Genomic DNA, 84,865 nt, shown 5'->3' on the forward strand with positions numbered 1-84,865 from the left:
GACCAGCCCCGCACTCTCAGTAACGTCCACTACACACTGAGAGTCACCAAACACCCTGCCTGACCTGCAAGAACGTACTAAATCACCGGCATTGCAGGTCAGAGGCTTTTTTTGCTGTGCACCGAGCGCAGATTCCTCACAAATCTGTCACGTCGTCCTCATCGGCAGGTTGCTTCGTCCTCGCTGAAACCGAGTAGAGAAGTGAGGTGGTCCGAGGCGACGCGGAGGTTCTCGGGGCTCGGTTGGACGTACGTCCGCTCAGTGGAAGTGGCGTTGGCATAGGAGGAGTCGGACAAACTCGCGGGCACCCCACCGCGGACCGCCGCTGATCGGGTGCACGACGACCCGTCACTGCTGCGGACCGGGCAGCCACCGGCGCCCCCCAGGAACTTACTGAACTGGTTACGAGCCTCGATCCCGTTCTCAACGACGACGTGGTCTTGGCCGCGCTCGGGCGAGCCACCGTCCGGCCTGCCCCGGGCCACCGGGCAGCTCCGGCGCGACCGCTGCCGGCAGCGATGGGCGGCCTGCACCGGCCGCAGCGCCGTCGCTCAGGTCCGCAGCGGCACCAGGGAGGCGCCGTTGTGCGCGAAGTCCCACCAACCTTGACCCGGAATTACAGGGCTCCCGGCACGGCACGACCGCTTCGCAGAGGCCGACTAGCCGAGTGCTCGCCGGATGGCACAGTGAAGCTGTCTTCCTCGCAAACACGGCGGGCCGGTCGGAAGGCCGGTGCCGCATCCTGGGCAAGCCCCGGCGGCCGCTTGGCTCTGACCGGGTTGCCGGAGCAACAGGCCACCGCCGACCGTGAGCGCCTGGCTGGCATCTTCCCGGCCGCGTACGGTCTGCGCATGACCAGGACCACACCGGCCAGACCAGCGTCCGTGGAGGCCGTCTTCCCTGACCTGGCCGCCCATCGGGGCCGGACCACGCGACTGCACCCCAGGCCGGGGCAGCCCGGTAGGCGCGACAGCCATGTCGGTGGTCCGATGGTGTGGCCGGACGGCGACCCTTGGCCGGTTTGCCACGAGCCCCACCGGTGCGAGACCGAGGGGTACGTGCCGGACGAGATCCGCAGCGCCCGAGCCACAGGCACCTGGCCATCGAGCCGGTTGTGGTCCGGTGCCGAAACGCCTGGGAAGGATGGGCCCGTGCCGTTCCTGGGCCTCGCCCAACTCTTCCGCCGGGACATCCCCGGCCTGGCTGCCGGTCCCGACGACGCGGACCTGGTACAGCTCTTCCGCTGCCCGTTCACCCACGGTCCGTACCTGGAGCGCCGCTACCGCCTGAGGTGGCGACGTGCCGCGGAGACCGAGTGCGCAGAACGCACTCCACCAGCCCCACCAGAAGTGCCCATGCTGCGATGGGAGCACGAACTCCCCGAACCGTGCGTCCTGCATCCCGAAGAGGTCGACACCTATCCCTGGGCGGAGGGCGACACGCTGCCCGCCCCGTTGATCGCCCGTATCGACGCGTGGGACGAAGCCCAAGTGGCGGATCACGGCACCGACGCCCCCAGCTATCAGGACGACCTTTCGATCCCGCCCGGATGGCGGGTCGGCGGCTTTCCGAGTTGGGCGTCGACGGGCCCGATGGTCATCAACTGCGAGTCCTGTGCGGCACCGATGCGGCTGCTGCTGACTGCCGGGGGCGACGAGATGGATGCCGCCTCGCACAGCTGGGTACCGCTGGAAGACCGCGACCCGACCCTGCGGGGGATGGCCTCGATCCGGGGCGGCCGGTCCGTTGCCCAACCCACTCGGCTCCGCTTCGGCCGGGACCGCGACCTGCACGTGTTCACCTGTCCAGCCGCCCCGATACACCCGCCCCAATGGGTGCTCTCCTAGCCGGCCGGATCATCCATCCCGACTCACGTTCCCCACCACCCCAGCACGATCAACCATCAAGGACTCGGCGTCTTGCCGCATACCGTGCACGAACTCGTTCGGAGTGTGGGCTGAGGAGAGTGCGGCGTGTTGTCGCATGAGGCTGACTTCTCCCGTGGTAGCCGCGCCTACCTGGGTAAGCGTCAGATCAAGTCGGTCGAGCCGGAAAAGAAGGGCCGCAGAGGCGGTCGGCCTCTCCGTCGCGACGCCGAGCTCGACGAGGCGAGGAACGCCGTCGAGCGCCGGATCAACAAGCTAAAAGCGTGGTGCGGCGTCGCCACCCGCTTCGACGAGAACCCAAATCTACAGTGCCCTATGATCAGCGATCATGGCCGCCAGGCCCGTCAGACATCTCAATTGGTCCCCCACTGCGGAGATAGTCGTTGGCGACGTACTGCGGTGCGGGTTCAATGCCTCTGTGAGTAGCTACTGGACACCTGCCCATCACGCCGTCGAGTTCGAGGACGCGGAGACTCTTGCGCGGTTGCTCGCCGACGGATCCGATCCCGACGAGGTGTTCGCCAACATGACGCTGCTGATACACGCAATCGACGTTGAGGGCGATGGCGCAATGCAGAGTGGCGAGCCGCTCACTGTGCATACCACCGCAGTGTTGCTGGCCTTCGGAGCCGATCCGGAGCTGCCAGGTCCTGATGGTGTCGTGCCTATGGACGTGGCCACTCGCTACGGCCACGACCTCGCAGTGAAGTTACTGCGAGCTCACATCAGCACAAGAGTCTGCGGTAGCAGATGAGAGTGCGGGCGATGCTCGTGAAGGCGAGGAAGTGCTCGGCTTCGCACTCGTAGCGTCGGTGGAGACGGCGGCAGCCGGCGAGCCAGGACATGGTGCGTTCGACTGTCCAACGGTGGCGGCCCAGCCGCTGCGAGGGCTCGATGCCTTTCCTCGCGATGCGCTGCTGGATGCCGCGCTGGCGTAACCACCGCCGCAGGTGGGTGTAGTCGTAGCCTTTGCCGGTGTGGAGTTTTCCGGGCTTGCGGCGCCGACATCCGCAGCGGGAGCGGATCGGCGGAATCCCTTACACGAGGGGGATCAAGGCCTGGCTGTCGTGCAGGGTGGCGCTCGAGATTCCGACGGACAGCGGCGGACCGGTCCGCTCAGTGATTAAATGGATCTTTGACCCACACCTGCCCCGATCGGCAGGACTCGGACCCGTCAGGCCCCCCTTTTCAGGGCTCGTATGTTCACTGAGTCGATCGCGCAGCGAGACCAGTCCAACTCGCCGCGAGAGCCGAGTTCGTCGAGCACCACGCGGTGGAGCTTGGCCCATACCCTCGCCTTCGACCACTCGGAAAAACGCCGATGAGCGGTCGCACCAGACGGGCCGAACGAAGCTGTGGGCACCTGCTTCCACGTGCAGCCTGACGTGGCCACGAAAACAATCGCGGCGAGCACCTCGCGATCACCATGCCGACGCCGACCGCCCCCCTGAGGCCGCGACGGCGCCTCCGGCACCACCCGCTGGAACAACTCCCACAACTCGTCCGGCACCAGCCGCTCAACGATCCCCACCATGACCGACAGCCTACCGATCGCGCCAAATGAGATGACTTCTTAGCTTGATCTTTAACCTGTACGGCGTGGGCGTGGGGTCGGTGACTTCTTTCCAGTGCGGCGAGGTGCCCAGGGCACAGGAGGATTCGGAAGTTTCCCGTCCGCATGGTCCGGTCGCAGAATTAGGCCATGGCGTGATTCCCGACCTTTCCGTGTATCGCGTCCCGCTCCTATGGTGTCGACACCTTGCCGGCAGCTCGCCGGCACGCTGACGGCACCAGATTTGCGGGAGAAGGCGGCACGCCATGGGACGTGGACAGAGAGTACGGGGATTCTTCAAAGGGAGATCAGGAAGGCGATTATCCACGCTGGGAGCCGTCGCCAGTGTTTCCCTGGCATCCGTAGTGGCAATGCCTGGCACATCCGAAGCCGCTGCCGCCACGGCTTATAACGGAACCTGCGGCAGCGGGTACAAGGTCATCGACCAGGCGCGTGTTTCGAGCGGTGCGACAATCTATCTGACCTACTCCAGCGCGACGGGAAACAACTGCGTCGTCACCATTCTGGACACCTTCGGCACGAAACGCTGGCTGGACACCTACGTGGGGCGGTCCAGCGATCTACAGATCGACGAGGACCGGGGCTACTACAGCCAGTACGCGGGTCCGGTCTTCGTGTACGCGAAGGGGACCTGCGTCATCTGGGGTGGAACGGTGGAGGAAGACGACGTTCACCGGGGGCCCGACCACTGCGGGTAGACACGTCGGTACACCGGGGGTCCGGGGGCCACAGGGCCACCTGCGGGCGACCACCGTCCGGATTCACTGATGCGCCCGGAAAGGGCGCCGAAAGGCAGGGCCGCACATGAGACTGAAGCACATCATCAAAACAGCGGGCGGGCTGAGGGCCAAGAGAAGTATCGCCGCAATGGGAACAGCGGGGGTACTGGCATGCGGGGCCGTGATAGCCGTCCCGGGCACGGCGCAGGCCGCTGCTTCCTATAACGGCGCGTGCGGCGCCGGGTACGGCGTCATCGATCAGATGGATCTCGGTGCCGACGGCAGAGTATTCCTCACCTATTCGAGCGTGACGGGAAACAACTGCGTCGTCACCATGCGCAACGTTGTTGGTCCCAAGGAACCCATGCAGGCCATGATCAGCATCTCTGGTGTGCCCAATTCGTCGGTCATGGACTACGGCAGTTACACCTCGTATGCGGGGCCCGTCTATCTCTACGCACGAGGCTCCTGCGTGGACTGGAGTGGATTCTTCAGGCTGGAGCGGGTCCGCTACAACGACCATTGCGGATGACAGCCCCGGCACGATGATGAAGAGCCTTTGTCCGGCGGCAACGTCAGCGATGGTGTCGTTCGCGTCGGGGACACCGTTCGCCGTCCGGCCGGACCATGGACTCCCGCGGTGCATGCCCTGCTTGCCCACCTGCATGAGGTGGGATTCGGCGCGGCGCCTCGCTCACTCGGCATTGACGACCAGGGGCGTGAGGTCCTGACCTTCATGCCGGGAGTTGTGGTCTGGCCCGACCGGCTCTCGCTGATGGAACCCGCTCGACAACTGGCTCGCGTTGCGCGGCTGATCCAGGAACTGCGGGCCCCGGCTCGCGCCTGTGGGATGTCGCATACGCCATTCACGGGTTCATCCCGCTGTCCGCGCATCCGGACCGGCAAAGCCCGGACGCGGCGGACCGACTGCGAGTCTTCTTTCCTGCGCGACCAGGCGGCCCAAGGCCCAACCCTGGGCAAGGCTGAAGGCCATGGCGACGCCTGGCGAAACGATGCCGAATACATCGAGCAACGCGAAGACCAGTGGATGCAGGCTTTACTCGCCCGCTGAGGCATCAGTGCCCGTGCCTGGCTCCCGGCGTCGAACGACATCTCGAGATGTACGGCGGCTTGAACCACGGCCGGATCGACGTCAATCGGCTGCGGACGGTGCTGGCCGGGTTGTCGCTGCCGCGTTTCGACGGCGGACGCCTGGTCCTGGCGGTCGATGTGTCGCCGTGGCTTCGGTCGGACGCGCCGTGCTCGGACAAAGAGGGCGAATGCCGCGTCCATGCAGGTAGGCGCGATCCTTGCTGGAGCTGTAACCCTTGTCACCCAGCACATGGTCGGGCCGGTGCGTCGGCGGCCGGGACCGTGGCGCGGGATGCGGATGACGTCCATGACCTGCTCGAATCGGGTGCAGTCGTTGACGTTGCCACCGGCGAGGGCGAATCCGAGGGGCCGGCCCTTGCCGTCGTGGGCGAGATGGCCCTTCGGGGTCAGTCCGCCACGCGATCGTCCGAGGGTCTGATCGTGCAATTCGTCCTCCCCGTCCGCCCCTTTTACGGGCGTCGGCCGCGTGCTGGTGGGCCCGGCGCGACGTGGAGTCGACCGTGGCGTCCCGTGCCCACCTGCGGAAACCGCCGTGAGATCTCACGGCCAGGACGTCTGGCCACGCCAGCCGGATCGCGTCATGTGAGGCCAGGATTCCGGAGGACCGGAAATATCTGCGTCTCCCCTCGTCTCACACATCTCTCACAAACGGGGAGCGCGCGGGAGCCTCTGACCTGGACGATCGCTGTCGCCACGGACCAGGGCGGACCCGGCGGACATTACATAGGCTGGGGAGCATGGCCTACGAGATTCCGGTGACGCAAGCCCGAGCTGAGCTCGCCGAACTGATCAACCGTGTCGTCTACGGCGGTGAGCGGGTGGTCGTGACGCGGCACGGCAAGCCGCTCGTGGCGTTCGTATCGGCCGCTGACCTGGAGCGACTTGAGAGCGAGGAGGCGGCGGAGCAGGAGCAGGTGATCAGCCCGGTCTCCTCGATCGGCTCTTCGCCGTCCGTTCCCGGCGAACGGCACCGCTTCGGAATCGCCGCGGAGCACCGGCGACAGCACGATCCGGGGAACTGACACGGAAACGCCGTGCACCCCCGGCCCGTGAGAGGGCGGGGGTGCACGGCGTGTCCTGGAGGTGTCAGCCGGACAGTGCGGGGTGGCGCTCGGGTTCGGCGGCTTCGGCGGCGGAGTGCGTGGTCGCGGCCTTGCGGCGGCCGCCGATGAGTACCGCGGCCAGTCCCAGGGCGGCCCAGAGGACGAGGGCCAGGAGCGCCCGGCCCGCCGCGTTGCCGTCGAAGAACGCGACGGACCGCAGCAGTGATCCGCTCGCGCCCGGCGGCAGCCACTGGCCTATCGTGCCGACCGGCCGGGGGAGCAGTTCGGGTGCGCTGGTGACGCCCGAGAAGGGGTTGCCCACCAGCACCATCAGCAGCGATCCCAGCCCGACGCCCGCCGTGCCGATCAGCGCGGCGAGCCCGGCCACCGTCGCGCCGATCGCGAGCACGGTGAGTCCGAACGCGCCCGCCTCGCTCCACCAGTCGCCGGTCATCACCCCGAGCCAGCTGTCCGTGAGTGCCGCGGACACCATGCCCACGAGGGCTGCTACCCCGAGCAGGGCCGTGGCCGCCCGCCCGCCGCGCAGGCCCAGCAGGGTCACCGCGGCGCCGGCGGCCACACCCGCGATCGCCAGGGGCAGGATGCTCGCTCCGAGGACGCTGCCGCGCGGATCCGCGGCCGGCGCCGCCACCACGTCCGTGACCGGGACCACGGCGCCGTCCGGGGCCTGGGCGGTGACCGCGTCGTGCAGCAGCTGGGCGACCACCGGGCTCGCCGCGGACGCGGTCAGCAGTTCGGGGCCCTTCGCGGTGACTGCCACCGCGCCGTATACGGACCGGTGCTCGATCGCGGTACGGGCGGCGGCCCCGGAGCCGTAACGGTGGATCTCGAAGGCGCCGTCGAGCTCTTCGAGCCGTTCCTGGAGCTGATCGGCGGCCGGTCCGGAGCCGACGACGCCGACGGGCAGCTCGCGCGGGGCCATCCGGGCGGCGGGCCAGGCGAAGGCCCAGAGGGCGAGGGCCACCACGGCGGGCACCAGGAGGACGACCGCCACCAGGCGACGGTTGGGGGCAGTGGGCATGGCGGACGCCTCGATTCAAAGAGAATGATCGTTCGTTTTACGTAGGGCCCACTGTCCCGCCGGGGTCGGGGGCTTGTCAAGAAAGAACGTTCGTTTTAGATTGAGTGCATGGCCCGTGTATCCCAGGAACACCTCGATGCCCGCCGCCGGCAGATCCTCGACGGCGCCGCGCGCTGCTTCGCCCGCGACGGGTTCCACGGCACCTCGATGCAGGACGTGCTGAAGGAGGTCGGGCTGTCGGCCGGCGCGGTCTACCGCTACTTCAGCGGCAAGGAGGATCTGATCGCGGCCATCGCCGGGGAGGCGGTCGGGGGTGTCCGGCAGGCGTTCGAGCGGGCGGCCCAGGGCAGCCCGCCGCCCACGCCCGATGTGCTGATCGGCCGTGTGGTGCGCACCCTGTTCGCCGAAGGCGTGGACGGCGGGCGCGGGCTGGACCGGCGGGCGTACGCCGGACTCATCGTGCAGGTGTGGTCCGAGGTCCTGCGCAGCGAGCGACTGGCGGCCACCCTGACCGAGGCGTACGACGGGCTGCGGGCGTCCTGGTCCGAGCTGGTCAGGCTGTACCGGGAACAGGGCGTGCTCACCGCCGATGTGCCGGACGAGCGGGTCGCCCGCACACTGATCGCCACCGCCCAGGGATTCATCGTCCAGATGGCCATGTTCGGTGACCCCGGCCCCGAGATCCTGGAGGACGGGCTGCGCGGGCTCATGTCCATGAACGTGCAGAAGATCAGTTAACGCGTCGGAAAAACTCCGGAACCGCCGTCCGCTTCGAGCCCGGCATACCCGTCGACATCGAACTCGTCGCCCTGGCCGGAGGGCAGATCGTTCCGGGCCTGCGCGGCGGGACCGGAGGTACTCTCGATGGCTGAACTCCATCGCGCCGTGTACGCGGACCTGTTCGGCCCCACCACCGGCGACCGGATTGACCACTGGGGCATCGTCAAGGCGGACATCGGCATCCGCGACGGCCGGATCACCGGCATGGGCAAGGCCGGCAACCCGGACACCATGGACGGCGTCCATCCGGAGCTGGTCATCGGCCCGGAGACCGAGATCATCGCGGGCAACGGGAAGTTCATCACCGCGGGCGCCATCGACGCGCATGTGCACTTCATCGCGCCGACCCTCATGGACCAGGCACTCTCCTGCGGCATCACCACGCTCGTCGGCGGCGGCACCGGTCCGGCCGAGGGCACCAAGGCCACCACCATCACCTCGGGTCCCTGGCACCTCGCCCGGATGTTCGCGGCGTTGGAGGCGTACCCCCTCAACATCGGTCTGCTCGGCAAGGGCAACACGATGTCCCGCGACGCCATGCACTCCCAACTGCGGGCAGGCGCGCTCGGGTTCAAGATCCATGAGGACTGGGGGGCGACGCCGGCCGTCATCGACGCCTGCCTCGGCGTCTGCGAGGAGACCGGCGCCCAGCTGGCCATCCACACGGACACGCTCAACGAGGCCGGGTTCGTCGCCGACACCCTGACCGCCATCGCCGGGCGCACCATCCACGCCTACCACTCGAAGCCGTCGAGGACCTGGAGGACGCGGTGGGGCCGCTCGACCTCATCCTCGTCGAGTCCGGCGGCGACAACCTCACGGCCACCTTCTCCAAGGGGCTCGTCGACGCCCAGATCTTCATCATCGACGTGGCCGGCGGGGACGACATCCCGCGCAAGGGCGGGCCCGGTGTCACCACCTCCGATCTGCTCGTGATCAACAAGACGGATCTGGCCCCCTACGTCGGCTCCGACCTCGGCCGGATGGCGCGCGACGCCGCGCAGCAGCGGGGCGAACTGCCCGTCCTGCTCACCTCGCTCACCTCCGGCGAGGGCGTCGGACCCGTCGTCGCCTGGGTACGGGGGCAGCTCGCCTCCTGGAACGCATGAGCGTCCGGGCCACCGCCCGCATCACCGCCGTGCGCGACAGCCGCGGCGCCACCGCGCTGCCGGTCCTGGAGAGCGAGGGACCGCTCGCCCTGCGGCGGACGAGGTCCGTGTCACCCGGACCACCGTCGTAGGCGCGATGAGCGCGCCGCTCGGTGGCGACCGGCTCGCCATCGAGGCGCGGGCCGAGCCCGGAGCCCGGCTCACCGTCGACTCGGCCGCGGCCGCGGCCACGGTCGCCCTGCCCGGCCCCGGCCCGGGATCCGCACCCGCCCACTACGAGGTACGGCTCACGGCGGGGGAGGGGGCCGGGCTCAACTGGCCGCCGGAACAGCTCGTCTCCGCGCACGGCAGCGAACTGATCATGCGGACCACCGCCGGACTCGCGCCCACCGCACGGCTGGTGCTGCGCGAGGAACAGATCCTCGGCCGCCACGGGGAGAGTCCCGGCACCCTTTTCAGCAGGCTCACCGTCCGCCGCGCCGGGCGCCCGCTCCTCGACCAGCAGGTGGCGTACGGGCCCGGCGGCTGGGACGGCCCGGCCGTGCTCGGCGGCCATCGGGCCGTCGGTCAACTGCTCGTCGTGGAACCGTGATTCGACGACAAGGCCCCGGAGAGCAGGCTGCTGGGGCCGACCGCCGTGCTCACCCGCCTCGCGGGTCCCGCCGTGCTGGTGACCGTGGTGGCCGCCGACGTGAGGGAACTGCGGGCCGTGCTGGACCAGGCGCACGACGAGCTGACGGCCGCGGCCGGCTGAACCCCCGCTCACCCCGTCCGGTCGTACCGCTCCAGCCAGGCGTCCTCCGCCGCGTAGTCGAAGAGCCCCGTGCCGTACGCCCGCACCATGGCGGGATAGGCGTCCGTCCAGTCGCGTCCCGCCAGGTGCGCGGTGATCCACTCGACGGACTCCGGAAGCGACTCGGCATACCCCGTCACCGGCCGGTAGCCGAGCTCGCGTTCGGCGGCCGTCATGTCGTACACGATGGGATGCGGGGCGCCCCAGGGCGACAGACCGACGCCGTCGGGCGCGGCGGCGCCCGGCATCAGTACGGTCTCGGTCTCCCGCCCCAGCACCGCGTCGACCGCCTCGCCGATCTCCGCGACCGTCGGCGCCTGCGGATCGGCGGCGTTGAGCACCCGGGAGCCGGGCCGCAGGGCGGCCAGCCGGATCAGTTCGGCGGCGTTGGCGGCATGAAGCGGATGGAAACGCGAGCTTCCCCCGTACGCCAGCACGCGCCGGGCGCGGCCGTCCAGAGCGCGTTTCACGAAGTAGAGCTCGCGCGGTGAGCGGCAGTACGGACCGTGAACGGCACCCGCCCGCAACAGCGTGACGGGCAGCGTGTCCCCCGCCGCGAGGAGATCCTGTTCCAGCAGGATCTTCCGCGTCCCGTACGTGGCCTCGCCCGGCGGGACGGTGGGCTGCGACTCAGGGATCGGCACCGGGTAGCACGGCGACCCGTCGGGTTCGCCCTGCGTATCGAAACTACGGCCGCGCTCGTCCTCGTACACCGCACCGCTGGAGACGACCACGGCCGACCCGATCCGGTCCGCGAGGTCCGTCAGCTGCCGGGCGTGCTGCCGCCCGTACGCCACCATGTCGACCAGTACGTCGCAGCCGTCGCCGAGCGCCGCCGCGAGCGCGCCCTCCTCGTCGCGGTCCAGTGCCGCCGTGCGTACCCCCTCGTCCCAGCGGTCGTCACGGCCGCCGCCGCGCGAGGCCGCGGTCACCGTCCAGCCGTCCTCGACGAGCGAGCGCACCGCGGCCCGCCCGATCTGGCCCGTCGCTCCAAGCACCCATGCGTGTCCTTTGCCCATGCACCGCACGCTAGGTCGAGTGCGGAGCCCGCACCAGCGGGGTTCACGGACCGCGAATCCGCCCTCAGCGTCGCAGTTTCGGGAACTTTCCCGGGCGTTCCGCCTGTTCGGCGGCCTTCACCTTGGCCGCGTACTCGTCGACGTACTCCTGGCCGGAGAGGCCGAGGATCGCGTACATGATCTCGTCGGTGACCGCCCGGACCGCCGCCTTCTCGTTCTCCAGACCGGCGTAGCGGGAGAAGTCCAGCGGCCGGCCGAAGCGGATGGTGACCTGCCTGATGCGCGGTAGGACCTTGCCGGGGGGCTGGATCTCGAACGTGCCGACCATGGCGCACGGCACCACCGGCACCTGCGCCCTGATCGCCATGACCGCGACCCCGACCTTGCCCTTGTAGAGCCGTCCGTCGTGCGAACGGGTGCCCTCCGGATAGATGCCCAGCAGCTCACCCCTGCTCAGCACCCCGAGCCCCTCGCGGATCGCCGCCTGCCCCGCCTCCTTGCCGGACCGGTCCACCGGGATCTGGCCGGCGCTCCGGAAGAACGCGGCGGTCAGCCGGCCCTTCACACCGGGACCGGTGAAGTACTCCGCCTTCGCGAGGAAGGTGATGCGCCGTCTGATGATCGCGGGCATCAGGAAGTGGTCGGAGAACGACAGATGATTACCGGCGACGATCGCCGCACCGTCCGCCGGAATGTGCTCCGCGCCCTCGATGACGGGGCGGAAGAACAACCGCAGCAGCGGCCCCAGGACGACGTACTTGAGCAGGTAATAGAACACGGGGCGGCTCCCAGTTCGGCCGGATCGGCTCCACAGCTGCGTTTTGCCAGGTCAGTGGAGACCCCAGCAGAGGACACCTTATGTGCAGCCGCCGTCCCGTCCACCCGTCATCGGGCGGGTCGATGCCGCCCCTGTGCCGGTTCTGCCCGGCCGGCGTAGTCGCGGGTCATGACCCCGCAGAGCGGCTCACCGACGCGCTCCCCGGGGTCCGTATCGGGGTCAGGCGGCGCGGCGCTGTTCGTGGACGGCCTTCATGAGGTCCTCGATGGCGGACCGGGCCTCCACGTCGCGCTCTTCGTCGATCGCTTCGAGCGCGGCGGCCGCGGCCTCGCGGATGTGGTGCGGGAGGTTGTCGGCGGCGGTGAGCCGGTAGGCGGCCTGGCGGCGCGCCGTGCGCTCGTCGGGGTGCACCGCGTCGGGGCCGGAGAGCGGGAACACGGAGACCCCGTAGGCGGATATCCCCAGCACCACCATCTCCCCGATCCCGTCGGCGTACCCGAGCGCGACGGCCTTCCCCCGGTCCTCCTGGATCGTCGTGATCATTCGGCGGCGCGAGAGGACCGTGCCCAGGGCTGCGCCGCCTCCCAGCGAGAGGCCGCAGGTGATGGCGAGGAACGGTCCGTCCCAGACGAAGCCGGTGAATGCTCCGAGTACCGCGAGGGCGACGGTCCATGCGGCCGCCCCCCGATGGCTTGTCGTCTCCGGTGCGGTGTCCATGGGGGGAGTGTGCCATCCGGTGGCGACACAACCGCGTCCGGGCCCGAGGTCCGGCACCGGCCGACCGATACCGCCGCGGAGGCGGGCACGGCACCGCCCCCTGCCGGATGTCCGGCAGGGGGCGGGCCGTCGGATGACCAGTCCGCCCGGTCGGTCCGGGCAGTCGGGAAGGTCAGGGGGCGGTGCCCCAGGCGAGCGCGCCGGTCACGTAGACGCCGATCTTCGACGCGTCGGCGTAGCTCGTGGCCGTCGAACGGCTGTAGTCGTCCGTCTCGTCGAAGTTGGACCAGTCGCTCTTGTTCAGCCGCAGCTGCATCTCACCCGTGGAGGCGCCCGCGGCGAGCGTGCCGCTGCCGAAGCCGACCTCCAGGTAGTGGCTGGCACCGGCCGCCGAGCTGCCGGAGGACTGCACACCGCGGGTCAGGTTTCCACAGCCGATCACCGCGTAGTCGCACGCGGTGTCGAAGGTGGACGCCCCGGCCTCGGGGGTGAACCAGTACCGCACCTTCACCGTGGACAGGTCCACCGAGGTGCTGCCGGTGTTGACCAGTTGCAGACCCATCCGGATCTGGTTGTCGGTGGCGGAGGAGTCGGTGTTCTTGTACTGGACCTTCAGCGTGCCCGTTCCGGTGCCGCCGCCCGCCGACGTGGTGGCGGAGACCGCGGCGGAGGCCGCCGACACATTGCCGGCCGCGTCCTTGGCCTTGACCGTGTAGCTGTAGGCGGTCTCGGCGGTCAGACCGGTGTCCGTGTACGAGGTCGTGGTGGTGGAGCCCACCCGCACGCCGCCTCGGAACACGTCGTAGCCGCTCACCCCGGTGTCGTCGCTCGACGCGGTCCAGGACAGCGAGACGCTGCCGCTGGTCTTCGCCGTGACGGTCACTCCGGTGGGCGCGGTCGGCGCCTGGGTGTCGCTGTCATTGCCGCCGCCGCTGCTGCCGTCGAGCGCCGGGTAGGCGTTGCGGATGAGCTCCTGGAACTGCGCGGAGAACCAGTGACCCGCGAGCGGGGAGTTCGGCAGGGCACCGGTCAGGCTGTTGCCGTTGCGGCCGTTACCGGTGTACGTGGGGTCGCACATCCGGTCGAAGCCCTTGCCCTCGTCGTTGTCGACGGGGGCGCTGTTGCCGTCCGACTCGCCCGGGGGCTTGGCCCAGACGTACGCGTCGATGCCGGGCTCGGGGGCGGTGGTGGGACGCTCGCCGATGCCGGCGCCGGTCTGGTTGCACCAGTTGCCCGCGTGGATGCGCCGGTCGACCCGGCCGCCGTCGATGTAGGCGTCCACACTGGTCTGCGGCCCGGGGCCGGCGGGCCGGTCGCTGCCGCCCCAGCCGTTGCGGGCCGTGTCGATCAGCATGCCGATGTCCGAGGCGAAGCCCTGGCTCACCAGCTCGGTGCGCAGCGCCTGGGCGAACGACAGCTCATCGACGTAGTAGTTCCAGTCGACCCACTTGGACTGGCGGACGTCGGTGCCGTTCACCGTGTCGGTGACCTTGAAGTTCGGCTCCTTGAGAGCCGAGTAGTTGGCCGTGTTCACGATGAAGCCCGTGACGTCGGCGACCGTGGCGCCCTCCGACGTGGCGGCCTTCTTGAACTCCTGGGCCGCCGGGACGAAGTTGGAGTCCCAGCCCAGCCAGCCGTGGTGGGCGGCATCGACGTAGTTGTAGACGTTGGGAATGGCGCCGAGGGTGTGCAGGGCGTAGCCGACACCCTTCTCGTAGTTGCCGTTCGCCTTCATGACCGCGCAGGCGTCGGTGGAGCCTTCGGAACCGCCCGCGTTGGTGACCAGGTTGGGCAGCGAGTCCGGCTCGATGATCGTGACGATGCGCAGGTTCGCGTACGCCGGGTCGGCGAGGATCTCGGAGATCGGGCCGATGTAGTCGTCCTTGTACCGGTCCAGCTCGGTGGGCCCGAGCTCACCGTTGGACGCCAGCGCGGCGCAGTCCCGTCCCGGCAGGTCGTAGATGACGACCTGGAACAGGTTGGCGCCCTGGTCCAGTGCCGTGTCGAGGTGCTGGCGCAGGCTCTTCGCCTCGGCCGAGCCCTCGATGGCCGCGATGCGGTCCATCCAGACGAAGCCCGGTTCGTCGGCGATGGAGCTGCCGCCCGGTTCGGCCGCCGCCTTGGCGGACCAGTCGGGGTTCACGTATGCCGTGGCGCCCACGTAGGGGTTGTCCACCCGTGCCGCCGCCGATGCGGGGGTGGGGATGGCGACCGCCAGTGCCGCGCCCATGGCCAGGGCGGAGAGTGCGGCCAGTCTTCGGCGTAGCCCGTGCATGATGGTGCCTCTGGTACTCATTGCGGCTCCGTGCTCCTCTCGTACGTCTGCGGAAGCTCCCGCAGACGGGTTCGTGGGGGTGCTGCCGGGGGTGGGCCCGGTCGGGGCCCGCCCCCGTCGTCCGCCGTCGGCGGGGACGGCGGCCCGTGGTGGGTCGGTGAGGTCGTCGGTGGTACCCCGATGGCGGGTACAGCGGGGCGGACGGGCGACCCGCCATCGGGAGTGCGGTGGGCCGGCCGGCCGGGTTCAGCGGCCGGTCACGGTGCGGTGCCCGAGACCAGGGCGCCGTCGACGTACACGGCGACCTTCGAGGTGTCGGCGAAGGCTGTGTCGGCGGTCCTGCTGTAGTCGTCGGACTCGTCGAAGGCCGACCAGTCGGCCTTGTTGATCCGCAGCTGGAGCTCACCGGTGGAGGCGCCCGGGGCCAGGCTGCCGCCGGTGAAGCCGACCTCCAGGTAGTGGTCCGCGCCCGGTCCGGGGGATTCGGCCGGCCGAACCCGGTGGGTGACGGTGCCGCAGCCGATCACCGCGTAGTCGCACGCGGTGCCGTACGAGGCCGCACCGGACTCACCGCTGAACCAGTAGTGCAGGGAGACCTCGCTCAGATCGACCGCCGTGGTGCCGGTGTTCACGAGTTGAAGGCCGGGCCTGATCTGGTTGTCGCCGGGCGACGCGTCGTTGTTCTTGTACTGAGCCTTGAGCGCGCCGGTCGTCCCGCCGCTCTCCGGCTCCGTGCTCGCGGCGAAGGAGAACTCGTTCATCCCCAGGCCCTGGCCGCCCTGCCAGATCTCGAACCCGGCCTCCGCGTCGATCAGGTAGTGCGCGGGGCTGATCGAGCCCCGGCCGACACCGTCGTCGATCAGGCCCTTCACATTGAAGTCGGTGAGCTCGGTGGCCCCGTTCTGCAGCACGTACGAGATCACCTTCCAGCCCGAGGCGCCCGGCCCGGTCCACACGTCCCAGGTCCGGCCGTCGAGCTGGACCGTGGCGGTGCGGGACCCGATGGGCTGGACGCCGCCGCGATGGTTCATCCAGATCATCAGCTCGGTGCCGTCCGGCTGGTCGTCGGTGACCGGCGCCGAGTTGAACCAGAGGTCCATCGACACGTTGTACGCGCCGGAGCCGACCTGGGTGGTCGACCAGTCGGTACGTACGCTGCCCAGCTCGTCGACCCGCAGCGGCAGCCCGCTGTCCGCCGTGCACAGGCCCCAGTGGCAGCCCTTGTAACTGGAGGGATACGTGGCCGGGGCGCCGTTCGTCGGCAGCGAGAACGAGGACGTGGTGACGCTCCAGGCCCCCGTGTCCGGGTCCACGTCGACGCACTGCTCGGTCTCGGAGTTCCACTCGTTCTGCTGGTAGAGGTACTCACCGCCCTGGAGTTCGGTGGTCCCCCACGGGGTGCAGTCGGTGACCGGGGCCGCCGAGGCCGGGGAGGCGCCGGTGAGCATCGCTGCCGCGGCGAGGAGGAAGGCTGCCAACGCTCCGGTCAGAGCCGGGAATCGGGGGCCGGTGCGTCCGGCTGACGTGCTTCTGACGTGGTGGCCGCTCATGGCTCGATCCCCCAGGCAAGTGTCCCGCCCACGTACGCCGCGACCTTCGACGCGTCGCCGTACACGGTGTTGGTGGCGTGGCTGTAGTCGTCGCTCTCGTCGAAGTTCGACCAGTCGCTCTTGTTGAGGCGCAGCTGGAGCTCGCCCGTCGAGGCGCCGCCGGCCAGGGTGCCCGCGCCACCGGTGAAGCCGACCTCCAGATACCGGTCGGCGCCGGTCCCCGGGCCGGCCGCGGCGACCACCTTGTGGGTGATGTTCGCCGAGCCGAGCGCGGCGTAGTCGCAGTACGTGCCGAAGGTGCTCGGGCCGCCGTCGGAGGAGAACCAGTACCGGACGGTCACCGTGGACAGGTCGACCGGGGCGCTGCCCGTGTTCAGGACCTGGAGGCCCATCCGGATCTGGTTGTCGGTGGCGGAGGAGTCGGTGTTCTTGTACTGGACCTTCACCGCACCGGTGCCGGAGGAACCGCCGGACTCCGTGGTGGCGGTGACCGCGGCCGACAGCGCCGAGGTGTTGCCGCCCGCGTCCCGGGCGGCGACGGCGTAGCTGTACTCGGTGGCCGGGGCGAGATCCGCGTCGGTGAACGTCCGCGCGGTCGCGTTGCCCGCCAGTACCCCGTTGCGGTACACGTCGTAGCCGGTCACCGCGACGTTGTCGGTGGCGGCCGACCAGGACAGCGACACACTGCTGCTGGTCGTGGCGGTCACGGTGAGCCCGCCCGGCACCGTCGGCGCCTCGGTGTCCCCGCCGGTCCCGCCGCCCTCCACCAGCAGCTCCGCGTAGATCGCGAAGGCCAGTGCGAGCGCCGCCTGCGCCCAGAAGCGGTGGTAGGTGAACGAGGGCGCGGCGCCGCCGTCCAGATAGGCCTGCACCTTCGGCCAGTCCGGGTCGTCCCGGTACCAGCTGCGGATGTCGATGAACGTCGCGCCCGGCTCGACGGTGTCGCCGTTCGGCATCGTGCCCGACCACCCGGCCGGGACGTACACCTCGTCGTTGAACCGGTTGTAGTCCTTCCTGGTCTCCGGCACCGAGATGCCCTTGTCCGTGGTGTTCAGCGCCATCGCGTCCAGCAGCGCCTTGGCCAGCGCCGCGGCGTCCTCGTCACCCGACTTGGCGGCGTAGTAGGTGAGCGTCTTCACGTACGCGGCGCCCACGCCGACGTCGTTGGCGTAGTCCACGACCGAGACGTGCAGAGAGGCGTTGTCCCCGGGGGACGCCGCGTTCCAGATGTCGGGCTGCCCCGTCCAGCTCAGGGTGGAGGGGAACCGGAACGTGCCGTCGGCGCCCACCGTCGTCTCACCGGAGGCCCAGGCGACCCACTTGGCCAGCACCGCCCGCGCGGAGGCGTTGCCGGTGACGTAGTAGTACGCGGCGACGCGCTCCATGCCCCACGCCTGGAATCCGAACCAGTTGTTGCTCGGCGGGTCGTGGTAGACCGGCTGCCAGTCGTAGGCCATGCCGTAGAACGTGGGCGTCCCGGCCGGCGGCTCGCCGTACGCGCCCTCCCAGCTGTTGGTGCAGCCTCCGGCGAAGGCGCCCTCGCTGGACTGCAGCCAGGTCAGGAACTCCAGCTGCCGGGTCAGGCTCTTGGACCAGTCGCCTCTGGCCGTCGCCGACTTGGGGGTCAGCGCCGGTACGTTGGACAGCGCCCAGGCGGAGAGCGGGTTCTGGTAGCCCTGGTGGGAGGCGCCGTCACCGATGCGCCATGCCCAGCCGCCGCCGCTGCCCCCGGCGGCGCCGCCCCAGGCGTAGTACCAGGACAGCAGGTAGTGCTGGGAGTCCCGGCCCGATGCGGCGGGGCAGGATCCCGGGTCGGTGCAGTCACCGATCCGCTTGAAGTACTTGTCGAACATGGCGTAGCGCAGGTAGTCGCCCATCTTGGCGGCCTTCGCCACCGAGGCGGCGACCTCGCTCTCCTTGCCCTGGTCCGAGGCCCAGCGCAGCGCCCAGTAGGCGGCCTGCACCGCGCGGGCGTCGGCGTCCGGCGCGTTGGTGTACTTCCACTGCTGGGCGTAGCTCGCGTCACCGACGAAGAGATCCAGGTACCCGTTGGGGCCGCCGTAGTTGAAGAGGTCGGTGGTGGGCTGCGGGACCGTCTCCCACACCGACTCCTGCGCACCGCGCTGGTAGGTGTTGATGTAGGAGGCGCCGGCACCCGGACCGGACTCGCCGCCGGTGCCCGGCTTGTTGCCGTAGCCGTAGATGTTGTCCAGGTCCATCAGCCAGTGCATGCCGTATACGTCCATCGTCCCGTAGGACGCGGCGAGTTCGGTGGCGAGCGGATCCGTGCCGACCGGGACCGTGCCGTCGAGGGCGGAGGGGTAGTCGTCCGGCAGCGGGTGCTCGGGTGCGTAGGTCGCGGGGGCCCCTGGGTTGTACGAGTCGCTGGTCGACTGGTCGGCGTGCTGCGGGATGATCGTCTGCTCCGCCACCGCCCAGGCCGCGTTGAACGGGGCCCAGTCGCCGGTCACCCGCCCGTACGCCGCCTCCAGCCACATCCAGAAGCTGACGGCCTCCGACGTGGTCTCGTGGCCGTGGTCCGGTGCCTCGACCATCAGGGTCTCGACCGAGTGGTACGGGAGACCCTCCGGGCTGAAGTAGCCGTTCGCCGCCGCCTTGATCTTCCCGTACTGGGTCAGGAAAGCCTGGGTGTACGGGTCGTCGGCCGCCCCTGCGCGGGCGCCGCCGGCGGCCGGCGGGGTGGCGGTCCCGGCGACGGCGGTTCCCTGTGCCAGGCCCATGGCGAGCAGGCTGCCGCCCAGGGCGCTGCTGAATGTTCTACGTGATATCGACACAAATCCTCCAATGGCGGGTGTCGTGGGGGAGGGGGTGGAGCGGAGGAACGTGAAGCGGGGACGGGGGAGCGGGGAGGCGGACGCGGTGTGCGCCGGCGGTCAGGGCTCGATGCCCCAGGCGAGCTCGCCCCCGACGTAAGCGGTGATCTTCGCGGCGTCCGCGTACGAGGTGGCGTTGTCGTGGCTGTAGTCGTCCGACTCGTCGAAGTCCGACCAGTCCGCCTTGTTCAGGCGCAGCTGGATCTCGCCCGTGGAGGCGCCCGGCGCCAGAGTGCCGCCGGTGAAACCCACTTCGAGGTAGTGATCGGCGCCTGCCACCGGGGTGGCCGCGGCGACGACCCGGTGGGTCACGGTGGAGCAGTCGATCGGGGACCAGTCGCACCAACTGTTGTACGCGGAAGCCCCGTTGTCACCCGTGAACCAGTACCGGACCGTCACCGACGCGAGGCTGACCGCCGTACCACCGGTGTTCACGAGTTGGAGGCCCGGCTTGATCTGGTTGTCGGTCCCCGAGCCGTCGCTGTCGCGGTAGAGCACCTTCAGCACGCCCGGGTCGCCACCCTCCCCGCCGCCGTCGTCCCCGCCGCCCAGTGCGGTCCGTACCGCGTCGTAGGCCGGCTTCGGCGCGAGGTTCTCGTCGTAGAGGTTCGCCGCACCCTCGCCGGGGAACGTGCTCGGGACCCAGGAGTACTTGTCCGTGTAGTCCCACACGGTGATGCCCACGCAGCGCTCGACCGCCAGGCAGGCCTCGACGACCTGCTGGTAGTAGGAGGACTGGGTGGCCGTCTTGGCCGCGTCGGCGGGCAGTTGCATCCGCACGTCGAGCTCGGTGACGGCGACATCGAGACCGAGGTCGGCGAACCTCCGCATGTTCTCCCGCATCTCGTACGGGAAGCCGTACTGAACGGCCAGATGCGCCTGCATCCCGACGCCGTCCAGCGGTACGCCCTCGTCGATCAGCTCGCTCGCCAGGGCGTACATCGCGTCGCTCTTCGCACCGAGCCCCTCGATGTTGTAGTCGTTGAGGTAGAGCCGGGCCTCCGGGTCCGCGGCGTGCGCGGCGCGCAGGGCGCGGGCGATGTAGTCGCTGCCCATGGCGGTGTGGAAGGGACTCGTGCGGAAGGTGCCGTCCTCGTTGAACGGTTCGTTCACCACGTCCCAGGCGGCGACCGCACCGCGGTAGTGCGTGACCTGCTCGGTGATGTGGTTGGTCATCGCCGCCTCCACCTGCGCCGACGGCAGCGCGCCGACCCAGCCGGGCAGCTGGCTGTGCCAGACGAGGGTGTGGCCGCGCACGGTCTGGCCGTGCTGCCGCGCGAAGTCGGTGACCACGTCGCCCTTGGCGAAGTCGAACCGGCCCTGAGCCGGTTCGGTGGTGTCCCACTTCATGGAGTTGCCCGGGGTGATCTGCCCGAACTCGGAGCCCAGGGTGGCCGCGTACGCGGCATCGGGCAGTTCGGGATTGTCGGTGGCGGAGCCGAAGTACTTGCCCTGGGCGGCGGCGAGTTCATGCAAAGTGCCCTGTTGGGCCGCGGTCGCCGGCCCACCCACCAGGGTGGTGGCGAGGGCCAGGGCGCCGACCAGGAGGGTCGGGAGCCCTCCGGTGCGGCCGTGCCTGCATCGCTTCACCAAGCTCATGACAAACGCCTTCCTCTGCCGGGCAGCGCGGAACGGAACGGAACGGGGAGCGCGGCGCGCCCCGAACCGCCCGTCTCGTCACCCGGCATTGGGGGAGAAGGGAGGGGAGTGGAGTGTGCAAGTCTTGATTGTGGGAGCGCTCCCAAAGTGGCGTGGTGATAGGCACCTGTCAAGACTTAAATCACAACTGTCTTAAGGTCGCGTTAACTTGGCCAAGCGTCGAACGGGCCCTGTGCGGTGCCTGGTTGACGGTTCTCGGACGGGGCTGCCGCACCCGGCGGCGGTCGTTCGCATTCGCGTCCGGGCGGCCGTGCGGCGCCTGCGGTGGAGCGCGAGCGGTGAAGCCTTGGACGGATGCGTTCGGTGACCGAGGGGGCGCGTCGGGACTGGGGCGCGTCGGTCGCGGTAGGCCTGCGGGCCGGGGGAGGGCTTTGCTGTGAGGTGAGCGGTAGACGGGGGAGAAGCGCCTGCCAGGAGACGTGGCGACGCACGGCGACGGAGGAGCGACGCACGGCGAGGGGAGTGCTTGTGTCCGGGTGGCCGAGGCCTCGCACGCATCGGCCGCGTGCGTACACGCTGCGACGGAGAGTGACAGGCGGCTGCTCGGCGCACGAGGGAGAAGAGGGCCGCGAGGCACCTCCGAACGTGCCGTTCCCCGTACACGAAGGCGTACACGAAGGCCCATGCGAACGCCTACACAACGTGTACGGGCGATCGTGCGCGGTGCGGGCAGGCGGAGCCCGGTCATCCGTACTCCGCCCGGACCCACCCGGCCACCGGGAGGCGGTGCGCGCGGCGCGGCGGCTTGTCACGGCAGCGGACACCGGGATGATCTGGCCGGGTCCGCAAGCCGCGGACACTCCCTGATGCTCGTCCCAGGAGCCCCGCCATGCGCGTGCGCGCCGTCCTCGCAACCGCCGCCCTGCTGCCCCTCGGCGCGGCCGTGCCCGCTGTGGCAGCCCCCGTCCCGGCCCCGGACCGGGGAATCCTCCTGACCGTCTCCGGCAGCGAGAACACCTGGATCCGCGGGCTGGTCCTGCACTGCCCGCCCGGCCCCGACGACCGGCACCCCGACGCGGCCGGCGCCTGCGCGGCCCTCGACGAGGCGGACGGTGACTTCGACGCCCTCGCCGGTGACCCGCATCCGTGCACCTACGAGTACGCCCCGGTGACCGTCACCGCCCGGGGTGACCGGCGGGGCGACGCCGTCGACTGGAAGCACACGTTCCCCAACGCGTGCGTGCTGGACGCGGCCACCGGCCCGGTGTTCCGCTTCTGAGCCCCCAGGGCGAAGCCCGGCCGGACCTGGGCCGGGCCGGCCGGAGCCGGGGCGCTCACCCGTCTCACGTCTCGCGGGTGGCCACCATCGCGATCGTTATCAGTCCCAGCACCACCCAGCCGAACCAGAGCCAGCCGTTGCTTCCCAGCGCCACCGTGTAGCCGGTGACCGTCACCAGCGCCCCTACGGTGAGCACTCCCATGGTCTTCGTGGATCCGGACATGCGCGCACGCTCCTCGCCGGCCGCGCGGCCGTGACTGCCATCGTCACCCCGAAGGCATGTCCACCGCTACTGTCCGCGCGCCTGCAACGAGGCGAGATAGGCGTTGTACGCGTGAAGCTCCTGGTCCCCGTCGCGGTCCGCGGCACGGTCCGAGCGCTTCGCGATCCGCTGATCCGAGCGGTACCACTGGAAAACCAGGGCGAGCAGCACCAGCACCGACGGGATCTCGCTGAACGCCCAGGCGATCCCGCCCGCCGCGTTCTGGTCGGACAGGGCGTCGATGCCGAGGGAGGCCGACGGGTTCTTGTAGACCTCGACCATGGGCTGGGAGGCCATCATGAGCGCGATGCCGAAGAACGCGTGGAACGGCATCCCGGCGAACAGCTCCAGCATCCGCAGCAGATAACCCGGGCGGTGCGGCCCCGGATCGATGCCCATGATCGGCCAGAAGAAGACCAGGCCGACCGCGAGGAAGTGCAGCATCATCGCGACGTGCCCGGCCGTCGAGCCCATCAGATAGTCGAAGAGCGGGGTGAAATACAGGCCGTACAGGCTGGCGATGAAGAGCGGGATCGTGAACACCGGATGCGTGATGACCTTCATGTACCGGCTGTGCAGCAGCATCAGCAGCAGCTCGCGCGGCCCCTTCCGGCCACGCGCGGCGACCGGCAGCGCACGCAGCGCGAGCGTCACGGGTGCGCCCAGCAGCAGCAGGATCGGTGACAGCATGCTGATCACCATGTGCTGCACCATGTGCACGCTGAACATGACCATGCCGTAGTCGTTGAGCTTGGTGCACATCACCAGGGCGATGCTCAGCACGCCGATGACGAAGAAGACGATCCGGTTGACCGGCCATCCGTCCCCGCGCCTGCGCAGCCGCAGCACCGCGTACCCGTAAAGGACCACGGCGAGCACGCAGCCGATCAGGAAGATCGGGTCCGCGGAGAACTGGAGCCCGCGTCCCAGCGTGAACGGCGGCAGATCCATGTTCATGCCGTGCCCGCTGTGATCCATCTGTTCACTCCTGATGGGGACGCCGGGACGTCCCCGTTTCGTGCCGGTTGTCCCGACCAGAGTAGAACTGCCCCCGGCCGCGGTTGCGGCCGGGGGCAGTCCTCAGGTGGTGGTGTCGCTCAGAGCACACACTCGGCCTCGGCGTACCGCTCGGCCGGGACCGTCTTCAGGGTCTCCACCGCGTCCGCGAGCGGGACCATGGTGATGTCCGTGCCGCGCAGCGCCGTCATCATGCCGAACTCGCCGCGGTGCGCCGCCTCCACCGCGTGCCAGCCGAAGCGGGTCGCCAGGACCCGGTCGTACGCGGTCGGCGTCCCGCCGCGCTGCACATGGCCGAGGATCACCGGGCGGGCCTCCTTGCCGAGGCGCTGCTCCAGCTCGATGGAGAGCTGGGTGGCCACGCCCGCGAAGCGCTCGTGACCGTAGACGTCCTTGACGCCCGACTCGAAGTCCATGGAGCCCGCGCGCGGCTTCGCACCCTCGGCGACCACGACGATCGCGAACTTCTTGCCGGCCGAGAAGCGCCGGCCGACCAGCTCGGCCAGCTCGCCGATGTCGAAGGGCCGCTCGGGGACGACGATGGCGTGCGCGCCGGCCGCCATGCCCGAGTGCAGGGCGATCCAGCCGGTGTGACGGCCCATGACCTCGACGATCATGACCCGCTGGTGGGACTCGGCGGTGGTCTTCAGCCGGTCGAGGGCCTCGGTGGCCACGCCCACGGCAGTGTCGAAGCCGAAGGTCACGTCGGTGGAGGCGATGTCGTTGTCGATGGTCTTCGGTACGCCGACGATCGGCAGCCCCGCCTCGGACAGCAGGCTGGCCGCCTTGAGGGTGCCCTCGCCGCCGATCGGGATGATCGCGTCGAGACCGAGGTCGGCCACGTGGCCCCTGGCCTGCTCCACGCCACCGCGCAGGTGCGCGGGCTGGACCCGGGAGGAGCCGAGGATCGTGCCGCCGCGGGCGAGGATGCCGCCGACCGCGTCGAGGTCGAGCTTGCGGTAGTCGCACTCCAGGAGGCCCCGCCACCCGTCGTGGAAGCCGATGACCTCATCACCGTGGTCGACCACGGCACGGTGGACGACGGAACGGATGACCGCATTGAGGCCGGGGCAGTCGCCGCCGGAGGTGAGCACACCAATTCGCATTGCCCGGGAAACCTTTGCAACGTGGACCGACGGCCGGACCACGTCGTCCGGCTGGAATCCCGCCACCCTACCGGCGCAGGGTGGCGGGACCGAACCGGGCGTCCGCCTGCTGGACTCCGCTCAGCTGAGCGAATTTCGCCTCATCAGACGGGCTGTGTCGCCGACGCGATCCGCTCGGCGCGCAGCGCCTCGTACCAGCGGTCGTCGGTCGGCGGCAGCGCGTTCACATCGAGCGCCAGCTTCAGCAGCAGGTCGGCGATGAGCGGGTTGCGCGCCATCACGGGCCCGTGCATGTACGTACCGAAGACGGTGTCGTTGTACGCGCCCTCAGTGCCGTCCCCGGTGCCGTTGCCCCGGCCGAACTGCACCCGGGCGAACGGGCGTGCCGTCGGGCCGAGATGGGTGACGCCCTGGTGGTTCTCGAAACCGGTCAGCGGCGGCAGCCCGAGGTGGGGGTCGATGTCCCCGAGCACATCGCCGACGCAGCGGTCGCCCTCGCCGCGGGTGGAGACCACGTCGAGCAGTCCGAGGCCCTGCTCGCGCTCGCCCAGGTCGTTGACGAACTCGTGGCCGAGGATCTGGTAGCCGGCGCAGACCGAGAAGATGATCGCACCGTTGGACGCGGCCCGGCTCAGGCCGCCGTCGCGGCGCAGCCGCTCCGCGGCGAGCCGCTGTGGACGGTCCTCACCGCCGCCGATCAGATAGATGTCGCCCGACGTGGGAACCGGCTGGTCGCTGCGCACGTCGACGCGCGACACGTCGAGACCGCGCTGACGGGCCCGGCGCTCCACCACGAGCGCGTTGCCCTGGTCGCCGTAGGTGCTCAGCAGGTCCGGGTAGACCCACACCAGCCGCAGGCTGTTGTTGCTCATGCTTCGTCCTCTCCGGAGGGGGCCGGGGCCGGGGTCAGTTGCCGACACGACGGCGCAGTTCCTGGAAGGCGGTGTAGTTGGCGATGACCTCGATACGGCCGGGAGGTGCCTGCTGCACGGCCTCGTCGAGGTTCTCGCAGACCCGGAAGTCGAGACCGGCCACTTCGAGCCGGACCGCGAGGTCCAGCTTGCGGTCGCCCAGCACGAAGATCGGATGGCCCGCGAGCTGGGTGTAGTCGACGTCCCAGAGCCAGGAGGTGTCCGTGCCGTCGGCGCCGCGGGCGTTGACGGAGAGGATCACCGGGGTCGGCGGCGGGTCGATCAGCGAGAAGGTCTCCAGCCATCCCGCCGGGTTCTTCGCCAGCAGGAGCCGCAGCTCACGGTTGAGGAAGGTGACCACGTCGTAGCGGCCGGCGACGGCCTGCACGTGGTACATCCGCTCCAGGGCGACCTGGGGCGGCACTCCGAAGACGGCTGCCACGGCGGCCGAACTGGTGGCGTTGGCCTTGTTGGCGCGGCCGGGCAGCTGGAGGTGGATCGGCCAGGCCGAACCGTGCGGGTCCAGCACGTAGTCACCGTGCAGTACCCAGCTGGGGGGCGGGCGGCGGAAACCGCACTCGCCGCAGAACCAGTCGTCGCCGGGGCGCTGCATCACACCGCCGCAGGACGGGCAGGACCAGGCGTCGTCCTTCCACGCCTGTCCGGCCGCGACCCACACCACGTTGGGGGAGGAGGACGCGGCCCAGACGATCAGCGGGTCGTCGGCGTTGGCGATGATCACGGCCTTCGAGCCGGACAGCCCCTCGCGCCACTTCTCGGCGAGCATCCGGGTCTCCGCGGCCCGGTCCAGCTGGTCGCGGGAGAGGTTGAGCAGCGCGATCACCTTGGGCGTCGTGTCGCGGGCGACCCCGGCGAGGTACTTCTCGTCCACCTCGATCACGCCGTACTGCGCGTCCGAGCCGCCGGCCAGGGCCGAGGTGATGCCCGCGGGCATGTTGGCGCCGAGCGCGTTCGACACGACCGGGCCCGCGGCCCGCAGTGCCTCGGCGATCAGCCGGGTCGTGGTCGTCTTGCCGTTCGTCGCCGACACCAGGATCACGTCCAGGTGCTGTGCCAGCCGCCCGAGCAGGTCGGGGTCGAGCTTGAGCGCCACCCGGCCGCCGATCACCGATCCGCTGCCCCGCCCGGCTGCCCGCGACACCGCCGCAGCGGCCTTGCCCGCCGTCACGGCCAGCTTGGCCCGCGGCGACAACGGCTCCGTGTTGCCTGCCATCGTCCTAGATCCTCCTTGCATCGGTCCGCGCCCAGCCTATCGATGTCCGGCGCGGCGGAGGCACGGCGGCACCGCTCGGGACGTGGAGTTCCAGTGGAATGTGGGGTGGGTGAAGTAACACCATGCCGAAAATGCCGCGGTCACGCAGCTCAAGAGGGGCGTGGTTCTTCGCGGGCGGAACCCCGGCCGTGTCCGGTCCGGTGTGATGCCGGACGGAGCCGGGAGGATCTGACTCCTCATTATGTCTCACTGCCCGCCCCGCTCCCCACGGCGCGGCGTTCGCGCCGGGGTGCCCGTGGGGCTCGTCCGTCGCCCGCGGGGCGGGGAAGCGCGTGGGGCGGCAGCTCTGCACCGCGGTCGGCGTGACCGAGGTCACGCCGACCGCGGCCGCGGGTGCCGGCGGTCCCACCTCGTGCAGCCGTCCCGCGGGCGGCGGCCGTGTGTTCGACGTTCCCGCGGACCGTACGATGACCGCCATGCGAAACCGCCCGATCCCCGGCAGTTCCGGACGCGTCCGGGCCATGAGCCTGCTCGGTGACCCCGTGCTGCACGGCGTCTGCGAACCGGTCACGGACTTCGGGCCCTCGCTCGCCCGGCTGGTCGAGGACATGTACGCCACGATGTACGCGGCGCAGGGTGTCGGGCTGGCGGCCAATCAGGTCGGCGTGCCGCTGCGGGTGTTCGTCTACGACTGTCCCGACGACGAGGACGTCCGGCACCTGGGGCACCTCGTGAACCCGACGCTCGTCGAGGCCGACGGCATCACCGTACGGGGCCCGGAGGGCTGTCTCTCGCTGCCGGGCATCGAGGCCGGCACGCCCCGCTTCGACCACGCGGTCGTCGAGGGGGTCACGGTCGGGGGAGAGCCGGTCCGGGTCAGCGGCACCGGCTTCTTCGCCCGCTGCCTCCAGCACGAGTGCGACCACCTCGACGGCACCGTCTACACCGACCGGCTGACCGGGCTGCGCCGGACACGCGCCCTGCGCGCGGCCCGCCGGGCGCCCTGGGGGCGTACCGGCTGACCGGGCGGCGGCATCCGGGGGCTCAGAACCCGGGGCCACCGGGGCGGTCGTCCACCGCGGACAGCCGGCCCCACAGCAGATCGGCCAGGCTGCTCACCAACTGGGCTCGTGTGCAGGGTCGTTCACCCAGCCACCAGTCGCCCGCCGCGTGCATCATGCCGACGATGCCGTGGCCCCAGATCCGGGCCATGACCTGGCTGTCCGGCCCGAGGTCCACCCGCTCGGCGATGACCGTGGCGAGCTCCTCGCCGAGGCGGCGCAGCAGCGGGGCCGAGTGGCGTCCCACGTCGAAGCCCTGCTCGGGCGAGGGCACCGCGTCGTCGGACGGATGCATCAGGAACCGGTAGACCTGCGGACGGGCCTCGATCGCGGCGAGGTAGGTGTCGAGTGTCGCCTCGACCCGGGCGCGGCGGTCGGCGGGGGCGTCGAGCGCCGCCCGCAGTGCGCTGAGCAGCGCGTCGGTGTGCCGCTTGGCCAGGGCGCGGTAGAGGCCGCCCTTGTCGCCGAAGTGCCGGTAGAGAATGGGCTTGGTGATCCCGGCCTCCGCCGCGATGGCGTTCATCGAGGCCCCCGGGCCGTCCCTGAGCACCACGCGGTCGGCGGCCTCGAGCAGCTCACGGCGGCGGCGCTCGGCCGCGGTCCGCTGCCGCTCGGCCTGTCGTGTGGTCTCCATGCTGTTTCTCCCACCCCTGGCCGTGCGTGTCCGTCCTGCCTGCGCAACGTAACACCCTGTCCAGCGGTGCGCGGATCTGCGGCTGACCGGTTGACAGAGGCTACTTGCCGGTAACAGACTGTTGTTACCGCAAGTAACGAATGGTTTTTCACGGCAGTACGTGGAGGGGAAAATGGCCGAGTTCACGCTCGAGCTCAACGACGACCAGAAGCAGGTCCGTGACTGGCTTCACGGCTTCGCCGCGGATGTGATCCGTCCGGCCGCTTCGGAGTGGGACGAGCGTGAGGAAACGCCCTGGCCCGTCATTCAGGAGGCGGCCAAGGTCGGCATCTACTCCCTGGACTTCTACGCCCAGCAGTTCTTCGACCCGACCGGGCTCGGCATCCCGGTGGCGATGGAGGAGCTGTTCTGGGGCGACGCGGGCATCGCCCTGTCGATCGTCGGCACGGGTCTGGCGGCCGTCGGCGTCCTCGCCAACGGCACCGAGGAGCAGATCGGCACCTGGATCCCGCAGATGTACGGCGACGCCAACGATGTGAAGGTCGCCGCCTTCTGCTCCTCCGAGCCCGACGCCGGCTCCGACGTCGCCTCGATGCGCACCCGCGCGGTGTACGACCAGGCCAAGGACGAGTGGGTGCTCAACGGCACCAAGACCTGGGCGACCAACGGCGGCATCGCCAACGTCCACGTCGTGGTCGCGGTCGTTGACGCGGAGGTCGGTTCGAAGGGGCACGCCTCCTTCATCGTGCCGCCGGACACCCCCGGGCTCTCCCAGGGCCAGAAGTTCAAGAAGCACGGCATCCGGGCCTCGCACACCGCCGAGGTCGTCCTGGAGGACGTACGCGTACCGGGGCACTGCCTGCTCGGCGGCAAGGAGAAGCTCGACCAGCGCCTCGCGCGGGCCCACGAGCGCGCCGCCTCCGGCGGTGGCGAGCGGGTGAAGAACGCCGCGATGGCCACGTTCGAGGCGTCCCGCCCGGCCGTCGGCGCGATGGCGGTCGGCACCGCCCGTGCCGCGTACGAGGTCGCGCTCGACTACGCGAAGACCCGGACCCAGTTCGGCCGCCCGATCATCGACAACCAGGGCATCGCCTTCCAGCTCGCCGACATGCGCACCCGGATCGACGCGGCCCGGCTGCTGGTCTGGCGCGCGTCCTGGATGGCGGCCGCCGGCAAGCCGTTCGAGTCCGCCGAGGGGTCCATGTCCAAGCTGTACGCGAGCGAGACCGCCAAGGACGTCACCGCGCAGGCCATCCAGATCCTCGGCGGCAACGGCTTCACCCGTGAGTACCCGGTGGAGCGGATGCACCGGGACGCCGCGATCTACACGATTTTCGAGGGCACGAGCGAGATCCAGCGCCTGGTGATCGCCCGCACGCTGTCCGGGATGCCCATCCGCTGACAGCCGGGCCCGGCCCGCACGTCCCCGGCCCCCGCTCCTGCCGCACCGGCGGGAGCGGGGGCCGTTGCGTCGCCATGGGCAGATGGTGTGCACCTGCCATTCCCCTGTAGATTCCCCGTGAAGATCGTGCCCGGTCGATGGAGGGGAACAATCCATGCAGAGGTTCACCGCGGGGCGGGTCCTGGCCGCTGCCACCGCCGCGTTCGGGCTCGTCATCGCCGCGCAGGGCACGGCGTCCGCCGCGCCGACGACGATCGAGGCGGCCTTCGGCGGATACGGCGCATGGAACCCCGACCCCTACAGCGGCATCCCCGGCGACTCGATCCGCGCCTGCGACACGACCGCGGACGGCTGGAGCATAGAGGTCAAGCTCGACATCGGCCGTGACGGGACCTGGGACCGGACCGTGTCCACGCGCGGTCACAACTCCCCCTACTGCAGCCCGTGGAAGAGGGGCAACATCAAGGAAGGCACGCCCGTGAGCATTCAGGTGGCCAATGTGAACGGCGGGGCCACCTACCCCAAGGGCTCGCTCCTGCTCAGCCACGCCTGAGCGCCGTCGGGCGACCGGCGACGGTCCGGTCGCGGGCCACCCGACAGCTTCCGCTCAGACGGGGAGCTGGGCCTCGATCGCGGCGACGAGCTCCGGGGACTCCGGCTCGGTGGCGGGACGGAGCCGGGCGACCGGCTCGCCCGCCGGGGAGAGCAGGAACTTCTCGAAGTTCCACTTGACGTCACCGGCTTCGCCGTCCGCGTCCGCGAGCTGGGTCAGTTCCGCGTAAAGCGGATGCCGGCCCGCGCCGTTGACGTCCGTCTTCTCCAACAGCGGGAAACTCACCCCGTACGTGGCCGAGCAGAACGCCTGGATCTCCTCCGAGCTCCCGGGCTCCTGGCCGGCGAACTGGTTGCACGGCACGCCGAGCACGGTGAACCCCCGGTCCCCGTAGGTCTTCTGGAGCCGCTCCAGGCCGGCGTACTGCGGGGTCAGCCCGCACTTGGAGGCAACGTTCACCAGCAGGACGGCCTGGCCCCGGTAGGCGCCCAGGGTGGTCGGCTCGCCGGTCAGGGTGTGGAGCGGGATGTCGTACAGCGTCATGAGGGTCTCCTCGTAAGTGGCTTGCACAACCATTCTTACGCCCGCGGGTTCCCACTTATGCCCACAGGTTCATCGGGACGAAGCCGATCGCACGGCCGTCCGGATCCAGCAGCCGGTTCAGCCGGCGGCTCGCGGTGTTCACCGGGACGGGCTCGCCGTCGGAGCCGGCGCGGGTCCGGCCGGGCCGACCGCCTTGTAGTAGAAGGTGGTCGGCTTGAGGACCCCCGCCGGATCGCCGGCGTAGTCCGGGACGGAGCCGCACTCGGTCCAGCCCGCGGAGCGGTAGAGCCGCTCCGCGGGGCTGCCGCTCTCGGTGTCCAGGACGAGCAGCTTGACGCCGTCCCCGGCCGCCGAGCGCTCGACCGCGTCCAGCAGCGACCGGCCCAGACCCCGGCCCTGCGCCGACGGACGGACCATCAGCTTGGCGACCTCCGCGCGATGGCGGGCGTTCGGCAGCGGCGCCCGGACCAGGGTGATGGTGCCGGCGATCCGCTCACCGTCCCGGGCGATCCAGATCTGATGGTGTCCGGCCACCACGGACGCGGCGCGCTCCCGCCACCAGCCGGCGGCCGCGCCCCGGTCCATCGGCGCGAGGAACCCCACGGAGGCTCCCGCGTCCACGCTCTCCACCAGGAGCGCGGCCAGCTCATCGGCGTACGTGACCAGTTCGGGTCCGGACACCGGGACGATCTCGGTCATGCGGCAGGTCCTCTCACGGCAGAACGATCATCAGTGCGTAACGGACCCTTGCCGGGCCCGGACAGTGGAAACGCGAGGGGCCGCGCAGCCGGAACCGCAGGCAGTCGCCGGTGCGGAGGGTGTGCACGGTGTCGTCCACGGTGATCTCGACCGTTCCCTCCAGGACCCAGACGTGCTGCTCAAGGCCGGGGACGGGCGGATTCTCGTACGCGATCGCGGCACCCGCGTCGAGCACCCCCTCGACGACCTCCGCGCGCAGTCCGGCATGAGGCGGCGAGACCGAACGGCGCACGAAACCGGACTCCTCGTCCCGCCACACCGGCTGGCTCCCTGCGGGCACCAGCTGCGGTGGCTCCGCCTCCACCTCCAGCAGCAGCCGCGACATGGTCCGCCCGTGGACGGTGCACAGCCGGCCGAGCAGGGCGGCGGTCGGGCTCAGCTCGCCGCGCTCCAGCCGCGAGAGCGTCGAGCGGCTCACCCCCGTGCGGTGCGCCAGCTCCTCCAGCGACCAGCCGCGCTCGGCGCGGAGTTCGCCCAGCCGTGCCGCGAGCCTGGCATCGACGGTGCCCGGCTCGGCGTTCTCCGTCTCTCTCACAGGAGAGATGGTATCTCCACACCGAGAGAATCCGGCCCAGGCTCCCGTCCGTGGATCCGCCGTGCTGCCGGTCGGGTGCGGCCGTGCCACGCTGGGGACCGGGGGAGGCCCGGCCGGGCCAGTCGGGCCCTGCCGGATGGCTCTGCTACCCGAGGAGGCCGATATGGCCGGCACCGGCAGTCAACCGCGAGCGGCACACAGCACGGCCCCGGAACCACGACACCACCCGTTCCTGGCGGGCTGGACCGTCTTCGCCGCGGTTCTGATGATCTTCGGCGGGATCATGGCGGTCTTCCAGGGGATCTCGGCCATCGCCAAGGACGACGTCTTCGTCTCCACCCGCAACTACGTCTTCCAGTTCAACCTGGCCAGCTGGGGCTGGATCCACCTCGCCCTGGGCATCGTCATCGTCCTCGCCGGCCTCGCGCTGTTCACCGGAGCCGCATGGGCGCGCGCCGTCGGCATCGTCCTGGCCGGCCTCGGGGCGCTCGCCAACTTCATGTGGCTGCCCCACTATCCGCTGTGGTCCATCGTGCTCATCGCCATCGACGTCTTCATCATCTGGGCGCTCTGCGCGGGACCCCGGAGGGTGGAGGACTTCTGACGGCGCGCGTTTCAGCGGGAGCACCGGGATCTTGAGAGGATCGCGGGGTGGAGTCCTTCGAAGCGCTGCCCGCGACCGACGCCGAACCGCTGCCCGGTACCACCGAGGCCACCGGCCACCGTCAGGTGCGCTGCCGGCTGTGCGGGCGCCCGCTCACCGGTACGGCCTCGCGCCGCACCGGCCTCGGCCCCGCCTGCGACGCCAAACTGCATCCGGCGCCGCCCGGCATCCGCACCCGCCGACGCGTGGCCGAGCAGGACCCGCTGCCCGGCACCTGAGCCGTCAGGAGGGCTGCTCGCCCAGCCGCCGGAACAGCCCCTCCTGCACCACGGACACCAGCAGATTCCCGCCGCGGTCGTAGATCCGGCCGCGCGCCAGACCGCGCCCGCCCGTCGCCACCGGCGACTCCTGGTCGTACAGGAACCACTCGTCGGCCCGGAACGGACGGTGAAACCACATCGCGTGGTCCAGGGAGGCGAGATCGAAGCCCCGCGGCCCCCACAGCGGCTCCACCGGGATCCGTACCGCGTCCAGCAGCGTCATGTCGCTCGCGTACGTCAGCGCACAGGTATGGATGAGCGGGTCGTCGCCGAGCGGGCCGACCGCTCGCATCCAGACCGCGCTGCGCGGGTCCGCGTCCCTGATCTCCTCCTGCGTCCAGCGCAGCCGGTCGACGTAGCGGATGTCGAACGGCTGGCGCCGCGCCATCCGCTCCAGCGCCTCGGGAAGCGCGCCGAGATGGTCGCGGACCTCCTCGGCCACCGTCGGCAGCTCCTCCGGGTCCGGGACCACGCGCGGCGGCGGCTGCTGGTGCTCGATGCCCGCCGCCTCGGGGCGGTGGAAGGACGCCGTCAGATTGAAGATGGTGCGCCCCTGCTGGACGGCCGTCACCCGGCGGGTGGTGAAGGACCGGCCGTCCCTGACCCGCTCGACGTCGTAGACGATCGGCACTCCGGGACGGCCCGGACGCAGGAAGTAGGCGTGCAGCGAATGGACCGGCCGGTCCCCGTCGGTGGTGCGGCCGGCCGCCACCAGCGCCTGCCCGGCCACCTGCCCGCCGAAGACCCGCTGGAGGGACTCCTGCGGGCTGCGGCCGCGGAAGATGTTGACCTCGATCCGCTCCAGATCGAGCAGGTCGACCAGGCGCTCGGCGGGGTTCGTCATGCTGTTCGTCTCCACTCTCGCGGCGGCGCCGTCGGTACGGACGCGCTCACAACTGGCCCACGGAGGTGACGCGGACCACCGCCCGGCCCTCCTCGTCGGACGCGGCGAGATCGACCTCGGCGCTGATGCCCCAGTCGTGGTCGCCGTTCGGGTCGGCGAACGTCTGCCTGACCCGCCACAGACCGTGCTCGGCGTCCTCGTCGATCTTCAGCAGCTTCGGCCCGCGGGCGTCCGGACCGGTGCCCAGCTCCTCGTACTCGTCCCAGTACTTGTCCATCGCCTCGCCCCACGCGTCCTCGTCCCAGCCCGCGCCGCCGTCCAGCTCGCCGAGATCGCGGACCCGGTCCAGCGCGGCCAGCTCGACCCGGCGGAACATCGCGTTGCGGACCAGCACCCGGAAGGCGCGGGCGTTGGCCGTGACCGGCTTGACCTCGTCGGCCCGCTCCTGCGCCTGCTCGGCCGTCTCCACCTCGGGATTGGCGAGCTGCTCCCACTCGTCGAGCAGGCTGGAGTCGACCTGGCGGACCATCTCACCGAGCCAGGCGATGAGGTCCTCCAGGTCCTCGGACTTGATGTCGTCCGGGATGGTGTGCTCCAGCGCCTTGTACGCGCCCGCGAGATACCGCAGCACGATGCCCTCGGTCCGGGCCAGCTCGTAGTTCGAGGTGAACTCCGTGAACGTCATGGCGCGTTCGTACATGTCGCGGACCACCGTCTTCGGTGATACCGGGTGGTCACCCACCCACGGGTGGCTCTGGCGGTAGACGTCGTACGCGTGCCACAGCAGCTCGCTCAGCGGTTTCGGGTACGTGACGTCCTGGAGGAGCTCCATCCGCTCCTCGTACTCGATGCCGTCGGCCTTCATCTGCCCGACCGCCTCACCGCGCGCCTTGTTCTGCTGGGCGGCGAGGATCTGACGCGGGTCGTCGAGCGTCGACTCCACCACCGAGACCATGTCCAGCGCGTACGAGGGCGAGTCGGCGTCCAGCAGCTCGAACGCGGCGAGCGCGAACGTGGACAGCGGCTGGTTCAGCGCGAAGTTCTGCTGGAGGTCGACGGTGAGCCGCACGATGCGGCCCTCCGCGTCCGGGGTTTCGAGCCGCTCCACCACGCCGCCGTCCAGCAGCGAGCGGTAGATGGCGATCGCCTGGCGGATGTGACGCAGCTGCGCCCTGCGCGGCTCGTGGTTGTCCTCCAGCAGGTGCCGCATCGCCTCGAAGGCGTTGCCGGGACGTGCGATGACCGACAGCAGCATGGTGTGCGTGACCCGGAAGCGGGAGGTCAGCGGCTCCGGATCGGACTTGATCAGCTTGTCGAACGTGGTCTCCGACCAGGACACGAAGCCCTCGGGCGCCTTCTTGCGGACGACCTTGCGCTTCTTCTTCGGGTCGTCGCCGGCCTTCTTGACCGCCTTCTCGTTCTCGACGACGTGCTCGGGGGCCTGTGCGACGACGAAGCCCGCCGTGTCGAAGCCCGCGCGCCCGGCCCGGCCCGCGATCTGGTGGAACTCACGGGCGCGCAGCGTACGCACCCGGGTGCCGTCGTACTTGGTGAGTGCGGTGAACAGCACCGTGCGGATGGGGACGTTGACACCCACGCCGAGCGTGTCCGTACCGCAGATCACCTTCAGCAGCCCCGCCTGCGCGAGCTTCTCCACGAGCCGGCGGTACTTCGGCAGCATGCCGGCGTGGTGCACACCGATGCCGTGCCGTACGTAACGCGAGAGGTTCTGGCCGAACTTGGTGGTGAAGCGGAAGCCGCCGATGAGATCGGCGATCTTCTCCTTCTCCTCCTTGGTGCACATGTTGATACTCATCAGCGACTGCGCCCGCTCGACGGCCGACGCCTGCGTGAAGTGCACGATGTAGACGGGCGACTGCCGGGTGTCCAGGAGCTCGGTGATCGTCTCGGTGATCGGCGTCAGCCGGTACTCGTAACTGAGCGGGACCGGACGCGTCGCCGAGCGCACCACGGAGGTGGGCCGGCCGGTGCGGCGGGTCAGGTCCTCCTCGAACATCCTGACGTCGCCGAGGGTGGCCGACATCAGGATGAACTGGGCCTGCGGCAGCTCCAGGATCGGGATCTGCCAGGCCCAGCCGCGGTCCTGCTCCGCGTAGAAGTGGAACTCGTCCATCACGACCTGGCCGATGTCCGCGTACTTCCCGTCACGCAGCGCGATGGAGGCCAGCACCTCGGCGGTGCAGCAGATCACCGGGGCGTCGGCGTTGACCGAGGCGTCGCCGGTGAGCATGCCGACGTTCTCCGTGCCGAACATCTTGCACAGGTCGAAGAACTTCTCCGAGACCAGCGCCTTGATCGGCGCGGTGTAGAAGGTGACCTTGTCCTGGGCCAGAGCCGTGAAGTGCGCACCGGCCGCGACCAGGCTCTTTCCGGAGCCGGTGGGGGTGGAAAGGATCACATTGGCCCCGGAGACCACCTCGATCAGCGCCTCTTCCTGAGCGGGATAGAGGGTGATGCCCTGTGTCTCGGTCCATGACGAGAATGCCTCGAAGAGGGCGTCGGGGTCGTCGGTCGGGGGCAGCTGATCGATTAGGGTCACGCCCCCCATCTTGCCTGCCTTCCGCCCGGATGAGGGAACCGGAGGACCGCACGAAGATCACGGACGATACGCTGCCCTCTCAACTCGGCCACGCCACAACGGCGGTGGCCCGAGCCCGGACACGGCAACACGTGTCAACTCTTTGTCAATAACTGGTCAATACCTACGGGGGCGGAAACACTCATGATGGGACCGGCACACTCTCTGTCAGGGGCGGCGGCCTGGCTGGGGGTGGGCGCGGCTGCGGCAGCCGCGGGCCACGCCATGCCGTGGCCCGTCCTGGTCGTCGGCGCGCTGATCTCCGCGGGCGCCGCGCTGGCACCGGATCTCGACCACAAGTCGGCGACCATCTCGCGCGCCTTCGGGCCGGTCTCCCGAGGCCTCTGCGACATAGTCGACACGCTCTCGCACGCCGTCTACAAGGCGACCAAGATGCGGGGCGACTCGAACCGCAACGGCGGCCACCGGACCCTGACCCACACCTGGCTGTGGGCGGTCCTGATCGGTGCCGGGGCCTCCGCCGCGGCGTTCACCGGCGGCCGGTGGGCGGTGCTGGGCATCCTCTTCGTCCACCTGGTGCTGGCCGTCGAGGGGCTGCTGTGGCGGGCCGCCCGGATGTCCAGCGACGTCCTGGTGTGGCTGCTCGGCGCGACCAGCGCGTGGATCCTCGCTGGCGTCCTGGACAAGCCGGGCAACGGTTCGGACTGGCTCTTCAACGCCCCCGGCCAGGAGTACCTCTGGCTGGGGCTGCCGATCGTGCTGGGCGCCCTCGTCCACGACATCGGCGATGCGCTGACCGTCTCCGGCTGCCCGATCCTCTGGCCGATCCCGGTGGGCCGCAAGCGCTGGTACCCGATCGGCCCGCCGAAGGCCATGCGCTTCCGGGCCGGCAGCTGGGTGGAACTCAAGGTGCTGATGCCGGTGTTCATGGTGCTCGGGGGAGTGAGCGGCGCGGCCGCCATGAACCTCATCTGACGTGTCCCGCACCCGGCTCCCGCCCTATCCGGGCGCCGGATGCACCAGGCGGCCGTGGGAGATCAGGGAGGCGGCCTGCTTGAGGCGGCGGACCCGGATGCTGACCCCGTAGGAGCCGACGCCGGGCACGGCCGCCAGGCGGGTGGTCAGATAGCGGTAGAAGTCCTCGCTGTCGCGGCAGGTGACGATGGCCATCACGTTGTGGTCGCCGCTGGTGGCACCGGCGAACGCGACCTCCTCGTGCCGGGCGATCTCGTGTCCGGCCCGTTCCAGGTGGGCGGGTGCGACGCGCAGCCGGAGCGTCGCGTTGAGGTGATAGCCGAGGCGTTCGGGCAGCAGGTCGATGTCGTACGAGAGCGTGCCGGACGACTCCAGGGCCTCCAGGCGGCGGGCGACGCGGCCCTTGGACCAGCCGGTGAGCCCGGCGAGCTGCGTGTGCGAGGTACGGCCGTCCTCGGCCAGGGCGTCCAGGAGCGGGACATCCTCGGCGGTCGGGGACAGCGGAGGGCCGGCCGGGGCGGGGGACGGGCCGCCGGTCAGCTTTTGTTCCTGCTCGGGCGTGAGGTGTCCGCCGTAGCCGGTCCACCCGGCCGCGCCCGGACTGTCGAAGTCGTGGATGAGCAGATCGATGCTCATGTCGAGCACGGCGGCGGACCTGGGCAACTGCTGGAGCAGCATGTCCTCGCGCTGGGCGTCGAGCGGTGAGCGGATGACGCAGATGATCTCCGAGCCGCCGGAGGCGATGCTCGCGTAGGCGATGTCGGGGCGCCGGGTGAGGGCGTCGGCGAGCGGGCCGACCCGGTCGGGGCGGCAGCGGATGCGCGCGACCCACCGCGCCTCCCCGTGCACGGCGGGATCGACCAGGCCCACCACACGCATCACACCGCTGCGGCGCAGCGCGTGGTAGCGCCGGGCCGCGGTCTGCTCCGACACCCCGTTCACTTCGCCGATGAGCCGGAACGGGGCGCGCGGCGCGCACTGGAGCGTGCGGAGGATTTGCATGTCCAGAGCGTCGATCACGGTGGAAGTGTGCCACGTGGCGCGGAGGCCGTAGAGGTTCCTGATCAATTCGGGCAGCGTCTTCGTTGATTCCGCCCGGTGTCGCTGATGCTGGCGTGCGGGTCCGTCCCCGCACCCGCCTTCCACCTGCGCACCGGTGCTCGGAGCGGACGGAACCCCTGCTGGACATCAATCGCGGCGCGCTGCGCCGCAAAGGAGTACATCCGTGAACGTCACATCCTCGGCGAGCGGGCCGGCCGACCGGCGGGCTGCCACGCTCGCCATGGCCTGCCTGGGCGTATTCGTCGCCTACTTGCCGGTGACCACCGTCTCCGTGAGCCTGCCGGCCATCCAGGCGGCACTGGGCGCGTCGACGGCCCAGCTGTCATGGGTCCAGGACGCGTTCGTCCTGCCCATGGCCGCGTTCATCCTGACCGCCGGCGTGTTCGGCGAGGTCCACGGGCGCAAGAAGGTGTTCCTGGCGGGACTGCTGTTCTCCGCTGTCGGTGCCGCCGTCGCGCTGAGCGCCCAGTCGATCCAGACGCTGTGGGCCGGCCAGGCCGTCGCCGGACTCGGTGCGGCCGCGCTGCTGCCCACCACACTGGCCCTGATCAGCCACGCCGTGCCCGACCACCGGGAGCGCGGCAAGTTCATCGGCCTCTGGGCCACCTCGCTCCTGCTGGCGCTCGCCGTCGGTCCGCTGATCGCCGGAGTCATCCTGCAACACGCCGCCTGGCGGTGGATCTATCTCCTGGTCATTCCCGTCTCGCTGCTCGCGACCGGGGTCGCCGCGCGGCTGCTGACCGACTCGCGTGCGCCGCGCGGGCGGCGGCTGGACTGGCCGGGTCAGATCACCGCCGCGTCGGCGATCACCGCCCTGGTGTACGGCGTGATCGAGGGCGGCGCCGGTTCGTTCACCGACACCCCGGTTCTGGTGGCGCTGCTCATCGCCGTGGCCGGCGCCGTCGCCTTCGTCCTGGCCGAGCGGCGCAGCGACAGCCCGATGCTGGACCTGACGCTGTTCCGCAGCCCGGCGTTCACCGCCACCACGCTCGTCGCGATGATCACCTTCCTGGCGCTGATCGGCTTCTTCTTCCTCCTGAGCCTCTACTTCGGCCTGGTGCAGCAGCTCGACACCCTCCAGGCGGGCCGGCGCCTGCTCATGGTCACCGGCGCCGCCATCGTCGCCGGCGCTCCCGTCGGGCGGCTGATGCACCGCGTGTCCGCCCGCGTCCTGATCACTGCCGGACTGCTCGTCGTCTCCGGCTCACTGCTCTCGCTGACCACCATCGACGCGGACACGTCGTTCGCCTCCATCGCCTGGCGGCTGGCGCTGCTGGGCCTGGGGATGGGCGGAGTCCTGACACCCATGACAGCCACCGCGGTCGCCGCCGTGCCTCCCCACCTGGCCGGTATGGCCGCGGCCGGGAACAACGCCTTCCGGCAGGTCGGCGGGGCACTCGGCCCTGCCGTCCTGGGGGCCCTCCTCACCGCCCGCGCCCTGGACACCTTCCCCGCGCATCTCGCCGACGCCGGGATCACGGGAGCGGCCGGGCAGAGCATCGCCGAGACCGCCCGAGCGAGTGGTCTCGGCGCGGTCGCCCAGATGAACCTGGGCGCCGGCACCGGTCAGGCCCTCGGCGCGGTGGGCGACGCCTTCCTCGACGGCCTCCGCCTGTGCCTGATCATCGCCGCCGCTCTCACGCTGCTCGCCGCCCTGGTCTCCGCGACCCTCCTGCGCCGCCGGCCCAGCGCGTCCACCGTCGCGGCCTCCTCCAGCGGTGCGCCGGCCGCCGCGCGGGCCCACGTGGGCTGAAGGACGGCTGTGGTCCCCGGCAGCGCACCCGCGCGCCGCCGGGGACCCCCGCGCCCTGATCCCGCCCCCCTACCGGCAAACTGTGGTCAAGGGAGAACCACACGGACAAGGAGCACCATGGATTCGCTCTCCACGGCCTCTGCCCCAGCCGTCGCCGCGCTGCTGGAGGACTTCTCCCTGGAGATGACGGGCAAGGACGTCCCCCGGCTCGAAGAGGCCCGCGACCGCATCCCGGCCGGCACCCGGATCAACATCACCTTCCTCGGCAACGAGGACCTGGACATGCGGCTGGCCGCGGCCCGCGCCGTGCGGCGGCTCGGGTACACCCCGGTCCCGCACATCTCGGCCCGCCGGCTGCGCTCCCGCTCGGAACTTGAGGAACTCCTCGCCGCGCTCCGCTGCGACGGCGCGGTCGACAACGTCCTCGTCATCGGCGGAGACCCCACCACACCCCACGGCCCCTACGACGACGCCCTCGCGCTCATCCGGTCCGGGCTCCTCCAGTCGTACGGCGTCCGGCACGTCGGCATCGGCGGCTACCCCGAGGGGCACCCCGCCATCGCCGGCCCGGCGCTCTGGTCGGCGATCGAGGACAAGACCACCGCCCTTGCCCGGGAGGGGCTGTCCGGCGACGTCATCACCCAGTTCGGCTTCGACGCGGACCCGGTCCTCGCCTGGGTCGAGTCCGTACGGAAACGGGGCATCGACGCACCGGTGCGCGTCGGGGTCCCCGGCCCCGCCGGGATCAAGCGGCTGATGACGTACGCCGGGCGCTTCGGCGTCGGCACGAGCGCGTCCATCGCGAAGAAGTACGGGTTCTCGCTCACCAACCTGATGGGCACGGCCGGCCCCGACCGCTTCATCCGTGCCCTGGCCGACGGCTACGACGCCGGCCGCCACGGCGTTCTCAAGCTGCACTTCTACACCTTCGGCGGCATCGGGGCCACATCGCGGTGGATCACCGAATTCCGTACCGGGCACGGCAACTGACGCCCCATCCGCTCCGGCGTTGACGCGTTCAGGAGGAGAGCGGCCGCTCGCCGTGCCACGAGCGCCAGAGCGCGGCGTAGGCGCCGTCGGCCGCCACGAGCTCGTCGTGGGTGCCGAGTTCGATGAGCCCGCCCTCCTCCATCACGGCCACCCGGTCGGCATCGTGGGCCGTCTGCAGCCGGTGCGCGATGGCGATGACGGTCCGGCCCTCCAGTACGGCGGCCAGCGCGCGCTCCGTGTGCCGGGCGGTCCTCGGGTCCAGGAGTGCGGTGGCCTCGTCGAGTATCAGCGTGTGCGGGTCGGCCAGTACCACGCGTGCCAGGGCGAGCTGCTGCGCCTGGGCTCCGTCCGGACGGTACCCCTCGTGGCCGAGATCGGTGTCCAGGCCGTCCGGCAGCTCACCGGCCCACTCGGCGCCGACGGCGGCGAGTGACGCGTGCAGTTCGGCATCGGTGGCGCGGGCCGAGGCGATCCGCAGGTTGTCCCGGACCGTGCCCTGGAACACATGGTGCTCCTGGGTGACGAGGACGACGTGCCGGCGCAGCCGGCCGGGGTCCAGGCTGTGGACCGGGACCCGGCCCACCGTCACAGAGCCGGTGCGCGGTGGGTCCATGCCCGCCAGCAGCCTGCCCAGGGTGGTCTTGCCCGCGCCGGAGGGCCCCACGATCGCCAGCCGCTCGCCGGGCCGGACCGTCAGGTCGACACCGTGCAGGACATCGGGCCCGCCGTCGTAGGCGTAGTGCACACCGGACACGTCGATCCGGTCGCCGTCAGGCGTGACCGAGGCGGGCGACGGAGCCCGCACCGCCGGGACTTCGCGGACACGGCCGAGGCCCTCCACCCTCGCGAAGGAGGCCCGGCTGCTCTGGAGTTGCTCCATCCGCTGGAGGATGGTGTCCAGGGGCTGGGACAGCTGCCGCAGGTACAGGGCCGAGGCGACGACCGCGCCGAGGCTCATCGCGCCGTGGTCGTGCAGCACGCCGCCGATCAGCAGGACGCCGGCCACCGGGATGACGTAGGAGATGTCCACGGCCGGGAAGAGCACACTGCGCAGGAAAAGGGTCCGGTTCCGGGTGCTTCGGCATCGCCCGATCGCCTCCTGGCACGCGGCGACGCGGCGCTGCCCCAGCCCCAGGGCCTCGACGGTACGGGCGCCGGCGGCGGTGGCCGCGAGCTGTTCGGCGAGAGCCGAGTCGGCGGCTCCCTCGTCGAGGTACGCGGTGAGGGCCCGGCGCAGATACCAGCGGGCGGCGAACCAGATGCCGAGCAGGCCCAGCACGCCGCACGCGCCGAGCAGCGGATCGAGCGCGAAGACCGCTCCGAGGATGAACAACGCCTGGACCCCGGCGATGAGGACGTCGGGCCCGGCATCCCGGAGCGTGGCGCCGACCGAGGCGACATCGGTGGTGCCCCGGGCCATCAGGTCGCCCGTACCGGCCCGCTCGACGACCGCGGCGGGCAGCGCGAGCGCCCGCTCGGCGAACTGCTCCCGGATCCGCGCCAGAGTCCGCTCGCCGAAGCGGTGTCCGACGTAGCCGGCGTACCGGGCCAGCAGCAGCTGAGCCAGTGCGAAGGCGAGGATGGTGAGCGCGAGGCGGTCCACCGCGGCCACCCCTGCGCCGGCCCCGACCTCGTCGATGATGCGGCCGAGCAGCCACGGGCCGACGAGTCCGGCCCCGGCGGCGAGCGCGTTGAGGGCGATCATGGCGGCGAAGGCACGGCCGTCCAGCCGGATCAGCCGCAGCGCCGCCCGGCGTACCCGTGACGGTTCGGCGACGGGCAGGGCCCGGCCCGACGCCCCTGGGCCGGCGGTCATCGCACGGCCTCCCGGGACGGCGGGACAGTGCCTTCGTCCGGGCGGCCCGGCTCGTCCCCGTCCGTCCCGCGGGACACCAGCCGGCGGTACCCGGGCAGCCCGTCCAGGAGTTCACGATGGCTGCCGACGCCCGCGACGGAGCCGTCGACCAGGTAGTACACGGTGTCCGCCCGGTCCAGCAGGAGCGGTGACGTACTGGTGACGACCGTGGTGCGGCCGGACCGTGCGGCGTGCAGCCGGGCCGCGACGGCCGCCTCGGTGTGTGCGTCGACCGCCGAGGTGGGCTCGACCGCGAGGAGCACCTCGGGATCGGCCAGCAGGGCCCGGACCAGGCGGACGCGCTGGCGCTGGCCCCCGGAGAGGTTGCGGCCCTGCGCGTCGACCGGCGAGTCGAGCCCGTCCGGCAGACCGCGGACGATGTCCTGCGCCACGGCCGCGTGGATGCCCCGGCCGATGGTCTCCTCGTCCCGGTCCAGCGCCCCGCTGATCACCTCGCGCAGCGGTCCGGCGAACAGGTCGGCCTCGTTGTCCGCGACCAGGATCCGCCGGCGGACCCGCGTCAGGTCGATCTCGTCCAGGCCTATCCCGCCCCAGGTCGCGGCCGACTCCACGAACCGGCCCAGGCGGTCGACCACCGCCGCGGAGTCCGCCGGCCGGGCGCTGACGAGTGCGGTCAGCCCTCCGGGCACCACCTCGACGCCGGACTCCGGATCGCGGAGCGTGGACGGCGCCCCGGGCGCGTCCGAAGTCGCCTCCCCGCCCAAGGAGTCGGGCTCCAGGGCCAGGAACCGGATGACCCCGCGCGCGGCGACCAGCCCGCGGCTGAGGTCGTAGCCGCCCTCGATGAAGAACGAGACCGGCACCACCAGCACCGCCGTGTACCCGTAGACCGCGATCAGCTCGCCGACGGTGATGGTCCCCTGAGCCGCCATCCGGGCCGCCAGCCAGGTCACCGCACCGAGGAAGAGGGTGGGCAGGCCGACACCGAGGGCCTGGATCCAGCTGGTCACCGCACCGACGCGGTACCCCTGCGCCCGCAAGGCCCGCGAACCGAGCCGGTAGCGCTCGGCGTACACCTCCTTGCCTCCGATGCCGTTGAGGACGCGCAGGCCCTTGGCCATGTCCTCGAAACGGGCGGCGAGCCCGCCCTGCTGTTCCCGGTACGCCGCCTCGACGCCCTGCAACCGCCACAGCAGGGGGCCGACCAGCACCACAATCAGCGGCACACCCAGCAGCACCACCACGGCGAGCAGCGGCGAAACGGTCAACAGCAGCACGGCCACCACGACATAGGCGAGGACCGCGCCGACCCCGGGGCCGGTGATGGTCAGTGTGTTGGCGATCATCGCGACATCGCGGAACCCGATCGTGACGACCTCCCCGGCCGTGGCCCGGCGCGGCAGCGCCCCGCCCAGTCCGGTCGCCTGCCTGACCACGACCGCCACGGAACGGAAGACGGCGTCCAGCCGCACCCTGGTCATCGTGCGGTGCCGCATGATGGCCAGCCACGCGTTCAGCACCCCCACACCCAGCAGCGCCGCGACCCAGCCGGCCAGCGCGGACCACCGCCCCGGCTCCAGCCCGTCGTCGATGGCGCGCGACAGCAGGTACGGCGGCAGCGTCAGACAGACCATCCAGGCGCTGCCGAGCAGCGCACCGGCGGCGATCCGGCGGCGCTGGCAGGTGATCAGCCACCACAGGTACCGCGGCGCGCTGCGACAGTCAGGGGTCCCCGGATCCACATAGGAATCTGCCATGCACCCGACCCTAACGATCCCCGGAGAGCCGGTGGATCCGGGGACCGCCACGCCCCGGTCAGCCGTGCCAGGACCGCCACAGCGCCGCGTACGCGCCGTCCGCCGCCACCAGTTCGTCGTGGCTGCCCAGCTCGCTGATCCGGCCCTCCTCGACGACCGCGATCACATCCGCGTCGTGCGCCGTGTGCAGCCGGTGCGCGATGGCCACGACCGTACGGCCGTCCAGCACCCGGGCCAGCGAGCGCTCCAGATGGCGGGCCGCGCGCGGGTCGAGCAGCGACGTCGCCTCGTCCAGCACCAGCGTGTGCGGATCGGCCAGCACCAGCCGGGCCAGCGCGATCTGCTGGGCCTGCGCGGGAGTGAGCGCCACTCCGCCCGAGCCGACCTCGCAGTCCAGCCCCTCGTCCAGCGCCCTCGCCCAGTCGTCCGCGTCGACCGCGGCCAGCGACGCCCACAGCTCGGCGTCCCCGGCACCGGACCGGGCCAGCAACAGGTTGTCCCGCAGCGAACCCACGAACACATGGTGCTCCTGGTTGACCAGCGCCACATGCGTACGCACCCGCTCCGCGGTCATCTTCGACAACTGCGCGCCGCCCAGGGACACTTCACCGGTACGCGGGGCGTAGATCCCGGCCAGCAGCCGGCCCAGCGTGGACTTGCCCGCACCGGACGGGCCGACCAGCGCCAGCCTGGTCCCCGGAGCGACGTCGAGCGACACCTTGTGGAGCACGTCGAGACCGGCCCGGTAGCCGAAGTGCACCTCGTCGGCGCGTACGTCCCGGCCGTCCGGGGCCACCGCCGCGTCGCCCGCGTCCGGCTCGATCTCGCGGACCCCCACGAGACGCGCCAGCGACACCTGGGCGACCTGCAACTCGTCGTACCAGCGCAGGATCAGGCCGATCGGGTCGACCATCATCTGCGCGAGCAGCGCACCCGTCGTCAGCTGCCCGACGGTGAGCCAGCCCTCGATCACGAACCAGCCCCCGAGCATCAGGACCGCGCCGAGGATCGTCACGTACGTGGCGTTGATGACGGGGAAGAGCACGGACCGCAGGAACAGCGTGTACCGCTCCCAGGCCGTCCACTCCTTGACCCGCTGGTCCGACAGCGCGACCCGGCGCGCACCCAGCCGGTGCGCCTCCACGGTCCGTCCGGCGTCCACCGTCTCCGCGAGCATGGCCGCGACCGCCGCGTAACCGGCGGCCTCCGAGCGGTACGCGGACGGCGCCCGGCGGAAGTACCAGCGGCAGCCGACGATCAGCACCGGCAGCGCGATGAGCACCGAGAGCGCCAGCGGGGGAGCGGTGACGGTGAGCGCGGCGATCAGCAGACCCACCCAGACCACACCGATGGCCAGCTGCGGCACCGCCTCGCGCATGGCGTTGGCGAGCCGGTCGATGTCTGTGGTGATCCGGGAGAGCAGATCACCCGTACCGGCGCGCTCCAGCACGCCCGGCGGCAGCCGGACCGACCGCACGAGGAAGTCCTCGCGCAGATCCGCCAGCATCTCCTCACCGAGCATCGCGCTGCGCAGCCGCATCATCCGGGTGACCACGGTCTGCACGATCAGTGCGACGGCGAACACCGCCGCGGTGCGCTCCAGATGGAGGTCGGTGACCCCGTTGGACAGATCCTCGACGAGCCCTCCCAGCAGGTACGGCCCGGCGATCGAGGCGACCACCGCGACCGTGTTGAGCGCGGTGACCACGGTGAACGGCCGCCGGTGGCGCCGGATCAGTTCCCTGGCGTACGTCCGTACGGTCGTGGGGGTGCCGACCGGCAGGGTGGTGGCCGACTCGGGCGCGGCCGGGTCGTAGGCCGGTGGTGCGACGCCGGTCATGCCCTCTCCTCGATTTCCTCGATGGTGTCGATCGCGTGGATCGATTCGTCCTCGCCCGGCTGAGCCGGGATCTCGTCGTCGGTCTCGCGGGTGACGACGGCCCGGTAACGCGGTTCGCCGCGCAGCAGTTCACGGTGGGTGCCGACCGCCACCACAGTGCCCCGGTGGACCAGCGCCACCCGGTCCGCCAGGTCGAGCAGCAGTGGGGACGAGGCGAAGGCCACCGTCGTACGGTCCTTGCGCAGCGCCTTGATACCCGCGGCGACCCGCGCCTCGGTGTGCGAGTCGACGGCGGACGTCGGCTCGTCGAGCACCAGCGCCTCCGGATCGGTCACCAGCGACCGGGCCAGGGCCAGGCGTTGGCGCTGGCCGCCGGAGAGCGACCGGCCGCGTTCGGTGATCCGGGTGTTCATCGGATCGCGGTCCGAGGCCACGGACGCCTGTGCCAGCGCGTTCAGGACGTCGTCGCACTGTGCGGCGGACAGCGCGTCCCCGGCGGTCACCCGGCCGGACGACGGCACGTCCAGCAGTTCGCGCAGGGTGCCGGAGAGCAGCACCGGGTCCTTGTCCTGGACCAGAACGGCGGTCCGGGCCGCGTCCAGGTCCAGTTCGTCCAGGGGGACGCCGCCGAGCAGCACGGACGGCACCTCGTGCTCCGCCGCCCCGTCCTCGACGGCACCGTCCTTCGTCACCTCCGGCTGGGCGTGGCCGCCGAGCCGGTCCGCGAGCCGCCCGGCCTCGTCCGGATCGCCGCACACCACCGCGGTGAACAGGCCCTCGGGCGCCATCAGTCCGGTGACCGGGTCGTACAGATCCCCGGCCGGTGAGGCCTCGATCGTCGACGGCCGGGCGACCCGGCTCAGCGAGAGCACCCGGACCGCGCGCTGCGCGGACGGCCGCGAGAAGGAGTACGCCATGGCGATCTCCTCGAAGTGGTGCAGCGGGAACAGCAGCAGCGTCGCCGCGCTGTACACGGTCACCAGCTGACCGACGTCGATCAATCCGTCGCGGGCCAGCGCGGCCCCGTACGTGACCAGGGAGATCAGCAGGATGCCCGGCAGCAGGACCTGGATCGCGGAGATCAGCGACCACATCCGCGCACTGCGCACGGCGGCCTTGCGGACCTCCTGCGAGGCACGCCGGTAGCGGCCCAGGAACAGTTCCTCGCCGCCGATGCCGCGCAGGACGCGCAGTCCGGCCACGGTGTCCGAGGCCAGTTCGGTGGCCTTGCCGGCCTTCTCGCGCTGGACGTCGGCGCGGCGGGTGGCGCGGGGGAGCAGCGGCAGGACGCCCAGGGCGAGCAGTGGCATGGCGAGCGCCACGAGCACACCCAGCGAGGGCAGATAGAGGACGAGCCCGACGCAGACGATGACGAGGGCGGCAGCGGCGGCGGCGAAGCGGGAGAGCGCCTCGACGAACCAGCCGATCTTCTCCACATCACCTGTCGACACCGCGACGACCTCGCCCGCGGCGACCCGGCGGGTCAGCGCCGAGCCGAGCTCCGCGGTCTTGCGGGCCAGCAGTTGCTGGATCCGGGCGGCGGCGGTGATCCAGTTGGTGATGGCGGTCCGGTGCAGCATGGTGTCGCCCACGGCGATCAGTACGCCGAGAACCGCGATCAGCCCGCCGGCCAGCGCGAGCCGCCCGCCGGACCGGTCGACGACCGCCTGGACGGCGAACCCGACGCCGAGCGGCAGCCCGGCGATGGAGCACTGGTGCAGCAGGCCCCATGACATGGCCTTGAGCTGTCCGCGGATCTGGTTGCGGCCGAGCCAGATCAGAAAGCGAGGGCCCGACCGGACGTCGGGATCGCCGGGATCCGAGTACGGAAGATCGCGAATTTGCATGACGTCCCAAAGATCGGAAGGAGCTGAGGTCCGCGAGGGACCTCCAGAATCACGTGGGGAGAAGCATGTGGGGGGACCAAACCGTCCAATCCTCGCGTCCCGCCGGGGGCGCGGCAAACCCTTTTACGTGCCGGGAGACCGGCCGCCGCACGGACCCGGGCCGGCCGCGCGGCAGGCACCGGTGGGTGAGGGAGTAAAGATTCGGCACGCATTCGCCGCGGCCCGCACGGGCCGGCGGGGCCGGACGCCACGGAGTGCGACCATGGGCGGATGCATATAGCCGGTACGGTACGAGTGGTGGTCTCGGCGGCCGCCTGCGGTGTCCTGCTCACGACTCTGACGTCATGCGGCGGTGGATCCGACGCGCAGAAGGGCGACGCGCGGTCGGCCGGTGCCGGGACGCCGAAGGACAAGGCGCAGACGGCCGACCTGAAGCGCATTCCGGATGTCGGCGACCGGTTGCAGTCGAAGATCCCGGCCAACTCCCGTCAGGTCGTCACCGTTTACGGAGAGGGCAGGAACTCCGCGGACTCCACTGTCGTGCTCTACACCAGAACCGGCTCCACCTGGGACAAGACCGCCGGATGGAAGGCCCACAACGGCAAGAAGGGCTGGGCCGCCGACCACCACGAGGACGACAAGCGCAGCCCGGTCGGTGTCTTCGGCCTCACCGACGCGGGCGGTGTGCTGCCCGACCCCGGCGCCCTGCTCCCGTACACGGAGACGGCGTCCATCCAGGCACCGCACTACTGGGCCAAGTCCCACTGGCACGACTTCGACTACGTCATCGCCATCGACTACAACCGCGTCAAGGGCACCGCTCCGAACGACCCGACACGGCCCGAGGGCCAGTCCAAGGGCGGCAGCATCTGGCTGCACATGGACCACGGCAGCGGCACATCGGCGTGTGTGAGCCTGCCGAAGGCCGCCATGGAGAAGCTGCTGCGCACTCTTGACCCGAAGCAGCACCCGGTCGTCGTCATGGGCGACCGCGCCAGCCTTCAGACCTGACCGGGACCGGGCCGGGTCGCCCGCTCCAGTTCCATCAGCACCGAGTAGTACGAACGGCCCGTCGCCCGGTCCATGCCGATCTCGCACATCCGGTTGGCCGAGAGATACCGGTCGTACTCCCGGGTGTTCACCTCGGCGGCCTCCTTCGCGGTCGCCGAGGCCGTCAGCTCCTCGTGCAGCATGCCGCGGTCGCCCGCGAATCCGCAGCAAGCGGCGTCGTCCGGGATGACGACCTCCTGCGCGCAGGCCTCGGCGACCGTGCGCATGTGCTCCACATCGCCCAGATGCTCCATCGAGCAGGTCGGATGCAGGACCGCGGAGCCGGCGCGACGCAGCACCGTCAGCTCCGGCAGGAGTTCGTCGGCGGCCCAGACCAGGGAGTCGACGACGGTCAGCTCGCGGTGCAACGCCCGGTTGTCCTCGGTCAGATACGGCACCACCTCATGGGCGATGCCCAGCGTGCACGAGGAGGCGTCGACGACCAACGGCAGCTTTCCGCCCGCTGTCCAGCCCCAGGCCGCCGCCACGATCCGGTTGGCCATCACGGCGTTCGCGGTGTCGTACCCCTTCGAGTGCCAGATCGTCGCGCAGCAGGTCCCGGCGGTGTCCGGCGGGATCCAGACCGGCTTTCCGGCGCGCGCCGACACGGCGACCACGGCCTGCGGCAGGGACGGTACGTGCTGCCCCTCGGGGCCGGCGAAGATGCGGTTGACGCAGGCCGGGTAGTAGACGGCGCTCGCTCCCGCCCTGGAGGTGGGCGGCAGCTTCCGGGCGGCGGCACCGGGGATCTCCGGCAGCCAGGCGGGCATCAGATCGGGGCGCACGGCCCGGCGGGCGAGAGCGGTGACGCCTTCCAGCAGCCGGTCGTCGATCCGGCTCGCAGCGGCGACCGCGAGCCGGGCCGCCGCCTCCACGGCGCGGAAGTTCTTCGCCGTGAGCGCGGCGATCCGTTCCTCGCGCGGGGAGTGCCGCTGATGGCGGAAGTCCTTCATCATGACGCCCGTGTCGATGCCGACCGGACAGGCGAGTTTGCAGGTGGAGTCGCCCGCGCAGGTGTCGACGGCGTCGTAGCCGTACGCGTCGAGCAGCCCGGTCTCCACCGGCGAACCGCCCGGCTGCCGCATCATCTCCCGGCGCAGCACGATGCGTTGGCGCGGCGACGTGGTCAGGTCGTGGCTCGGGCAGGTCGGTTCGCAGAACCCGCACTCGATGCACGGGTCGGCCACCGGCTCGACCCGGGGGATGGTCTTCAGGCCGCGCAGGTGGGCCTTGGGATCGCGGTCCAGGACGATCCGGGGCGCCAGCACCCCGTCGGGGTCGATGAGCCGCTTGGTCCGCCACATCAGTTCGGTCGCCCGCGGTCCCCACTCCAGCTCCAGGAAGGGCGCGATATTGCGGCCGGTGGCGTGTTCCGCCTTGAGTGATCCGTCGAACTGTTCCACGGTCAGCTTGCAGAAGTCCGCCATGAAGGCGGCGTACCGGTCGACGTCGGAGGGCTTCGCCGCGTCGAAGGCGAGCAGGAAGTGCAGGTTGCCGTGGGCCGCGTGGCCCGCGACGGCGGCGTCGAAACCGTGCTCGGCCTGGAGCTCCAGCAGCGCTTCGCACGCGTCGGCCAGCCGCGAGGGCGGGACGGCGAAATCCTCCGTGATCAGTGTCGTACCGGACGGCCGGGAGCCGCCGACCGCGGTGACGAAGGCCTTGCGGGCCTTCCAGTAGCCGGAGATCGTCCCGGCGTCCCGGGTGAACTCATTGGTCACCGAGGTGACGGGCCGGACGAGCTCCAGCCGGCGTACGACACCGGCCGCCGCCCGCTCGCAGGCCTCCTGGCCCGCCTCGTCCGGGGCACGGAACTCCACCAGCAGCGCCGCGGCCGCCTTCGGCAGCCCGGCCCAGTCGGCGGGCACCCCCTGGACGCTGACGGAGGCCCGCAGGGTGTTCCCGTCCATCAGCTCGACGGCGATGGCGCCCGCTTCGTTGAACAGCGGGACGGCGGCCGCCGCCGCGGTCAGGGACGGGAAGAAGAGCAGCGCGGTGGAGACGCGGCGGTCCAGCGGCAGCGTGTCGAAGACGACCTCGGAGATGAAGCCGAAGGTCCCCTCGGAGCCGACCATGAGCCCGCGCAGGATCTCCACGGGTGTCGTGCCGTCCAGGAAGGCGTCGAGCCGGTACCCGTTGGTGTTCTTGATCTCGTACTTGGCCCGGATCCGGGCAGTGAGTGCGGCATCGGCCTCGATCTCCGCCTTCAGCGCGAGGAGCCCCGCGCAGAGCTGCGGCTCCGCGTGCGCCAGGTCCTCGTCCGCCGAGGGGTCGCCGGTGTCCACCACCGTGCCGCCGGGCAGCACGAAGGTGAGCGACGAGACGGTCCGGTACGAATTGCGGCTGGTGCCCGCGGTCATCCCGGAGGCGTTGTTGGCGACGACCCCGCCGATCGTGCAGGCGATGGCGCTGGCCGGGTCGGGGCCGAGCAGCCGGCCGTACCGGGCCAGGGTGGCGTTGGCCCGCATGATCGTCGTCCCCGGCCGGATGCGGGCCCGCGCGCCGCCGTCCAGGACCTCGATACCGGCCCAGTGGTGCCGTACGTCGACGAGGATGTCCTCGCCCTGCGCCTGGCCGTTCAGGCTGGTGCCCGCGGCCCGGAAGACGACGTTGCGGCCCTTGCCGTGCGCGTACGACAGGATCGCCGAGATGTCGTCGATGTCCTCGGGGACGACGACGACCTGGGGCACGAACCGGTAGGGGCTGGCATCGGAGGCGTACCGCACCAGGTCGGAGATCTTCCACAGCACCTTCCGCGGCCCCAGCAGGGCCGTCAGCTCGCCCCGCAGCGGCTCAGGTGTGCCCGGCGCCCGCTCGTCGGGCACCCGGTCGTGGGTGGGGCTGCGCATCGCGCCGGGGCTCAGGGCTTCCGGCTTCGGCTCCAGCAGCGGCATTCGAGGTCCCCTCGGCGGCTCGGCGCGGTGCTTCGCGCCCGGTCAGCAGCGGCGCTCCGGCATTCCATTGACCAGAGCGGTCAGCAGCCCGCCGAGCACTTCGCGCTGCTCGGCGGTCAATGGAGCCAGGATCTCCTCTGCGGCCGCGCGGCGCCCGTTGCGCAGCGACCGGAGGGTGGCGATGCCCTCGTCGGTGATCTCGATCCGGACCACCCGGCGGCTGTCCGGATCGGGGGCCCGGCGCACCCGGCCGCTGGCCTCCAGGCCGTCCACCAGCGTGGTCACGGCACGCGGGACCACATCGAGGCGCTGCGCGAGATCCGCCATCCGCGGCGGACCGTCGTAGTGGGCGACGGTGCGCAGCAGCCGGAATTGCGCGGGGGTGATGCCGACCGGCTCCAGCTGACGGCTCTGAATGCGCTGGAGCCTGCGGGTCAGCCGCAGCAGCTGTTCGGCGAGCAGGCCGTCGGGGTCGGGGGAATCCATACGGGGAACAATATCAGGATCTGGTTCATTGTGAGTACAGGTAACAATGAGCTATGCTCCTATCTGCTCGACTGTCACGGACCGTGGATCCCGACGGGACGTCGATCCGGACCGACGATCCGGACGACGATCCGCACTGTCGATCCGGACCATCACGGACCGCTGACGCGCATACCGGCGCAGGTGGTCGCAGCCTTTTCTCCCTGTTGCCGCACGCCTGACGAAGGAGCCCATGAAACCCGACGAACCCACGTGGACGCCCCCGCCCAGGGAGGCCGAGCAGCCGCCCGCCGAGCTGCGCCGCATCCTCCGCCTCTTCCATCCGTACCGTGGCCGCCTCGCGGTGGTCGGACTGCTCGTCGGCGCCTCGTCGCTGGTGTCGGTCGCCTCGCCGTTCCTGCTGCGCGAAATCCTCGACACCGCCATCCCGCAGGGACGGACCGGGCTCCTCTCGCTGCTCGCCCTCGGCATGATCCTCACCGCCGTGATGAACAGTGTCTTCGGCGTGCTGCAGACCCTCATCTCCACCACCGTCGGCCAGCGCGTGATGCATGACCTGCGCACCGCGGTCTACACCCAGCTCCAGCGGATGCCGCTCGCCTTCTTCACCAGAACCCGCACGGGCGAGGTCCAGTCCCGGATCGCCAACGACATCGGAGGCATGCAGGCCACCGTCACCTCGACGGCGACCTCGCTGGTCTCCAACCTCACCGCGGTCATCGCCACCGTCATCGCCATGCTCGCGCTCGACTGGCGGCTCACCGTCGTCTCGCTGCTCCTGCTGCCGGTCTTCGTCTGGATCAGCCGCCGGGTCGGCCGGGAGCGCAAGAAGATCACCACCCAGCGGCAGAAGCAGATGGCCGCCATGGCGGCCACGGTCACCGAATCGCTCTCCGTCAGCGGCATCCTGCTCGGCCGCACCATGGGCCGGTCGGAGTCGCTCACCAAGGGCTTCACCGAGGAGTCCGAGCGGCTGGTCGACCTCGAAGTGCGCTCCAGCATGGCCGGACGCTGGCGGATGTCGACGATCGGCATCGTCATGGCCGCCATGCCGGCCGTCATCTACTGGGCCGCGGGCATCACCCTGCAGTCCAGCGGACCCGCCGTCTCCATCGGTACGCTCGTCGCCTTCGTCTCGCTCCAGCAGGGCCTCTTCCGGCCCGCCGTGAGCCTGCTCTCCACCGGGGTGCAGATGCAGACGTCCCTCGCGCTCTTCCAGCGGATCTTCGAATACCTCGACCTCACGGTGGACATCACCGAGCCGGAGAACCCGGTCCGACTGGAGAAGATCCGCGGCGAGGTCCGCTTCGAGAACGTCGACTTCAGCTACGACGAGAAGAGCGGCCCCACCCTCAGCGGCGTCGACGTGGCCGTGCCCGCCGGCGGCAGCCTGGCCGTCGTGGGTCCCACCGGCTCCGGAAAGTCCACCCTCAGCTACCTGGTGCCGCGCCTGTACGACGTCTCGGGCGGCCGGGTCACGCTGGACGGCGTCGATGTGCGCGATCTGGACTTCGACACCCTCGCCAGGGCCATCGGGGTGGTCTCCCAGGAGACGTATCTCTTCCATGCCTCCGTCGCCGAGAACCTGCGCTTCGCCAAGCCGGAGGCCACCGACGAGGAGATCGAGGCGGCGGCCCGCGCGGCACAGATCCACGATCACATCGCCTCGCTGCCCGACGGCTACGACACCCTGGTCGGTGAGCGCGGCTACCGCTTCTCGGGCGGTGAGAAGCAGCGCCTGGCCATCGCCCGCACGATCCTGCGCGACCCGCCGGTGCTGATCCTGGACGAGGCGACGAGCGCCCTGGACACCCGCACCGAGTTCGCCGTGCAGGAAGCGATCGACGCGCTCTCCGCCGGACGCACCACGCTCACCATCGCTCACCGGCTCTCCACCGTGCGTGACGCGGATCAGATCGTCGTCCTGGACGGCGGGCGGACCGCGGAGCGCGGCAGCCACGAGGAACTGCTCGACCAGGGCGGGCGCTATGCGGCCCTGGTCCGCAGGGACACCCAGCTGGCCCCCGCGGCAGGCTGAACAGCCGGACCGGACGAACTCCATTCGCGGGAACGAACTTGTTCGTGACGAACGCGTTCGTTATTGTGGGGTGTGCGCCCCTCGTCCTTCCGTTGCCGCCGAGGGGGACAGGCTCGCAGTGCACCGGACTGCGCGGCCGGTATTCCCGCACGAGCTGGAGGTACCACCATGAGCACCACGCACCACCACCCGATCGCGATCATCGGCGCCGGTCTCGGCGGCCTCACGCTCGCCCGCGTACTGCACATCAACGGGATCGAGGCGGCCGTCTTCGATCTGGAGGCCGACCGGAACGCCCGCACCCAGGGCGGCATGCTCGACATCCACGAGGAGACCGGCCAGGCCGCCCTGCGCGCCGCCGAACTGCACGAGAGGTTCCGGGAGAAGGTCCACCCCGGCGGCGAAGCCATGCGGGTCCTGGACAAGGGGGCCCGGGTACTGCTCGATCGGGCGGACGACGGTGCGGGCGGCCGGCCCGAGATCGACCGCGGAGACCTGCGCGACCTGCTGCTCGACTCACTGCCCGAGGGCACCGTGCGCTGGGGCAGCAAGATCACCGGTGCCGGTCCGGCCGGCGCCGGACAGCACCGGGTCACGCTCGCCGACGGCACCGCCTTCACGGCCGGACTGCTCGTCGGGGCGGATGGCGCCTGGTCCCGTATCCGTCCGCTGCTCTCCGACGCAGTCCCTGCCTATACCGGCATCTCCTTCGTGGAACTGGACCTCTTCGAAGCCGACACCCGGCACCCCGAGTGCGCCGAACTCATCGGCGGCGGAATGTTCTTCGCGCTCGGCGACAACCGGGGATTCCTCGCGCACCGCGAATCGGACGGCAGCCTCCACGTCTACGCCGCGCTGCGCGCCGCCGAGGACTGGCTGTCTACGATCGACTTCACCGACGCGGAGGCCTCCAGGGCCACGCTGGCCGAGCACTTCGCGGACTGGGCGCCCGGCCTCCGCCGGCTGATCACCGACTGCGACGGCCTGCCGGTGCCGCGCCTCATTCACGCACTGCCCGCCGGGCAGGAGTGGAAGCGCACCCCGGGCGTCACCCTGCTCGGCGATGCCGCCCACCTGATGTCCCCCTTCGCGGGCGAAGGCGCCAACCTCGCCATGATCGACGGCGCGGACCTGGGCCGGGCGCTCGCCGCTCACCCGGGTGACGTCGAAGCAGCCCTGGCCGCCTACGAGGCACCCCTCTTCACGCGGAGCCGGAAGAGCGCTCAGGAGTCCGCCGAGGGCCTGGAGATGATCTTCAACGACCGGGCACCGCAGCTGCTCGTCGAACTGTTCTCCTCCTTCGCGGCGCAGTGAACCCGAATGCGGCGAACCTTGAACGCAGCACCCCGCACGGACGCGCACGGCACACACGACGGCGCCGCCGCTCCCGTGGGACGGGGAGCGACGGCGCCTGATCGGACAACGGTCAGATGAGCCAACCCACGAAGTGGACGACGCCGGCGAGCAGGTTGGTGAGGATGTTCATCTGGTGTTTCTCCTTGTACATGGTGCATCTCTGGGACAGCACAGTCGCGGTCTGCAGCCCGTCGCTTGCGCCCTGTAATCATCATGTAGCGCACAGCGGTTGAGCAACGAATACCGATACGACCACACGTTCCAGCGAACATCCGATCCCCTGTTCGTGTGTTCGCCCTCCGTGGTGCGGGGTGTGGCGTGCGGGGCGCGCGTGTCGCCGGAGGCGGGGTGCCGGACGGGAGGATCGGTGCGGGATAGCGTGCCCGCATGGTGAACGAGTCCCCGGACACCCCGCCCCGTCGCAAGCTCCGCCCGTCCCGGCGCGGCCGGCTGGCGCTGCTCGTCGGCGCCGTCCTCGTCCTCGTGGTGGCCGCCGCCGTACTCGTACCGCTGCTGACGAGGGAGCCGACGACCGAGCGGACCCGGTCCCTCGTGATCCCCGAGGGGTGGCGGGCCTCCCAGGTGTACGAGGCCGTGGACAAGGTGCTCGACGAGCCCTCCGGCACCGCGGAGAAGGCCGTCGCCACGGCGGACCTGCCCCTGCCGGCCGCGGCGAAGGGCAACCCCGAGGGCTACCTCTTCCCGGCGACGTACCCCGTCACCTCCGGTACGACCCCGGAGAGCCTGCTGCGCTACATGGTGGACACGGCGGTCAAGCGGTTCGGCGCGGACCACATCACGGCCGGGGCGCGGCGCAACGGCGTCACGGTCTACCAGACGGTGACGATCGCCGCCATCGTGCAGGCCGAGGCGGACACCGCGCCGGACATGGGCAAGGTGTCCCGGGTCGTCCACAACCGGCTCGCGCGCGACATGCCGCTCCAGATGGACTCCACGCTCAACTACGCGATGAACCGCAGCACCCTGGACACCACCACGGGCGACACGAAGATCGACAGTCCGTACAACAGCTATGAGCGCAAGGGCCTGCCGCCCACCCCCATCGGCAATCCGGGGGAGCAGGCGATGGTGGCCGCGATCAGTCCCACCCCCGGCCCCTGGCTCTACTTCGTCACCGTCGCGCCGGGCGACACCCGTTTCACCGCCGACTACGCGGAGCAGCAGCGCAACGTCGCGGAGTTCAACCGCAACCGCCGCAGCGCCGCCAACGGCTGAGCAGCTGAGTGGCCAGTTGAGTGGCCCCCCAAGTGGTTCCCTGAGCGGCCCTCTGCGTGGCCCCCTGTGTGGCCCCCGCCTTCGGCGCGCCACGGCCGACGCATTCAAGACCCCGGCAGCCCGCCCCACGCCCCGATGTGCTCAGGCCGCGGCAGCCGCCCGCCCCACGCCCCGACCCGCTCAGGCCGCGGCAGCCGTACGTTCCGCGCCCGGCTCGGCCCGGTCCAGCAGCCGTCCGATCGCCCGTGCGGCGGCCCGCCCCGCCCGGTTGGCGCCGATCGTGCTGGCGGAGGGTCCGTAGCCGACGAGCTGGACGCGCTCGTCGCGTACCGCCTGTGTCCCCTCCACCCGGATGCCGCCACCGGGTTCGCGCAGTCGCAGCGGGGCGAGGTGGTCGACGGCGGGCCGGAAGCCGGTCGCCCAGAGGATGACATCGGCCTCGACGGTGCGACCGTCGTCCCAGGCGACTCCGGCCGGTGTGATCCGGTCGAACATCGGCAGACGGTCGAGCACCCCCGACGCGCGGGCGCGCCGGACGGCATCGGTGACCGGCAGCCCGGTCACGCTCACCACGCTCTGCGGCGGCAGCCCGCGCCGCACCCGGTCCGCCACCATGGCGACGGCGGCGCGTCCCTCGTCCGCGCCGAACGGGCCCTCCCGGAAGACCGGCGGCCGACGCGTCACCCAGTGGGTGTCCTCGGCCACCTCCGCGATCTCCATCAGATGCTGGGTTCCGGAGGCCCCGCCGCCCACCACGACCACCCGCTGTCCGGCGAACCCGGCGGGCCCCGGATAGTTCGCCGTGTGCAGCTGGCGGCCCCGGAAGGTGTCCTGGCCCGGGTAGCGCGGCCAGAACGGCCGGTCCCAGGTCCCCGTCGCGTTGATCAGGGCCCGCGTCGCGTACGTACCCTCGGAGGTCTCCACGAGCAGCCGCCCGCCGTCGCCCTCGCGCACCGCGCTCACCTCGACCGGCCGGTGCACCCGCAGGCCGAAGGCGCGCTCGTACGCGTCGAAGTACTCGCCGATCACCTCGGAGGAGGGCCTGCTGTCATCGGCACCGGTCAGCTCCATGCCGGGCAGGGCGTGCATGCCGTGCACCTTGCCGTACGTCAGCGACGGCCAGCGGAACTGCCAGGCGCCACCGGGGCGCGGGGCGTGGTCGAGCACCACGAAGTCGCGGTCCGGCTCCAGGCCCGTACGGTGCAGATGGTAGGCGCCGGACAGACCCGCCTGTCCGGCGCCGATCACCACGACATCCACTGAGTGCACCCCGGTATTGTTCACGCTTCTACTAACTGTGCCGGAGCCGTGGATCTTCCCGCGCCCGCCGAGGGGCTCAGCGTCCCCCGGCGAACAGCAGCGGCGCCCCGCCCGGCGCGGAGGCCGGGCGGCCGTTCGCCGCGGGCACCGCCGGCAGCGGGGATGCCGGGACCGTCGACAGCAGTCCCCGGGCCGCGAGCTCCGGAGTGACGCCCTCACCGAACCAGTACGCCTCCTCCAGATGCGGGTACCCGGAGAGCACGAAGTGCTCCACGCCCAGGGAGTGGTACTCCTCGATCCGGTCCGCGACCTCCGCGTGGCTGCCCACCAGCGCGGTGCCCGCACCACCGCGCACCAGACCGACGCCCGCCCACAGGTTCGGCGCGATCTCCAGCTTGTCGCGGGAGCCGCCGTGCAGCGCCAGCATCCGCTGCTGCCCCACCGACTCGCTCCTTCCCAGCGCCTGCTGGGCCGCGGCGACCGTGTCGGCGTCGAGGTCGCCGAGCAGCCGGTCGGCGGTCGCCCACGCCTCGCGGGACGAGTCGCGCGAGATGGTGTGCAGCCGGATGCCGAAGCGGACGGTACGTCCCTGCTCCTCGGCGAGCCCCCGGATCCAGTCGATCTTCTTCTTCACATCAGCCGGCGGCTCGCCCCAGGTCAGATAGACATCGGCGTGCTCCGCCGCGACCGGCCCCGCCGCGGCCGAGGAGCCGCCGAAGAAGACCTCCGGCAGCGGGTCCGGCGGCAGCGCCGTCAGCCCGCCCTCCACCTGGTAGTGCTCACCGTCGAAGTCGAACGGCTGCCCGCTCCACGCACCCCGCACCACCGACAGGAACTCCGCGGTCCTGGCATAGCGCCGGTCGTGGTCCAGATGGTCGCCGAACCTCCGCTGCTCCGTCGAGTCCCCGCCCGTCACGACATTGAGCAGCAGCCGCCCCCGGGTGATCCGCTGATACGTCGCGGCCATCTGCGCGGCGAGCACCGGCGAGATCACGCCCGGCCGGAACGCCACCAGGAACTTCAGCCGCTCGGTGTGCTGGGCCAGCGCCACCGTCGTCAGCCAGGCGTCCTCGCACCAGGTCCCGGTCGGCGTCAGCACAGCCTCGAACCCCAGCTGCTCGGCAGCCTTGGCGATCTGCGCCAGATACTCGATGTCGGGCGCGCGCACCCCGCTGACCGGAGTGATCCGGTCCCGCCTGATCCCGCCGTCGGTGTACGCGTGCCGGTCTACGAGTGTGCGCCCGTCGCCGCCCGTGGGCAGGAACCAGTGCAGGTGGACATTCATGAGGAGGCCTTTCCGTACGAGCGGGGAGTTGCCGAGGACGCGGGGAGGTCGCGGTTGAAGCGGGTATCGACGTAGTCCTTGAAGACGAAGCGGTGCGGGATGAGCTTCAGATCGGCGAAGGTGTCCGCGATCTCCTGCTCGGAGGCGATCGCGGCCGGATCGATGGCGACGGGGACCCGGGTGCCGTACGTCAGCTTCACGGCGTCCAGTGCCACCTCGTAGGGCAGCCCGGTCTCCTTCGCCCACACCTTCGCCCACGCCTCGGGATGCTTGAACACCCAGTTCTGCGCCCGGTTGAGCCGGACCAGCAGATCGCCGATGGCCTTGGACTTCCCGGACTCCTTGAGCGCGGCGGGAGAGGCGACCTGGAACCCGAGGCCGTTGACGACCCCTTCACCCGTGGTCAGTACCCGCGCCTTGCCGCCGCGCAGCACCTGCGAGGTGTACGGGTCCCAGATCGCCCAGGCATCGACCTTGCCCCGGCTGAACGCGGCCAGTGCGTCGGCCGGCTGAAGGTATTTCAGCTTGACGTCGGAGACGCTGAGACCCGCCTTTTTCAGTGAGCTGATCAGCTGGAAATGGGCGGAGCTGCCCTGGGCGACAGCGATCGACGCGCCCTTGAGCCGGGCCGGGTCCCGCAGCGGCGAGTCCTTGGGGACCACGATCGCCTCACCTGCCGACGAACCGTGTGTGGCACCCACCACCACGACCTTGGAACCGGCGCCGGCGGCGAACACCGGCGGGGTGTTGCCGACCCCGCCGATGTCCACGGCCCCGGCGTTGACCGCCTCCAGCAGAGGTGGTCCGGAGGTGAAGGTGGACCATTTGATGCGGTAGTCGAGATCGTCCAGCTCGCCGGAGGCGCGCAGGATGGCTTCGTAACCGCCCTTCTGGTCACCGATGTTGAGCGTGACGCTGCCCTTGCCGTCGGTGCTGCTCGCCGTGGAGGCGGAGGTCGCGCCGCCGCAGGCGGTGAGCAGCAGGGCGAAGGGCAGCAGCAGCGCGGGCAGGGTACGGCGATTCATATCGTCTCTCTCCGGTCCGGACAGGCGAGGTTCAGGAGGTTCAGGAGCTTCAGGATGTTCAGGCGGTTCCGGCGGGCGTGGGAGCGGTGTCCACGCCGAGTTCGGTGAGCAGCCGGGTGCGCAGCGCGGCGAACTCCGGAGTGCCGGGGCTGCGAGGGCGGTCCAGGGAGACCGGGGTCTCGTACGCGATGGCGCCGTCCCGCATCACCAGTGCACGGTCGGCCAGGAGCAGCGCCTCGTCCACATCGTGCGTGACGAGCAGCACGGCGCAGCCACGGCGCTGCCAGAGCTCGGCCACCAGCTGCTGCGCCTTGATCCTGGTCAGCGCGTCGAGCGCGCCGAACGGCTCGTCCAGCAGCAGCAGATCGGGCTCGCGGACCAGCGCTCGCGCCAGCGAGGCACGCTGCGCCTCACCGCCCGAGAGCGTCCTGGGCCAGGCCCCGGACCGTTCGGTGAGCCCTACCTCCGCCAACGCCTTCTCGGCCAATGCGCGTTCGGGCTTCCCGGGCAGTCCGAGCAGTACGTTGCGCCAGACCCGCTTCCACGGCATCAGCCGCGGCGCCTGGAACGCGACCGCCCGGCGCCGGGGGACCAGTACCGTCCCCCGGATCTCCCGGTCGAGGCCGGCGAGCACCCGCAACAGGGTCGACTTCCCGCATCCGCTGCGCCCGAGCAGCACGGTGAACTCCCCGGCACGCAGGGTCAGATCGAGCCCGTCGACGACGGCCCGGCCGTCGAAGGAGCGGGTCAGCCCCTCGACACGCACGGCGGCCTGTGGCAGTGCGTCGGCCGGGGCGGGGGAGCGGGTGATCACTGGCCCGTGAAGGTCGGTCGCCATTGCAGCAGCAGCCTTTCGAGAATGCGGACGATGACGTCGGCGGTGAGGCCGAGGAAGGCGTAGACCACCAGGCAGACGACGATGACGTCGGTACGGAAGAACTCCCGGGCCTGGTTCATCAGGAAGCCGATTCCGGCATCGGCATTGACCGATTCGCCGAACACCAGTGCCAGCCAGGCGGTCGCCAGCGAGTAGCGCAGCCCCGTCATGGCCCCGGGCAGCGCCCCCGGCAGCACCACATGCCGTACCAGGCCCCAGCATCCGAGCCCCAACGACTCGCCTGCTTCGATGAGTTGGGGATCCACGCCGCGAATGCCCGCGTGGACGTTGAGGTACAGATGAAAGGCCACCCCGAGCGCGATCAGCGCCACCTTCGGGGCCTCGCCGATTCCCAGCCAGATGATGAACAGGGGGATCAGCCCGACCCAGGGAACGGTGCGCAGCATCTGGACGCTCGCGTCGACCAGATCCTCACCCAGCCGGGAGAGCCCCGAGACCAGCGCGAGCGCGGTCCCGACGGCGCCCCCGAGCGCCAGCCCCACGGCCACCCGCTGGAGCGAGATGGCCATCGCCGAGGTCAGGGTCCCGTCGGCGATCAGGTCCGATCCCGCGCGGGCGATGGTGCCGGGCGAGGCCAGTACGTCCGGATGCAGCACACCGGTGGCGCTGAACACCTGCCACAGGGCGAGCAGCAGCAGCGGTCCGACGGTGCGCCGGAGCCACCGCGGCACGTTCCGCAGCCGCGCTCCGCGGGCGGCGGTCGGAGTCACGGCCTCCAGGTCGAGCGGACACCGGTCGGCCGAACCCTCCGGCGGACCGGATTTCGGTGTTCGAGGGGATACGCCGGGTGGGGCGAGAGCATGGTCGAGAGTCATGAGGGCTCCACGAGCGGTTCATGGGGAGGGGCGTGCCCAGGCACCCGGGCACGCGACAGCCGCGCCGCACCGGCGGAGGTCGCGGAGGACCCGGCGCGGGCGTCGGACGGGGCTGAGCGTCACGGGAGAGGTGGGGCAGGACGCGTACGGCGTCAGGAGCGTGGGGGCGTCTCGCGCCCGGTCACTGACGGGAAATGCGCTGAGAGAACGTCAGCAGCCGCGACAACACGCGGCGGAAGCCACTCGCAGCAGGTCGATGTGACCGCGCGAAGTGAGCAGAGCTGATCGGAACATGGCGCTGAAGGTAGCGATTCCTTAAGGAAACGGTCAATGGTGTCTCGGCACGTGGACGCGCGATCCTGCCGTACGGGCAGGAGAATGAAGCCATGCCCACCGCCTTCACCACCAGCGTCCTGCACATCACCACGGGAACCACGGAGACCGTCACCGATCTGACGTCCGACTGCGAACAGTTCCTCACCTGGGCCGCCGCCGGCCGGGACGGCCTGCTCAACATCTTCGTACCGCACGCGACAGCCGGGATCGCGGTCCTGGAGACCGGCGCGGGCAGCGACGACGACCTCCTCTCCGCCCTGCACACGCTGCTCCCCGCCGACGACCGCTGGCAACACCGCCACGGCAGCCCCGGCCACGGCCGCGACCACGTACTCCCGGCCTTCGTACCGCCGCACGCGACGCTGCCGGTGATCGCGGGGCGGCTGGAGCTGGGGACGTGGCAGTCGGTGTGCCTGGTCGACACGAACGTCGACAATGCGGACCGGCAGGTGCGGCTGTCGTTCCTCGGGTAGTGGCCCCGTTACTGCAGGACTGTGGGGGGTGAGGTCCGGCCGGACCAAGCGAGAGGGTCCGGCCGGCCGGCCACGGCCGCCCTGGTGAACGATTTGCGTCACCAGGGCAGTGGCTCGGGCCGCCGGTGCCACCACCAGCCCAGTTGCCTGCCACGCGCCTCCGCGCCCAGGAGCAGGGGGATCCTCAACCCCCGGACAACCTACGGGATCCTCATCACCTTTGCGTTCGGCAGCTGTTGAATTGGGATTTCCGCGGCATCAACCACATGGACGGGGGCTTCGTCGTCGGATTCGTAGAGGCGTACCCGCGTGACGTTCCCTTCAGGGGTGGCCGCCCAGTAGGCGCTTGGCGGGATCGGCTCCGCAGGGAAGAGCACCACCAACTCGGTTGCTGTGGCTACGCGCTGAGCCAACGCCGATTCTGAGGGAGGAGCGGAAACGAACTCCTGCGCATAGATGTCCAACTCCCAAGAGAGGTCTCCGCGAAGGGTGCTGTACTGGCATGAGACGGCGGCTTCCCAGTTCCTCAGGTCGGGATCACCGAAGTAGTCGGCTACATCCACATCCGCGACACTCACGTCAAAGGCCGATGCCAGGACGGTTACCAGTATGTGCGGTTCCATCGCGCCGGCGACTAACAGGTTATACATCATGGAGTGATCGCGTTGTAGATTTTCAAGGCCTTTTCGATGGCTTCCGGGTTTCGCACAAAATTCGGATCCCTTGCGAGCTGCGGGGCTGCTGAAATATCGCCGCGAGCCCGGACGATCTAGATATCGTCCCGTGCCCGCCGCTGTCCTCTTCTTCCGGTTGACCCGGAACCCTTTCCGGTCATGGTGAGACGCGGTCTACCCTTGTTGGGGTGTCGTCTCTCGGTGTTACTGCTTCTTCGCACTCATCGGCGTCTGCCGCCATCGTCTACGCGGCGCTCCTGGATGCAGAATCCTGGCCGTTGTGGTCCGCCTACGCCGACGTCGAGTGGGATGTGCCTGCGGGAGTCGACCGACCGGCACGCGTGGATGACCTGCGCACCATCCGTTCCCGCACGGGGCGTGTGTGCTGCCGCGAGCGCGTCGTCGAGATGGTTCCCGACCAGCGGTTCAGCTACGAACAGGCCGCAGGGCTGTTCACGTCTCATCGAGGGTCTGTGGACCTGGCCCGAGCCCCATGTGGCGGCACCGACATCACCTGGTCAGCGACCTACCGGCACACCCTCCCTCTCTTGGACATGCTCAGGAGACGGCGCCTGCAGGTTTGGGTCCACGATCTCGCGTCATACGCCAACTCAATCGTGAGCCGTAACTCCTGGAATCGCAGGACAAGTTCATGATCCGATTTCCTTGAGGCGCCTCCAGCAGATGAGGCTGCAGCCCAATGAGACCAAGGCGTCGTGGAGTTCGAGGCGTCGTTCCCATCGGACTGCGAGACGTTTGAGGGCCGGCCAGCACGACGGGCGGGATGCCGTCGACCAGACTGAGGGTCTGGGTGATGTCGTTGACGTTTGCCGCGGTGGTGATGACTTTGAGCGGGGTGCCGCGTCCGTCGCAGATCAGGTGGTGCTTGCTGCCCGTCTTCCGCCGGTCGACCGGCGACGGACCGGTGTCGGCGCCCCCTTTTTTCGCGCGGATGTGGGAACCATCCACGCAGGCCCGTGACCAGTCGAGTTCGCCGACCGTGTTCAGCTCTGCGAGCAGGACCTGGTGCAGCCGGTCGAAGACTCCCGCCTCCTGCCGCCGGTCCAGACGCCGTCAGCACGTCTGACCCGAGCCGAACCCCAGCTCCAGCGGTAGGAGTTGCCCCGCTATACCGCCCACCCTATAGACGACTCCGGCGAGTTGAGATTTCATGATTCCATGACGAACAGAGAGCGATGGATCTTGGCTCTCTGGCTGACAGGGGTCGGAGTGGTCGTCTGGGCGGTGGTCCAGTTCGGCTTCGAGCCGGTGACGGCGGCTCTGGGGATCGGCGGGACGATCCTGGTCGCCTCCCCGGCCAAAGCCATCATCAGACGTACCTGGGCGTGGAACGCCGAACCCAGTGAGGGTGCTCAACTTGACGCCGCCGCCGTGGCGTTGAACCGCGCGGTGGAGCGCCACTGGACCACTGAGGCAGGTCGGCGCAAGCAGCATCTCGCGGTCGATCGCATCCCCGTCCGCTGGGACACCGTCCATGATCCGCGCTCCCATGCTGCTCTCGCCGGGGACACCGGTCCCCTGACGCAACACGGCACACTCGACACCTTGATCGACGACTACCTTGCCCAACCCTCCCGCCTGGTCATCGTGGGCGACGTGGGCTCCGGAAAGACTGGGCTGTGCGTCAAACTTACGCTGGAGCTGTGCCGTATAGCTGACCCGCAGCGTGTGCCGGTGCTGCTCCAGCTGTCCACCTGGGACCCGGCAGTGAGCTTTCAGGACTGGATGGTGCGGCGCGTCACGGAGGACTACCGGTTCCTCAACGACACGACCAAGTACGGCCAGGGCTCGGCCATGGAACTGTTCCGCCACCGTCGGCTGCTACCGATTCTCGACGGACTCGATGAGCTGCCGCTCGAGACACGCGCCCAGGTAATCAGGACGCTACGCGACAACACCCACCTGCCGACGGACACCGTCCTGACCTGCTGCTCGGATGAGTTCCGGGCGGCGATGGCCGAAGAACCCCTCCCGGACAGTCGGACGGTGCGTCTGCTGCCTCTGCTGCCCGAGGACACGGTCACGTACCTGGAGTCCCACTTCCCCGACGATCTGGACCGCTGGCAGCCCGTCCTGCGCAGCCTGCGTGAGGACGCCACAGGCCCGTTGGCCACCACCCTGTCCCGGCCACTGATGCTCTTCCTGGCTCGCGCCACCTACCAGCCCCGGGACAGTGCCCCGGAAGACCTCCTCGATGGGGCTCGGTTCGAAGCGAGCGAGCAGATCGAGGAACATCTCCTCGACACGTTCGTCCCGGTCGTATTCGAGTCGCCGCCGGTGGGCGCCTACGAAGGCAATCCGGCCCGCCCCTCCCGCGACTGGCCGGCGCCCGAGGCGAAGAGATACCTGTCGTTCCTCGCAGGCTGCCTCGACTCCCAACGCCGCAGCGGCGAACAGGGCGCAGCCGATCTCAACTGGTGGGCGCTGCCCGCGCTCGCCGGGGTGCCCCGCTACGCGTTTGTCGTAGTCCCCGCAGTGATCGGCACGGCGAGCTGTTGTCTGCTCGGCCTGCTGGTCTTCGGCCTCTTCGGACGCCCAGCGTTCGGAGCCTTGTTCGGCGCCGCGGTCGGCGTGGTGTTCAGTCCCCTGCTCGGCCTGGTGAGAGTGCAACCACCACGGCGCTTCGCGCCGCGCCGCGTCCGACAGCATGACCAACTGCTGGTGCGCCCACTGTTCATCGATCTCGGCTTCGGTCTGATCGGCCTCGTCACCGGCGGGCTTATCGCGACGCTGCTGTACTCACCGGCGTTCGGGTTGACCGCGGGCCTCGCCTTCGGCTTCGTCTTCTCCACGGCCCGCCGTTTCACCCGCCCCACGGAGCCGAAGCACGAAATCACACCGCTCCGCTCCCTGCTGGACGATCGCAACGCGGTGCTGTACGTCTGGCTGCTCGGATCAGTGGCGGGTCTGGTCGTGGGTGGATTTCTCGCCACGGCCGGGAGCGACGAGGCGCGCTACGACCTGGTCTTCTCGGTGTCCCCGCTGGTGCGGGGCGTCATGGGAGCCCTTGTGGGCGCATTGCTGTCCGGGGGAGGTCTCGGCATGGTCGTGCTGGCGACGAGCGCATGGGGCCGCTTCCTCACGGCCCGCTGGTGGCTGGCCTGGCGCGCCCACACTCCTTGGCATCTGGTCGCGTTTCTCGACGATGCTCACAAGCTCGGCGTCCTGCGCTCGACGGGTGCGCACTACCAGTTCCGGCACGCTACCCTGCAGCACCGCCTGGCGGCAGGCCGTACCGCTCCCTCTCTGACGTCCCCGGGCTCACCGGGCGCCGACTGACGAGTCGGCCTGCGCGGCGGACGCGGTGTCGGGAGCGGCCATGGAGAGCACCGGTACGCCGAGCACCCAGAAAGTGCTGCGACTCGGTCGAGCTCTGTCGCGCCGCCCGTGGGGTGCCTCGGCGTGATAGGCGGCGTGCGGGAAGCGAACGCCTCCGGAGCGCGAGCGTCGCCCGGTGACGACCGTCTCAATCCCCGCCAGATCCGCATGCGCAAGGGCCAGGGCCGCGTACTGGCAGTCGGGCAGGGGGAACGTGAACTCGATGGTGACTCTTGAGGACTGGCCTGCCCCCCGCTCGGACTCTTGGCGGGCCAGGAGTTCACGTACATCATGGGAGCAGGCCAGTTCGTACTTCGACTCGTCCCAGCGGTCGAGGCCCGGACCGTACCGCCGATGGGCCGTGAACCGTACGACCTCGAACCAGGTGTCCCGCAGGGCCGCAGTCTGCGCCGCCAACCACTGCTGCTCGTAGAGGCGTTGACGCTGCTCGATCCTGCTCAATGTGTACACACGGGTCAGCAGCCACAGCAACAGCACCACCAGCGTCCAGCCCAGGTAGGAACGTGCCGAGGGCGCGACCACGAACTGCCCCGCCCAGAGCAGCGCCAGAACCAGCAGGCCCCAGCGGTTCGCAGCCTGCGCCTCGGCGAATCGGGGAGTTCGCAGCCGCACCAGGGTCATTCTGGCCAACGCAGCGAACCGCGATCCCGCCGGGTACAGGGGCACTTGCAGGTCAGGGCGCGGCGCACCGAAGTGCCGGTCCGAGGGTTCGGACGATGTGGCTACTCCGGCTGAAGTGTTCACGTCCGCCCGCCCATCCCAGCCCCCGTGCTCCTCCAATAGAACGTACCCGAATGCCACGCCGAGTCACCCCGAACACCCCATGCTGTTGATGCGCGGCCAGCGATGGACTATGCCGGGCGGAGTGCGGTAAGCCTTCTCGAATGGGGGACGCGAAACGTGAGGTACAACGGGATGCGCTGGCGGTCTTACGGTGCGCCGTCTCAGCGAGGGGGTGGGGTTCGGTTCTGAGGTTCGTCCGCACTGACTCTCGGCGAGTGCTGCGGGCCTTCGACCGTAGCGTGCTTCCGCTTGTCGAACGTACTGTCAGCGACGCGACCCTGCGGCACGCGATCCAGAGGTCCTTCATGGGCACGAGTGTGAAGGTGGGGCTCGCCATGTGGGGGTACGCGACCATGGCGCGCGTGCCGTTCGATGCCGAGCTGACGGTCCTGGGCAGCTCGTTCACACGTCTGTACGACGATCTCATCGACCATTGCGAACGTGAGGACCTGGACAGCGACTTGACCGCGCTGTTCGCCGGCGAAACTTTCCGTCCCCGCAGTCCGTTGGAAGCCCTGCTGCTGCTCCTGCACTCCACGATCGCCGCACGGCTGCCGCACGCAGCCGGCGACCCGATCCACTCGCTCATCCGGGAACTCCACACATTCCAACTTCGCTCCCGTGCCCAGCGGGGCTCTCACATCTCAGCAGCCGAAGTGCTGGACATCGCCCGGGGGAAGGGCGGGCTGGGGATGGCTGCCCTGTTCGCTCTGCTCCGCCCGGGAATGCCTGAAGCGGAGCGCGACATTCTCGTCGAGTTGGGCGATGTCTTCCAATTGCTGGATGACTTCCACGACCTCCCACTCGACCGGGCAAATGGCATTACCACCAGCGCGACCCTCGGCGCCCTCTCCCTCAGCGACCTGGCAACCCGCATCGCCCGTCTGCGGACCTGCCTCGCCGAGTACTACGGAAGCGCCGCGCCCCTGTCCGCCCAACTGGCCTTGACGCTCATCGGCGCACCTGTCGCGGCCCGCGACCGCAGACGCCGGGACTCGCCCAACCCCAAGACCGACCCACTGCACCTGCTGCTCTCGCGCGCCGGCAACATCAGGGCCTGAGCTCGGCGTGGCCACGGTGCTCTGTACGCGGCCCTGGAGCGGGGCTGGGCCGAGCCGACAAGGCTGCGTCGCGCGCTGACCGGCCTTGCCGGTGCCCAGCTCCGCGAGGTGGTGGGCCGGCTGATCGCCGCCGGGCGCTGGAATCCGGGCGATCCGAAGATCTTGATCGTGATGGACTCCGGCTACGACGTCGCCTACCTCTGCCACGCCCTGGCCGACCTTCCCGTCGTCCTTGTCGGGCGTCTGCGCTCGGACCGGGTCATGCTCCGCGACCCTGGCCCCACCCAGTCGGGCCGCAAGGGCGGGCGGCCCCATCGGCACGGCGGCGTCCTCGCCTTCGCCCGGCCCGAGACCTGGCACGAACCCGACGTCATCACCGCCACCGACACCACCCGCTACGGCAAAGCGGCCACAAAGGCTTGGGACCGGATGCACCCCCGGCTCACCCACCGTGGCCCCTGGCTGGAACACGCGATGGAAGAACTCCCTGTTGTCCACGGCACGTTGGTGCGGGCGGGAAGTCGAGCGACTGCCGGCGACCACTTCGTGACGCCCGTTCGACGCTGCTTCTGAACGAATCCGGGAACAGGCGCACTCTTGACGGGCCGTTACCTCGCCCGCCATGGATTGAGGAGGTGTCTGTCGATGCGCTCATCTGTCCTTGCGTGACAGTGACAGGGTGCCCCGGCCGCTCGGGAGCGCCAGAGGTTCAGGCAGAGCCGGTCAAAGCCGGGCTCGCTCCGGCGGGCCCGCCCACGACCGTGAGCAGGTCCACGACGAAGATCAGCGTCGAGCCCGCCGGGATCAATGGAGAGGGTGACTGCCTGCCGTAACCGAGACGCGGGGGAACGATGATCTCTCGCCGGCCGCCGACCTTCATTCCCCTCACTCCCCGGTCCCAGCCCTTGATGACCCGGCCACCGCCCACGGCGAACTTGAACGGCCGGTCCCGCTCCCAGGAGGAGTCGAACTCCCTTCCGGAGGCGAACGTGACCCCTACGTAGTGGACCTGGACGACCCTGCCCGGCTGCGCCTCGGGTCCGTCCCCAACCACGAGGTCCCGGATCGTCAGCTCGGTGGGCGGGTCACCCTCCAGAACCTCAAGTTTGGGCTTCGTCAGTTCGCTCATCACGGTCCCATCGCTCGCCACCGGATCCCCCGCACCGGTCGGCCGGGCACATGGACATTCCATGCGGCAGACGATCACGCTACCGGTAATGCCCATGGCCCGACGCCCCGTGCCACGGAACACGGCTCTCGTATCCGAGGGACCCTCGGGCAGTGCGTCGCAGCGGTGGGACTGCAGGGGAAGTCCGACGGCCGCACCAACCGAGCGATGCGCTCAGTTGCCGTATGGGCGCGCGAAGCCTGTCATGAGTTACGCCCCGTAGCCCGTAGCCCTAGGCTGCGCAGCGGCCGACAGCCGAAGGGGAATTGGATCGACGACGCCACACCGGCTCCCGGGGTGCAGACCGTTGGCCCGCTGCACAGCCATGCCGGTGCCGACGTCCTCAAGGGCGTCTTGGCTGAAGTGCTCGCCCATGGTCGGCAGCAACCACTGACCCGGCGCTCGGACGGGCGGCAGCCTCGGGGGGCGCTCGATCCTCCTCGGTACGTCAGCCCGGGTCAGCGGCCCTTGCGTACCCGGGCCGCGGCGCGTGCTTCCGCCGTCTTGCGGGCGTCGGCCGTTCTGCGGGACTCCTTGGGACGGCCCGGACGAGTGCCCATGCCACGGAAGGGGGCGTTGCCGCTGCCCTTCTCCTCGATCGGCGGGCGCTTCGCCCCGGTGATGGCGGTCAGCTTCTCCTCGCCGGAGCGCACCTGGGTGACAGTCGGCCGGATCCGGGCGTCGGTCATGATCCGGTTCACGTCTCGCCGCTGGTTCGGGGTGACCAGCGTGACCACGTTCCCGGATTCCCCGGCACGAGCCGTACGCCCACCACGGTGCAGGTAGTCCTTCGCGTCGGCCGGCGGATCGACGTTGACGACGAGGTCGAGCGCCTCGACGTGAATGCCGCGCGCTGCGACGTTGGTGGCTACCAGCACGGTGATCTCGCCGTTCTTGAACTGCGCGAGTGTGTGCGCGCGCTGCGGCTGCGACTTCCCGCTGTGCAGGGCGCCGGCCCGTACGCCGCTGGCCCGCAGGTGCCGGGTGAACTGGTCCACGCCGGCCTTGGTGTCCAGGAACATCAGGACCCGGCTGTCCCGCGCGGCGATTTCGGTCGCGGTCGCGTACTTGTCGGCGGGGTGGACGTTCAGTACATGGTGTTCCATCGTGGCGACCGAGCCCGCCACACGGTCGAGCGAGGCGACTACCGGCTCATGCAGGTAGTCGCGCACCAACTGGTCGACATTGCGGTCGAGCGTGGCCGAGAACAGCAGCCGCTGTCCGTCGGGGCGGACCTGGTCCAGGATTTCCGAGACCTGTGGCAGGAACCCCAGATCGCACATCTGGTCCGCCTCGTCCAGCACCGTGATCCGCACCTGCTGCAGATCGCAGAACCGACGCGATACCAGGTCGGCGAGCCGCCCCGGCGTCGCAACGACCACTTCGGCGCCGGTCCGCAGCAGCGCCGCCTGCCGGTTGATGGCCAGCCCGCCGACCACCGTCGCCAGCCGTACGTTCAGCGCCTGCGCGTACGGGGTCAGCGCGTCGCTCACCTGCTGCGCGAGCTCCCGGGTCGGGACCAGGACCAGTGCGAGCGGCCGCTTCGACTCCGCTTGCGTACCTGCCGTCCGGGCCAGCAGCGCGAGTCCGAAGGCAAGCGTCTTGCCGGAGCCGGTTCGCGCACGGCCGAGGACATCACGGCCGGCCAGCGCGTTGGGCAGGGTCGCCGCCTGGATCGGGAAGGGCTCCGTCACGCCGAGTCCGGTCATCGTCGCCGTGAGTTCCGGCGGCAGTCCGAGTGCGTCGAAGGACTCAACCGGCGGCAGGCCAGGGGCAGCCGTCTGCGGCGTGGTGAGTTCGCCCTTCGGGGCCGGCGGCTTCGCGTTCATCGGGCACCTTCCTCGGTCTGGCGCCCGGAACGCGCCGGGGCCCGTACCCCACGGCACGGGCCCCAACAGTTTCGAAGCGTGTCCTTAGTTTACCAGCGAGGGCCCCGGCACAGTCCGGTCCCGTCAGCACGCCCGCTGCCGTCGCCGCCCTCGGCCAGGGACAGCGCTCGCACCGGACCCGACCTGCGAGGGACTGGCGTCGAGCACCGTGCTGTCGTCACACTCGGCACGCCCAGTTCGCGAATGGGTGAGGTCGGTTCCGGGCTCACCTCGGTGGACGGAGTTTTCAGGGTCAGCCGACAGCGGCCATGCGGCGTGCCCGGAGGATCAGCCGCTCGGTACGGTACTCGCCGCACCTGGCGACCTCGTTGTTCTTCAGGCCGCCAGACTTCGACTGGAAAGACTGCAGGATGTGGCCTTCAGCGCTGCGGGTCCAGCCACTTCTTCGCGTAGTCACACGGACGCCCTATGGTTGTCCTTATGAGTCGCTGGACGGATTTGGCCGGGAAAGCGTCCGGGGAGAACTACGCCGCACGATTCGCGACCCTCGCCCGTAGTGGCAAGAACGTGCACGGTGAGGCGCGGTTCTGTGCAGCTCTTGTGCCTGTCGGAGCGCGGGTACTGGATGCCGGGTGCGGTACGGGACGCGTCATGATCCGGCTCGCGGAACTCGGGTACGACTGTGTCGGGGTGGATCTTGATGCGTCGATGCTGGCAGTGGCGCGCAAACAGTCGCCTGGACTGCCCTGGTTCCAGCTCGATCTGGCCGAGTTCGAGCCCGCCCTCCTCGGCATCGCGGGAGGCTTCGACCTTGTCGTTGCTGCGGGCAATATTTTCCCGTTGCTCGCCCCTGGCACCGAGAGCACGGTGGTTGAGCACCTGTCCGCGGCACTGCGTCCGGGCGGCCTGCTGGTCGCCGGCTTCGGCCTGGACGCAGCCCACCTGCCGGTGCCGCCCAACCTCACACTGTCGGACTACGACGGCTGCTGCGCCGCGGCCGGCCTCACCCTCGTCGACCGGTTCGCCACCTGGGATGCCGACCCTTACGACGGCGGCGGATATGCCGTCAGCGTCCACCGTCGGTGAGGGCGTACCGGAGGTCTTGATCACCGCGTCCACCAGGCAGGCGGGCTGGGGACCACTGAGCACCGTGGGTAACTTCCTGGAGGTAAGCAGTTTTGGCGGGCAGTCCCCTGATGGTGCAGAGCGGCACTGAGGAATAGCCAGGTCAAATACGGTGGGGTTGCTCCAACGGAGCTTGGGCGACACGAACGTCGACACCCCGACCGCCAGGTGCGGCTGAGCTTCCTCGGTAAGCCGGTCGCGTCGGTGGGACGGCAGAGCGAAGTCCGGCCGCGCCGGCTCAGTGGAGCGCACAGTCGCCCGTCGGCCCCTGGGTACTGAACTCCGCTCCACCTCGGGTCCAGGAACTCGTCGGCATTTCCGGGCCCGACCACGCAGTAGCCCCGGACAGGTGAAGCCGAGGTGGCCTTCTCCAGGAGCGCCCGGACCGCGGCCTGGCTGCCGGTGACCTCCTTGCGTAGCGAGGAGAAGGCCGACTTCGCTTGGCGATGACGGACGAGGAGGTCGCCCGGGAGCTTGGCCATCGTTAAGGTTGGCGTGGACCTGGTCACTCTCTGATGTCGCCCGCCGCTGCGCGCGGCGGGCCGGAGTCATCTGTCGGTCAGTCAACCCCGCGGCCACGCACCGACGTTCACCGTGTGCGCGGCGGTGTGACCTCCACGGAGAGGTCGTTGTCGAACGTGTAGTACGGACGCGCCGATACCCCGCCGAGCACGGTGGCCGGGTAGACGAAGACCGCCTTGCGGTCCGCGATGTCGTCCAGCAGCCGGGCCACCCGGATCCGCGGCGCACCGGTGGCCGGGTGGACGTACACGTCCCAGATCACCGGCGCCTTCCCCGCTCCCGGCCCTCCGCGGTCCGCCACGAGCTCCTCGTAGTCGACGGTGAACGAGAAGTCCTGGTCGCCCTCGGCCCGGAGTGCGATCTGCCGTACGGCGGTGTCCTGCCCCCGCCGGCTCAGCGACACCGCCGCGCCCTTGCCCAGCCGGGCGCCGAACAGCCGCGCCGTCACGGTCATCGAGTCACCCGCGAGGACGATCCGGCCGGCCTCCGCGTGCATGGCCCGCCACCAGGCCCGTACGGCGAGCCGGCCGTCCTTGGTGGCGTACGGGATCCGGACCGCCACCGGCGTTGGCAGGCCGTCGCCCCCGCCGGACACCAGCGCGCGCAGATCACGCAGACCGGGCAGCAGCGGTGTGCGCTCCTCATCCGGAGCGCCCACGACGTAGGCATCCCAGCGGCCCTCCTCAAGAGCCGGGGCCGCCTCCAGAACGGCCCGCCACTGGCCCTGCCCCGCGGGCTCCAGCTCGACGTAGCGGCCGGTCTCCTCCGGCTCCCCCTTCTTCGGGCGCAGCTGAAGCAGCAGTTGAGGACGTGCCGAGGCGGGCAGCGGCAACCGTACGCGTACGACCAACCGCCCTTCCTTCTCCACCGTCACCTCCCCGCGGGGCTTCTCCACCGGTCCACTCGTGCCCACGCACTCACTGCCACTCATCGCCGCGCCTTCCGTGCGACTCTCACGACATTGCCGGCCGCGACGAGCATGGTGTCCCTGGCGGCGTAACCGCCGCTCACCAGGGCATGGTCCGTCCCACGCGACGGCCGGCCGTCACTCCGGGCCGCCAGCAGTTCCTCGAACAACTGCTCGGCCTGGGCGACGACGGGGGCGGGGGCGTAACGCCGGGAGTTCTCCAGCGCGGTGCGCCCCATGCGCCGGCGCAGTTCGTCGTCGCCCACGAGGTCCAGCAGGGCGCCGGCCAGCGCGTCCCGGTCCCCGACGGGAACCAGCCGGCCGTCCTCACCGGGGGCGATGATCTCACCGGGACCGTACGCACAGTCCGTGCTCACGACCGGCAGCCCGCAGCGCATCGCCTCGACGATGGTCATGCCGAAGGGCTCGAAATCGGACGTCGCCGCCCCGATCGAGCCCTTGACCCACTCGGCTTCCATCGGGGTCACCGGGCCCATCAGGAAGACGTTGTTGTACAGCCCCAACCGGTCGATGAGCCCTCGCAACCGCTCCTGCTCCTCGCCCTTGCCGTAAATGCGCAACTGCCAGTCGGGATACTCCGCGGCGACCGCGGCGAAGGCCTCGATCAGCAGGTCGAACCGCTTCACCGGCGCCAGCCGTCCGGCGGCGACCACGACGCGCTCGCGGCCGTCCGCCGGCGGGAGGGCCGGGGCCGGGACGCTGTTGGGGAGCGCCTGTACCCGTACGCCCGGCAGCCGCATCTTGCGTCGGTAGACGGCGGCGTCGGCTTCCGTGACGGGGGTGATCGCGTCCAGGCGCGGATAGACCCGGCGCAGCGCCTTGCGCAGCCGCGGCGGGTGGTTGTCGAGCGTGAGGTGTTCCTGTCCGACCCGCACGGTCCGCGTGGGGGCCTGGAGAGCCAGGTGGACGTTGAGGCCGGGGCGGGTACCCACGACGATGTCGGCGTCGAGCGACGCCAGCGCCTCGCTTATGCGCTCATCGGTGAGCGCGCTGTACTCCCGGTAGCGGTACTCGGACGAGGGAAAGATCTTCGCCGGTGTCAGATGCCGCGGGTCGTTCTGCTCGTGCCGCAGATCCACCAGGGGCCGCAGCCGCACGCGCGGGTCGGGTGTGAGGCTGGGCCGTTCCCGGTTCCGGAGAGCCGAGATGATCTCCACATCGTGCCGATCGGCCAGCGCTCGGGCCAAGTTGAACGTAGTAGCGATCGTCCCTCCTATCCCATATGCGTTGTGTAAAAGGAATGAGATCTTCATGCCGTACATGACAGCCGGCAGCTACGGAAGGTTGCCCGTGCCCCGCGTGCGGTGGACCCCGCGGCCGCTGCGCAGCCCTTGGTCGAGGAGCCCGACGGCGCGTGCCGCTTCTTCCGGGGTCGTCACCTCCACTTCCGTAGCTGCGTCCGGATCTTCCGGAAGTGTGTGTACCGCCGCCGCGAGAGCGTCCACGTCGGTAAACGGTAGTCAGCCCGTCCCGCGAAGCCAGCCGCTCCCGGTACATGTCCGGGGGCACCAGCCCGAACCGGCCCACCCCGAGGCCATGTGGGCGACGAGCATTTCCCACGCCGCCAGAGAATTCGAGAACTTCCACCCCGGGCTTCCCAGGTCAAGGGAATGCGCAGGCACCTGCTCGTTGAAGCTGTCCGTGACCGGAGTAGGGATCTTCAACTCCCGGACAGCCTCCGGGATCCTCATCACGCTTGATTCGTAGAGTCGTACCCGCGTGACGTTCCCTGTCGCATGCAGTCATTTTGGCCGGGTCGCACTGTCCTGGACTGTGTCCTGCGTGGTCGCTCGGTGATTCTGCGGGGCATGGGGAGTGCGGCCGATGGCCTTGTCGGTTGCCATGTCCAGGGGCGGTTGTGTGTGCTGTGCGGCATCCGGGGAGAGGGAGGCCGGCTGGGTTTCAGCACGCCAGGTCGCTGCGGCGCCCGCTGAAATGATCAATCCCATCCCGACGAGCACCGGTGCGGAGAGGCCCTCGGCGAGGGCGACGGCGCCGACGAGTGCGCCCATCACGGGGTCGAGGGAGAACAGCGTCGCGACCACTTTGGTGGTGGCCAGTTTCACGGCTTGGAAGTCCAGGGTGAAGGCGAGGGCGACCCCGACTGCGCCGGAGGCGGCGACCAGGCCCCAGTCGGCTCCGTCCATACCCGGAGTGGCGGGGGTGGAGAAGGGGAGCAGCAGCGTCGCCGATATACAGACCGACAGGGTCAGTCCCTCCAATCCGGAGGAGGCCCGGCCCACACGTTGCGCGAAGACGGTGTAGCAGGCGAGGGCCAGCGCGGAAAGCAGGCCGAAGGCGACTCCGGCCCATTCGGCCGTCCCGCCAGGCCCCGTGACCAGGACTACGCCCGCCAGGCCGGCTGCGGGGAGGAGGGCTTCCCGCCAGGCGCGCGCCGAGGCGACCGCCACGACGAATGGCCCGAGGAAGAGCAGCGTCGCCGCTACGCCGAGCGGGAGGCGGCCCACCGCGCAGTAGTAGGCCACGTTCATGGCGGCCATCGCCGCGCCGTAGACGGCCATGCCGGCCCACTCCCGACGCGTGTGCCCGCGGACCCTCGGGCGTACCAGCACCAGCAGAATGAGGGCAGCGCACAGCTGCCTGAGCCCGGCGACGGCGGGAGCGCCCAGCCGATCGAAGAGAGCCGAGGCGAGTGCTGCTGAGGCTTGCACGCTCAGACAGCTGACGAGGACCAGGCCCGCGCCGATGAACGCTCGGGTACGGGCAGGTCTCGTGCAGGCCGGTACGGACACGTGCGCACCTCCGGTCGGAGCAATCGGCGGTCCACACTCCCATCCCACTGAAACGATCGTTTCAGTGTAACGCTGGTTATTGTGGAAGCCATGGACCAGGACACCGGCGAAGCGGCGGTCAGCGCGTCCCCCAGAGACCGATTGCTCGACGCCGCCGACGAACTCTTCTCCCGGGACGGCATCGCCCGCACCAGCGTCGATCAGGTGCTGCACCACGCCCATGTCGCGCCCGGCACGCTGTACGCGCACTTCAGCGGGAAGGACGGTCTGATCGCTGCCGCGCTGCGCCGGCGCCTGGACCGCTGGGATCAGACATGGCAGGAAGCCATTGACGCTGCGGCATCACCCGCCGAGAAGCTCCTGGCCCTTTTCGACGCGGTCTCCACCTATCGGGGCCGGTACACCCCGGGCCGCGGGTGCGCCTTCCTCGCGACCAGCACCGAACTGCCCGACGCCGGCCACCCCGTCCACGCCGTGATCACGGCAGAGTCCACACTCCTTCTCACCCGGCTGAACCGGCTGGCGGGGACCGTCACCACCAGCGATTCCGCCACTCTGGCGGATGACGTACTGCTCGTGTACGACGGAGCCATGGCCGGCCTGCAGCGAGGACGGACCCCAGATCCCCTCGGCCGTGGCCGGAAGCTGGCAAGTCGCCTGATCCAGAACGCGATCGAGACCGAATGAGGCCGTGTCCGCCGGGCCAGTTTGTGCAGCTGTTTCTAGCAGCAGAGTGCGGCGAGGCCGAGGAGGGCAAGTTAATTTGCCGGGGTCGCGTTCATCGCGGTGGTTGAGTCTGCGGCAGCCGGTCAACCATGACAGGGCTCACTCCTGTGAACGGCGCATATCTGACGGCTCCGACGACGCAGGGACCACACTCGCCTTGGCGAGATCATCCATCGGTCGGGGTGCTACCGGGCCTGACTCGCGGGCCAGGGAACAGGTCGTGCTCGATGCGGTGAGCCACCACGGCTCATCGCGGAAGAGGGCGTGGTCGGGGACTGTCGGTTTTCGAGGTCGCCTGCACGGAGTTCCATGCTCGGCTGCACTCCTGTCCGGGGTCCGGGCGCTGCGAGACGTGCGCCGAGGCACGAGCTATGCGCCGTCATTGCCATCGCGCAGGGAATGAATCATCCTCTGCAGGATCCGGAACGCGCCTGACTGCTCGGTCTCGGTCATGCCGGCCAGCATTCTGACCTCGACGGACCGGACCGCTGCGGTCGCCTTCTCCAGGCTCCGTCGGCCGCGAGGCGTGAGCCGCGCGGGAAGAGCCTTCCCGACGGGCGCCTCCGCGGGCCTGGTCACGTAGCCCTCTCGTTCCAGGGCCTGGAGCAGCACGTTCATTGACTGCCGTGTCACGAACGCGCCACGCGCGAGCTCGGAGTTCGACAAGCCCGGCCGTTGAGCCAGCAGTTCGAGGCAGGAGTAGTGCGTCACGCTCATCCCGAGTGGCCGCAGTACCTCCTCCATGGCAGAGCGCAGGGCGCTCGAAGCCTCTTTCAGCAGGTAGCCCAGTGATTTGTCCAGGTCGACGCCGGCACCGTTTTGACTCATGTCAGCATTCTGACATACGTTGGTCTGTGTCAGGAATCTGACACGAAGAGAAGGAGTGTCATCATGCCCGCCACCGGCCCCGACTTCATTTCGATCCAGGCGCGCGACCTCGACGCCTCGCAGGCGTTCTACGAGCAGTACCTCGGTCTCGTCCGCTCGCAGGCCGGACCTCCGCACGCCGTCGTCTTCGAGACGAAGCCGATCGCGTTCGCGCTCCGCGACGTCGTTCCCGGCACCGATCTCGCATCCGTTGCTCAGCCCGGCATCGGTGTCGCGATCTGGCTCCACGCCACAGACGTCCAGGCCATCCACGATGCTCTCGTCGCCGACGGTCACACCATCGTCTCCGCACCGATTGACGGCCCCTTCGGCCGGACGTTCACCTTCGCCGACCCCGACGGCTACCAAGTCACTCTCCACGACCGCGCCTGATAGGCCCAACACCACCGGATGATCACAGGTCCCCGAAGACCGCGGTTGCGCCCAAGGCGCGAGAATCCGGGCGACATTCATCGGCTCTTCGCATTTACCGCGTAGGCCGGTCCGGCGTGTCGGTGCCGGGGCAGAGGTCGTGGTCTTTTGAGGATGAGAAGTTTCTACGCCCCCGGCTGTCTGAGGGTGCCTCGCGGCAGCGTGGTGCGCCGACTGGCGCACGCCAGTGATTGCTTCCCGGAACAGTTCGGCGAACTCCTCGGGTCGGGCGGCGACGAGACGCTCGTTCCGGTCGATGTCCGGTGCGACGGTGCCCGGTTGCATGGTTGGGGCGGGGCCCTTTCGTGGACTCGGAGGAGTGCCTGTAGCCGATCCTTGAGAGCCACGTCACGTCACGCCACGCCACGCCACGCCACGCCACGTCACGCCGTGCTTGCGCTCAAGCTCCCGCATCACATGCCGCCGCGATGGCCACGCCGGATCGCCGCGTACAGCTTGAGCTTCGGCATCTGCGGCATGACCAGGACCTTTCACCAGGACCCTTCCCCAGGAGCATCCCGATGCTGCCCTGGCGAGAACCCCAGCGCCTCCCGAACTCATGTTCTGGCTTACTTTCCGTGGAGGGCTGACTGACCGTAATGTCATGTGCTCGCGACGCTGGTCGGTATGACCAGCAGGGAGAGGCTGCATTGAGCCAGTACTACGACATGGGCGACCACACCCTGTGGAACCCGTCCAACGGGGCCTCCCGGCTGTTCATGAGCCAGGTGAGCGTCTACCAAGCCGAACTGGGCCTGCCGTCTGGCATCGGCCCCATGCAGGCTGACGAGTGTCAGATCGACCCTCTCGTGTTCAAAGAGTTCGTCGACGCCCTGCTCGCGTGGCACCGGAGAACGAGTCATACGGTCATGGCTGCCCTGTCCGAGGGCTTCGTCGCCACGGTGCTGGTTCTGGCGGAGAGAGCAGGCACCGAGGTGAACTGGCAGCCAGCAGACTTCACCGAGGACGCGGGCCTCAAGAATGTTCAGGTGCCGGCGGCCCCGGTTTCCTCTGAGGAGGCTTGGGCAGCCGCCCTTCAGTGCAAGTCACGCGAGCTGGGCCACTTCATGGCGGCCTGAGCCTGGTCTGCCCCGCGAAGTGCTTGGAGGCCATCAGGGGGCGATGTCCTATGAGTAGAGCAGGACACGCTCGCGGAGGAGAGCGACGCCGACTCGGCCGAACATCTGGCGCTTGGGCATCTTGATCCGGTTGACGTGTCCTTCGACGACGCCGGAGCTCCAGGGCAGGGTGAGGGCTGCTGCGACAGCATCACGGTCGTGCTCGATGACTGCGGCCAGGGTGTGGACGATGGCGCGCCTGTCCCGAATGCGGTCGGCGAACCGGTGCCCTGCTGGCCAGGGCGAGCCGGTCATCTGCTCGGGCGGTGGAGAGCAGCGACCGCGGACTCGGCCGATTCAGGAGCCAGGACCCCAAGGCAGCCGCAGCGGGCGCCCGTCCGGCCGGTGAGCGCGAGGCAGACCGCAGCCAGCGTCGACCGCAGGCGCTCGGTCCACCGGCCGTACCGCCGCCCCGACCACGAAGGCCGGCACAGCACGCTTGCCGTCCATCAGCCGCAGCAGCTCCGGAGCAACGGTCGTCGCGGCAGCCGCCGTCCCGAAGACGGACAGGTCCAACCGGAAGAGATGCGCGGCCGCCGCGTCGTTCAGCCGCAGCGCCCCGGCGATCGCCCTCAGCACCTGCTCGGACGGATGCCGCTCGGGGCCCTGCTCCAGCCGGATGTAGCAGTCCGTGCTCATCGATCGGCGCGATCCCAGCTGATCAGTTGTTGCTGTCGTTGCAGCTGTGGGTGCGGGGTGCCTGGTACTGGGTGTCGGTGACGTGCTCCAGCCAGGTCGTCTCGGGGCGCTCGTCGTCCGGTGCGGTCGCGTCCCACAGGGCGAGGTGCTGCATGAAGCGGTCCTCGGTGGCGCCGTGCCAGTGCTCCTCGCCGGGCGGGCAGGTGACGGTCTCGCCCGGGTCGGCGGCGTACACGGTGCCGTCGCGCGTGCCGATCAGGGCGGTGCCGGCGATGACATGGAGGGTCTGGCCGACGGCGTGGTGGTGCCAGGCGGTGCGGGCGCCGGGGGCGAAGCGCACCATGTTGGCGCGGATGCGGGAAGGCTCCTGGCCGGCGTGGATGACGTCGAACCAGACGTCTCCGTTGAACCAGTCCTCGGGGCCCTTGCCGGTGGGCTGCGGCTTGACGAATTCCATGACGTGCTCCTTGGTGCGGATCCGGTGCCTGGGGAAAATGGACGTCAGGCGGCGTCGGCGTGGGCGAGGGCGCTGCCCAGGGTGCGGGAGGCGGTCGCCTGCCGGGTGATCTCCCTGCCCTTGGCTTCGGCGGTGGGAATGGCGTCGTCGCCGGCGACGAACCTCAGCGGCGGCTCGTCCAGGCCGGTGACCCTCAGCAGGGCGTCGGCGAGCTTGGCCGGGTCGCCGGCCTGCTGACCGTTCATTGACTGCCACATCGCCTTGGTGGTCTTGGTGCGCTCGGCGTAGTCGTCGATCGAAAGCTCCGCCCAGCTGGTCGAGGCGTCCACGAGCAGCTCGGTGCGGAAGAAGCCGGGCTCGACCATGGTGGTGCGGATACCGAAAGGCTCGACGTCGTGGCGGAGGGACTCCATCCAGCCCTCGACGCCGAACTTGGAGGCGGCGTAGGCGACGCAGAACTCCTGGCCGACCAGCCCGGCGATCGAGGAGATCGTGACGATGTGCCCGGAGCGCTGAGCGCGCATGACGGGCAGGACGGCGCGGGTGATGTTCATGGGGCCGAACAGGTTCGTCTCGATCTGGGCCCGCATCTGGGCGTCCGAGATCTCCTCGAAGTAGCCGGCCTGGAAGGCGGCGGCGTTGTTGATCAGTACATCGACGCGGCCGAACCGGGTGACGGCGGCGTCGACGGCCGTCCGAGCCGCGTCGGCGCTGGTGATGTCCAGCGCGGTGACCAGCAGGTTGTCCTGCTCGCCGCCGAGCGCCCCAAGGACTGTCTCGGGGCGGCGGCCGGTGGCGACGACCTGGTGGCCGGCGGCCAGGGCCTGGCGGGCGATGTCGGTGCCCAGGCCGCGGCCGGCACCGGTAACGAAGATGACCTTGCTCATGAGAAGTGGGGCTCCTGCATAGAAGGAAGGTAGAAGGAAGAGGGCTCAGTGGTTCCGGGGGAGGCGTCGCCGATGGTCTTCCGCGCTGCGGATTCCCTTTCCGGCATGATGCGCATGATGCTCATTCCTCCCGTGTCCTGCCCGGAGTCATTCCAGAATTGCACCCATGCGCGCGGCCGTGCAGAGGAGAATTCGTTCCTGGGAAAGAAGCTTCCTGGGAAGAACCCTTCCCCCTCACCACTGGCGCTTCCGCTGCCACACTGGAGGTATGAGTCCGACACCGCACCTGAACGAGCTGGGTGAGTTCCTCAAGGCCCGCCGAGCGGAGCTGAGCCCCCGTGCCGTGGGGCTGCCCAGCAGTGCGAGCCCGCGCCGGGTGGCCGGGCTGCGCCGGGAAGAGGTCGCCCACCTCGCGTCGATCTCCACGGACTACTACACCCGCCTGGAGCAGGGACGGCTGCCACCCTCCGCGCCGGTGCTGGAGTCCGTGGCCCAGGCCCTGCATCTGGACGATGACCAGCGACGCTACCTGTTCGGCCTGGCCGGGAAAGAGACCGCGAAGCCGCGCCGCAGGGCCCGGCAGAAGGTCCAGCCGCAGCTGCGCAGGGTCCTGGACGACCTCACCTCCACGCCCGCCGTCGTGATGGGACGCCGGATGGACGTCATCGCCTGGAACCCTCTCGCAGCGGCCCTCGTCACCGACTTCGCCGCCGTCCCGGAAAAGCACCGTAATTACGTGCGCATTCTTTTCACCGACCCTGCGATGCGCACCCTGTATGCCGACTGGAAAGGCGTTGCCCGTACCGCGGTCGCGCAATTGCGCATGGAGGCGGCGAAATATCCCGACGACCCACGTCTGACCGCTCTGGTCGGCGAGCTGTGCGTTCAGGACGAGGACTTCCGCCAGTGGTGGGCCGCGCACCACGTCGCCACACTCAGCGTGGGGACGAAGGTCCTCAGCCACCCGGTCGCCGGCGAGCTCACCCTCGACTGGGACACCCTGACCGCCAGCACCGACCCCGACCAGCAGCTCGTCGTATGGACCGCCGAAGTCGGCTCCCCCACCCACGACGGCCTGCGCATCCTCGCCTCCTGGGCCGCCGACCAGCACCGGACCACCGCGTATCCCGCCGGATGAGTGCCACGCGCGGCCATTTGATGAGTCCTGCGGCGGCCGACGACCGGCGGGTCGTAGTGTCGAAACCTGTTCCCGAGGAGGGCTTCCGATGCGCAGCGTGACTTACTCGATGGGCGTCTCCCTTGACGGTTACATCGTCGGGCCGGATGACGACTTCGAATGGACGGCGCCCGACGAGGAGATTTTTCGCTTCGTCACCGACGAGATCCGAGAGGTCGGCGTTCACCTGCTGGGACGACGGCTGTACGAGACGATGCTGTACTGGGAGACCGCCGACCAGGACCCGTCGCTCGACGACTCGATGCGCGAGTGGGCCGCGATCTGGAAGCCGCTCCCCAAGGTGGTGTTCTCCACCACGCTGTCGACGGTGCAGGGCAATGCCCGCCTGGCCTCCGGCGGCCTGGCGGAGGAGATCGAGCGGTTGCGAGCCGAGCCGGCCGAGGGCCACATCGCGATCGGCGGCGCGGCTCTCGCCGCCGAGGCGGCCGCCTCGGGTCTGATCGACGAGTACCGGGCCAGGGTCTACCCGGTGCTGGTGGGCGGCGGCATTCCGTTCTTTCCCCGGCACGAGCGCCGGGTAGACCTCGAACTCGTCGAGACCCGCACTATCGGCTCAGGAGTCGTCTACCTCCGCTACCGCGTGGCGCGCCAAGCCTCGCTTTAGAAGTCATCTCATTTGGCGAGCCTGCGGTAGCAGATGAGGGTGCAGGCGATGCTGGTGAAGGCCAGGAAGTGGTCGGCCTTGCGTTCGTAGC

Annotated in this window: 75 protein-coding genes and 9 pseudogenes; 37 read left to right on the top strand and 47 right to left on the bottom strand. The window is 70.1% G+C overall.

What is annotated here, in order from left to right; all coding sequences use genetic code 11:
- Nucleotides 1–851: 851 nt before the first annotated feature.
- From ACZ6S6_RS35695 to ACZ6S6_RS35705, 3 genes and pseudogenes are all read left to right on the top strand, one after another.
- Nucleotides 852–1,847, top strand: coding sequence for a hypothetical protein (locus ACZ6S6_RS35695; RefSeq protein ID WP_469709173.1), 996 nt, complete (start codon nt 852–854; stop codon nt 1,845–1,847).
- Between the two features lie 126 nt (nt 1,848–1,973).
- Nucleotides 1,974–2,186: pseudogene (locus ACZ6S6_RS35700) on the top strand (IS5/IS1182 family transposase); the annotation flags it as partial.
- A 118-nt stretch (nt 2,187–2,304) separates the two neighbouring features.
- Nucleotides 2,305–2,640: an ankyrin repeat domain-containing protein gene (locus ACZ6S6_RS35705; RefSeq protein ID WP_469709175.1), complete on the top strand. Its 336-nt coding sequence runs from the start codon at nt 2,305–2,307 to the stop codon at nt 2,638–2,640.
- Here the strand turns inward: ACZ6S6_RS35705 and ACZ6S6_RS35710 are convergent.
- Nucleotides 2,612–3,420, bottom strand: a pseudogene (locus tag ACZ6S6_RS35710) (IS5 family transposase). The gene ACZ6S6_RS35705 and the pseudogene ACZ6S6_RS35710 sit on opposite strands and share 29 nt — an antisense overlap.
- 389 nt (nt 3,421–3,809) lie before the next feature.
- On the opposite strand from ACZ6S6_RS35710, the gene ACZ6S6_RS35715 reads away from it, so the two are divergent.
- The 4 genes and pseudogenes from ACZ6S6_RS35715 to ACZ6S6_RS35730 all read left to right on the top strand — a co-directional run.
- Complete coding sequence (locus tag ACZ6S6_RS35715; protein ID WP_362956614.1) at nt 3,810–4,157, top strand: spore-associated protein A; 348 nt, start codon at nt 3,810–3,812, stop codon at nt 4,155–4,157.
- Between the two features lie 106 nt (nt 4,158–4,263).
- Nucleotides 4,264–4,710 (top strand): spore-associated protein A, encoded by a 447-nt coding sequence (locus tag ACZ6S6_RS35720; protein WP_469709177.1) that lies wholly within the window; start codon nt 4,264–4,266, stop codon nt 4,708–4,710.
- Between the two features lie 108 nt (nt 4,711–4,818).
- Nucleotides 4,819–5,250 (top strand): hypothetical protein, encoded by a 432-nt coding sequence (locus ACZ6S6_RS35725; RefSeq protein ID WP_469709179.1) that lies wholly within the window; start codon nt 4,819–4,821, stop codon nt 5,248–5,250.
- A gap of 38 nt (nt 5,251–5,288) precedes the next feature.
- Nucleotides 5,289–5,471 (top strand): annotated as a pseudogene (locus tag ACZ6S6_RS35730) (transposase); the annotation flags it as partial.
- Here the strand turns inward: ACZ6S6_RS35730 and ACZ6S6_RS35735 are convergent.
- Nucleotides 5,443–5,817, bottom strand: a pseudogene (locus ACZ6S6_RS35735) (transposase); the annotation flags it as partial. The pseudogenes ACZ6S6_RS35730 and ACZ6S6_RS35735 overlap by 29 nt on opposite strands.
- Nucleotides 5,818–6,028: 211 nt before the next feature.
- Between ACZ6S6_RS35735 and ACZ6S6_RS35740 the strand changes: the two are divergent.
- Complete coding sequence (locus tag ACZ6S6_RS35740; protein ID WP_469709181.1) at nt 6,029–6,313, top strand: type II toxin-antitoxin system Phd/YefM family antitoxin; 285 nt, start codon at nt 6,029–6,031, stop codon at nt 6,311–6,313.
- 64 nt (nt 6,314–6,377) lie between these two features.
- On the opposite strand, the gene ACZ6S6_RS35745 is transcribed toward ACZ6S6_RS35740, so the two are convergent.
- Nucleotides 6,378–7,376 (bottom strand): ABC transporter permease, encoded by a 999-nt coding sequence (locus ACZ6S6_RS35745; RefSeq protein WP_469709182.1) that lies wholly within the window; start codon nt 7,374–7,376, stop codon nt 6,378–6,380.
- Between the two features lie 108 nt (nt 7,377–7,484).
- Here ACZ6S6_RS35745 and ACZ6S6_RS35750 point away from each other — a divergent pair, with 108 nt between their 5' ends.
- From ACZ6S6_RS35750 to ACZ6S6_RS35770, 5 genes and pseudogenes are all read left to right on the top strand, one after another.
- Complete coding sequence (locus ACZ6S6_RS35750; protein ID WP_469709184.1) at nt 7,485–8,114, top strand: TetR/AcrR family transcriptional regulator; 630 nt, start codon at nt 7,485–7,487, stop codon at nt 8,112–8,114.
- A gap of 14 nt (nt 8,115–8,128) precedes the next feature.
- A pseudogene (locus tag ACZ6S6_RS35755) lies at nt 8,129–8,248 on the top strand (urease subunit beta); the annotation flags it as partial.
- Nucleotides 8,241–8,903 (top strand): annotated as a pseudogene (locus ACZ6S6_RS35760) (amidohydrolase family protein); the annotation flags it as partial. The pseudogenes ACZ6S6_RS35755 and ACZ6S6_RS35760, both read left to right, overlap by 8 nt.
- Nucleotides 8,897–9,265 (top strand): annotated as a pseudogene (locus tag ACZ6S6_RS35765) (GTP-binding protein); the annotation flags it as partial. The pseudogenes ACZ6S6_RS35760 and ACZ6S6_RS35765, both read left to right, overlap by 7 nt.
- Nucleotides 9,262–10,019: pseudogene (locus tag ACZ6S6_RS35770) on the top strand (urease accessory protein UreD). The pseudogenes ACZ6S6_RS35765 and ACZ6S6_RS35770, both read left to right, overlap by 4 nt.
- A gap of 8 nt (nt 10,020–10,027) precedes the next feature.
- On the opposite strand, the gene ACZ6S6_RS35775 reads toward ACZ6S6_RS35770, so the two are convergent.
- From ACZ6S6_RS35775 to ACZ6S6_RS35805, 7 genes are all read right to left on the bottom strand, one after another.
- Nucleotides 10,028–11,077 (bottom strand): NAD-dependent epimerase/dehydratase family protein, encoded by a 1,050-nt coding sequence (locus tag ACZ6S6_RS35775; RefSeq protein ID WP_469709186.1) that lies wholly within the window; start codon nt 11,075–11,077, stop codon nt 10,028–10,030.
- Between the two features lie 64 nt (nt 11,078–11,141).
- Nucleotides 11,142–11,855: a lysophospholipid acyltransferase family protein gene (locus tag ACZ6S6_RS35780; RefSeq protein ID WP_362956632.1), complete on the bottom strand. Its 714-nt coding sequence runs from the start codon at nt 11,853–11,855 to the stop codon at nt 11,142–11,144.
- Nucleotides 11,856–12,074: 219 nt separating this feature from the next.
- On the bottom strand, nt 12,075–12,572 hold the full coding sequence (locus tag ACZ6S6_RS35785) for a hypothetical protein (RefSeq protein ID WP_362956635.1): 498 nt from the start codon (nt 12,570–12,572) through the stop codon (nt 12,075–12,077).
- A 172-nt stretch (nt 12,573–12,744) separates the two neighbouring features.
- Nucleotides 12,745–14,868: a glycoside hydrolase family 6 protein gene (locus ACZ6S6_RS35790; RefSeq protein ID WP_469709189.1), complete on the bottom strand. Its 2,124-nt coding sequence runs from the start codon at nt 14,866–14,868 to the stop codon at nt 12,745–12,747.
- A 236-nt stretch (nt 14,869–15,104) separates the two neighbouring features.
- Nucleotides 15,105–16,325 (bottom strand): GH12 family glycosyl hydrolase domain-containing protein, encoded by a 1,221-nt coding sequence (locus ACZ6S6_RS35795; RefSeq protein ID WP_469709191.1) that lies wholly within the window; start codon nt 16,323–16,325, stop codon nt 15,105–15,107.
- A gap of 68 nt (nt 16,326–16,393) precedes the next feature.
- Nucleotides 16,394–19,147 (bottom strand): glycoside hydrolase family 48 protein, encoded by a 2,754-nt coding sequence (locus tag ACZ6S6_RS35800; protein WP_469709270.1) that lies wholly within the window; start codon nt 19,145–19,147, stop codon nt 16,394–16,396.
- 144 nt (nt 19,148–19,291) lie between these two features.
- Complete coding sequence (locus ACZ6S6_RS35805) at nt 19,292–20,830, bottom strand: glycoside hydrolase family 10 protein (RefSeq protein WP_469709193.1); 1,539 nt, start codon at nt 20,828–20,830, stop codon at nt 19,292–19,294.
- 889 nt (nt 20,831–21,719) lie between these two features.
- Here ACZ6S6_RS35805 and ACZ6S6_RS35810 point away from each other — a divergent pair.
- The gene (locus tag ACZ6S6_RS35810) at nt 21,720–22,109 is read left to right on the top strand and encodes an SSI family serine proteinase inhibitor (protein WP_362956641.1); all 390 of its coding nucleotides are present in this window, start codon (nt 21,720–21,722) and stop codon (nt 22,107–22,109) included.
- Nucleotides 22,110–22,173: 64 nt separating this feature from the next.
- On the opposite strand, the gene ACZ6S6_RS35815 is transcribed toward ACZ6S6_RS35810, so the two are convergent.
- The 5 genes from ACZ6S6_RS35815 to ACZ6S6_RS35835 all read right to left on the bottom strand — a co-directional run bounded on the left by ACZ6S6_RS35815 (nt 22,174) and on the right by ACZ6S6_RS35835 (nt 26,639).
- A complete protein-coding gene (locus ACZ6S6_RS35815) occupies nt 22,174–22,332 on the bottom strand; it encodes a hypothetical protein (RefSeq protein WP_362956644.1) in 159 nt (52 codons plus the stop codon).
- 66 nt (nt 22,333–22,398) lie between these two features.
- A complete protein-coding gene (locus ACZ6S6_RS35820; protein WP_469709196.1) occupies nt 22,399–23,349 on the bottom strand; it encodes a cytochrome c oxidase assembly protein in 951 nt (316 codons plus the stop codon).
- 119 nt (nt 23,350–23,468) lie between these two features.
- Complete coding sequence (locus ACZ6S6_RS35825; protein ID WP_362956649.1) at nt 23,469–24,494, bottom strand: 6-phosphofructokinase; 1,026 nt, start codon at nt 24,492–24,494, stop codon at nt 23,469–23,471.
- A 143-nt stretch (nt 24,495–24,637) separates the two neighbouring features.
- A complete protein-coding gene (locus ACZ6S6_RS35830) occupies nt 24,638–25,366 on the bottom strand; it encodes a type 1 glutamine amidotransferase (RefSeq protein WP_024493336.1) in 729 nt (242 codons plus the stop codon).
- Nucleotides 25,367–25,400: 34 nt separating this feature from the next.
- Nucleotides 25,401–26,639: a Mur ligase family protein gene (locus tag ACZ6S6_RS35835; protein ID WP_362956652.1), complete on the bottom strand. Its 1,239-nt coding sequence runs from the start codon at nt 26,637–26,639 to the stop codon at nt 25,401–25,403.
- A gap of 467 nt (nt 26,640–27,106) precedes the next feature.
- Between ACZ6S6_RS35835 and def the strand changes: the two genes are divergently transcribed.
- On the top strand, nt 27,107–27,661 hold the full coding sequence (gene def / locus ACZ6S6_RS35840) for a peptide deformylase (RefSeq protein WP_362956654.1): 555 nt from the start codon (nt 27,107–27,109) through the stop codon (nt 27,659–27,661).
- A gap of 22 nt (nt 27,662–27,683) precedes the next feature.
- Here def and ACZ6S6_RS35845 read toward each other — a convergent pair whose 3' ends face one another.
- Nucleotides 27,684–28,334, bottom strand: coding sequence for a TetR/AcrR family transcriptional regulator (locus tag ACZ6S6_RS35845; protein ID WP_362956657.1), 651 nt, complete (start codon nt 28,332–28,334; stop codon nt 27,684–27,686).
- Between the two features lie 172 nt (nt 28,335–28,506).
- On the opposite strand from ACZ6S6_RS35845, the gene ACZ6S6_RS35850 reads away from it, so the two are divergent.
- Both ACZ6S6_RS35850 and ACZ6S6_RS35855 read left to right on the top strand, forming a co-directional pair.
- Nucleotides 28,507–29,736, top strand: a complete 1,230-nt coding sequence (locus tag ACZ6S6_RS35850; RefSeq protein WP_362956660.1) for an acyl-CoA dehydrogenase family protein — start codon at nt 28,507–28,509, stop codon at nt 29,734–29,736.
- 154 nt (nt 29,737–29,890) lie between these two features.
- Nucleotides 29,891–30,289: a hypothetical protein gene (locus tag ACZ6S6_RS35855; protein ID WP_469709202.1), complete on the top strand. Its 399-nt coding sequence runs from the start codon at nt 29,891–29,893 to the stop codon at nt 30,287–30,289.
- Between the two features lie 54 nt (nt 30,290–30,343).
- On the opposite strand, the gene ACZ6S6_RS35860 is transcribed toward ACZ6S6_RS35855, so the two are convergent.
- From ACZ6S6_RS35860 to ACZ6S6_RS35870, 3 genes are all read right to left on the bottom strand, one after another.
- On the bottom strand, nt 30,344–30,832 hold the full coding sequence (locus tag ACZ6S6_RS35860) for a glutathione peroxidase (protein ID WP_362956666.1): 489 nt from the start codon (nt 30,830–30,832) through the stop codon (nt 30,344–30,346).
- Nucleotides 30,833–30,970: 138 nt separating this feature from the next.
- Nucleotides 30,971–31,531 carry a GNAT family N-acetyltransferase gene (locus tag ACZ6S6_RS35865; RefSeq protein WP_469709204.1) on the bottom strand — a complete coding sequence of 187 codons (561 nt, stop codon included), beginning with the start codon at nt 31,529–31,531 and terminating at the stop codon, nt 30,971–30,973.
- A 13-nt stretch (nt 31,532–31,544) separates the two neighbouring features.
- Nucleotides 31,545–32,126, bottom strand: coding sequence for a helix-turn-helix domain-containing protein (locus tag ACZ6S6_RS35870; protein ID WP_469709206.1), 582 nt, complete (start codon nt 32,124–32,126; stop codon nt 31,545–31,547).
- A 163-nt stretch (nt 32,127–32,289) separates the two neighbouring features.
- Here ACZ6S6_RS35870 and ACZ6S6_RS35875 point away from each other — a divergent pair, with 163 nt between their 5' ends.
- Nucleotides 32,290–32,730 (top strand): DUF7144 family membrane protein, encoded by a 441-nt coding sequence (locus ACZ6S6_RS35875; RefSeq protein ID WP_362956675.1) that lies wholly within the window; start codon nt 32,290–32,292, stop codon nt 32,728–32,730.
- 47 nt (nt 32,731–32,777) lie between these two features.
- Nucleotides 32,778–33,008: a DUF6011 domain-containing protein gene (locus ACZ6S6_RS35880; RefSeq protein WP_362956678.1), complete on the top strand. Its 231-nt coding sequence runs from the start codon at nt 32,778–32,780 to the stop codon at nt 33,006–33,008.
- A 4-nt stretch (nt 33,009–33,012) separates the two neighbouring features.
- Here the strand turns inward: ACZ6S6_RS35880 and ACZ6S6_RS35885 are convergent, their stop codons facing one another.
- Both ACZ6S6_RS35885 and ACZ6S6_RS35890 read right to left on the bottom strand, forming a co-directional pair.
- Nucleotides 33,013–33,894: an acyl-CoA thioesterase gene (locus ACZ6S6_RS35885; protein ID WP_469709209.1), complete on the bottom strand. Its 882-nt coding sequence runs from the start codon at nt 33,892–33,894 to the stop codon at nt 33,013–33,015.
- A gap of 46 nt (nt 33,895–33,940) precedes the next feature.
- Nucleotides 33,941–36,454, bottom strand: coding sequence for a DEAD/DEAH box helicase (locus ACZ6S6_RS35890; RefSeq protein WP_362956684.1), 2,514 nt, complete (start codon nt 36,452–36,454; stop codon nt 33,941–33,943).
- 183 nt (nt 36,455–36,637) lie between these two features.
- Between ACZ6S6_RS35890 and ACZ6S6_RS35895 the strand changes: the two genes are divergently transcribed.
- The gene (locus tag ACZ6S6_RS35895; RefSeq protein WP_362956687.1) at nt 36,638–37,429 is read left to right on the top strand and encodes a metal-dependent hydrolase; all 792 of its coding nucleotides are present in this window, start codon (nt 36,638–36,640) and stop codon (nt 37,427–37,429) included.
- A gap of 24 nt (nt 37,430–37,453) precedes the next feature.
- Here the strand turns inward: ACZ6S6_RS35895 and ACZ6S6_RS35900 are convergent, their stop codons facing one another.
- On the bottom strand, nt 37,454–38,449 hold the full coding sequence (locus tag ACZ6S6_RS35900) for an Lrp/AsnC family transcriptional regulator (RefSeq protein WP_362956690.1): 996 nt from the start codon (nt 38,447–38,449) through the stop codon (nt 37,454–37,456).
- Between the two features lie 205 nt (nt 38,450–38,654).
- Here ACZ6S6_RS35900 and ACZ6S6_RS35905 point away from each other — a divergent pair, with 205 nt between their 5' ends.
- Complete coding sequence (locus ACZ6S6_RS35905) at nt 38,655–40,244, top strand: MFS transporter (RefSeq protein ID WP_362956693.1); 1,590 nt, start codon at nt 38,655–38,657, stop codon at nt 40,242–40,244.
- A 117-nt stretch (nt 40,245–40,361) separates the two neighbouring features.
- Nucleotides 40,362–41,234 (top strand): methylenetetrahydrofolate reductase, encoded by an 873-nt coding sequence (locus ACZ6S6_RS35910; protein WP_469709212.1) that lies wholly within the window; start codon nt 40,362–40,364, stop codon nt 41,232–41,234.
- A gap of 28 nt (nt 41,235–41,262) precedes the next feature.
- On the opposite strand, the gene ACZ6S6_RS35915 is transcribed toward ACZ6S6_RS35910, so the two are convergent.
- Genes ACZ6S6_RS35915 through ACZ6S6_RS35930 form a run of 4 tightly spaced genes read right to left on the bottom strand, consistent with a single transcriptional unit; the run spans nt 41,263 to nt 48,494 of the window.
- The gene (locus ACZ6S6_RS35915; RefSeq protein WP_469709214.1) at nt 41,263–43,050 is read right to left on the bottom strand and encodes an ABC transporter ATP-binding protein; all 1,788 of its coding nucleotides are present in this window, start codon (nt 43,048–43,050) and stop codon (nt 41,263–41,265) included.
- Nucleotides 43,047–44,807 (bottom strand): ABC transporter transmembrane domain-containing protein, encoded by a 1,761-nt coding sequence (locus tag ACZ6S6_RS35920; RefSeq protein WP_469709216.1) that lies wholly within the window; start codon nt 44,805–44,807, stop codon nt 43,047–43,049. Before ACZ6S6_RS35920 ends, ACZ6S6_RS35915 begins: the two co-directional genes overlap by 4 nt.
- A gap of 58 nt (nt 44,808–44,865) precedes the next feature.
- Entirely contained in the window at nt 44,866–46,647 is a 1,782-nt protein-coding gene (locus tag ACZ6S6_RS35925; RefSeq protein WP_469709218.1) for an ABC transporter ATP-binding protein, read from the bottom strand.
- Nucleotides 46,644–48,494 carry an ABC transporter transmembrane domain-containing protein gene (locus ACZ6S6_RS35930; protein WP_469709220.1) on the bottom strand — a complete coding sequence of 617 codons (1,851 nt, stop codon included), beginning with the start codon at nt 48,492–48,494 and terminating at the stop codon, nt 46,644–46,646. Before ACZ6S6_RS35930 ends, ACZ6S6_RS35925 begins: the two co-directional genes overlap by 4 nt.
- Nucleotides 48,495–48,764: 270 nt before the next feature.
- Here ACZ6S6_RS35930 and ACZ6S6_RS35935 point away from each other — a divergent pair, with 270 nt between their 5' ends.
- Nucleotides 48,765–49,505 (top strand): hypothetical protein, encoded by a 741-nt coding sequence (locus ACZ6S6_RS35935; protein ID WP_469709222.1) that lies wholly within the window; start codon nt 48,765–48,767, stop codon nt 49,503–49,505.
- On the opposite strand, the gene ACZ6S6_RS35940 is transcribed toward ACZ6S6_RS35935, so the two are convergent.
- Together ACZ6S6_RS35940 and ACZ6S6_RS35945 are read right to left on the bottom strand one after the other, a co-directional pair.
- Entirely contained in the window at nt 49,496–52,435 is a 2,940-nt protein-coding gene (locus tag ACZ6S6_RS35940) for an FAD-binding and (Fe-S)-binding domain-containing protein (RefSeq protein ID WP_469709224.1), read from the bottom strand. The two genes, ACZ6S6_RS35935 and ACZ6S6_RS35940, sit on opposite strands and share 10 nt — an antisense overlap.
- A gap of 42 nt (nt 52,436–52,477) precedes the next feature.
- On the bottom strand, nt 52,478–52,921 hold the full coding sequence (locus ACZ6S6_RS35945; protein ID WP_363072851.1) for a MarR family winged helix-turn-helix transcriptional regulator: 444 nt from the start codon (nt 52,919–52,921) through the stop codon (nt 52,478–52,480).
- 232 nt (nt 52,922–53,153) lie between these two features.
- On the opposite strand from ACZ6S6_RS35945, the gene ACZ6S6_RS35950 reads away from it, so the two are divergent.
- From ACZ6S6_RS35950 to mltG, 3 genes are all read left to right on the top strand, one after another.
- Entirely contained in the window at nt 53,154–54,959 is a 1,806-nt protein-coding gene (locus tag ACZ6S6_RS35950) for an ABC transporter ATP-binding protein (protein WP_362956717.1), read from the top strand.
- A 168-nt stretch (nt 54,960–55,127) separates the two neighbouring features.
- Nucleotides 55,128–56,273 carry an FAD-dependent oxidoreductase gene (locus ACZ6S6_RS35955; RefSeq protein WP_469709226.1) on the top strand — a complete coding sequence of 382 codons (1,146 nt, stop codon included), beginning with the start codon at nt 55,128–55,130 and terminating at the stop codon, nt 56,271–56,273.
- 429 nt (nt 56,274–56,702) lie between these two features.
- The gene (gene mltG / locus ACZ6S6_RS35960; protein ID WP_469709228.1) at nt 56,703–57,551 is read left to right on the top strand and encodes an endolytic transglycosylase MltG; all 849 of its coding nucleotides are present in this window, start codon (nt 56,703–56,705) and stop codon (nt 57,549–57,551) included.
- A 180-nt stretch (nt 57,552–57,731) separates the two neighbouring features.
- Here mltG and ACZ6S6_RS35965 read toward each other — a convergent pair whose 3' ends face one another.
- From ACZ6S6_RS35965 to ACZ6S6_RS35990, 6 genes are all read right to left on the bottom strand, one after another.
- Complete coding sequence (locus ACZ6S6_RS35965) at nt 57,732–58,820, bottom strand: NAD(P)-binding domain-containing protein (protein WP_362956726.1); 1,089 nt, start codon at nt 58,818–58,820, stop codon at nt 57,732–57,734.
- Between the two features lie 67 nt (nt 58,821–58,887).
- Nucleotides 58,888–60,096 carry an LLM class flavin-dependent oxidoreductase gene (locus ACZ6S6_RS35970; RefSeq protein ID WP_362956729.1) on the bottom strand — a complete coding sequence of 403 codons (1,209 nt, stop codon included), beginning with the start codon at nt 60,094–60,096 and terminating at the stop codon, nt 58,888–58,890.
- Nucleotides 60,093–61,121 carry an ABC transporter substrate-binding protein gene (locus ACZ6S6_RS35975; RefSeq protein ID WP_469709229.1) on the bottom strand — a complete coding sequence of 343 codons (1,029 nt, stop codon included), beginning with the start codon at nt 61,119–61,121 and terminating at the stop codon, nt 60,093–60,095. The genes ACZ6S6_RS35970 and ACZ6S6_RS35975 overlap by 4 nt, the downstream gene beginning before the upstream one ends.
- A gap of 58 nt (nt 61,122–61,179) precedes the next feature.
- Nucleotides 61,180–61,959, bottom strand: coding sequence for an ABC transporter ATP-binding protein (locus ACZ6S6_RS35980; RefSeq protein ID WP_362956735.1), 780 nt, complete (start codon nt 61,957–61,959; stop codon nt 61,180–61,182).
- Entirely contained in the window at nt 61,932–62,834 is a 903-nt protein-coding gene (locus tag ACZ6S6_RS35985) for an ABC transporter permease (protein WP_469709232.1), read from the bottom strand. The genes ACZ6S6_RS35980 and ACZ6S6_RS35985 overlap by 28 nt, the downstream gene beginning before the upstream one ends.
- A 210-nt stretch (nt 62,835–63,044) precedes the next feature.
- Complete coding sequence (locus ACZ6S6_RS35990) at nt 63,045–63,128, bottom strand: putative leader peptide (protein ID WP_311307964.1); 84 nt, start codon at nt 63,126–63,128, stop codon at nt 63,045–63,047.
- Between the two features lie 92 nt (nt 63,129–63,220).
- Between ACZ6S6_RS35990 and ACZ6S6_RS35995 the strand changes: the two genes are divergently transcribed.
- Nucleotides 63,221–63,643: a YjbQ family protein gene (locus ACZ6S6_RS35995; RefSeq protein WP_469709234.1), complete on the top strand. Its 423-nt coding sequence runs from the start codon at nt 63,221–63,223 to the stop codon at nt 63,641–63,643.
- Between the two features lie 200 nt (nt 63,644–63,843).
- Here the strand turns inward: ACZ6S6_RS35995 and ACZ6S6_RS36000 are convergent, their stop codons facing one another.
- A complete protein-coding gene (locus ACZ6S6_RS36000; protein WP_469709236.1) occupies nt 63,844–64,296 on the bottom strand; it encodes a hypothetical protein in 453 nt (150 codons plus the stop codon).
- A gap of 209 nt (nt 64,297–64,505) precedes the next feature.
- On the opposite strand from ACZ6S6_RS36000, the gene ACZ6S6_RS36005 reads away from it, so the two are divergent.
- Nucleotides 64,506–64,973: an SRPBCC family protein gene (locus ACZ6S6_RS36005; RefSeq protein WP_469709238.1), complete on the top strand. Its 468-nt coding sequence runs from the start codon at nt 64,506–64,508 to the stop codon at nt 64,971–64,973.
- On the opposite strand, the gene ACZ6S6_RS36010 is transcribed toward ACZ6S6_RS36005, so the two are convergent.
- Nucleotides 64,876–65,286, bottom strand: a complete 411-nt coding sequence (locus ACZ6S6_RS36010) for a transposase (protein ID WP_469709240.1) — start codon at nt 65,284–65,286, stop codon at nt 64,876–64,878. The two genes, ACZ6S6_RS36005 and ACZ6S6_RS36010, sit on opposite strands and share 98 nt — an antisense overlap.
- Nucleotides 65,287–65,562: 276 nt before the next feature.
- Between ACZ6S6_RS36010 and ACZ6S6_RS36015 the strand changes: the two genes are divergently transcribed.
- Complete coding sequence (locus ACZ6S6_RS36015; protein WP_469709242.1) at nt 65,563–67,617, top strand: NACHT domain-containing protein; 2,055 nt, start codon at nt 65,563–65,565, stop codon at nt 67,615–67,617.
- Here ACZ6S6_RS36015 and ACZ6S6_RS36020 read toward each other — a convergent pair.
- Nucleotides 67,600–68,289 (bottom strand): hypothetical protein, encoded by a 690-nt coding sequence (locus ACZ6S6_RS36020; RefSeq protein WP_469709244.1) that lies wholly within the window; start codon nt 68,287–68,289, stop codon nt 67,600–67,602. The two genes, ACZ6S6_RS36015 and ACZ6S6_RS36020, sit on opposite strands and share 18 nt — an antisense overlap.
- Nucleotides 68,290–68,675: 386 nt before the next feature.
- Between ACZ6S6_RS36020 and ACZ6S6_RS36025 the strand changes: the two genes are divergently transcribed.
- Both ACZ6S6_RS36025 and ACZ6S6_RS36030 read left to right on the top strand, forming a co-directional pair.
- Nucleotides 68,676–69,521: a hypothetical protein gene (locus tag ACZ6S6_RS36025; RefSeq protein ID WP_362956756.1), complete on the top strand. Its 846-nt coding sequence runs from the start codon at nt 68,676–68,678 to the stop codon at nt 69,519–69,521.
- A 3-nt stretch (nt 69,522–69,524) separates the two neighbouring features.
- Nucleotides 69,525–70,079 (top strand): annotated as a pseudogene (locus tag ACZ6S6_RS36030) (transposase); the annotation flags it as partial.
- Nucleotides 70,080–70,230: 151 nt separating this feature from the next.
- Here ACZ6S6_RS36030 and ACZ6S6_RS36035 read toward each other — a convergent pair.
- Nucleotides 70,231–70,650, bottom strand: coding sequence for an FKBP-type peptidyl-prolyl cis-trans isomerase (locus tag ACZ6S6_RS36035; protein WP_469709246.1), 420 nt, complete (start codon nt 70,648–70,650; stop codon nt 70,231–70,233).
- Between the two features lie 497 nt (nt 70,651–71,147).
- Complete coding sequence (locus ACZ6S6_RS36040) at nt 71,148–72,518, bottom strand: DEAD/DEAH box helicase (protein ID WP_469709248.1); 1,371 nt, start codon at nt 72,516–72,518, stop codon at nt 71,148–71,150.
- A 480-nt stretch (nt 72,519–72,998) separates the two neighbouring features.
- Between ACZ6S6_RS36040 and ACZ6S6_RS36045 the strand changes: the two genes are divergently transcribed.
- Entirely contained in the window at nt 72,999–73,604 is a 606-nt protein-coding gene (locus ACZ6S6_RS36045) for a class I SAM-dependent methyltransferase (RefSeq protein WP_362956764.1), read from the top strand.
- Between the two features lie 628 nt (nt 73,605–74,232).
- Here the strand turns inward: ACZ6S6_RS36045 and ACZ6S6_RS36050 are convergent.
- From ACZ6S6_RS36050 to ACZ6S6_RS36060, 3 genes are all read right to left on the bottom strand, one after another.
- Nucleotides 74,233–75,096 (bottom strand): hypothetical protein, encoded by an 864-nt coding sequence (locus ACZ6S6_RS36050; RefSeq protein ID WP_469709250.1) that lies wholly within the window; start codon nt 75,094–75,096, stop codon nt 74,233–74,235.
- Nucleotides 75,093–76,346 carry a glycosyltransferase family 4 protein gene (locus ACZ6S6_RS36055; RefSeq protein ID WP_362956770.1) on the bottom strand — a complete coding sequence of 418 codons (1,254 nt, stop codon included), beginning with the start codon at nt 76,344–76,346 and terminating at the stop codon, nt 75,093–75,095. Before ACZ6S6_RS36055 ends, ACZ6S6_RS36050 begins: the two co-directional genes overlap by 4 nt.
- Nucleotides 76,347–76,835: 489 nt before the next feature.
- Nucleotides 76,836–77,846, bottom strand: coding sequence for an EamA family transporter (locus ACZ6S6_RS36060; protein ID WP_469709253.1), 1,011 nt, complete (start codon nt 77,844–77,846; stop codon nt 76,836–76,838).
- A 90-nt stretch (nt 77,847–77,936) separates the two neighbouring features.
- Here ACZ6S6_RS36060 and ACZ6S6_RS36065 point away from each other — a divergent pair, with 90 nt between their 5' ends.
- Complete coding sequence (locus ACZ6S6_RS36065; RefSeq protein WP_469709255.1) at nt 77,937–78,533, top strand: TetR/AcrR family transcriptional regulator; 597 nt, start codon at nt 77,937–77,939, stop codon at nt 78,531–78,533.
- Nucleotides 78,534–78,941: 408 nt separating this feature from the next.
- Here the strand turns inward: ACZ6S6_RS36065 and ACZ6S6_RS36070 are convergent, their stop codons facing one another.
- Nucleotides 78,942–79,400, bottom strand: coding sequence for a MarR family winged helix-turn-helix transcriptional regulator (locus ACZ6S6_RS36070; RefSeq protein ID WP_469709257.1), 459 nt, complete (start codon nt 79,398–79,400; stop codon nt 78,942–78,944).
- Nucleotides 79,401–79,463: 63 nt separating this feature from the next.
- On the opposite strand from ACZ6S6_RS36070, the gene ACZ6S6_RS36075 reads away from it, so the two are divergent.
- Together ACZ6S6_RS36075 and ACZ6S6_RS36080 are read left to right on the top strand one after the other, a co-directional pair.
- Nucleotides 79,464–79,832, top strand: a complete 369-nt coding sequence (locus ACZ6S6_RS36075) for a VOC family protein (protein WP_469709259.1) — start codon at nt 79,464–79,466, stop codon at nt 79,830–79,832.
- 689 nt (nt 79,833–80,521) lie between these two features.
- A complete protein-coding gene (locus tag ACZ6S6_RS36080; RefSeq protein ID WP_469709261.1) occupies nt 80,522–80,950 on the top strand; it encodes a DUF6086 family protein in 429 nt (142 codons plus the stop codon).
- A gap of 48 nt (nt 80,951–80,998) precedes the next feature.
- On the opposite strand, the gene ACZ6S6_RS36085 is transcribed toward ACZ6S6_RS36080, so the two are convergent.
- Genes ACZ6S6_RS36085 through ACZ6S6_RS36100 form a run of 4 tightly spaced genes read right to left on the bottom strand, consistent with a single transcriptional unit; the run spans nt 80,999 to nt 82,972 of the window.
- Nucleotides 80,999–81,244, bottom strand: coding sequence for a hypothetical protein (locus tag ACZ6S6_RS36085; RefSeq protein ID WP_469709272.1), 246 nt, complete (start codon nt 81,242–81,244; stop codon nt 80,999–81,001).
- A gap of 42 nt (nt 81,245–81,286) precedes the next feature.
- Nucleotides 81,287–81,628: a hypothetical protein gene (locus ACZ6S6_RS36090; RefSeq protein ID WP_469709263.1), complete on the bottom strand. Its 342-nt coding sequence runs from the start codon at nt 81,626–81,628 to the stop codon at nt 81,287–81,289.
- 22 nt (nt 81,629–81,650) lie between these two features.
- A complete protein-coding gene (locus ACZ6S6_RS36095) occupies nt 81,651–82,085 on the bottom strand; it encodes a (R)-mandelonitrile lyase (protein ID WP_469709264.1) in 435 nt (144 codons plus the stop codon).
- A 44-nt stretch (nt 82,086–82,129) separates the two neighbouring features.
- Entirely contained in the window at nt 82,130–82,972 is an 843-nt protein-coding gene (locus tag ACZ6S6_RS36100) for an SDR family oxidoreductase (RefSeq protein ID WP_362956793.1), read from the bottom strand.
- A gap of 268 nt (nt 82,973–83,240) precedes the next feature.
- On the opposite strand from ACZ6S6_RS36100, the gene ACZ6S6_RS36105 reads away from it, so the two are divergent.
- Nucleotides 83,241–84,110, top strand: coding sequence for a helix-turn-helix domain-containing protein (locus ACZ6S6_RS36105; protein ID WP_469709266.1), 870 nt, complete (start codon nt 83,241–83,243; stop codon nt 84,108–84,110).
- An 88-nt stretch (nt 84,111–84,198) separates the two neighbouring features.
- A complete protein-coding gene (locus ACZ6S6_RS36110) occupies nt 84,199–84,774 on the top strand; it encodes a dihydrofolate reductase family protein (RefSeq protein WP_469709268.1) in 576 nt (191 codons plus the stop codon).
- Nucleotides 84,775–84,865: the final 91 nt, after the last annotated feature.

Source organism: Streptomyces sp. NPDC048671, assembly GCF_055587045.1.

Coding starts and splice junctions, on each gene's coding strand:
- ACZ6S6_RS36075 (WP_469709259.1), top strand. CDS start 79,464: ATGCCCGCCACCGGCCCCGACTTCATTTCGATCCAGGCGCGCGACCTC.
- ACZ6S6_RS35805 (WP_469709193.1), bottom strand. CDS start 20,830: ATGAGCTTGGTGAAGCGATGCAGGCACGGCCGCACCGGAGGGCTCCCG.
- ACZ6S6_RS35790 (WP_469709189.1), bottom strand. CDS start 14,868: ATGAGTACCAGAGGCACCATCATGCACGGGCTACGCCGAAGACTGGCC.
- ACZ6S6_RS35810 (WP_362956641.1), top strand. CDS start 21,720: ATGCGCGTGCGCGCCGTCCTCGCAACCGCCGCCCTGCTGCCCCTCGGC.
- ACZ6S6_RS35855 (WP_469709202.1), top strand. CDS start 29,891: ATGCAGAGGTTCACCGCGGGGCGGGTCCTGGCCGCTGCCACCGCCGCG.
- ACZ6S6_RS35945 (WP_363072851.1), bottom strand. CDS start 52,921: ATGGATTCCCCCGACCCCGACGGCCTGCTCGCCGAACAGCTGCTGCGG.
- ACZ6S6_RS36110 (WP_469709268.1), top strand. CDS start 84,199: ATGCGCAGCGTGACTTACTCGATGGGCGTCTCCCTTGACGGTTACATC.
- ACZ6S6_RS36085 (WP_469709272.1), bottom strand. CDS start 81,244: ATGACCGGCTCGCCCTGGCCAGCAGGGCACCGGTTCGCCGACCGCATT.
- ACZ6S6_RS36065 (WP_469709255.1), top strand. CDS start 77,937: ATGGACCAGGACACCGGCGAAGCGGCGGTCAGCGCGTCCCCCAGAGAC.
- ACZ6S6_RS36045 (WP_362956764.1), top strand. CDS start 72,999: ATGAGTCGCTGGACGGATTTGGCCGGGAAAGCGTCCGGGGAGAACTAC.
- ACZ6S6_RS35980 (WP_362956735.1), bottom strand. CDS start 61,959: ATGGCGACCGACCTTCACGGGCCAGTGATCACCCGCTCCCCCGCCCCG.
- ACZ6S6_RS36000 (WP_469709236.1), bottom strand. CDS start 64,296: ATGATGTATAACCTGTTAGTCGCCGGCGCGATGGAACCGCACATACTG.
- ACZ6S6_RS35955 (WP_469709226.1), top strand. CDS start 55,128: ATGAGCACCACGCACCACCACCCGATCGCGATCATCGGCGCCGGTCTC.
- ACZ6S6_RS35920 (WP_469709216.1), bottom strand. CDS start 44,807: ATGGCAGATTCCTATGTGGATCCGGGGACCCCTGACTGTCGCAGCGCG.
- ACZ6S6_RS35750 (WP_469709184.1), top strand. CDS start 7,485: ATGGCCCGTGTATCCCAGGAACACCTCGATGCCCGCCGCCGGCAGATC.
- ACZ6S6_RS35925 (WP_469709218.1), bottom strand. CDS start 46,647: ATGACCGGCGTCGCACCACCGGCCTACGACCCGGCCGCGCCCGAGTCG.
- ACZ6S6_RS35910 (WP_469709212.1), top strand. CDS start 40,362: ATGGATTCGCTCTCCACGGCCTCTGCCCCAGCCGTCGCCGCGCTGCTG.
- ACZ6S6_RS35985 (WP_469709232.1), bottom strand. CDS start 62,834: ATGACTCTCGACCATGCTCTCGCCCCACCCGGCGTATCCCCTCGAACA.
- ACZ6S6_RS36035 (WP_469709246.1), bottom strand. CDS start 70,650: ATGAGCGAACTGACGAAGCCCAAACTTGAGGTTCTGGAGGGTGACCCG.
- ACZ6S6_RS36055 (WP_362956770.1), bottom strand. CDS start 76,346: ATGAAGATCTCATTCCTTTTACACAACGCATATGGGATAGGAGGGACG.
- ACZ6S6_RS35885 (WP_469709209.1), bottom strand. CDS start 33,894: ATGACGAACCCCGCCGAGCGCCTGGTCGACCTGCTCGATCTGGAGCGG.
- ACZ6S6_RS35825 (WP_362956649.1), bottom strand. CDS start 24,494: ATGCGAATTGGTGTGCTCACCTCCGGCGGCGACTGCCCCGGCCTCAAT.
- ACZ6S6_RS35785 (WP_362956635.1), bottom strand. CDS start 12,572: ATGGACACCGCACCGGAGACGACAAGCCATCGGGGGGCGGCCGCATGG.
- def (WP_362956654.1), top strand. CDS start 27,107: ATGACCGCCATGCGAAACCGCCCGATCCCCGGCAGTTCCGGACGCGTC.
- ACZ6S6_RS35970 (WP_362956729.1), bottom strand. CDS start 60,096: ATGAATGTCCACCTGCACTGGTTCCTGCCCACGGGCGGCGACGGGCGC.
- ACZ6S6_RS35720 (WP_469709177.1), top strand. CDS start 4,264: ATGAGACTGAAGCACATCATCAAAACAGCGGGCGGGCTGAGGGCCAAG.
- ACZ6S6_RS35865 (WP_469709204.1), bottom strand. CDS start 31,531: ATGACCGAGATCGTCCCGGTGTCCGGACCCGAACTGGTCACGTACGCC.
- ACZ6S6_RS36070 (WP_469709257.1), bottom strand. CDS start 79,400: ATGAGTCAAAACGGTGCCGGCGTCGACCTGGACAAATCACTGGGCTAC.
- ACZ6S6_RS35940 (WP_469709224.1), bottom strand. CDS start 52,435: ATGCCGCTGCTGGAGCCGAAGCCGGAAGCCCTGAGCCCCGGCGCGATG.
- ACZ6S6_RS35950 (WP_362956717.1), top strand. CDS start 53,154: ATGAAACCCGACGAACCCACGTGGACGCCCCCGCCCAGGGAGGCCGAG.
- ACZ6S6_RS36050 (WP_469709250.1), bottom strand. CDS start 75,096: ATGAGTGGCAGTGAGTGCGTGGGCACGAGTGGACCGGTGGAGAAGCCC.
- ACZ6S6_RS35845 (WP_362956657.1), bottom strand. CDS start 28,334: ATGGAGACCACACGACAGGCCGAGCGGCAGCGGACCGCGGCCGAGCGC.
- ACZ6S6_RS35830 (WP_024493336.1), bottom strand. CDS start 25,366: ATGAGCAACAACAGCCTGCGGCTGGTGTGGGTCTACCCGGACCTGCTG.
- ACZ6S6_RS36090 (WP_469709263.1), bottom strand. CDS start 81,628: ATGAGCACGGACTGCTACATCCGGCTGGAGCAGGGCCCCGAGCGGCAT.
- ACZ6S6_RS35930 (WP_469709220.1), bottom strand. CDS start 48,494: ATGCAAATTCGCGATCTTCCGTACTCGGATCCCGGCGATCCCGACGTC.
- ACZ6S6_RS36040 (WP_469709248.1), bottom strand. CDS start 72,518: ATGAACGCGAAGCCGCCGGCCCCGAAGGGCGAACTCACCACGCCGCAG.
- mltG (WP_469709228.1), top strand. CDS start 56,703: ATGGTGAACGAGTCCCCGGACACCCCGCCCCGTCGCAAGCTCCGCCCG.
- ACZ6S6_RS35915 (WP_469709214.1), bottom strand. CDS start 43,050: ATGACCGCCGGCCCAGGGGCGTCGGGCCGGGCCCTGCCCGTCGCCGAA.
- ACZ6S6_RS35740 (WP_469709181.1), top strand. CDS start 6,029: ATGGCCTACGAGATTCCGGTGACGCAAGCCCGAGCTGAGCTCGCCGAA.
- ACZ6S6_RS35935 (WP_469709222.1), top strand. CDS start 48,765: ATGCATATAGCCGGTACGGTACGAGTGGTGGTCTCGGCGGCCGCCTGC.
- ACZ6S6_RS35875 (WP_362956675.1), top strand. CDS start 32,290: ATGGCCGGCACCGGCAGTCAACCGCGAGCGGCACACAGCACGGCCCCG.
- ACZ6S6_RS35860 (WP_362956666.1), bottom strand. CDS start 30,832: ATGACGCTGTACGACATCCCGCTCCACACCCTGACCGGCGAGCCGACC.
- ACZ6S6_RS35820 (WP_469709196.1), bottom strand. CDS start 23,349: ATGGATCACAGCGGGCACGGCATGAACATGGATCTGCCGCCGTTCACG.
- ACZ6S6_RS35990 (WP_311307964.1), bottom strand. CDS start 63,128: ATGTTCCGATCAGCTCTGCTCACTTCGCGCGGTCACATCGACCTGCTG.
- ACZ6S6_RS35850 (WP_362956660.1), top strand. CDS start 28,507: ATGGCCGAGTTCACGCTCGAGCTCAACGACGACCAGAAGCAGGTCCGT.
- ACZ6S6_RS35995 (WP_469709234.1), top strand. CDS start 63,221: ATGCCCACCGCCTTCACCACCAGCGTCCTGCACATCACCACGGGAACC.
- ACZ6S6_RS35835 (WP_362956652.1), bottom strand. CDS start 26,639: ATGGCAGGCAACACGGAGCCGTTGTCGCCGCGGGCCAAGCTGGCCGTG.
- ACZ6S6_RS36100 (WP_362956793.1), bottom strand. CDS start 82,972: ATGAGCAAGGTCATCTTCGTTACCGGTGCCGGCCGCGGCCTGGGCACC.
- ACZ6S6_RS35695 (WP_469709173.1), top strand. CDS start 852: ATGACCAGGACCACACCGGCCAGACCAGCGTCCGTGGAGGCCGTCTTC.
- ACZ6S6_RS35745 (WP_469709182.1), bottom strand. CDS start 7,376: ATGCCCACTGCCCCCAACCGTCGCCTGGTGGCGGTCGTCCTCCTGGTG.
- ACZ6S6_RS35815 (WP_362956644.1), bottom strand. CDS start 22,332: ATGTCCGGATCCACGAAGACCATGGGAGTGCTCACCGTAGGGGCGCTG.
- ACZ6S6_RS36095 (WP_469709264.1), bottom strand. CDS start 82,085: ATGGAATTCGTCAAGCCGCAGCCCACCGGCAAGGGCCCCGAGGACTGG.
- ACZ6S6_RS36105 (WP_469709266.1), top strand. CDS start 83,241: ATGAGTCCGACACCGCACCTGAACGAGCTGGGTGAGTTCCTCAAGGCC.
- ACZ6S6_RS35975 (WP_469709229.1), bottom strand. CDS start 61,121: ATGAATCGCCGTACCCTGCCCGCGCTGCTGCTGCCCTTCGCCCTGCTG.
- ACZ6S6_RS35775 (WP_469709186.1), bottom strand. CDS start 11,077: ATGGGCAAAGGACACGCATGGGTGCTTGGAGCGACGGGCCAGATCGGG.
- ACZ6S6_RS35895 (WP_362956687.1), top strand. CDS start 36,638: ATGATGGGACCGGCACACTCTCTGTCAGGGGCGGCGGCCTGGCTGGGG.
- ACZ6S6_RS35715 (WP_362956614.1), top strand. CDS start 3,810: ATGCCTGGCACATCCGAAGCCGCTGCCGCCACGGCTTATAACGGAACC.